This window comes from Bacteroides sp. OM05-10AA (genome assembly GCF_003439055.1).
In the GTDB taxonomy this organism is placed as follows: Bacteria; Bacteroidota; Bacteroidia; order Bacteroidales; family Bacteroidaceae; genus Bacteroides; species Bacteroides intestinigallinarum.
The window spans coordinates 115343-230685 of record NZ_QSUR01000002.1 but is presented as its reverse complement, the minus strand read 5'-3'; the positions used below and the strand labels follow the sequence as shown (position 1 = coordinate 230685).

The 115343-nt window shown below is 39.3% G+C and carries 71 protein-coding genes, 1 tRNA gene and 4 pseudogenes (2 of these 76 running past the window's edge); 19 read left to right on the top strand and 57 right to left on the bottom strand.

Annotation, left to right across the window (positions count from 1 at the left end; genetic code table 11):
• Positions 1-344: the final stretch of a protein translocase subunit SecDF gene (gene secDF / locus DXB58_RS02250; RefSeq protein WP_122135779.1), read on the top strand. Its footprint begins 2683 nt before the window's first position; 344 of the gene's 3027 nt are visible here — the last part of the coding sequence; the start codon falls outside the window, past its left edge; the stop codon is at positions 342-344.
• Positions 345-518: 174 nt separating this feature from the next.
• On the opposite strand, the gene DXB58_RS02245 is transcribed toward secDF, so the two are convergent.
• A tRNA-Arg gene (locus DXB58_RS02245) sits at positions 519-590 on the bottom strand.
• A gap of 203 nt (positions 591-793) precedes the next feature.
• Here DXB58_RS02245 and DXB58_RS02240 point away from each other — a divergent pair.
• Together DXB58_RS02240 and DXB58_RS02235 are read left to right on the top strand one after the other, a co-directional pair.
• Complete coding sequence (locus DXB58_RS02240; protein WP_032854016.1) at positions 794-2644, top strand: 2-oxoacid:acceptor oxidoreductase subunit alpha; 1851 nt, start codon at positions 794-796, stop codon at positions 2642-2644.
• Between the two features lie 3 nt (positions 2645-2647).
• Positions 2648-3658: a 2-oxoacid:ferredoxin oxidoreductase subunit beta gene (locus DXB58_RS02235; RefSeq protein ID WP_004302501.1), complete on the top strand. Its 1011-nt coding sequence runs from the start codon at positions 2648-2650 to the stop codon at positions 3656-3658.
• 185 nt (positions 3659-3843) lie between these two features.
• Here the strand turns inward: DXB58_RS02235 and DXB58_RS02230 are convergent.
• From DXB58_RS02230 to aroQ, 30 genes and pseudogenes are all read right to left on the bottom strand, one after another.
• Positions 3844-6296 (bottom strand): annotated as a pseudogene (locus DXB58_RS02230) (glycoside hydrolase family 3 C-terminal domain-containing protein).
• 37 nt (positions 6297-6333) lie between these two features.
• Complete coding sequence (locus DXB58_RS02225; protein WP_122135778.1) at positions 6334-8541, bottom strand: glycoside hydrolase family 3 N-terminal domain-containing protein; 2208 nt, start codon at positions 8539-8541, stop codon at positions 6334-6336.
• A 67-nt stretch (positions 8542-8608) separates the two neighbouring features.
• Complete coding sequence (locus tag DXB58_RS02220; RefSeq protein ID WP_122135777.1) at positions 8609-9463, bottom strand: DUF4886 domain-containing protein; 855 nt, start codon at positions 9461-9463, stop codon at positions 8609-8611.
• 27 nt (positions 9464-9490) lie between these two features.
• On the bottom strand, positions 9491-11311 hold the full coding sequence (locus DXB58_RS02215; RefSeq protein WP_122135776.1) for a DUF4886 domain-containing protein: 1821 nt from the start codon (positions 11309-11311) through the stop codon (positions 9491-9493).
• Between the two features lie 8 nt (positions 11312-11319).
• Complete coding sequence (locus DXB58_RS02210; RefSeq protein ID WP_122135775.1) at positions 11320-13113, bottom strand: glycoside hydrolase family 2 protein; 1794 nt, start codon at positions 13111-13113, stop codon at positions 11320-11322.
• A gap of 28 nt (positions 13114-13141) precedes the next feature.
• The gene (locus tag DXB58_RS02205; RefSeq protein ID WP_122135774.1) at positions 13142-14443 is read right to left on the bottom strand and encodes an acetylxylan esterase; all 1302 of its coding nucleotides are present in this window, start codon (positions 14441-14443) and stop codon (positions 13142-13144) included.
• 25 nt (positions 14444-14468) lie between these two features.
• Entirely contained in the window at positions 14469-16535 is a 2067-nt protein-coding gene (locus DXB58_RS02200) for an alpha-galactosidase (protein ID WP_122135773.1), read from the bottom strand.
• The gene (locus tag DXB58_RS02195; RefSeq protein ID WP_008646516.1) at positions 16528-18408 is read right to left on the bottom strand and encodes an FAD-dependent oxidoreductase; all 1881 of its coding nucleotides are present in this window, start codon (positions 18406-18408) and stop codon (positions 16528-16530) included. The genes DXB58_RS02200 and DXB58_RS02195 overlap by 8 nt, the downstream gene beginning before the upstream one ends.
• 20 nt (positions 18409-18428) lie before the next feature.
• A complete protein-coding gene (locus DXB58_RS02190; protein ID WP_004302514.1) occupies positions 18429-20030 on the bottom strand; it encodes a hypothetical protein in 1602 nt (533 codons plus the stop codon).
• Positions 20031-20118: 88 nt separating this feature from the next.
• Entirely contained in the window at positions 20119-21762 is a 1644-nt protein-coding gene (locus DXB58_RS02185; RefSeq protein ID WP_004302515.1) for a SusE domain-containing protein, read from the bottom strand.
• Positions 21763-21782: 20 nt separating this feature from the next.
• Entirely contained in the window at positions 21783-23504 is a 1722-nt protein-coding gene (locus DXB58_RS02180) for a RagB/SusD family nutrient uptake outer membrane protein (RefSeq protein WP_004302516.1), read from the bottom strand.
• A gap of 17 nt (positions 23505-23521) precedes the next feature.
• Entirely contained in the window at positions 23522-26911 is a 3390-nt protein-coding gene (locus DXB58_RS02175; RefSeq protein WP_004302517.1) for a TonB-dependent receptor, read from the bottom strand.
• 56 nt (positions 26912-26967) lie between these two features.
• Positions 26968-28524: pseudogene (locus DXB58_RS02170) on the bottom strand (DUF4832 domain-containing protein).
• Between the two features lie 145 nt (positions 28525-28669).
• Positions 28670-29596 carry a FecR family protein gene (locus tag DXB58_RS02165; RefSeq protein WP_122135772.1) on the bottom strand — a complete coding sequence of 309 codons (927 nt, stop codon included), beginning with the start codon at positions 29594-29596 and terminating at the stop codon, positions 28670-28672.
• A gap of 146 nt (positions 29597-29742) precedes the next feature.
• Positions 29743-30285, bottom strand: a complete 543-nt coding sequence (locus tag DXB58_RS02160; protein ID WP_004302520.1) for an RNA polymerase sigma factor — start codon at positions 30283-30285, stop codon at positions 29743-29745.
• Between the two features lie 240 nt (positions 30286-30525).
• Positions 30526-31638 carry a glycoside hydrolase family 105 protein gene (locus DXB58_RS02155; protein WP_122135771.1) on the bottom strand — a complete coding sequence of 371 codons (1113 nt, stop codon included), beginning with the start codon at positions 31636-31638 and terminating at the stop codon, positions 30526-30528.
• Between the two features lie 29 nt (positions 31639-31667).
• Positions 31668-34121: a glycoside hydrolase family 3 protein gene (locus DXB58_RS02150; protein WP_122135770.1), complete on the bottom strand. Its 2454-nt coding sequence runs from the start codon at positions 34119-34121 to the stop codon at positions 31668-31670.
• 11 nt (positions 34122-34132) lie between these two features.
• A complete protein-coding gene (locus DXB58_RS02145; protein ID WP_122135769.1) occupies positions 34133-36340 on the bottom strand; it encodes a glycoside hydrolase family 3 N-terminal domain-containing protein in 2208 nt (735 codons plus the stop codon).
• 342 nt (positions 36341-36682) lie between these two features.
• A complete protein-coding gene (locus DXB58_RS02140) occupies positions 36683-38332 on the bottom strand; it encodes a DUF4832 domain-containing protein (protein ID WP_122135768.1) in 1650 nt (549 codons plus the stop codon).
• 11 nt (positions 38333-38343) lie between these two features.
• Complete coding sequence (locus DXB58_RS02135; RefSeq protein ID WP_009001073.1) at positions 38344-39906, bottom strand: hypothetical protein; 1563 nt, start codon at positions 39904-39906, stop codon at positions 38344-38346.
• 98 nt (positions 39907-40004) lie between these two features.
• Positions 40005-41645, bottom strand: a complete 1641-nt coding sequence (locus DXB58_RS02130) for a SusE domain-containing protein (protein ID WP_122135830.1) — start codon at positions 41643-41645, stop codon at positions 40005-40007.
• Between the two features lie 32 nt (positions 41646-41677).
• Complete coding sequence (locus DXB58_RS02125; RefSeq protein WP_122135767.1) at positions 41678-43624, bottom strand: RagB/SusD family nutrient uptake outer membrane protein; 1947 nt, start codon at positions 43622-43624, stop codon at positions 41678-41680.
• A gap of 11 nt (positions 43625-43635) precedes the next feature.
• Positions 43636-47025, bottom strand: a complete 3390-nt coding sequence (locus tag DXB58_RS02120) for a TonB-dependent receptor (RefSeq protein WP_122135766.1) — start codon at positions 47023-47025, stop codon at positions 43636-43638.
• A gap of 153 nt (positions 47026-47178) precedes the next feature.
• Positions 47179-48294 (bottom strand): FecR family protein, encoded by a 1116-nt coding sequence (locus DXB58_RS02115; protein WP_122135765.1) that lies wholly within the window; start codon positions 48292-48294, stop codon positions 47179-47181.
• A 153-nt stretch (positions 48295-48447) separates the two neighbouring features.
• Positions 48448-48999: an RNA polymerase sigma factor gene (locus tag DXB58_RS02110; RefSeq protein ID WP_009001078.1), complete on the bottom strand. Its 552-nt coding sequence runs from the start codon at positions 48997-48999 to the stop codon at positions 48448-48450.
• Between the two features lie 145 nt (positions 49000-49144).
• Positions 49145-50371, bottom strand: a complete 1227-nt coding sequence (locus tag DXB58_RS02105) for an FtsX-like permease family protein (RefSeq protein ID WP_122135764.1) — start codon at positions 50369-50371, stop codon at positions 49145-49147.
• 17 nt (positions 50372-50388) lie between these two features.
• Positions 50389-50721 (bottom strand): 30S ribosome-binding factor RbfA, encoded by a 333-nt coding sequence (gene rbfA / locus DXB58_RS02100; RefSeq protein ID WP_004296522.1) that lies wholly within the window; start codon positions 50719-50721, stop codon positions 50389-50391.
• 17 nt (positions 50722-50738) lie between these two features.
• The gene (locus DXB58_RS02095; RefSeq protein WP_117932827.1) at positions 50739-51377 is read right to left on the bottom strand and encodes an O-methyltransferase; all 639 of its coding nucleotides are present in this window, start codon (positions 51375-51377) and stop codon (positions 50739-50741) included.
• Positions 51378-51395: 18 nt separating this feature from the next.
• A complete protein-coding gene (pyk, locus tag DXB58_RS02090) occupies positions 51396-52853 on the bottom strand; it encodes a pyruvate kinase (protein WP_117932825.1) in 1458 nt (485 codons plus the stop codon).
• A 38-nt stretch (positions 52854-52891) separates the two neighbouring features.
• Positions 52892-53311 (bottom strand): type II 3-dehydroquinate dehydratase, encoded by a 420-nt coding sequence (gene aroQ, locus DXB58_RS02085; RefSeq protein ID WP_117932823.1) that lies wholly within the window; start codon positions 53309-53311, stop codon positions 52892-52894.
• 73 nt (positions 53312-53384) lie between these two features.
• Here aroQ and xerD point away from each other — a divergent pair, with 73 nt between their 5' ends.
• The 4 genes and pseudogenes from xerD to DXB58_RS02065 all read left to right on the top strand — a co-directional run.
• Positions 53385-54344, top strand: a complete 960-nt coding sequence (gene xerD, locus DXB58_RS02080; RefSeq protein ID WP_117932821.1) for a site-specific tyrosine recombinase XerD — start codon at positions 53385-53387, stop codon at positions 54342-54344.
• 135 nt (positions 54345-54479) lie between these two features.
• A complete protein-coding gene (locus tag DXB58_RS02075) occupies positions 54480-56174 on the top strand; it encodes a tetratricopeptide repeat protein (RefSeq protein WP_175353129.1) in 1695 nt (564 codons plus the stop codon).
• Between the two features lie 112 nt (positions 56175-56286).
• Positions 56287-57357 (top strand): TlpA disulfide reductase family protein, encoded by a 1071-nt coding sequence (locus DXB58_RS02070; RefSeq protein WP_117932817.1) that lies wholly within the window; start codon positions 56287-56289, stop codon positions 57355-57357.
• Between the two features lie 13 nt (positions 57358-57370).
• Positions 57371-58222, top strand: a pseudogene (locus DXB58_RS02065) (YifB family Mg chelatase-like AAA ATPase); the annotation flags it as partial.
• Positions 58223-58355: 133 nt separating this feature from the next.
• Here the strand turns inward: DXB58_RS02065 and DXB58_RS02060 are convergent.
• The 4 genes from DXB58_RS02060 to DXB58_RS02045 all read right to left on the bottom strand — a co-directional run bounded on the left by DXB58_RS02060 (position 58356) and on the right by DXB58_RS02045 (position 62762).
• Positions 58356-59408: an RES domain-containing protein gene (locus DXB58_RS02060; protein WP_122135763.1), complete on the bottom strand. Its 1053-nt coding sequence runs from the start codon at positions 59406-59408 to the stop codon at positions 58356-58358.
• Between the two features lie 188 nt (positions 59409-59596).
• The gene (locus DXB58_RS02055; protein ID WP_147338713.1) at positions 59597-60478 is read right to left on the bottom strand and encodes an HNH endonuclease; all 882 of its coding nucleotides are present in this window, start codon (positions 60476-60478) and stop codon (positions 59597-59599) included.
• Between the two features lie 5 nt (positions 60479-60483).
• Positions 60484-61200, bottom strand: coding sequence for an OmpA family protein (locus DXB58_RS02050; RefSeq protein ID WP_233527215.1), 717 nt, complete (start codon positions 61198-61200; stop codon positions 60484-60486).
• Entirely contained in the window at positions 61200-62762 is a 1563-nt protein-coding gene (locus DXB58_RS02045) for a MotA/TolQ/ExbB proton channel family protein (protein ID WP_122135761.1), read from the bottom strand. Before DXB58_RS02045 ends, DXB58_RS02050 begins: the two co-directional genes overlap by 1 nt.
• A gap of 465 nt (positions 62763-63227) precedes the next feature.
• Here DXB58_RS02045 and DXB58_RS27850 point away from each other — a divergent pair, with 465 nt between their 5' ends.
• The 10 genes from DXB58_RS27850 to DXB58_RS02005 all read left to right on the top strand — a co-directional run bounded on the left by DXB58_RS27850 (position 63228) and on the right by DXB58_RS02005 (position 72505).
• On the top strand, positions 63228-63374 hold the full coding sequence (locus DXB58_RS27850; RefSeq protein ID WP_199487913.1) for a hypothetical protein: 147 nt from the start codon (positions 63228-63230) through the stop codon (positions 63372-63374).
• A gap of 149 nt (positions 63375-63523) precedes the next feature.
• Positions 63524-64558, top strand: a complete 1035-nt coding sequence (locus DXB58_RS02040) for a DUF3871 family protein (RefSeq protein ID WP_122135760.1) — start codon at positions 63524-63526, stop codon at positions 64556-64558.
• Between the two features lie 118 nt (positions 64559-64676).
• Complete coding sequence (locus DXB58_RS02035) at positions 64677-66239, top strand: hypothetical protein (RefSeq protein WP_122135759.1); 1563 nt, start codon at positions 64677-64679, stop codon at positions 66237-66239.
• Positions 66240-66258: 19 nt separating this feature from the next.
• Positions 66259-67236 (top strand): hypothetical protein, encoded by a 978-nt coding sequence (locus DXB58_RS02030; protein ID WP_122135758.1) that lies wholly within the window; start codon positions 66259-66261, stop codon positions 67234-67236.
• Between the two features lie 145 nt (positions 67237-67381).
• Entirely contained in the window at positions 67382-68023 is a 642-nt protein-coding gene (locus tag DXB58_RS02025) for a recombinase family protein (RefSeq protein ID WP_122135757.1), read from the top strand.
• 465 nt (positions 68024-68488) lie between these two features.
• Entirely contained in the window at positions 68489-70708 is a 2220-nt protein-coding gene (locus tag DXB58_RS02020) for a leucine-rich repeat domain-containing protein (RefSeq protein ID WP_122135756.1), read from the top strand.
• Between the two features lie 3 nt (positions 70709-70711).
• On the top strand, positions 70712-71437 hold the full coding sequence (locus DXB58_RS02015; RefSeq protein WP_122135755.1) for a DUF3944 domain-containing protein: 726 nt from the start codon (positions 70712-70714) through the stop codon (positions 71435-71437).
• A gap of 25 nt (positions 71438-71462) precedes the next feature.
• Complete coding sequence (locus DXB58_RS27640) at positions 71463-71603, top strand: hypothetical protein (protein ID WP_158571542.1); 141 nt, start codon at positions 71463-71465, stop codon at positions 71601-71603.
• Between the two features lie 133 nt (positions 71604-71736).
• Positions 71737-72066, top strand: a complete 330-nt coding sequence (locus DXB58_RS02010) for a hypothetical protein (RefSeq protein WP_122135754.1) — start codon at positions 71737-71739, stop codon at positions 72064-72066.
• Between the two features lies 1 nt (position 72067).
• A complete protein-coding gene (locus tag DXB58_RS02005) occupies positions 72068-72505 on the top strand; it encodes a hypothetical protein (RefSeq protein WP_122135753.1) in 438 nt (145 codons plus the stop codon).
• 199 nt (positions 72506-72704) lie between these two features.
• On the opposite strand, the gene DXB58_RS02000 is transcribed toward DXB58_RS02005, so the two are convergent.
• From DXB58_RS02000 to DXB58_RS01965, 8 genes are all read right to left on the bottom strand, one after another.
• A complete protein-coding gene (locus DXB58_RS02000; RefSeq protein WP_122135752.1) occupies positions 72705-75032 on the bottom strand; it encodes a S8 family peptidase in 2328 nt (775 codons plus the stop codon).
• Between the two features lies 1 nt (position 75033).
• Complete coding sequence (locus tag DXB58_RS01995) at positions 75034-76125, bottom strand: ATP-binding protein (protein ID WP_044094920.1); 1092 nt, start codon at positions 76123-76125, stop codon at positions 75034-75036.
• Positions 76126-77026: 901 nt separating this feature from the next.
• Positions 77027-78838 (bottom strand): hypothetical protein, encoded by a 1812-nt coding sequence (locus DXB58_RS01990; RefSeq protein ID WP_122135751.1) that lies wholly within the window; start codon positions 78836-78838, stop codon positions 77027-77029.
• A 3-nt stretch (positions 78839-78841) separates the two neighbouring features.
• Entirely contained in the window at positions 78842-79195 is a 354-nt protein-coding gene (locus DXB58_RS01985) for a hypothetical protein (RefSeq protein ID WP_122135750.1), read from the bottom strand.
• Positions 79196-79256: 61 nt separating this feature from the next.
• Positions 79257-80399 (bottom strand): hypothetical protein, encoded by a 1143-nt coding sequence (locus tag DXB58_RS01980; protein ID WP_233527214.1) that lies wholly within the window; start codon positions 80397-80399, stop codon positions 79257-79259.
• Complete coding sequence (locus DXB58_RS01975; protein ID WP_122135749.1) at positions 80396-80581, bottom strand: hypothetical protein; 186 nt, start codon at positions 80579-80581, stop codon at positions 80396-80398. Before DXB58_RS01975 ends, DXB58_RS01980 begins: the two co-directional genes overlap by 4 nt.
• Before the next feature lie 236 nt (positions 80582-80817).
• Positions 80818-82308, bottom strand: a complete 1491-nt coding sequence (locus tag DXB58_RS01970; protein WP_122135748.1) for a hypothetical protein — start codon at positions 82306-82308, stop codon at positions 80818-80820.
• A 19-nt stretch (positions 82309-82327) separates the two neighbouring features.
• On the bottom strand, positions 82328-83980 hold the full coding sequence (locus tag DXB58_RS01965; RefSeq protein ID WP_122135747.1) for a recombinase family protein: 1653 nt from the start codon (positions 83978-83980) through the stop codon (positions 82328-82330).
• Positions 83981-84060: 80 nt separating this feature from the next.
• Here DXB58_RS01965 and DXB58_RS01960 point away from each other — a divergent pair.
• Both DXB58_RS01960 and DXB58_RS01955 read left to right on the top strand, forming a co-directional pair.
• Positions 84061-84759: pseudogene (locus tag DXB58_RS01960) on the top strand (YifB family Mg chelatase-like AAA ATPase); the annotation flags it as partial.
• Positions 84760-84856: 97 nt separating this feature from the next.
• Positions 84857-86410, top strand: coding sequence for a HAMP domain-containing sensor histidine kinase (locus tag DXB58_RS01955; protein WP_117932811.1), 1554 nt, complete (start codon positions 84857-84859; stop codon positions 86408-86410).
• Between the two features lie 625 nt (positions 86411-87035).
• Here the strand turns inward: DXB58_RS01955 and DXB58_RS01950 are convergent.
• The 14 genes from DXB58_RS01950 to DXB58_RS01885 form a co-directional block, all read right to left on the bottom strand.
• Positions 87036-88022, bottom strand: a complete 987-nt coding sequence (locus DXB58_RS01950) for a DUF4973 domain-containing protein (protein WP_032845105.1) — start codon at positions 88020-88022, stop codon at positions 87036-87038.
• A gap of 19 nt (positions 88023-88041) precedes the next feature.
• Complete coding sequence (locus DXB58_RS01945) at positions 88042-90054, bottom strand: RagB/SusD family nutrient uptake outer membrane protein (protein WP_117932809.1); 2013 nt, start codon at positions 90052-90054, stop codon at positions 88042-88044.
• 8 nt (positions 90055-90062) lie between these two features.
• Positions 90063-93119 (bottom strand): TonB-dependent receptor, encoded by a 3057-nt coding sequence (locus tag DXB58_RS01940; RefSeq protein WP_117932807.1) that lies wholly within the window; start codon positions 93117-93119, stop codon positions 90063-90065.
• A 29-nt stretch (positions 93120-93148) separates the two neighbouring features.
• Positions 93149-94579, bottom strand: a complete 1431-nt coding sequence (locus DXB58_RS01935) for an IPT/TIG domain-containing protein (protein WP_117932805.1) — start codon at positions 94577-94579, stop codon at positions 93149-93151.
• A gap of 429 nt (positions 94580-95008) precedes the next feature.
• Positions 95009-97555 (bottom strand): glycoside hydrolase family 31 protein, encoded by a 2547-nt coding sequence (locus DXB58_RS01930; protein WP_117932803.1) that lies wholly within the window; start codon positions 97553-97555, stop codon positions 95009-95011.
• 85 nt (positions 97556-97640) lie between these two features.
• Positions 97641-98705 carry a family 43 glycosylhydrolase gene (locus DXB58_RS01925; RefSeq protein WP_117932801.1) on the bottom strand — a complete coding sequence of 355 codons (1065 nt, stop codon included), beginning with the start codon at positions 98703-98705 and terminating at the stop codon, positions 97641-97643.
• Between the two features lie 31 nt (positions 98706-98736).
• The gene (locus DXB58_RS01920) at positions 98737-99249 is read right to left on the bottom strand and encodes a hypothetical protein (RefSeq protein ID WP_117932799.1); all 513 of its coding nucleotides are present in this window, start codon (positions 99247-99249) and stop codon (positions 98737-98739) included.
• Between the two features lie 24 nt (positions 99250-99273).
• Positions 99274-100419, bottom strand: coding sequence for a SusE domain-containing protein (locus DXB58_RS01915; RefSeq protein WP_117932797.1), 1146 nt, complete (start codon positions 100417-100419; stop codon positions 99274-99276).
• 19 nt (positions 100420-100438) lie between these two features.
• Complete coding sequence (locus DXB58_RS01910) at positions 100439-102331, bottom strand: RagB/SusD family nutrient uptake outer membrane protein (protein WP_122135746.1); 1893 nt, start codon at positions 102329-102331, stop codon at positions 100439-100441.
• 17 nt (positions 102332-102348) lie between these two features.
• Entirely contained in the window at positions 102349-105453 is a 3105-nt protein-coding gene (locus DXB58_RS01905) for a TonB-dependent receptor (protein ID WP_117932793.1), read from the bottom strand.
• A 165-nt stretch (positions 105454-105618) separates the two neighbouring features.
• Positions 105619-107649 (bottom strand): hypothetical protein, encoded by a 2031-nt coding sequence (locus tag DXB58_RS01900; RefSeq protein WP_117932791.1) that lies wholly within the window; start codon positions 107647-107649, stop codon positions 105619-105621.
• A 239-nt stretch (positions 107650-107888) separates the two neighbouring features.
• Complete coding sequence (locus tag DXB58_RS01895) at positions 107889-109898, bottom strand: glycoside hydrolase family 65 protein (protein ID WP_117932789.1); 2010 nt, start codon at positions 109896-109898, stop codon at positions 107889-107891.
• Between the two features lie 186 nt (positions 109899-110084).
• Positions 110085-112094, bottom strand: coding sequence for a hypothetical protein (locus DXB58_RS01890; RefSeq protein ID WP_117932787.1), 2010 nt, complete (start codon positions 112092-112094; stop codon positions 110085-110087).
• Positions 112095-112186: 92 nt separating this feature from the next.
• Positions 112187-115343: the 3' portion of a two-component regulator propeller domain-containing protein gene (locus tag DXB58_RS01885; protein ID WP_122135745.1), read on the bottom strand. Its footprint extends 872 nt past the window's final position; only the last 3157 of its 4029 coding nucleotides appear in the window; the start codon falls outside the window, past its right edge — the gene reads right to left on this strand; the stop codon is at positions 112187-112189.

Here is a 115343-nt window from a genome sequence, read left to right as displayed (position 1 = left end):
TTATCGGTGCTATCTTGACAGCTATCGGTTACTCTATCAATGACAAGGTGGTAATCTTCGACCGTGTGCGTGAGTTCTTCGGTTTATATCCGAAACGTGACAAGCGTCAGCTGTTCAACGACTCTTTGAACACAACACTGGCTCGTACCATCAATACTTCATTGAGTACCTTAATCGTGCTGTTGTGTATCTTCATCCTTGGTGGTGATTCAATCCGCAGCTTTGCATTCGCAATGATCTTAGGTGTTATTATCGGTACATTGTCTTCACTGTTTGTTGCATCTCCGATTGCATACAACATGATGAAGAACAAAAAAGTCGTAGCATCAACTACGGAAGAATAATAAATCCCAGAAATAGAAAAAGCCTCTTCCGAACATTCGGTAGAGGCTTTTTCTATTGATTATTAAAACAAATAGAAGCTATAAGACGTTCATCTTAAAAGAAGCCATTGTTAAACTTAAAACCAGATACGATATGAAAGCAAAACAAAACAACTTCTCACAGATTCTTCGTAGTAGCCTCGAGGGGAATCGAACCCCTATCTAAAGTTTAGGAAACTTCTATTCTATCCGTTGAACTACAAGGCCGCTTCAAATTTGCTTGCAAAGATAACGGTTTCTGTCGATTTAACAAGAATAAAAATACAGGTTCCTTTCAGATATTTCAAATAATTGGCGTCAATAGGACAATAAAGTTCGATTTATTTTGATAATTCGATTAACTTTCCGACCTTTGCGCTCACAAATTGAAAGTAAAATCAGTTTTTAAATTAAATATAGTAATTAAAGTTATGGCAGACGAAATGATGGTTAAAGAATTGGAGGAAGTAGTAGTACGTTTCTCCGGCGACTCCGGCGACGGTATGCAGCTGGCCGGCAACATCTTCTCGAACGTGTCGGCTACGGTAGGAAATGACATCTGTACATTCCCTGACTACCCGGCAGACATCCGCGCCCCGCAAGGTTCACTGACCGGTGTTTCCGGTTTTCAGGTCCACATCGGTGCCGGACAGGTTTACACTCCCGGAGACCGTTGCCACGTATTAGTGGCTATGAATCCTTCCGCACTGAAAACACAAATTAAATTCTGTAAACCGCAAGGACTTATCATTACCGACTCCGACTCATTCGAAGCCAGAGATTTGGAAAAGGCACAATTCAAGACTGACAATCCTTTTGAGGAATTAGGCGTAAAACAGGAAGTACTTGAAGTTCCCATCTCTTCCATGTGTAAAGAGAGCCTGAAAGATTCCGGACTAGACAATAAATCAGCACTCCGTTGTAAGAACATGTTCGCACTCGGACTGGTTTGCTGGTTGTTCAACCGCAACCTTGCCGCTGCTGAAAAAATGTTGCGTGAGAAATTCGCCAAGAAACCCGAAATTGCAGAAGCTAATATTAAGGTATTGAATGATGGTTTCAACTATGGTGCCAACACACATGCTTCTGTCTCTACTTATAAAATTGAAAGTAAAGCTCCGAAATCAAAAGGACTTTATACAGATATCAACGGAAATAAAGCAACTGCTTATGGCTTGATTGCTGCTGCCGAGAAAGCAGGTCTGGAACTCTACCTGGGTTCTTATCCTATCACTCCGGCCACTGATATTCTGCACGAATTAGCTAAACATAAATCACTGGGAGTAAAAACCGTACAGTGCGAAGATGAAATCGCAGGTTGTGCTTCTGCCGTTGGTGCCGCTTTTGCCGGTGCTTTGGCTGTAACGACTACTTCCGGCCCCGGTGTTTGTTTGAAGAGTGAGGCCATGAACCTTGCTGTAATTGGCGAACTTCCATTGGTGATTGTGAATGTGCAACGTGGCGGTCCGTCAACAGGTTTGCCTACTAAATCAGAACAAACAGACTTATTGCAGGCTCTTTACGGACGTAATGGTGAAAGCCCGATGCCGGTGATTGCCGCAACTTCACCGACGAACTGTTTTGATGCCGCATACATGGCATGTAAGATTGCTCTAGAACACATGACTCCGGTTGTATTGCTGACGGATGCTTTCGTAGCTAACGGCTCGGCAGCCTGGAAACTTCCTAATTTAAACGAATATCCTGCCATCAATCCTCCATACGTGACTCCGGACATGGCTGGTAACTGGACTCCATACCAACGCAATGAAGAAACTGGCGTACGCTACTGGGCAACTCCGGGAACTGAAGGATTCATGCATCGCATCGGCGGTCTTGAAAAGAGCAATGAAACAGGTGCGATCTCTACCGAACCAGAAAACCATAATAAGATGGTTCATCTCCGCCAAGCTAAAGTGGATAAAATTGCAGATTATATCCCCGAACTTGAAGTACTGGGTGATGAAGATGCAGATTTACTGATTGTTGGTTGGGGCGGCACGTACGGTCATCTTCGTCTGGCTATGGACTTTATGCGCGATCATGGAAAGAAAGTGGCTTTCGCACACTTCCAGTACATCAACCCGCTGCCAAAGAATACAGCCGATGTATTGCGTAAATACAAGAAGATCGTAGTAGCTGAACAGAATTTGGGACAATTCGCAGGTTATTTACGGATGAAGATACCCGGATTGAACATCAGCCAGTTCAACCAAGTGAAAGGACAACCTTTCGTTACGAGAGAATTGATAGATGCATTCACTAAATTATTGGAGGAATAAAAGATGAGCGATAAAGTATATACCGTACAAGATTATAAATCAGGCCAACCTCGCTGGTGTCCGGGATGCGGTGACCACGCTTTCCTAAACTCACTGCACAAAGCTATGGCCGAACTGGGAGTAGCTCCGCACAATATTGCCGTCATTTCCGGTATCGGTTGTTCTTCCCGCCTGCCCTACTATGTAAATACGTATGGCTTCCATACGATTCACGGACGTGCCGCTGCTGTTGCAACAGGTGCAAAAGTGGCCAACCCTGATTTGACAATCTGGCAAATTTCCGGTGACGGTGACGGTCTGGCAATTGGTGGTAACCACTTCATCCATGCATTACGCCGTAACATTGATTTGAATATGATCCTGCTGAACAACCGCATCTACGGTTTGACAAAGGGACAATATTCACCGACTTCGGAGCGTGGACTTGTAACTAAATCATCTCCTTACGGTACCGTAGAAGATCCATTCCACCCGGCAGAACTTGCTTTTGGTGCCCGTGGACATTTCTTTGCACGTTGTATTGCAGTAGACGGTGCCGCTTCTGTAGAGGTATTGAAAGCTGCCGCTAATCACAAAGGCGCTTCTGTTGTAGAAGTTCTGCAAAACTGCGTGATCTTCAACGATGGAACTCATGCTTCTGTAGCCACCAAAGAAGGACGTGCCAAGAACGCTATCTATCTGGAACATGGCAAACCCATGTTGTTCGGTGAAAACAAGGAATTCGGATTGATGCAGGAAGGTTTCGGACTGAAAGTGGTGAAACTTGGTGAAAATGGTATCACAGAAAAAGATATTCTTATTCACGATGCCCACTGCCAGGATAATACGCTTCAGTTGAAACTGGCGTTAATGGAAGGTCCTGATTTCCCGATTGCACTCGGTGTGATCCGCGATGTAGATGCTCCAACTTACAATGATGCTGTAATTGGACAGATTGAAGAAATCAAAGGCAAGAAGAAATATCATAATTTCCAGGAATTACTAATGACTAATGATACTTGGGAAGTGAAGTAATTCACTGTCAACCATAAAACAAAAAGATGGAGAAAGAGATTCAATTCCCTTTTTCCATCTTTTTGTTTGTATAATCTACGTATATCTGCTCTCACACAAGAGTTTCAGAGGCCAATGAAACTAATAGTTTTTTACTTCTTGAAACTTTTAGTCTCATGTAGAGATGCCAAAAGCCCTTATCCAAATCACCATTCAACAGTCACTTTCAAGGGAAGCTTTTTGGAAGACGGTCCTACCCAAATCTCAAAAGTTCCTTTTTCCACAACAAACTGATGGTTATCCATATCATAATAGGAAAAAGCATCCTCATTCAATACAATAGAAAGGCGTTGTGTCTCTCCTTTCTTCAAGAACACCTTATCATAGCCTTTCAGTTCTTTCAAAGGACGGGGAACGGAAGATTCTACATCATGCACATATACCTGGGCTATTTCCGAAGCATCCATTTTTCCTGTATTCTTTATATCAAAGCTAACCGTCACCTGATGTTCACCAGTTTTCTCCACAGCTAAATTACTATAAGCGAAAGTAGAATAAGACAACCCATAGCCAAATGGATAAAAAGGTTCTTTACCCGAACGGTCATATCCCCGATAGCCAACGAAAACACCCTCTGAATAATCGACACGCTTAATTTCCGCTTTCAGATTCTCATAATAGCTGTCATGCACCGGATTATCTTCCCATTTCTTTTCGATAGAAATCGGCAACTTACCACTCGGAGAAATCTTTCCTGTCAATATTTCGGCTATTGCCTGTCCACCCTCCTGTCCGGGATACCATGCCATCAAAATCGCTTTTGCAGCCTCATGCCAAGAGGTAAAGTCAACTCCACCGCCAGCATTTAACACTACTACCAGATTCGGATGCAGAGAAGCTACTTTCTGAATGAATAATTCCTGATAATGTAACAGAGCAAACGGGCGATCGAACCCCTCTCCTTCTGTATTGCTATTGAAACCGGTACAGAATACAACATTATCCACCTTTGCCAATCCTTGACGAAGTTTCTCTTCATTCAGCCTGGATGCTTTAAAACGGATAATTGCTGAAGAGATATTATCAAAAAACTCGATTCGGAAGCTGTATTCTTTACCTGCCTCAACCGGCAGTTCCACTTCACGGCTTGAATATGAATGATTACCCCAGTCGCCTGTAATATGCTTATCATTCACAAACAGGCGATAACCATCATCGCCACCAATGGATAGTTTTAATAATCCATCCTTTTGAGACATATAACTGGCTGTCCAACGGACAGAAAATCCATCTTCCGGAAAACCTTCCAGTGGTGCTCCATATTGCCAGTCATAATCAACTGATGCTTCTGTACGAATGACCTCCGGTTGTCCCGAAAGCGTTTTATTCTTAAAATATTCGGCTTTAAATCCTTTCGTCTGCCGAGCGGCATCCGCGTAAAATTCATGAAGAATATCCTCATAAATCACATCGTCCGTCAACAGAACGAGGTTCTTTTTTTTCAGTTTTTCCAGTCCCTCACTAACAGATACCGTAGAAAATGGAGTTACAAAACCACTTCCACCACCGGTAGGAATGCGGTCGGCATTGGGCCCCATCACAGCAGTCTTTCCTTTTAAGGGGAGTAGATTTCCTTCATTCTTCAGTAAGACTACACCTTCACGCGCCAGTTCTAAAGCAGCCTGGCGGGAAAAAGGATTATCCTGCGCGATGTTACTGTCTTTCTGTTCCTTATCCAGCATGCCGTAAGCAATCAAGGTCTGCAAGATATGCTGCACTTTCAGATTGATGGTTTCTTCTGTCACCGTACCGTTTTTGATAGCAGGTATAAGATTGTCGACATTCATAAAACGTCCTTTCGGCATTTCAAGATCAAGTCCGGCATTAGCGGCTCCTACGGCAGAATATACGGAAGTCCAGTCCGACATTAAGATACCTTTAAATCCCCAGAGATTACGCAAGATATCAATATTCAACCATTTATGTTCGGTAGCATGGACACCGTTCAGAAGATTATAGCTGTTCATAACAGCACTTACATTCGCTTCCTGTACAGCTTTCCGAAAGGCCGGAAAATAAATCTCGTGCAAAGTACGTTCATCTATGTCCGAACTGGCATGATGACGGCTCCATTCCTGATTATTAGCTGCAAAGTGCTTGATGGTGGCAATAACTCCTTCCGATTGCACGCCCAGGATATATTGTTTAGCCGTTTCACCCGTTAATAAGGGTCTTCGCCAAAGTATTCAAAGTTACGTCCACACATAGGAGCGCGGTAGATATTTACTCCCGGTCCGAGCAGTATATTCACTCCTCTGGCTTTGGCATCCTGTCCCAATCCTTGCCCCAGTTGATAAAGCAAACTCCGGTTCCAGGTAGAAGCGGAAAGTATTCCGGAAGGATAGAGAGTGCTCTTGGGGGCATGATTACGAATTCCCTGCGGTCCGTCCGCCAGTTTGATTTCAGGAATCCCCAGACGGGGGATTGCACGAAGCGAGAAGCTGGTATATCCGGAGATATACTCTATTTTCTCTTGCAAAGTCATTTTAGATACAATTTCCCTGGCACGTTGTTCGGCTTGGGGAGTGATTGTCTGCGCACAGGTTAATATGCTCCATGCAAGCATACATAAACATATGCCTCCTATTTTCTTTTTCATGGTGATTTTGTATTAATATAGCATTGTTAAAAACCAACTAGTCTATCAGTTCTATTTTAACGGTCTGTCCCTGTACCAAAATATGATATTCTCCGGCTTCAAGGAACCGTTTACCATCCTCATTGACAAAACCGAAATCACGTTCCAAGTCTATGTCAAAACGGAAAGTCTTCGTTTCTCCGGCTTTAATCAACTGTTTTTCAAAGTGTTTCAGTTCTTTCACCGGGCGGGTAATCGAGCAATACGGATCGGATATAAACCAATGAACAGTCTCTGCTCCATCGCGAGCACCGACATTAGTGACAGTCACTTCTGCAGACAATCGATCGCCGCGCTTCACTTTAGTAACAGAAGGGGTAACGGTGCCATACTTAAATTCGGTATAACTTAATCCATGCCCGAACGGATATAACGGATCGCTTGTTATATCTTTATAGAATCCTTGATGTCCACGTCCGCTCTTGCGGCGATTGTAATAAATAGGAATTTGTCCCGTTGAATAAGGGAATGTCATGGCAAGTTTACCGGATGGGTTGATACGTCCTGATAATATACCGGCCATCGGCAGCGCACCATTCACACCCGGTTGCCAGATTTCCAGTATAGCATCGGAAATCGGTTCCAGACGATTCAATTCCAACGGACGTCCATTCACCAATACCAGTACGATAGGCTTTCCGGCTTCCTTCAGTTCTGCGGCCAGCTCTTCCTGAATCTGCGGTAATGCGATAGAAGAACGGGAAGCATTCTCACCACTCCAGGTCATCATCTCACCCAAACAAAGAACAACTACATCAGACCAGCGTGCAGCTTCCAATGCTTCTGCAAATCCTTCTCTGTTATCTCCTTTCGTAGCACAGCCTGCTGCATAACGCAATTCAGCTTTTCCTGCAAATTCAGTAGCCAGTCCATTATAAAGCATGGCAACGTCCGTATCTTTTCCATGACCACACCAGGAACCCAACAAGTCCCAACCATTTTTTGCCATTGGTCCTATCACGGCAATCTTCTTTTTATCAGTCAGCGGTAATGTTTTGTTTTCATTTTTCAGCAAGACCATGGATTCCGCCGCAAGCCGGGCTGCAATATCCATACTTTGCGGACGGAAGAAACGTTCTTTCTCACTTGTTGCGGGAGTATAAGGACGTTCGAACAGGCCGAGACGGAATTTCAAAAGTAGAACACGACGTACAGCTTCATCTACTTGAGCTACCGATACTCTGCCCTCTTCTACCAACTCCTGCAAATGGCGGTCGTAAGCATGAGACATCATATCCATTTCAAGACCGGCAGTAAACGCATGCCAGGCTGCTTCTTTTTTGGTCGCTGCCAATCCCTGATTTTTCAACTGTTCGATGGCTCCCCAATCGGAAACAATAAATCCATCATGCCCCCAACGTTTCTTTAATATCTCGGTCATTATGTAAGGATTGGCCGAACCCGGCACACCGCTGATATCATTAAAGGAACTCATCAGTGTTGCCGCACCTGCTTTCACACCCATCTCGTAAGGGAGCAGATAAGTATCCCAAAGAGTTTGTTTGGATATCTCGGTATAGACATAGTCACGCCCGGCTTCGGATGCCCCGTAACCTACATAATGTTTCAGACAAGCTGCCATACGGTTTTCTGCTGACAAGTCATCTCCTTGATAACCTTTGACGGAAGCTGCACCGAATACCCCGTTTGTATAAGGATCTTCACCATAACCCTCTGCCACACGTCCCCAGCGGGGATCACGAGCCACATCAATCATCGGTGAGAAAGTCCAGTCCACTCCCGACATACGCGCTTCCTGTGCAGATACAGCACACGCCTGCTCTACCAAATCCGGATTCCAGGAACAAGCCTGTGCCAACGAAATAGGATACACGGTACGGAAACCATGAATTGCATCGTAGCCGAAAATAATAGGAATACCCAGACGAGACTCTTCCATTGCTTTTTTCTGCATACTATTACGCAGTGCGGGATTTGTTTCGAAGTAAATCAGAGAACCGATTTCTGCGGGCACTTTCTTCACTTCTTCACCTACATTATTCACATTGTTATTCCGTCCCAGGGTATATTGATTAAGCTGCATCACTTTCTCTTCCAAAGTCATGCGGGATAGGAGATCATTTACGCGTTTCTCTATCGGAGCCTTCGGATCTTTATATAGTGCAACATCTTTTTTATCTTTTGCCGAAAGGGTGCATATAGAACCTAGCAAACATAATCCGTAAACCAATACTTTCTTTCTCATCGGTGTTCTCGTCGGTTAATTAGTATATAAATATAGCTTTATCAGACAGCCACAATATGGCTTCTTTTTATTGTCTTTCAGATAAATCAGTCACCTTATACGGATGCTTCACTGCTGCATGAGCAGCTTTCTGGGCAACAGCTTTTCGAGCCTCATCCAAGCTCTCCGGGGCATAAGGATTTCCGATTACATTGCGTTTGAAGATACGTTCGAACCAAGTGCAGGCAGCAGTATAACGTCCGACTTTCACATCCAGATGATATCCGTCCCGGTTCATATGATCGCCAATGAAAGAGGTACGGGCATTCTGTATGGCAGTGCCCGTAGGGATAATCATCTTAATCTTATATGCCTTACCTGCTTTTTTCACTGCATCTACAATTGCGTGATACATCGTCAGCTGATCGCGGTTGTAGTTTTTAAATCCACCGTGATTGGAAGTGGATGCATAGGCCCAAGTCTGGTGCAGCATCAACTTTGTTTTCTTGGGAAGACGGGCTTTTACATACTCGATGAGCTCGGGAAGAGAGGCTTCATACGTCTCATACATTCCGGAAAAAGTACTTGCCTGTTGCAGGCTGACATAATCCCAGTCTTCATCCGCCAACACCATTTCCAAAGACATTTTGCCTTTTTCCCGTTTCTTTCCATCCGTACCGATTTTCCGGTAGGCATAGGCAGGAGCATTTTCACGTGCATTCTTCACATGGCGTTCCAGAGAACAGCCACCAATAAACATATTGCCGATTATGGTTGAAATGCCTTCGGCTTCCGCAAGTTCATGCAGATATTGCTCCACGGCATCTTGGGAAAAACTGTTGCCAATGGCAAGTATTCTGACCGTTTTTTGCTGGGCATATGCTCCTCCGGCAAGAAGGAGCAGTATGCACATACAAATCACTATATTTCTATATTGCTTCATTGTAATCAATATGATAAAAAACAAACCTTATTTCGCCAGGCTAATGCATAGTGCATTGATATGTCCTTCCGCGGCACTACCGGTATCAATCCCTTTCACCTCGACAATGACCTTTCCCTCCGAATCCGGTTCTACATTCTCAAACTTGGCAATGTACTCCTCGAAGTTTGCGGCAGCAAACGAGGCAGCATCCTTGATACCTGTCTTCACTTCTTTAACCGCACTCTCCGTTTTACCTACCAATTTATAAGAAGAGATACGGGCGTCTTTGCTTCCATTGAAACGGATGGCTAAAATAGTGAAATTATATTTCCGGGCTACATCCAGTTGAGAGATTTCTATTCTTCCTGGACCTACATCACCCTGGTTTTTCTCTCCTTTCACTAACAAACCGTCTTTCCATGCAGTCAGAGGAAATTCCACGCCATCCACCGTCACTGGGCTAGCCGGTTCGGAACCGACTCCGGCATGAGTCGCAGTAAATCCGTCAAGCACTCTGACACCAATATTCGTATAATTGTTTTCCGCATCTTTTATCCAGCTGGTGGTTGAACTTTCCTGATGAGAAGTTATATTATTCCACGGAGTGGCAGAAAGTGAAGTCGGACCGAAATCAATATAGATGGGGGCTTTCAAGTCGGTGTCAGATATCTCCGGTTGCTTGAAGTCAACCAAATCGGTCACTTCATCAGGTTTCTGCACAGCGTAATGGGCAGCATTTTGTGCAATCTTCACTACCTGCGGGTCAATCGTTTCGGGAGCATACGGGTTGCCAACAACGTTTTGTCCCGTAATCATCTCAAACCAGGTGCAGGCAGCGGTATATCGCCCGTAAGTAACCTCCAGATGATAACCGTCACGGTTGAATGCATCACCCAGGAATGAGGTGCGGCCGTTCTGTATGGCTGTCCCCGAAGGAATCAACAGGCTCAAATCCGTATGATCCGTCATAGCCTGTCGTGCAGCCGTTACGATGGAAGAATACATCGTCATCTGGTTGCTATCATAATCAGGGAAACTTTCATGAGTGGAACTGGAAGCGTATGCCCAAGTCTGATGCCACAGCAGTTTAGCTTTCGGACAACGTTCCTTTATTCCTGCAATCAAATCAGCCAATACCGTATATGTTTCGTATTTACCGGATTTACCGCTCGCCTGTTGCAGACTGATATAATCCCAGTTTTCATCCGCCAATCCCTGTGATAGTTTATAACCGGTTTTACCTACTTTCTCGCCTTTTACTATTTTACGATATTCATAAGCAGCGGCATCCGACTGGAAGTTAGCCCAATGCTTATCCAGGTCACAGCCGCCAATATACATATTTCCGATAATTAACTCATAGCCTGCCGCTTCTGCCAGTTCATACAGATATTGCTCAACGGCATCCTGCGAGAAACTATTGCCAATTGCCAGTATTCGTATGGCATTTTGCTTTACAGTCACCGGAATTGTAGCAACTAGCGGTTTTGTATTTGTAGGACATTCGATAGAAATCGCTGTGCTACCGTCCGCAACACCCGTAATAATAATGCTATTATTATCTTCGCTGACAGCTACTGTAGCGATGTTTGCATCTTTGGAAGTACAGATATATTCCGGTTTCAGCTCTTCTTCACCACCAACCGATACGTTCAGAGTGACAGATTCACCAGTCATGACAGTGACTTCCTTAGAAGCAACCACCATCCAGTTTCCATCTACATATACTATTTTTTCTTCTGTCTGGGTTACAATCTTCTCCGAGTCCGAGCAGGAAACCAACGAACTGCCAACAGAAAATAACGTTACTAAAAAGAATAATCCGCTCAACAGAAAATTATTCTTTATTCTGAAATGCTTTATCATAAGTACTTTTAGTTATTTCTTTTTTTCATGTAATAATCTCTCATAAGATACCATGCCTTCTTGCGCATTCCCTGATCGGATATTAACCCTTTGCGGTTCCAGCCATCCTGATTAGTGGGGTGGAAACGGAACGGAGAACGGAAGTCGAACAGAATCCAAGGAGATACTCCACGCAGGTTAGGGATATTGTCGAACATACGGATATTATCTCTATACAAACGTGCCTGATACTCTTCACTCCAGGAGCTGACTACATTCTCATCGCCGGACTGACCGTACAGTGCTTCACCACCAAATTCAGAAATAATCAACGGCTTGTCCGTCACTACTTCCCAGATTGCATCTTTCGGTTCAACAGGCCATGGATGATACCAGCCCATATATTTATTGATTGCTACGACATCCAATTGGGAAGTAAAGGAATCTTCCATTACAAAACGCTGTTTCTCACTGTTAAAGCGCACAAGGTCAAAAGCGGCGACATACAGACGGGTAGTATCCAGTTGTTTGCCTGTTTCAAGCAGGGAAGTCAAAAAATCATTCCGTTCTTTGGAAGGCTGTGTTTCATTGGCAACACCCCAGTAACCTACTGCACAACGATTCTGATCGCGCTTTATCATTTCAGAAAGCATCTTCTGTGCTTTCTTACGGGTATCTTTGTCTGTAAAGTCAATGCCTTGCCAAATAGGAATTTCCTGCCAGAGAAGGAAACCCATCTTTTCTGCCAAGCGTACCGTGTATTCATTCTGCGGATAATGTGCCAGACGAATCATGTTCACACCAAGCGCCTTAGCTTCATTCAGCAACATGGCTGCATCGGCTTCCGAGAAAGCACGTCCCATGCGCTGCGGAATCTCCTCATGGAAAGAGATGCAACACATAAATGTCGGTTTCCCGTTCAGGTAAATATCCGTTCCTTTCACTGTGATGTTACGGAAGCCTATTTGTTCCTCCACGCGGTCGGTATTTGAAGAGATGCTCACACCATAGAGTTTCGGTTCTTCGGGCGACCAGCGTTGCAGTTTCTTTGCATTCAATACGGTTTCCGCTTTTCCTTCCGCATCAGTGGTAAGTTCCGCATTGATTTTAAGTTCGGGGATGGCGACTGTCACCTTTTCACCTGCCTTTTTATCAGAAAGACGTACACGGGCAATGATCCGGTCGGGAGCATTTTTATCCAGTTGGATAAAGTAATCTTCTATAAATGTGCGGGGAGTTTTCACCAGCAACACATCTCTTGTGATGCCGCCATAATTCCACCAATCGAACGCCATAGCAGGAATGGCGTCCTTGGTACGACGATTGTTCACTTCTATTGCCAGGAAGTTATCGCCATCTTTCAACAGGTCCGTCACTTCTACTTGGAAAGGGGTAAAACCACCTTCATGTTCTGCTATTTCTTTTCCGTTCAGGTAGACTTTGCAACGATAGCTAACAGCACCAAAATAAAGAAACTGACGCTTGTCTGCCAGACGTTTGGCATCAAAATGACGCGCATACCATACAGTACCCTCATAATATTTCAGTTCGGGCGACTGCGAGTTCCAGTCTCCCGGGACATTAAGACGCAAGCCGCCTTCGAATGCATATTCGTAGAAATCAGTATTTCCTTTCGGTTGCTGATTTTCATAGATTTTCATTCGTTGTCCCTGGTCGTACAGGTCGATAATGGCATTCCATTTACCATTCAGTGAATGAATGTCACGACCGTAGACATTCGTTATCAGTTCTTGTGCCGCAACGCTTCCTGCAAAAGCGATCAGCAACAACAGACATAGATTTAATTTCTTACCTATTTTCATTTATCTATTAGTTTGTGGTATTTATACATTATTCGTTTCTCGATTCATTCTTCAGGAAATTCATCACCCAGTTCCAGGCAGCACTCCACTGCTCTGCATAGGCATAATGGGCAGTCGTTTCGGCCACGAACAACTCTTTCGGAGCATTAATCATGTTGTAAGCCGAATAAGTGGTAGTAGGCGGACAGACCATATCATTATAACCGAAAGTATAGAATCCCGGTACTTTAACCTGCCGGGCAAAGTTGACTACATCAAAATACTGAATGGTTTTAATCTTCTCCGGTGTCCGGTTCCTTTCATCCTTAAACATGTGCGGCCAACCTCCTGCGCGACCATGAGCATAGCCTGCAATATCACACAAAGCCGGATAGAAAGAAACTAATCCTTTGACACGGTTATCCAGTCCGGCAATCACTATGGAAAGTGCTCCGCCCTGGCTTCCACCGAAAGTTGCCAGATTACCATTAAATTCGGGAAGTGTGTAAATGAAATCAATGGCTCTTACACAGCCTGTATAAACCCGTTTATAATAATACTTATCCCGATCGTCCGTGTTGAATGAATGGTAATTCTTCAAGGCCCCGTTATAAAGTCGGTGATATACATCTCCCGTCAGGTTGACCGGAATGCCGTGAATGCCGATCTCCAAAATGATAAAACCATTTCCGGCACGTTCAGGCTCTCCGTTATATGCGCGGATACCTGCACCCGGTACTTTCAAGATGGCCGGATATTTTCCGAGAGCTTTCGGCACACAAAGGATGCCATACATACGGGATGCATAGTCATTATTCGCAAAAGAAACATGATATACATTCACTTTGTCCGTACACTTTTCCGGCAATAAAGTCATTATAGGTTCCAGCGCCCACTTTTCAGCGGCTTCTTTGGTGCTCTTCCAGAATTCAAGAAAATCGGCGGGCAACGGAGTAGTCGGTTGTAGCTTCTCCGGATCAAAGCCGACGGTAGCTACACCTTCATATTCACGCCCTTGATAACTGACAAAAGCACGGCAACGCAGGAAACCCTCTTTTTTCATTGTACCTGCATTAATTTCGAGCTTTTCATTCTTCAAAGGTTGTTTACCTGTCTGATGAGGTTTCATCATATCTTCCGAAATCTCATAACGCACTTCCAGATGATCCTGTGGAATATTGCATTTCAGTACAGCTACTTTGAATTTCACTTTTTCTCCCGGTTGATACAACCAATTGGTGTGGTCGGGAGTGACCAGCACTTGAATCAGCCTTTCCGCCGGTTGCCCGTACACAACGAATTGCACGGCAACAAACAAAGCAAGAAAAACAGAACGCAAACTTTTTATCATAATTCCATTATTGTTTATAGTCTTTTCATGGTTTTACCTGATATTGATAAAGAGTGAAAGAATTCTTATCATTCAGCTCGAAACTTACTTTACCCTGTACACCAACTTCAGCAACAAACTTTTTGCCATTTCCCATCAAAGGAGTAAAAGTTACCTTCTTGCCTTCCGGAAGCCAAGTATCAATGGTTCTTTTGGCTATATCATTGTCTTCGCGGTAAATAATGAGATAACCTTGCGTGTCAGAGACTATTGATTGAAATCCTGTCCACGAGCGTCCCGAAGGTTCTTCACCAATGGGTAATATGATGCCTTGATGAAATTGAAGTTGCAAGGGTTGATATTCCTTGAGCAGAGTTGCCGTAGCATAAGCCTCTTCGGGCAGGTTCGAAGCCTCCATCCAAGCCAATGGCTGTGCCGCCAGGGTGATGGCGAAGAGGTAGTCGAAACTATAACGAGCGGGAGCAAATGGATCGGTAGTGCTGTACTTATCGGCATTACGCCATTTATTAAGGAATTCTATCTGCATCTTCTCGGCCGGTACATAGCGAGACAGCATCCAAAGATTACGCAAGGTGCGATAAGGATAATAGTTGCCCCAATCGGTATAACGGTTTTCCAGGAAGATATTGCCATACTCATTCATATAATGATATCCACCGCGACGACCGGCAGTGGCATCGAGGTTGAAAATCACCTCATGGTTGGTTTGTGCTAACACGGTATCAAACAACCGGCGTAAATTCTGTTCGGCTGTTTTAGTAGGTATTTGTAAGCCATCTATCTTGAAACAGCAGATGCCATACTCCTTGTAAAGCCCGATAATAACTTGCGCATCTTTTTGCCAATCGGCAAAATCATTCTGTATACTAGGATTGAACCATAATCCGATACGAATACCCAATTTCTTTCCTTTCTCTACAATGCGTTTCAGTCCATGAGGGAATTTCGTGGGGTTGGGCGTCCAGTAATCGGCATTTTTCCAAATATCTTTAAAGCTGCCTCCGGCTGTCTTTGAGTTGGGGCTTTTTCCGCTCTGCCAACCATCGTCCAGTTGAAAGAGGGTGACACCCAGACGTGCGGCACGGTCTAGCTCGGCCAGACAGAAAGCCTCATCTATTTTAGCATCCTGACTACGGTCGCCCCAGGTATTGAGCATAATCATCTCATCCTGTGCGGCGGTGTGGTGGCGCAGTTGTTTTTGATAAAGGCGCAATGCTGTTAGTGCTTCTTGTTCATCTCCGGTATAGACACCGGTAACGCATCCATAAACACGAGTCCAGCTATCCGGTTTCACATCATCAGATGCAATACCCAAACCCACTACCATAAAATCGCTAAAGTCGGCCACGAAGTCGGAACCATTATAATGTAATTGGGTACTGCTGCAAGGAGCCTCTTTCAAGAAAAAGAAACCTTGCCGGGTAGCCACATCGTGAGCAAAAAGCAGATTACCACGATAGGTATTGCGACGGTAAGGAAGCCAGGTACGTTCTGTCACCAGATTGTCGTTCCAATCAGTATAGTCGAAGAACTCTACCGTACGGGCACGCCAATGATTACCGGAGAGTTGCAATCTGTCGATCGTCGGAGTTTTCACCCCCGTAGTCATATCGGCTGTGTGCTCTATATTTTTACGATCGGCATTAGAACGATTGTCATCTTTATTCTGGTTAAGTTCTACTTGTCCTTTCAGATAGGTATCACAGGCAATGGCGGGACAGTCTGCATAAATGCGATAGCGGCGTTCTATACTTAGAGAACCGATGGTGCAAGCCACAGTGGCTTGCAGATAGCTGGCATGTATACCATTCGTTGGAATCTCATTCACAGTGAAAGTAGCAGCAGTAGGGATGCCTTTCACAATCGAGAAGTCGGGCTCTTTGCCTTGAGCCGGAATTATTTTTCCACATAGCTTATCGGTGAGGCTAATGGTGACAGGTGTACCATTATTCCACAGCATGGTACGCTCCATGTAGTTATTGCCCATACGTAGTGTATCACCTTTCAGGAAAGCATAATAGTGCTGTCCCCCCCAAAGCGGCAATCCCAATATGGTTGAGAGAAATATCGTGATAATACTTTTTTTACTCATAGTTTGTCTGCGGTTTGATGTAAGCCGGAGCCTCCAACAACTTGTTGGGTTCGTTGAAACGTTGGTTATCGGGTACATTGTGTTTGCCCAAGCCTGCCTGCATAAGCTGCTTTAATTCGGGCAGATGATGATGATAGATATCACGCGGTTCTACGCCATGCTTATGACAGAGTCCGGCTGCCATACCTACTACTTCGCCCATCATACCAGTAGTACGCATCACACGCACCGTACCCAAGGCTACGTGTGTGCAACTCATATTACGACCTGCCATAAAGAGGTTATCCACATTGCGCGAATAAAGACAACGATAAGGGACAGCGTAAGGATGAATCCAACGATGCACCGTTGCCGACTTGAATTCATTATCAGGAAAACGCACACTGTTCACGCTATCGGGGAAGTGGAGGTCGATACTCCAAGTGGTAGTAAACGAAGCATCCTCGTGTGCCACATTTTTGTCTATATCGTCTTGTGCTAACACATAGTCGCCCAGAAGGCGGCGAGATTCACGTTTACCGGAAACATACGCCACCCAATCGAGTGAACGGTTGGCATACTTTTTACGATCCGCATAGTGATTCTTCAGATAGCTCCAATTGGAATATACCACCAAAAGTCCATAGTCGCGTATGCGTTCAGCCTCGGTGATTTGATTACGGTTCATTCCTGTTTCCCATTTCCATTCGCCCATAGTTACAGGCTCGCAATTATCAGCGCCAAAGCGCATACCATATTCGAAGCGGGGGAAAGAGGTCTTCTTCTTCATGTCCTTGCTATACCATTGTACCGATGCGCCCATCACTAGCGAGTCGGGCTGCTCGGGAGCGAGACTTTCGCCATATTCATCGCGACCTTCACGTCCCATAGTCCAATCGGCACCGGCTAAGTAGCCTATGGTAGCATCGCCAGTGCAGTCACTAAAAAGAGGAGCGGTAAGTTCGGTTTGTTCACCCGTCTCAATATGTTGAATAGTGACTGATGCTATGCGATCACCCTGCATCTTTACGGCCACAGCACGTTGCGAAGCATAAAGGGTGATATTCTTTTCGGCAGCTATAAAGTCTTCCTTTTTCTGATCTTCATAATAGTCACCCGGTTGGGCATTACCGGAACGTTCATGACCGAATTCGCGTATCATACGGCCTAACCCCTCGTTGGGCCCCTTTTCGATGATACCACCCAGGTGTACACGTATCTCCGACGAGTTATTACCACCCAATACAGGACGATCGTTCACTAATGCCACCCTACAACCTAACCGGGCAGCAGCCGTAGCGGCACACATGCCGGCTACACCTCCTCCCACTACCACAAAGTCGTACTGATGGGTGGGCACCGTTTGTTGTTGTTGCAAGCGGGCACGAAGTGCAGCTGTCTCTGCCTCGCCCCATGCAGTGGGTTGCGCATTCATATCAGTCGTGAGATAGATGGCATCACAACGACCATTAAAACCTGTAAGGTCTTTCAAAGCAAGGGTGATAGTACCTGCTTTTAATACGACCTTGCCGGCGGACTGCCATTGCCAGGAATTACCGGTGTGTCCCAACGTAGTTTTCAGTAACTTACCACCTAAAGCCAGACGAAACTTTCCGGGCCCTTCGGCATCGGTCCAAGGTGAAGTCCAGTTGTAGGTGCGGGCATATACATAGTAAGTGCCCGCCTGGGGAATATTGATTTCTGCCGTAGCATCGGCCACAGGAATACCCATGCCATGTGCCATGAGATAGGGTGAACCCATTTGATCCATGAACTGCTGGTCGAGCACCCAGCCGCCTCGCTGGCTGAAGCTTTCTGCTTCGATGAGCAGTTCTCCGGCTACAGCCACAAGGCTACAGGCTACGGCTATGCATGTCAGTAAGATTTTTTTCATCATAGCACAGCGTTTTTTAATTATTGAATAGTTATATCACCCACTTTCACCCAACCTTTGGAGGTTTGATACTCATCGCGGGCTGAAATTAAGATACCAATGGCATTCTCTTTGGTAGTATCTACCAATCCTACTGCCCAAATGTAATTCCCTGCGGCTACATCAGTGAGTTTGATATTAGTAGTGTAAGTCTTGGGAGCTCCCTTCATCCAAGTGGCAATGTTTGCTTTGTCTTCTATATAGATGCGGACGGGCTCCTCTGTATTCTTATCGAGCAGAGCGATAGCAAGTTTGTACTTGTCACCATACTGCGGCAAATTGGTAGGACAGTAACCCCAACCCAAGTTCGACCAGCGGTGAGTAAGTGATACACTACTGCCACTACGAGCTATAGTAGGAATAGACAGACGGTCGGGATAGAGACGGTAACCACCTTCGGCAATAAACTCCTTCACCAAATGGAAAGCTGTATTGAACCAAGAATGAGTTTCACCTTTGTTCACGTTGGTATCAAAGCGGAGGTCCATCATGTTGACATAACCACCCTTGGCTTCATCATATTCTCCCTGGCGCACCTCGGCAAAATTCTTGTAACCATCGCCGGCAATAGAACCACCGTGTGATGATTCTACCCAACCACCTTCCATAGTAATAGGTACGATACCATGATAGGTAGTACTGATGCCACGCTCCCAATCCTTATAATATTGCTTCATGCCGAAAGCATCGTGACGCAAACAGAAGCCTTTAGCTACGGCACGTTTCACCATATCGGCAGCTACATCGGTATCGGTATCACTAAACTCTTTGCCACTAAGCAAACAGCGATGATAATTAATCATGATAGGCACTTTAGTGAAAAGGCGTGACATTACGTCTGTAATCCATTCAAATACTGCTTGTCTAGGAGCTTCATCACCTGTAGAGTATTTCAGGGTGTGAGTCTCGCCCCATTTGCCTAATCCAAAACCACTCACAAATTGAGTGACATCAGGATCATTGTATTTGGCTGCAAAAGCAGTAAGGAACTCTTCATACTCCCTCTGGAAAATGGGATCGTCCGGATAAGGTGTCCATACGTTTACACTACCGGTAGTAGTGGTAAATCCTTCAGCACCGGCCTCTTTTACATAATCGGGACAGGCATCTTCATGTTTGTCACGACTATCACACACAAAGGTAAAGGCGAGCTTCAAGTTTCGTTCTTTAGCTCCTTCCACCAGCATACGAAAACGCTTGGCAGGTTCGGTCTGTACACTTTCATCCCATACATATTTGCCTTTTTCAGGATTAAAGTTACTCCAAAGACCACGAACGTAGAGCGTATTACCATAGTCAGATACCTTCACAGTACCTTCTGACGACTCGAAGTTATCATAAAGATCCCAGAAATCCATCATCATACCACTTCCAATACCCGCGTAAATGACCCATCCACTCATAGGGTTACGCTGCAGTTGGTAGCGTTCGGGCATGATATTGACGGTCGTGTTGCCTTCAATGTTCCAACTATAATCGGTTATAGGGGCATCATCGTCTGAACAAGCAGTGCCAATGAAAGGCGTAGTAGCCAGCAGACACATCGACAAGGTCTTGATGCTGTTTTTTATTATTTTGTTCATAAAATATATCTCGTTTATTGTTATCATTTAAAGGTAGAATAAGAAGTGAAGTGATAAAAGCTCCACCTCTTATTCTTTCATTTTGGATTTATTTAATATCAAAGAGTACAGTGTTGTTCTCCAGGTCCACTACCACATAGTTACAGCCCTCCGGGATGAGGAAATAAGCATAGCGGTTATTGCCCTGACCTGTTACGGCTCCTTCTATCTTACCTGCTGTTACTGTGGTGTATCCATTGTAGCTATTACGAACAGCATCAGCAGTAGAACCAACGAACCATCCGTTATTAGCATATCGCAGCGTGCTGAAGTTCACCCAACCGGCATTTGTCTTCCCATAATTATCCTTATATTCATTACGTGGCAATACATCACCTTTATAAACGAATACTTTCGGATTGGCAACACTCTGAATAAGATTATACTTCACTTGACAGTACTTGAAGCTTTTTCCGGTTTCTTCATCAATACCCGAATCGTAAGCAAAACTATTGAAACCACCATACATGTGCAGTACATTGACTTCCTGACTCCATGGGTTTTTCCCCAGTTCGGTATTGTTGAACGATACGGTGAGTGGTTTCAGATCGGTAGCGGTCGAATAGATGGTAATAGATTTCTCCTCCTTATTCAATACAATGCGGTAAGTTCCATCGGCCGGAATTGTCCAATATTGTTTATCCACTTTGCTAATGAGTACTTGTCCGAATGTTGACAATTGACCATCTTCGATGTCATGACTATCAGCTATTTCCGGTACAATGGCCATCGCTTGTTCACCTTCGAAGGTGAGCGGGATGTAAAGGTTACCAGCTTTCAGTGCACCACGCCAAGCATAGATCTGGTCATTTTCGAGGGCTTGAGCCATCTCAATCTGTTCCCCACCTACGGCACTACCAGCCAGGAATATTTGGTCGGCTTCAACTACAGCACCAGCTTCTACTATCTTCACCGTCTGTTTACTCATATTCACAGTGATACGATAGGTAGCTGCAGATGGAATTAACCATGAATTGGCTTCAGCGCGATCGGATATGACGCCTGCCATTTCACCTGTGGTGATGGGGGCATCGGCGGTTTCCGGGCCAATGGCATTCAATTCGTCGGCATAGTCAACGGGGAAGTTTATCTTACCGGCAACTAAAGCCCCTTCGTAACTATAAATTCTGTTTGTCTCGTCTTTCAGCGTCATCTTAATATTATCATCGCCTACGGCAGTACCTCCCACATAAAGGTTATCAGCTTTATACTGTTTGGGGCCATAAGTTTTAAACTTCACCGTTGCAGTAGCAATATCGGGCACCATAAGACGGGGACCTTCAAAGTTGGCTGTAACAGTAAAAAGGACTTCGCCAATGGTACTGGTGGTAAGACCGAAGTAATCGACCAATATATCCTGCATCTCTTTGTTGGTGTACGAGCGAAGAAATTCACCATCATCATCAAATTCCTTGATATTTGCAACATCGCTACCGATAAGCTGCATCTCGTATTTATAAGTTGTGATATAATCTTCACCAAAATTGTGAGCGGTGCTCCACTTCAACGTAAAAGCTGTCTCGTTGGGTTTACTTTCATCGAGCTTAATATATTCGCCCGAAGGAGTCAACTCAATCTCCGACTGGTTGCGTGAGGCAGTATTGTCTATCTCCTCTTCGCACGAGGTGGCAAGCATGCTCATCATTCCCACAGCCACCATTCCAAGGTTTCTATATAAATGCATTGTTTTCATGTTCGTAATAGTTTATAGGATTAATAACCCGGATTGTTGGGTAACAAGTTGGGACACAACTCCACATCATGTGTAGGCAGCGGCCACAAATATTCGCGTTCGGGGAAGATGCGTTTAGCACCCTGCGAACAATAACCGGCATTAAAGAGAGCTGCAAAGTCTGCTAAACCATCTTCGTCGATTTGCGGAGTCATTCCCCAGAACCAGAGGTTCTTGTTCACGATATTGTTCAGCAATTCTGTGGGGTCAATAAGCATGATGTAATTGTAACCATTCAATGCTTTTCCTGCCAATTTCCAGCGCATCAAGTCTTGCAGGCGTTGGTTCTCCATAGCAAACTCCATGCGGCGCTCTATACGCAGGGCACGTCGCAGTTCGGTTTGGTTGGTAGTGGTCACGGCAGGATAACTATCAGTAGCTGTTACATTCACACCATAAGCACGAGCACGTACCATATTAATGGCTTTCAGCACACTGTCGTCAATCAGGTTCTGTTCTATCATGGCTTCAGCATAAATCAACAGTACGTCAGCATAGCGCATTATGATATAGTCTTGTTCTACCTTTTGGTCTACTGTCCACGTAGCATCAATACCTTTCTTCCACAACAATCCTGTATATGAACTATATTGATTCACGATACGGGTATCTTGGTTGCTTTGTGTCTTACCTGTGGTATAGTTCATTACAGTTTTAGCTGCAGGACTGGGGTCGTATTCGAAACCACAGTGCTCGGTATTGAATTCAACGATGGTCATTGTACAACGCGGGTCACGGTTCTTGAAAGGCTTGCGAGGATCAAACAACGGTGATTCGTCAATAGGTAGCCCGTCAGTACAGAGATATGAGGCCAAGAGGTCCCATGAGGGATTGTATGAGCCATATCCTCCGGCATTACGAGGAAGACCGTTCTTCACAATCCAGGAATCGAGCATCACTTCGTTTTCAATGGAGCGAGGTATCACAAACACTTTCTCGTCATTCAGTTTGGTGCTCTGCTTGAAAAGTTTAGCATAGTCAGGTTCCAAAGAATAGAGTTTAAGATCCATACAAGCTTTGGCGGCTTGTGCAGCTATCTCATAATCACCCATATAGAGGGCAAAGCGCGCTTTCATAGCCAGGGCTGCTCCTTTGGTAGGATGGATATTTTCGTCTTTTCCATAGCTTTCAGGCAAACCGGCAATGGCTTTATCGAAATCAGCATACACCAAAGGAATCACTTCCGCTTTAGGTCTGCGACCACGTTGCAAAGCTTCGGAAATGGTTATAGTCTCTTCCTGATAGGGCACATCACCATAAAAGAAGATCAGTTCAGCATATTTGCAGGCACGACAGAAATAAGCCTCACCGGCATAACGATTATAAACTTCCTCGGTCACAGCACCCTTTGCCTTGTGAATATTTTCGAGCATTGTGTTGGTGCGGGCAATAAGTTTGAATGATTGCTGCCACAAAGCATATACTTCATACTGCTGGCCGTTCAGGGTTCCATCAAGCACGGTTCCACCACTTCCCGGGTTACGGTTCGTCTGACGATAGGTTGTGTTGTCCGACCATTGTTCGGATGAGCTAAGAGGTTCTTGCCAATAACCTAAAATATAGAAATCATTGGAAGCCAAACGCAATTCTGTTTCGGATGTGTACCAAGACTCGGTATTACCTTGCGATTTGGGTACCAAGTCCATGCTCTCGCAAGCAGCAAGACTCAGGCACATTCCGGCTAATAATATCTTTGTTTTCATATTCTATTCCTATTTATTTAAAAGTTAACTTGTATACCCATTACTAAAGAGGTGGTAATAGGATAATCCGATGTACCCATTTCAGGATCCCAACCACTAGGGAAATTGCTCAAACAAAAGAGGTCACTACCACTCACATAGAAGCGGGCACGGTTTATACCGGCTTTTTGTGTCCAACTCTTAGGCAGGGTATAGCCTAATGTGATATTTTTCAAACGGAAGTATGAACCGTTGAACATCCAGAAGTTAGAGGTAGCATAGTTATTGCTCTTCGACACATTCGAAAGGCGGGGATACTTGGCTGCTAAATTCTCTTCAGTAGTATTGAAAGGACTCCAATATTTACCCTCGAGAATGGCTGGTACGTTACCATAGTTATCACGCAAAGGTTGTACCATAGAAGTAGAGAGGTAAGAATTTTGCTTGCCGATGCCTTGGAAAGCAAGACTGAAGTCAATGCCTTTGTACGAAGCGTTAAGGCTACCACCATACTGGAAACGAGGCAGTGAGTTACCCAAAGGTACACGGTCGTATTCGGGACTGATTACGCCATCGGGTACACCATCGGGACCACTGATGTCACGATACTTCAAGTCACCTACTGTAACGGTAGTACTAGTGCGAGCCGAGTTGTTCACTTCTTCTTGAGTTTGATAGATGCCCTCACACACATAACCATAGAATTCATTGAAGAGCACGCCGGCACGTTTAATCTTACCACCGCTGATTTGCTCACCATCATTCATATAATCAATCTTTGAAAGGAAGTCGGAGAAATTCACATTTACACCATACTTAAAATCTCCTATCTGGTCGTTCCATGCCACTTCAATATCATAACCATGAGTAGACATCTTACCTGCATTCGTACTAGGGTTGTTATATCCCATAAAATAAGGGATTTCGATATTCAGCAACATGTCCTTGGTCTCTTTCCAATAGTAATCGAAATGAAACTGCAGACGGTTATTCAAAAAGTTGACATCCAGACCTAAGTCAGTACTGGTAGTCGTTTCCCAAGTAATATCTTCTACAGCCAACACAGCAGGACGAGCAGTTTTATCAGAAACTACACTTCCATCAGCCATATAGAAAAGTGAATTACCAAAACTCATCAAAGCAATGTAGGGGAAGTAGTTGCTGCCGATACGTTCGTTACCTAACATACCCCATGAACCACGCAACTTCAAGAATGAGAGCCAATCCCACTTGAGGTTCTTCATGAACTTCTCTTCACTCGCTACCCAACCAGCTGAAAATGAAGGGAAAGTACCCCAACGATAACCTTTGGCAAAACGTGAACTACCATCGTGACGCACGTTAGCCTGGAACAGGTAACGATCGGCATACGAATAAATAACACGGCCAAAAACAGAGTTTGAAGTATACTCTGAACCTGTACCGCTATTGGTTTGGAAATCTTCCGAACCGATATTGAGGTAAGGATAACCGGTCAGTTCATATTTATCGCGCGCAGCACCGAGACTTTCGCTCTTCATATAGTAGTTTTCGAAACCGGCCATTACTGTGAGATTATGACTGCCAAAGGTTCCCATATAGTTGGCAATTGCCTGGCTAGTGACATTATAATCATCGTTACGAGTTTCTGTGAGCGAATTGGTAGTCCAAGTGCTCCCGGAGTCGAAATAACCGCCAAAGGTTTCGGGATCATCGGGCAAGGTGTATCCACATGAATTTTTAAACGCTTTCTTCTTTTGATAGTTGATAAAAGGAGATACGATACCCGAGATGCTTAGTCCCTTGATAGGCTTGAAGGTTAGCGAACCTTTACCTGCCACCTGCGTACTGTGAGCTACCGAATTACCACCGGCTACAAGCAATCCATAAGGATTTGCACCACTCTTACCCGAAGCTAAACGACCATCATCCCAGGTTGCGGGGTAAATGGCGGGCATTTTACGCATGGTATCAAAGGGGTCATAGTTTGTGGCAGTACTCTTAGCATGACGGATATTTACGTCTATTTGAGCACTAAGTTTATCATTGATATTAAAGTCGTTGTTCGAACGGAACATGTAGCGTTGGAAACCACGACCGTCATAAAGACCGTCTACTTCGTCATACGAAAGGGTAGCTACCGACTTTACCGCTTTGTTACCGCCTGATACAGAGAGAGTATGAGTCATACGGGGAGCACTTGACTTCAAAATCAGATCAGTCCAATCGGTAATGGGGTAGTTGTTCGGATCAGTAGCATTATACTTCACCCAATTCTTGGTTTTGTCAGCCGTATATTCTTGGAAAAAACCACCAGTAGGGTTATCGTTGTATTTCAACTCGTTGCTCATCTCCAAGTAGCGAGTGACTCCCACCATACTAGGTTGTTTGGTAGGAATTTCCCAACCAAATTCAGCATTATATTTCAGATTGATTTTACCGGTATCGTTACCGCGCTTGGTAGTAACTAAGATAACACCAGCAGCAGCTTTCGAGCCATAGATACTGGCAGCCGCAGCATCTTTCAATACAGATATGCTCTCTACATCATTAGAATTCACATAGTCGAGCGAACTCTGCACACCGTCTACAATCACTAACGGGCTCGATTCACCCATAGTGGTAATACCACGCACACGAATAGAGGCGGCTCCTGCACCGGGAGCAGAGCTATTACGCGTCACCATCACACCCGAGAGTGATCCTTGCAATGCATTGGAAAGCATGGCTGTACGCTTGTTCACCAGCTCTTCTCCCTTCACGGCTGCCACCGCACCGGTAAGGTCTTTCTTCTTTACCACACCGTAACCGATAACAACTACTTCGTTGAGCGCTCTGCTAGCTTCTTCCATTACTATGGCATACATATTTTTGCTATCTATCCGCACGATTTTATCCACAAAGCCCACATAGCTAATGAGCAATTCGCTACCCTCGGGAACGTCTATCTGAAACTTACCATCAAGGTCGGTGATAGTAGCTGCATCACTACCTTTCACACGAACCGTAGCACCAATCATCGGAAGATCAGTTGCATCGACTACCTGACCAGAGATGCGCTTCGCCTTTTTCACTTGAGTAGTAGCCTTTTTAGAAGGATTAGCAGTGATGGTTACTTGACGGTTCTGAATGGTATATTTCAAATCGGCTAGCCGACATACTTCCGTCAAAATAGCATCGATCGACTTTCCTTTCAACTCGATGTTCACTTTGTTGTTGAGACGATCTTTTACAGGTTGATCATAGACAAAAACATATTGGCTATGTTTTTCAATGTAGTCGAACACTTGTTTCACTGTCGAATCTTCGGCTTTAAGGATATACATCCCATTTACCTTTTCGAACGAAACAGTCGACGCGCTAGAATAAGCGGGCACAGACAGTAGTCCAGCCAAACAGAAAGCTTTTGCTAAGCTTACCACCGTAGTTGTGATTGTTTTTCGATTCATAATATAAGATTAATAATTAATATTTATTGCATAACGATTTATGAGTAATCTACCAGTTAGTTGTTGATTTTAAGTTTACCGACTTTGCACCATCCCTCAAATAGAAGATTCTTGTCGACCGCCATTTTCAAGCCCGGCTGGCATGCTTTGGTTGTATCAACCAAACCAATAAGCCAAGTGTAGTTTCCCTTTTGAAGTCCATCCAAATTGACAGTTGTGGTATAATGACCATCACGCCCTTGTACCCAAGTTGAGAGATCAGCCTCATCTGCAAGCTGTTTTTTCACAATGTTATGATTGGCATCCATCAAAGCGATGCAGACTTTATATTTTCCTTTCCATTGAGGAATATTGGTAGGACAGTATCCCCAACCCAGATTGCGCCAATTGTGTTGCACGCTCACACGCTCGCCTGAACGGGCTTTATTTACAAAACTGACCTCTGTGGGATAGAGCCGGTATCCTCCCTCACGTTCGAAACGCTTCACCAAATCGAAAGAGCTATTAAACCACGAGGCTACTTCATCACCAATGCGAAGATCCATCATATTGACATGGGCATTACGGCTTTCTTCGTACTCGCCCCACCGCACATCTTCCGAATGCCCCTGGCGATACTTGCCACTAGGATCAATCCAGTAACGGTGGTGCGCTCCGGTAATCCATCCTCCCTCCATAATGATGGGCAAGCGAAAGCGGTAAGCACGGGCAAAATCTTTTTCCCACTGTTCGTAGTAACCAGTCATGCCAAAAGCGTCGTGACGAATGGTGTATCCTTTGGCAATGGCTCTTTCGAGCAATCTTTTACTATCAGGGTGTGGTTCTGCCCAGCTGATGGTATCTCCCACCAAACGATGGTAGTTTATCACCAATGGCACACGTTTGAAAGCTTTTGCATAGGTATCCGTAATCCATTCGAATACTTCTACTTTATTTGAGTAGTTATTATACTTCACGCCATGTGCTTCTCCCCATTTACCAAGCCCATAAGCATCAATAAAATCTACTTTATCGGGATCGTCAAAAGCAACAGCAAAGGCTTGAAGGAACTTTTCGTATTTCTGTTGAAACACAGCATCGTCAGGATAAGGCGACCATATTTGGGGATTATTAGGATCTTGAAAACCTTTCGCACCGGCTTCCTTTACATAAAGAGGTGTGTTCTGTCCTTGGTCGCGGCTGTCTACATTGATACGGAAAGCCAGTCGCATACCACGTTCACGCACCGAAGCAAGCAATTTATAGATACGTGAGTCCGGATCGTTTCATACATAATCTCCCTCTTTACTCTCAAGCATATTCCAATTGATGCGAATGTAACATGTACCGGCGTAATCGCTCACGCGAACAGTGGAATCCCCACCATTTACGGGCATAGCATCATAATGGTGAGTTTGCCAAAAGTTTTCATCCCATGCACGTCCCAAATACATCACCCAACCTGTTAGGGGATTTTTGAGTACAGAAGTAGTATCAGGCTCAAAATATACTGTTTGACCAAGTGCCTTCACTCCTTTAAGCATAGCTGATTGCGTATGCGCTGAAACCCATCCACAGTGTATTAAAACGGGCATAAAAAGCATAAATGTACGTAACAAAGTGTATCTTTTCATATTTTCCAATGGTATTAAAAAGCATTGTTTCTCCTTACGAGAAGGCATATAAGTCTCCTCTACCTTGCTATAAAGGCATTACAAATTGGTTGACAATAAGTTTTTATGTAATTATTTCAGTCAGTAGCAACTGTGAAAAAATCAGTTACCTCTTCACTAAATAGATTGTATCACCATGAATTTCCATACGAGTTTGCGTCATGGTTTCAATGGACTGCAAGGCTTCACTCACACGATCACCAAGCATTAGTTTGCCGTAAAATTTATCTGCCGACATCCCATCGTCAAACAGAATAGTCACTCCATAATAATGGCTGAGCCGTTGAGCTACAGACTCCACACTTTCACCATCAAGGTTAATCATACCCTGCATCCAACAAGTGTATTCGTCCGTATTCACTGCCCGTTTCTCGGCGAAACTACCCTCTTGCAAACTCACCAATTCATTCGGTTTCATGCGAACCCGGTCATTGTTTGTCGTTTTCAGTTCTACCGCTCCTTGAACCAACACTACTTGCGAATCCGAAGTATCGTAATTATTCACATTAAATTTTGTTCCAAGTACCTTCACTCTAAAATTATCGGAATGAACCAGAAACGGATGCTCTGCATCGTGTGCCACATCGAAGTAAGCCTCACCCTTCACATATACCTCACGGTACTCGCCATCAAAACGTTTGGGATAACGGACAATTGTACGCGAGTTGGCTACGATCCTTGTGCCATCAGCCAACATCAGCGTCATCTTTTCGCCGACAGGCACCTCTACCTCTTCATCATATACATCTGCCATCAATTCCGTAACTTCCATGCGGAACAAACCGTCCATTGCATTCTCTGTAACTATATATTTTATACCTATTAAAAGAAGTAGCGTAGCAGCTACTGAGCCAATATACATCAAAACATGTCGCTGCCTGGATTTACGTTCTTGTTGATGCATTTTCAGAAAAGCTTTTTTCTTAATGCCGGAGATATCTATCTCTGGCGGGGTACTATGTTCTATAAACGACTTCAGTTTAATGTCGCCCTGCAAATCCCCATATGTGTAATCATTAATATCTTTATCCATCTTCAATTCTTTTTATCCTTTCAATATCTTTTTCCCTTTTATTATCTTCTCATGAGAAGTTCCCTTCTAATTATAAAGACGCAAAGGTTAGATTTATCTATAGGTTTAAATTCTATTTTTTTTCTTTTAGTGCTATTTTTTTCTAATCATCCGTTCACAAGTCTCTTTCTCAAAGCATTCATAGCATATCCTATATGGTAATTCACAGTAGGAAGTGAGATTTGCAACATATGCGCAATTTCCGCATAAGGCATTTGTTCCAATTTAGCCAAAAAGAATACATGCTTGCACTTGGGCGGCAAACTATTGATTGCTTCATTCAAGCACCGTATTTCTTCACGCGAAAGCATATCGTCCATTGGAGTTTGCATATCAGGGAAAGAGAAATCCTGAAGCTCCTCAAAAGATATCTCTTGATTACCCTTTGCCTCCTTGCGCAAATAAGAGATTGATTTACGATAGACAATCGTATTCAACCAACTCAACATGCTGGCTATTTCCAAAAGCGTCTTACGTAGTTTCCACACTTCAAAGAAAACATCGCCTACCACTTCTTCAGCCATTTCCTTATTACTAAGAATACCAAAGGCATGATAGTATAACCTCTTCGAATATCGGTTCATGAAACTATTAAAAGCTAGCTCATCCCCTTTGGAAATCAACAAAAGTTCTCTTTCCAAGTCTTCCATTTAATTAGATTACTATTTTATATATTTACAGGCGCAGAATTCTTGTATGTTATATAGGTTGAGCTACATAATATTAACTTTCTTTATCAATTAGCATATTCCCCCCAAGAATGAGAAAAGCTACATCATCACTCTGAAAACGGAGTTTGATATAGCTCTTCTACACTTAACAGCTACCATCTGAACTTTACAGAACAGGCTTTTTAGTTTTGATACAGATCCTCTCCATAAAGACGCAAATTATTTTGCCATTTTGTAGATTTCATTACCTGCCATCAAGAAAGCGCCGACGCCATAAACTTCCGTCATATCACGAGTCACTTTCTTCGGATCAGCACCGATTTGCTGCACATAGCCTAGTTTCCCATCCGGCCCCACTGCCGATACTAATGCCTTCCACCCCTCTATCATCACAGGAAGATAAGTTTCCTTATCCAATAAACCTTCATTGATGCCATAAGCTATGGAATACACTATAAAAGTCGTACAACTGGTTTCCGGTGACGGATAAGAAGCAGGGTCTAACAGGCTGGCGTGCCAGAAGCCATCGGGATGCTGCAATCCGGCAACCCGTGTAGCCAGTTTGACAAACAGTTCTTCATAGAATTTGCGGTTCTTATCTTTCTTGGGTAACTCCTTCAATATTTCAACCAAGCCACCGAGTACCCAACCGTTACCACGTCCCCAGAAGACTTTCTTGCCATTAACTTCACGCTTATCAAAGTAGCGCCAGTCACGGTAGAAGAGATTTTCTTCTTTATCGAACAAGTAATCATAAGTCGCTTTATACTCACGGTTCATGAATTTGATGTATTTCTTGTCTCCGGTCAACATATACAGTTTGGCATATACAGGGGGAGCCATAAAGAGGGCATCACACCAAGTCCAGCGTTCCAAAGTTTTCAAGTCTCCCTCCACCAATTTGAAACTGCCTTTAGAAGGATGATTGATAATCCATTCTGTACGAGCCAGTGTGGGGACAATCATCGCTTCATCTTTATACTTGCGATATAAATCCAAAAAGGATTGCGACACGGCAATGTCATCAGCATGATAAAACCGCTTGTCCGGCTGCCAACAATTCCGACGACCTATACGGGTCAACCATTTATAGTAGGTATCATCACCGTCTTCTTTCTCTGCCAGTTCAGCCCAATCGACCATACCGACATAGAGAGCACCTTGCGGCCAGTTCAGGTCGTCATGTTCAGGAGCGGGATGCGGATTGGCAATTTGCCAATCCGCAACTTTTCTCATGATAGACTTAATTTCTGCTTTTTGAAAAGGAATCTCTGTTGCCATTATAAAAATGGAACATAACAGAGATACTCCCAATAAAAGTGTTTTCTTCATTATCTATTTATTTGTTTATGATTTGGTCATTACAGCTTAACCGTAGTCTTTAAAGGCAATTGACTGGAAGCAGGACCAGCAAGAATCTCAAAGTCTCCTTTTTCCACTACAAACCGATGCTGATTCATATCGTAAAAAGAGAATGCATCCTCATTCAACACTACAGAAACCCGCTTCTTCTCACCTTTCTTCAAGAATACCTTTTCATATCCTTTCAGTTCTTTCAGAGGACGGGGTACAGAGGACTGTACATCATGCACATACACCTGCGCCACTTCCGAGGCGTCCATCTTACCTGTATTCTCTATATCAAAGCTAACTGTAACCTGATGTTCACCCGTTTTCTCCGCAACCATATTGCTATAAGCAAAAGTGGTATAGGACAATCCGTAGCCAAACGGATAGAAAGGTTCTTTTCCCGAACGGTCGTATCCACGATAACCGACAAAGACACCCTCGGAATAATCTACACGTTTAATCTCTGCCTTCAAGTTCTCGTAATAACTACCGTGCACCGGATTATCTTCCCATTTCTTTTCGATAGAAATCGGTAGCTTTCCGCTTGGAGAAATCTTGCCGGTCAGGATTTCAGCTATCGCCTGTCCACCTTCCTGTCCCGGATACCAGGCCATAAGAATAGCTTTTGTGGCATCATGCCAGTTGGTGAAATCCACACCGCCACCGGCGTTCAGCACAACCACGACATTTGGATGCATGGAGGCAATCTTTTTGATAAACAATTCCTGATAGCGAAGCAAAGCAAACGGACGGTCAAAGCCCTCGCCTTCCGTGTTACTGTTGAAGCCTGTGCAGAAAACTACATTGTCCACTTTAGCAAGTCCTTGACGAAGTTTCGCCTCATTAAGGCTATAAGCGTTGAAACGGATGATTGCCGAAGATATATTATCAAAGAATTCAATTCGGAAACGGTATTCCTTACCTGCCTCAACCGGAAGTTCAACTTCACGGCTGGAGTAAGAATGATTTCCCCAGTCACCTGTAATGTGCTTGTCGTTCACAAACAAGCGATAACCGTCATCACCACCTATGTGGAGTTTCAACTGACCGTCTGTTTGTGGAACATAGCAGGCCGTCCAACAGACTGAAAAGCCATCTGTCGGAAAACCGTCCAACGGGGCACCATATCCCCAGTCATAATCAACAGAAGACTCCGTACGTACAACTTCCGGTTGCCCCGAAAGCGTCTTATTCTTGAAGTATTCAGCCTTGAAACCTTTCACCTGACGATTTGCATCAGTATAAAACTCATGGACAATATCTTCATAAATCACATCATCCGTCAATAGCACCAGATTCTTTTTCTTCAAATCTTTCAAGCCTTGAGCCACTGTGACGGTAGAAAAAGGAGTGACAAAACCACTGCCGCCACCGGTAGGAATCAAATTTGCATTAGGTCCCATTACGGCTGTTTTTCCTTTTAACGGGAGCAGGTTATCTTCATTCTTCAACAATACTACCCCCTCGCGTGCCAGTTCTAAAGCAGTCTGACGGGAAAAAGGATTATCCAACGGAATACGACTGTCTTTCTGTTCCTTATCCAGCATACCATAAGCAATCAATGTCTGCAGGATATGTTGTACTTTCAGATTGATGGTTTCTTCGGTCACCGTACCGGTTTTAATGGCGGGGATAAGGTTATCGGCATTCATGAAACGCCCTTTGGGCATTTCGAGGTCAAGTCCGGCGTTAGCCGCTCCGACAGCAGAATATACGGAAGTCCAGTCCGACATCAGAATACCTTTGAAGCCCCAAAGATTGCGCAAGACATCAATATTCAGCCATTTATGTTCAGTGGCATGAACGCCGTTCAGAAGATTGTAGCTGTTCATTACGGCACCCACATTCGCTTCCTGTATGGCCTTGCGGAAAGCCGGAAAATAAATTTCATGCAAAGTACGCTCGTCTATGTCCGAACTGGCATGATGACGGCTCCATTCCTGATTGTTGGCGGCAAAGTGCTTGATGGTGGCAATGACTCCTTCCGATTGCACGCCCAGGATATATTGTTTGGCAGTCTCGCCTGTTAAATAAGGGTCTTCACCGAAGTATTCAAAGTTTCGTCCGCACAACGGAGCACGATAGATATTCACTCCGGGTCCAAGCAGGATATTAACTCCTCTTGCCTTGGCATCCTGACCTAAGCCTTGCCCTAATTTATAGAGCAATTCCCGGTTCCAAGTAGAAGCGGAAAGGATACCGGACGGATAAAGAGTGCTCTTCGGTGCATGATTGCGGATTCCCTGCGGTCCGTCAGCCAATTTGATTTCAGGTATTCCCAAACGGGGAATTGCACGCAGGGAAAAACTTGTATATCCGGAGATATACTCTATTTTCTCTTGCAAAGTCATTCTTGACACAATCTCCCTAGCGCGTTGCTCCACTTCTGACGTTATCTCTTGTGCTACAACAAGCGTATTCATCATCAACAAGCACAAGCCAATAGTTGTTATTATCTTTCTCATTTCAAATATTGTTAGTCTATCAATTCTATTTTTACTTTCTGATCCTGTACCCAAATATTATATTCTCCTGCTTCCAAAAAACGTTTTCCATTTCCATCAACAAACCCCAAGTCCCGCTCCAGATCAACATCAAAACGGAAAGTTCTTGTTTCACCAACTTTGATAAATTGTTTTTCGAAATGCTTCAATTCCTTCACCGGACGAGTAATTGAACAATAAGGGTCAGAGATGAACCAATGTACTGTTTCAGCACCGTCACGTTTTCCCACATTGGTTACCGTCACTTCTACCGAAAGCTTTTCACCACGTTTCACAGTTGTGCTTGAAGGAGTAACAACACCATACTGAAACTCTGTATAACTCAAACCATGCCCAAATGAATAAAATGGATCGCTAGTAATATCTTTATAAAATCCCTGATGCCAACGCCCACTTTTACGACGATTGTAATAAATAGGAATTTGCCCTGTTGAGTACGGAAAAGTAATGGCCAGTTTTCCCGAAGGATTAATACGCCCGGATAAAATTCCTGCCATTGAACGCGCACCATTTATTCCCGGTTGCCATATCTCCAATATAGCATCACAAAGAGGTTCCATGCGATTTAACTCCAAGGGGCGTCCATTAGAAAGCACCAATATAATAGGTTTACCAGCCTCCTTTAGTTCTTTTACTAATTCTTCCTGAATCTGCGGCAAAGCAATCGTAGAACGAGAAGCATTCTCACCACTCCAGGTAAGCATCTCACCCAAACAAACAATTACTACATCAGACCAACGAACAACGTCCAATGCTCCAGCAAAACCTGAACGGTCATTACCCTGCGGTTTACACCCCATTGCATAACGTAATTCGGCTTCTCCTCCAAACTCGGCAGTCAACCCATCATAGAGCATTTCCACATCCGTATCTTTTCCATGTCCACACCAGGAACCCAATAAGTCCCAACCATTTTTGGCCATTGGACCTACTACGGCAATTCTTTTTTTGTTTGTAAGAGGTAATATCTGATTGTCATTTTTCAACAGCACCATTGATTCTGCTGCCAGTTGAGCGGCAACAGCCATACTTTGCGGACGGAAAAAACGATCCTTCTCATTGGTAACCGGAGTATAAGGACGTTCAAACAAACCAAGACGGAATTTTACACGCAATACTCGACGGACTGATTCGTCAACTTGTGCCATTGTTACCTTACCCTCCTCTACAAGCTCTTTCAGATGACGATCGTAGGCATGAGACATCATATCCATTTCAAGCCCCGCATTAAAAGCATACCAAGCAGCGTCTTTCTTTGTAGCGGCTAATCCCTGATTCTTTAACTGCTCCACAGCTCCCCAGTCAGACACAATGAAGCCATCATGTTTCCAACGTTCTTTCAATATCGCAGTCATTGTGTAATGATTAGCTGACCCAGGAACTCCGCTGATGTCATTGAAAGAGCTCATCAATGTTGCTGCACCTGCTTTCACTCCCATCTCATAGGGCAGTAGATAAGTATCCCAAAGAGTTTGAGCTGAAATTTCTGTATAAACATAATCTCGCCCAGCCTCCGAAGCACCATAGCCAATATAGTGTTTCAGACAAGCAGCTATACGATTCTCTGCTGACATATCATCTCCCTGATACCCACGCACCGAAGCTGCAGCAAACACTCCATTTGTATAAGGGTCTTCACCATATCCTTCAGCTACACGTCCCCATCGAGAATCACGTGCCACGTCGATCATTGGAGAAAAAGTCCAATCAACCCCGGACATACGGGCTTCTTGTGCGGATACCGCACATGCTTGTTCTACCAATCCCGGATTCCAGGAACAGGCCTGCCCCAACGAAATAGGGTATATAGTACGAAATCCATGAATAGCATCGTAGCCAAAAATGATAGGAATACCCAAACGAGATTCTTCCATCGCTTTTTTCTGCATACTATTACGCAACTCGGGATTTATATCAAAGTAAATCAAAGAACCAATTTCTGACGGTACTTTTTTTACTTCTTCTCCAACATTATTCACATTGTTATTTCGTCCCAATGTATATTGGTTTAGCTGCAAAACCTTTTCCTCCAATGTCATACGCGATATCAGATCATCAATACGTTTTTCAATTGGAGCTTTGGCATCCTTGTATAAAGGAATACTATTTTTATCTTTTGACGAAAGAGAATGTGTGACTCCCAATAGGCACATTCCCCAAATCAAAACTTTTTTTCTCATCTATGTTTTCGTCGATTAGTTATTATTTCTATTTTTCAAATGTATATCAAGCAATACGTAAGCAGATACTTATTCCAGCCATTCAATGCACTTATCATTTAACTAAGTACCAACCACTTAGAATCTATTTATTGGACATATATGCCCAACATGCTGGATATATAGATCCAATATGTTGCATATATATGGCTAGCACCTTGGATATATATCCCCAACGAGCCAGAGAACTATGACCTGCCAACAGCCCAACTAAGCCTGGAAAGCCCTCACCAATCAAGTAAACCAAGATTACTTGATTTCAATTTCCAATAATTAATGTATCTCGTACCTATTGATTATGATTTACCGAACGGTAACTTCAAATAATTTCAACCATCCGTCGGATGTTACATTGTTCTTCACAGCAAGGTGAATCCCAATTTCATTCTGTTTTGTCGTATCAACAATACCAACAGCCCACATGTATTTACCTGCCTTCACTCCTTCAACCTGGGTTGTAAACGTATATGATTTAGCCGTACCTTTCACCCAATCACAAGCTTCCGGCTCCCCATCGACAAATACATACATAGGCTTATCATTTTTGGTATCCAATAAAGTAAAAGCTACTTTATACTTATTCTTCCACTGGGGAATATTTGTCGGACAATATCCCCAACCAAAATTATTCCAACGGTGCGCTATTTCAATCTGTTTACCATTAGAGACAGTTGTAGGCAAAGAAATTCTATCAGGAAATAAGCGATAGCTTCCTTCTGTGCAGAATTGTTTAACTAATTGAAAAGCTTCATTAAACCATGAATAAGTTTCTCCATTATGCAAGTCTGAATTATAGCGTAAATCCATCATATTGACGCAGGCTATTTTAGCCTCATCAAACTCACCTTGACGTACTTCCGCATAATTAGCATATCCATCTCCCTGAATCGAGTTTCCATGAGAGGTTTTCACCCAGCCACCTTCCATTACTACAGGAACCAGATACTTCCACTTAGCTATAAAATTGCGTTCCCAGGTAGAATAATAAGTTTTCATACCAAATGCATCGTGGCGTAATGAATATCCTTTAGCTACTGCTTTTCCTATTAACCTTTCAGTATCCTTATCATAATTATTGCCATCCCATTCTTTACTTGTACCTATCCAACGATGATAATTTACAAACACAGGAACCTTATCAAATACTTGAGAATATAAATCGGTAACCCAATCAAAAACAGCCTCACGAGTCGGCAGCTCCGGCTTACCCAACTCACGTACCTGATAGTACCATACACTATGATATTCTCCCCATTTTCCAAATCCTGAACCACTTACAAATTGAACTTTATCGGGATCATTAAAATCCTTAGCCAAAGCCCTAATGAATTTTTCATAATATTTCTGGAAAATAGGATCGTCCGGATAGGGAGACCATACTTTTACTGAACCTGTTTGTGTTTCATACCCTTTCGCGCCAGCTTCTTTTACAAAATTCGGAGTAAAATTATAGTGCTTATCACGACTATCCACCACAAAAGTGAAGGCCAATTTCATATTTCTTTGTTTAGCCCCCTCTATCAACATCTTCAGTCGCTTAGCCGAAGGAGTATCACAATCGGAATTCCATGCATATTTTCCTTCTTCAGGATTAAAATCAGCCCAAGCACCACGAAGGTATAAGGTATTTGCATAATCAGAAACCTTTACAGTACCTTCTGATGATGGGAAATTATCATAATCCTGCCAAAATGTGGAAGATAAACCATCACCAATACCCGCATATAATACCCAACCGGAAAGAGGATTATGCAAAATGATATTTCGATTCTGCTTTACAGTGATAATGCTGTTCCCTGGAATAGAAGTATCTTCTACCAAACCATCATCACCATTATCATCGCCTCCTTCATCATTATCACTGCCGCAAGCGACTAATGATATAGCCATAGAAAAAATAAGCCCACAACTTATTTTTCTCAAACTGTACATATTTTGAAAATTGATCTTCATACCTATAGCTCTTATTTATTTATGCTTACTTTCGACAATTTTAACCACCCCGAATTCAATATATCACCTTTTGCGGCAATATCCAGCCCTATGAGTTCTTTATTACTCCGGTCAACTAAGCCCACAGCCCAAACATAAGTACCTTTCTCAACTTTGGACATATTAGGTTTAAATACATATTCGGTGGGACTCCCTTTTATCCACTTGGATAAATCTGTATTCATATCTACAAATGTGTATCGCACTTCATTCGTTTCAGAATCAAGCAAAGCAAAAGCTACTTTATATTTTTGATTCCATTGCGGAATATTAGTAGGACAATACCCCCATCCCAGATTGTTCCAGCAATGTTTAATAGTCGGAGTTGCTTTTTCAGAAACTTCTAACGGCAAAGATATTTCACTAGGATAGAGCCTATACCCGCCTTCCCGAAGGAATCGACGCACTAAATCAAAAGCATCTTTAAACCAAGACTCTGTATCGCCAAAACGAAAGTCCATCATATTGACATGTGCCTCTTTGCTGTCGTCAAACTCACCGCGTCTTACGTCCTCGTCTGAATTCTTGCGATATCCTCTAGGATCCTGCCAATAACTATGTGATTTGACAATCCAACCACCTTCCATAATAATGGGGCATATATTACGGTATTTTTTTGCAAACCTACGCTCCCAACTGCCATAATAGGTTGTCATACCAAATGCATCATGGCGTAATGAATATCCTTTCTTGATTGCTTTTTCCAACATTTCTTCACTGTCAGCAGCAAAATGTTCATCATCTACCCAATCTTTTCCTGCACCAATCCATCTATGGTAGTTAATTACCACTGGAACTTTATCAAAAGCTTGAGAGTATATATCTGTAACCCAATCGAAAACTGCTTTCTTTGGGGTATCATCACCTGTCGAATAAATCATTGTATGATATTCCCCCCATTTCCCAAGCCCAAATCCATCTATAAATTCAACCCTCGAAGGATTATTGAAATCTGCAGCTAAGGCTTTAACAAATTTAGTATAGTACTTCTGAAAAACAGGATCGTCAGAATAAGGTGACCATTTACCTTTATTCATAAACCCTTTTGCACCGGCATCTTTTACAAATTGAGGAGTAAATTCTGTTCTCTTGTCACGACTATCAACAACAACACGAAATGCCAAACGCATATTTCGCTGATAAGCTCCTTCAATATATGCTCTTAAATTAGAATCAATTTTCCAACCATATACATCTTCCTGTGGATTAAAATCTGTCCAGCTAGCACGAATATAAAGCGTATGAGCATAATCTGTCACGCTAACATTGTGTCCCAGTTCAGGAATATATATATGGTCATACTGTGCCCAAAAATCCGCAGCATCCACTCCCATACTTGCATAGAGCACCCATCCTGTAAGTGGGTTATGGAGAATACGCATAGAATCAGGTTGAATAGTAACTATACTATTCTCTGATAGTTCCTTATCTAATGAAATGGCTGAATTCTCGTCTCCAAAAGCGGGAGATAAAAGGAATACAAACAGACAGAGAGACACAATTACCCTATAATAACTAATCTTTCTTACAACCATACTACTAATTGATTTTTAAAGAGTGCTATATCATTGTTCTCTTTATCCATATAAAAATCACAAGATTGATATAGCACTCTTAATTTTATCCTGTTTGATTATCTCTTATCAAAGAATACTGTCAGTTCTTTAATATTTAATTCTATGTAATTAACTCCTACAGGTACACTAAAGAATGCATAGCGATTGTTAGCTTGACCTCCGACTACAGTCTGCTTTTGATTGTAGTCACTCTCTGCAATATCAAGACAACCATCATAAGATCCTCTGATGGCATCTGCTGTTGAGCCAAAGGTATAGCAACCGGCACTTTGCGGTCCAACTTTAAAATTCAATCCACCCGGATGTGCATTTCCATCTTTATCTTTAATGGAATTCTTTCTGGGTAACTCCTCCCCTTTGTATATAAACAAATAAGGATTTGCCAAACTAGGTGCCATAGAATGAGCCATCGTGAATCCTGTATCACCAGTGCCATCTTTAGCCCATCCATCGTATGGTCCCCAAATAAAGACTCTTTCAATAGTAGTAGTCACCGTATTATTGTTCCATGTCCACGTAACAACCATTGGTTTAGGATCTGTTTCGGGGGAGTAAATGGTAATTTTCTTAGTATTTATATTAATCACAATACGATAAACACCTGCAGTCTTAATATTCCAATGATAAGCAAGTGCAGCTGCTTCCGGGCTCATTGTTGAGATATTCATTGCTGTACCATCGGTAAAATCTCCCGATTCTTCCGGAGCAATAGCCATATCTTTCTGTCCATTAAACAAGATTGGGAAATAAATAGTACCTTCTTGCAGTTCTGCATGGAACGCATACTGATTTTCATCCTCTATAGTGCGAGTCATCTCCACATCTTCACTCACACAAGTTCCAGCAATATAAATCTTATCAGCTTCTATAAAATTGCTAGCCAAACCTATAGTAACAGTACGTGCTTCAAAATCTACCACTACACGATACTGTCCATCTTCAGGAATAACCCAATATCCAGCATTATCTATCCCCTTAATTTTAGCTTCCATTGCTCCGTCGGTAACCTGTTGTTCTGCAGCAACTGGTGAAATGGCATTAATCCTATTCTCATCTTTCCAAACAATCGGGAAATGAAGATTACCTGCCTTCAAGTCACAAATGGAAACATAACGCTTCGGTTGACTTTCCATTGGCAAGATTTCAATATCTTCGCCATTAACAGCTGTTCCTGACATGTAAAGATGATCTGCAACAAAAGTCTTTTCAGAATACATCTTTACTTTTATAGTAACTGTAGAGACTTCGGGTTTTACAAACTTAGGCCCTTCTACAGAACCGATAATACGAGCTTGTAACTTTACTAAATCACCTGGATGCTGTTTCCACTTTGATACCAATAAATTCTGCAATTCTTTATGAGTATAACTTTTAGAAAAATCATCATCAATATACTCCCTTATCATTGTGTTTGTTCCAAAACTGTTATTTTCCAGATCCATTTTATAAAGATAGGAAATATAATAGTCAGTGCCTATTGGATCAGCTTCCGTCCAGTTTAACGTCAATGCAACCTCATCCGGAGTATCTTCTTTAAGTTCTATTTCATAATCAGAAGGAGTAAGAACTAAACTTGTACGATCATCGAGCAAGTTAGTAGCATCGTCATCATCATTGCATGCTACCATGAAACACGAAGCAAGTGTCAGGAAGAAGAACCATAAAAGGTTCTTCTTAAATATATATCCGTTTTTCATATCTATATTCAATATATTAATATTATAACTATTTATTGGTTCCCGACCGTCCAGTCAGGAGTTTGTACCAAATTCCAATTCTTATCAATATCATCCTGTGGAATAGGCCACCAATAACTTATAAACTTACGTGTCTGATATACAGTACGAGTATAATATTTATTTCTATAGTCTGCATCGGATACTTTAATATAAGCATTCATGCCATAAAAATCACCATCCAATACATTCTCGGCTAATTTCCAGCGACGCAGATCATTGAAACGAAGTCCTGATTCACAATTTAACTCCACGCGTCTTTCTTGACGAATTAACTCACGCATTTCTACGGGATCTGATGGAGCTGTTATCTTACCTTCTTCAGCCGAAACACTATATTCGGGAATACCTGCACGCTCACGAATCAAATTGACATATCTCAGAATCTCTTTTTGATTAGCAGTATAAGTACCTTTCTCAATGCTATATTCATTTAACGCCTCAGCATAACTTAAATATACCTCTGCTAAACGACATAATGCACCATGGCGATTCTTGTAATCTCCACTGCCTTCTTTAGGGTTTGCAGATGGGTCCACCCTCTTACGTACCAGATAACCACTCCATGGAGCGTCATGAGAAGGACCACCATCTTTACCATCCATATAAAAATCAGTATTTCTCTTACCACCAATATGCCATTGTTCATTATGCAATACTGAAATGTAAAAACGAGGTTCCCGGTCACAATACATTTTATATGTATTGGCATCTACAACTACATTTTCATCTTTATTACGATCTCCTTCCGAGGAACCATACTGCCATTTTGTAGAATAAGTCTCTTTTTGCGTACTAAAGCCTGCCTCTGAATAATTAGCGTCAGGGTTAATTTTAGGAGAGCCATCCGAATTATAGCCTAGAATAGGTCTTTGACCGTTTCTCATAAAAAAAGCATCAACCAAAGATTGAGTTATTCCGATCGCTCCCACTCCATTAATACCCAAACCACGTGGAATACAGTTTTTATCATACCATCCACCAGAATCCATTGTACGGACAAACAGTAATTCTCTATTGGCTTCATTCCATCTCTTCATGACTGCATTCTGATAAGAAAGAAAAGGATCAATATCACCGTTATCCAAATATTCATAATGCAAATGATAGCCAGCTGCTTCTGCCTCATCTATAACCAGTTTACAAGCATCCACTGCCCTTTTCCAACGTTCCGGATCATGTGCAGAATTAAAAATAGGAGTTCCATCGATATTTTTTATATTCGCCAATGCGGGATTACCATTCACCAAATCACTTGCAGCAAACAATAACATACGTGCACGCATTGCCAAGCATCCAACAGAAGTCACACGGCCATATTTCTTATCTTCAGTTTGAGTTGCAGGCAATTGTTTTGAAGCTTCTAACATTTCTTGATCTGCCCAATCAATTACATTATAAAACGGCTCTTGTTTCAACATCAGATCATCAGCCGAAGTACTTTCACTAGCCTCGCGAATAATAGGAACTGAACCATAAGCTATAGCCATCATAGAATTATAATAAGCTATAAAGAAACGGCATTCAGCTTTCATAAAGTCTACTTCTTCAGCCGGTACAGCCTCCAATGGGTGAGCATGTTTAATAAACAAATAAGCAGAACGGATATATTTTGGATAAGTATTCCAATAAGTAATTACCCCGGGATTGTCTGCTGTCCAGTTACCTTTTTGATATTGAATGGCTTTAAATCCCTGCGCTTCCCAACCAACCGAAGGAATCAGTTCATCAGCTATGGCATCGGGACCATCATAAGTATAATATTCAGGTAGGCCGCGATAAATATATGCCAGCCAACGTTCCATATTCTTTTTATTCTCAAATACTGATTCTAAGTCCAACTGGTCATCTGGTTGCTTATCCAGATAATCAGAACAAGAAGAAAAAGCAAATGTCGTAATAATACTTAGTACTATAAATTTTAATATGCTATTTTTCATATGCGCTATTATTAGAATTTAATTTCAAAACCTGCAGATAACGATTTCATAATTGGGTACGCAGCCCCTGTAGTATTTTCGACTTCCGGATCCCACAAATCAAATTTTGAGAATGTCAAAAGATTTGTTCCTCTCACGAAAAGACGAATGCCTGATATAACTGTAGTATTTCTCCACAAACTCTTTGGTAAAGAGTAACCGAGTTCAATGTTTTTTAAACGTAAGAAACTCATATTCCGCAGCCACCATGTAGATGGTTGGTTATTATTACTATTTATACCATCATCCAAACGCGGATAAAATACATTCTGACTTGGGTTGTCTACAGTCCAACGATCATTTGCATTAGTAAACATATTGCCTGTTACTCCTCTATTAGCACCCGGAATAATACTTGATCCTAATATATTCCAACTACGACCTATCCCTTGAAAGAGAGCCCCAAAATCTAAATTCTTATATTTCATATTCAGTCCAAAGCCATATACTATCTCCGGATCTTTTGTTCCTCCAATTGGAGATTTATCAAATACGTCCACTTTACCATCACCATTGACATCCCTGTATCTGATATCTCCCGGACGTAATTTACTTACAAAACTTTGAGTCGGAATTCCTTTTTTCAGTTTACCTGTACTTACATCTTCAAAATCGTCTTCTGTAAATAAACCTTCTGCTATATAGCCTGTTAATTGTCCTACCGGATGTCCTGTTTCAGCACGGTTAGTACCAACCACTGCACTAGGTTCATCCTTTTCTGTTATTTCATTATGAGCATAGGTAAATGTTCCCATTAAGCTGACAAATAAGTCTTTGCCAAACTGTTTATTAACATTTAAAGAAACCTCTACACCCTGATTAGTCACTTTTCCAAAATTCTTCCAAGGCTGCTTCATAAATCCAGCTGTCATCGGAACAGACTCACGTGGCATAAATATATCTTTACGACGTTCATCGAAATAATCTAATTGCAAATCAATCATACCATTTAGAAAGCCTAGCTCAACCCCCAAATTCATCTTATTAACAATCTCCCATGTCAAATCTTGTACTGCAAACTCACCTTCAGCCATACCAGTCAAGCCATAGCTGCTATCCAATCCCCATTTATACATGTTTAATGTATCATAGTCATCGGTAATTGTAGAAAGGTATGCAAATCGGCGTCCACCTAAATTAGCATTACCTACCTGACCATAAGACGCACGTAATTTCAATTTAGATATGACCTTACGCAATGGTTGCATAAATGCCTCTTCCGATACAATCCAACCAATTGCTCCTGAAGGGAAAAAGCCATAACGTTTGCCTTTGGCAAAATTTTCAGAACCATTATAGCCAAAATTAAATTCACCTACATATTTGCCTGCATAGGTATAAGACGCACGTCCTGCCAACCCTTGATTACGGTATGGCAACTTACTTCCATCATCATAATTACGACGATTAAACAATAGCATTGCAGCAACGGAATGTTTATCAGCGAATGTACGGTCATAAGACAAAGTAGCCTCCATATATACACTCTTATTTCCATAGTCACCGCTTTTTGAATAATCCAAGAAATTAGTGCCATTGGATTTTGATGCTATAATCAAGTTACCTTCATCATCACGTCCTGTAGCAGGTACATAGTAATCTGGCGTCTTTCCACGAGAAACAGTACCCGAAGAAAACCTGTCAAATGAGAATGTTCCTTTTACTTTCAATCCGGGAAGGAAGAATTTCAAATCTTGTTCTACCGAAAACAGTGTTTCAATCTTACTGTCGCTTCTTCTTTTATATCCACTTTGAGTAGCCCATGCCCAAACGTTTGGCTCCTCTGTTGTCGGTATTTGACCACTGGAATACTGTGCAGGAAAAGCATGAGGAACAGCAACGAACGCTTTCTGGAAAATTTGAGATATATCTTTCGTAGTAGAATTTCTATCTTGCAAATATCCACCAATATTAAAACGTAATTGCGTAGTAGGACTCAATTTCAAATCCACATTAGAACGCACGTTATAACGCTGCAATTTAATAGTAGGATCCCAATCATAGCTTTTATCACGTTTCAAAATACCACGTTCATTATACGCAGCAGCAACAAAAGAATAACGTAATGTCTCTGTACCACCAGAAATATCTACTGTTACACGCTGATTCGAAGCATAATCATTTGCAATTGCATCCATCCAATTCACGTCTGGATATAAATCAGGATCGTAACCTGCACGAGTTTTTGCAATACGATCCGTATACTTAGCTTGTTGCCCTGTATCTATCAAAATATCATCCAAGACCTGCATATAATCTGCTGCGCCTAAATACTCAGGAAGTTTAACAGGCTGTGTAGCTGCAAATTCAGCCTTTACAGTCACACGAGGTTTACCAACTTGTCCACGCTTCGTATTAATTAAAATAACACCATTAGCTCCCCGCACTCCATAAACAGCACTCGCAGCAGCATCTTTCAATACTGAAAAAGATTCTATCTCTTCAGGATCAATATTATTCAAATCACGTTCTATACCATCAATCAAAACCAATGGGTTTTGTCCAGCATCCTGGAATGTACTAATACCACGAATCCAGAAAGAAGAGTTATCATATCCCGGTTCACCAGAACGTTGCACAGCTAATACACCGGCAACTGTACCAGCCAGATTATTACTTATTGAACGAGTTGTAGAAACTTTTAACTTAGCAGGTTCAATCGTCGTGATAGAACCAACAACAGACTCTTTCTTTTGTGCGCCATAGGCCACCACTACAACCTCATCTAATTGACCAACATCTTCTACCATTTGTACATTAACAACCTTCCGGTTATTAACCACCTCTTCTTTAGGAACAAAACCAATATAACGGAAAGAAAGCACAGACTTTCTTTCAGGAACAGTAATACTATAATTACCATTCATGTCTGTCAATGCATGTACTGTAGAATCATTTTTCAGAATGATTGTTACACCAATCAAAGGCTCACCTTTTTCATCTGAAACGTTACCTGTTACCTTAATACCCTTTTGTTGTGTAGTTTGCTGTATTTTAGGAGCATCCGGTACAGAAATAGTGATTTGTCTTCCCGACATCTTATAATTCAGTCCTATCTCTGAGAACAACTCTTTTAATACAGCATCTATTTTCTTATTGGAAACTGAAATGGAGACTTTATTATTCAGATTTTTCTGAACATTGGCAGAGTAAATAAAAATATACTTACTATGTTTTTCGATATAATCTAAGATATCTTTAACTGTAGCATTCTCATACTGTACTGAGAATAGATCTTCTTCGGAATTCCAACTAATAGAATTAGTACCGAATGAAGAAAATGGAATCATAAAAAAGACGTTTATAATGCAAAAAAGCTTAAGTCTTTTCTTTAAGTGTAAAAAAATAGTTTTCTTTACCATAAAAATTTCTTTTTAGGTTAACAATTTTGGATTTATTGATTTAACTAAGGAATTACTATCGGGTAAATACGGCAATATTTATCCGATTTTTTTGTTTCATTATGGTTGTCTGTTCTTCATAGGCAAACATGTTTAAAAGATTAATTAAAAAAATTATTTATTTAAATATATACTAGTATCACTTTTTTCGATCGTGAATGGTAGGGTTTGCTGAATGCATTCAATCACTTCATCTATATCATCTTTCAAATCTAATTTCCCATACACTTTTTCTTTACCAATAATTGGATCACATTGAATAGGTATACCATAATAAATGCTTAACCTTTGAATAATCTGCGACAAATCATTACCGTTCAATAACATTATCCCCTCTACCCAACTAATATATTCTGCTACATCGACCTGCTTTTGATAAGCAATTGTACCATTAGCTATATTCAACAAATCATTAGGATTCAAACGTGCTTTCTTTTCATTCTTATCGGTAACTTCTACCGCACCCTCTACCAATACAATATTAGTTGCCCCTCCTTTATAGTTCGAAATATTAAATTTCGTACCTAACACCTGCAGTTTAAAATCATCAGACTCCACTATAAAAGGATGCTTCTTATCATGTGCAACTTCCAGGAAAACCTCTCCTTGAGCATAAATTTTACGAATATCCCCTTCAAAACGACGAGGATAAATCACTTTTGATTGAGAATTAACTATCAATCGAGTCCCATCAGACAACTCAACTCTCGCCCTTTTTCCAGCAGGAACAAGCAATTGGTTATATTCTTGCTCTTCTTTAATTTTTTCTTCTTTCTCCTTTATTACTTGCGAATTAACAGCAACCTTTCCTTCTTTTGAATACTTAATGAAAGCATTTTCATCTAAATTAAGCTGCTCTTTGGGAGTAATAAGAGTCACTTCCTGAACAGAACGGCTATCCATTTCTTCGGCAATAGCCTGAAAGTCTAAATTAGTAGTCCCATTTTGACTCAAGAAATAAATTGTAGAAAAACAAATCAAGAAAGAAGCTGCAATAGAAGCTGAAGCAACTAAGAAGTATTTGTTCCTGCGCTTCATAGCATCTTTTCGCATCTTTTGTCGAGTCCTCTCTACAATATAAGATGGATCAATCTTTTCCTGCGTACAATTTTCCCAAAAGAATCTCAATCTCTCACCATCAGGCATAGAAGTAAAATCATCCTCAATTTTTTGTTGAGAATTCAATTTACTAAACAAATCTGCGAGACGATGGTATTCTTTCAAGCTCATAATCCTTTTTTAATGTTGTTCTATAGATAAAGACGCAACTAAAGAAAAAATCTCCTAGTCAAAAATATTTTTTTTTCATTTTTCTTAGAGAATAAATAGAAGCGAGTTAGTTAAACAGGAAGCAAAATATTAATAAACAGAGAGTTAAAAGGATTAGTTCTTACGAGATTTTATATTCAATCTTTTAGAAATTTCATCTAACGCAAAAGCAATATGGTTATTGATAGTCTTCACAGATATATTCAACATTTCTGCAATGTCTTTATAGGGCAGACCATCTATTTTTGCTAAGAAAAAGACATGTTTACACTTGGGAGGAAGTTGTTGAATAGCATCATTAATTTTAGCCATTTCTTCCATACTAATCATCTCTTCGGCTGGAGACTGAACCGGCTCAAAAGTAAAATCTTCGATATCATCAAATGACAATTCATACTTTCCAGTCTCCTTCCTCAAAAAAGAAATCGCTTTTCGATAGGTTATTGTCTGGATCCAAGCATTCATATTGCCAATTTCAGCCAGACTTTTTCTATTTTTCCAAACTTCAAAAAAAACATCACTCACAATCTCTTCAGCCGACTCTTTTTGACCAAGTAACGCAAATGTATAGTGATATAAACGCGAAGAATAATGCTCCATAAAACGGTTGAAAGCAATTTCATCACCGTCTACTATTCTACTTATTTCATTATTCTCAAGTTTCACAGAAGTATTTATAGATTATTTTCAATTAACAAAATTGAGCCAAATATAGCAGTATCATATCAAATATAAAAATAAAACACCACAAAAAGGAATTAAAAGTTATCAATTATAGAAAAGTGGCTATAATAAGAACATTACCATTTAACTATAAAAGTCTCTTACTTAAATAACGTACAGGATACCATACAGAGAGAAAACCAACTGCTAAAACTGTGATAAAAATTAGTACGATATCCCAAGCGTGAACACTGACAGGATAGGCGTCTACAACAAAAGTACCACCACCGCCTCCCAATGAAATTATACCGAATTTCTGTTGGATAAAACATAGGATTAATCCTAAAACAATACCGGAAATAGCACCGAAAAGAGAAATTAAACGACCTTCAAAAAGGAATATCCGAGAAATAAGTTTATCGCTGGCTCCAAGACTTCGCAAAGTCACTACATCGTCTTTCTTATCCAGAATTAGCATAGAAAGGGAACCAATTACATTGAAACAGGCTATCATTAAGATAAAAGTGAGAAACAAATAAGAGATTAATTTCTCTATCTCCATAATACGGAAAACATCTGCCTGCTGCTGATAACGGTTTTGAACTACAAAATCATCACCTAATATATTTTCAATTTTGGATTGTACAGATGAAATATTTACATTAGGTTTCAATTTCAATTCCATCGCAGAGACTTCTGTTGTATAATCCAGAAGCTCACGGAGGAAATCGAGAGAAGTCAGAATATATTTCCCGTCATATTCTTGCTGATTCACAACAAATACGACACCCGGAGAATACAGGTAATCACGATTAAAAGAAGCACTGGGATTTGCCATGTTCACTTTGGCATTTCGCTTGGGTAGATAGACCTGAAGAGGATCAACAAATTCCAAACCTGTACCCAAAGTCGCAACCAGTTCCACTCCCATAACCCCGTAGTTCACAATAGAGTCATGAAGAAGAAATTCACCTGCGCCATAGAGTATACTATCTATAGCAGTCAGTTCTTCAAAGTTATCCTCCACACCTTTTAATACAACCATAGCTTGGCGATCCTTGTATTGCACCATTGCATTTTCTTCGAGTGTTTCTGTAAACACCTCTACTTCAGGAAGTGCACAAACAGCGCGAATCCGCTTATCTTGCGCATCAAAGACTTTTCCTTCACGGACCGTAATTTTCAACTGCGGGTCAAAAGCCGTAAAAAAGCTAGCGACCATATCCTGAAAACCATTGAAAACGGAAAGAGTGCAAACCAAAGCAAGCGTAGCAAGAGCTACCCCACATACGGAAATACCGGATATGATATTAATAGCGTTATGCTTTTTTTTTGAGAAAAGATAACGCCTGGCTATATAAAAAGGGAAGTTCACCTCTGCAATGAATTATTTCACTTCAGCAATGAATCTATTTTCTCAATATAATCCAATGAATCATCCACAAAGAATTTCAGCTCGGGAATGATGCGCAACTGGTGACGCACACGAGTTCCAAGCTCATAGCGGATGGATTTCATATTGTTATTGATATTCTTCACCATCTCTTCTGCTTTCTCCGAAGGAAAAACACTGAGGTAAACACGGGCAATACTCATATCAGGACTGATACGAACTGCACTAACAGAGACCAGTGTGCCCGGCATGGACTTTGTTTGAAGCAGGAATATCTCACTTAGTTCTTTCTGCAACAGGCGAGATATCTTATTCTGTCTGGTTGTTTCCATAAATCTACTCTTTTATCTTACTTTTTTCTTATAATCGTTAACCCGTCACGTAAAGGCAATATCACTTTTTCCACTCGCACATCTTCCGCCACCAAATCATTGAAGGCTTTAATACCAATCGTCTGTGCATCCGTGTTGCGAGGCTGTTCGAGAACATGACCGTCCCACAAAGTATTATCAGCAATGATATATCCGCCTGCAGATAGATGCGCCAACGTCATCTCGTAATATTCAATGTACTTACGCTTATCACCATCAATAAAAGCCATATCAAAGGTAACACCTAAACGCGGAACAAGTTCTAAAGCATCACCTATATAAAAACGAATTTTATCGGCAAATGGTGATTTTTCCAACCATGGACGGGTAAAATCCTCTTGTTCATCATTGATCTCAAACGTATGCAACATTCCACCTTCGGCCAGACCTTCCGCCAAACAAAGGGCAGAATAGCCACTATACGTTCCTATTTCCAATATCTGACGGGGCCGAATCATTTCTACAAACATTTTCAGCATCCGTCCCTGCAAATGCCCGGAAGCCATACGAGGACGGAGCAGTTTTACATGTGTATCCCGGTAGAGCGATTTTAAATAATCGCTCTCGGGATCAATATGCTGCAAAATATATTCGTCTATCGATTCGGTTTCCTGCATAAAACTAGCTCTTACAAATTACAGATAGCGGTTGTTATTAGGCAATACAGTCTGCCCTGCATGCTCCAATGCATCTTCCACTACATTAATTTCAAGGAATGATGTTTTCGTTCCCGCCTTACCACTACTCAAATAACCAACCATATCAGAAGGCTGTAAACGACCTTCTTTCAACAAACGGCGCAATGCTGCAAAGTAATACTCCTGTCCGTTAGCCAATTCCGGCATATAGATAGCTTCCACACCATAAGACAAAGCCAAATGACGCATCGTCTTTTCTTTATAACAAATAGCCAACACCGGATATTTTCCACGGAAAGCTGCCAGATTGCGGGCAGTACGTCCGCTATAGCTATCAGTAATAATGGCACGTATTTTTAGTTTAGAAGTAGCCTTCACTGCCTGTTTAGCAAGGAATGCCGTAACATCATTACTATTCTCATCCAATGGAATACGGATATCATTTTCCTCCAATTTATCTTTTTCAGCCTGGGCAGCAATCTTAGTCATTGTCCTCACTGCCTCTACCGGATACTTACCATAAGCAGTTTCCCCACTCAACATCAATGCATCTGTACGATAGTAGATTGCATTAGCAATATCAGTCACTTCCGCACGAGTCGGACGAGGGTTACTTATCATCGTGTGGAGCATCTGAGTAGCAACGATTACCGGCTTCTTTGCCAAAATACATTTGCGAATCAATACACGCTGGATTCCCGGGATACGTTCCTGTGGAACTTCAATACCCAAGTCACCACGGGCCACCATTACACCATCTGCCACTTCCAGAATTTCATCGATATTATCTACTCCTTCCTGATTCTCAATCTTAGCAATAATCTTAATATCACTATTATGAGCATCCAGAATTTCACGAATATCAAGCACATCCTGACGATTGCGTACAAAAGAATGAGCGATAAAATCAATATCCTTTTCAATAGCGTAAAGGATATTGTTACGGTCTTTTTCCGTTAATGAAGGAAGATTAATGCGAACACCCGGAACATTTACACTCTTACGGCTTCCCAAAGTAGCATCGTTCTTGACTTCACACAACAAATAATCGTTAGTCTTATCAATAACTTCCAGTTCCAGATCACCATCATCAATCAGGATCATACCACCGATATTTAGATCGGCCACAAAGTTTGGGTATGAAACAGCGATACATTCACGGGTTGTCTCCAAATCCGGATTACCTACAATCTTTACTTTATCACCTGTCTTATATGGAATTGGTTCTGCATTAGCCGTCGTACGAACTTCCGGACCTTTTGTATCCATCAAGATCGCAATACGGTTGGATACAGCACGTACATTTGCAATCAAAGCTTCAAAACCTTCACGGCTAGCGTGCGCTGTATTCATACGCACCACATTCATCCCAGCTTCAAACAACTGTTTTATAAAATCCACATCGCAACGTCTATCCGAGATGGAAGCCACAATTTTAGTCTGTTTCAATAACATAGTCTTTCTACCTATTATATTTTATATTACCTTATTTATTATCTATCTAACAAAGCTTCCAAGGCCAAACGGTACGAATTCAACCCAAAGCCACAAATCACTCCCTTGCAGGCACAAGCAATCATCGACACATGTCGGAAAGGCTCCCGACTATGCACATTGGAAATATGTACTTCAATCACCGGAGACGTCACAGAGCGAATAGCATCCTGCAAAGCTATGGAAGTATGTGTATACGCACCTGCATTCAGAATGATGCCATCCACATCAAATCCCACCTGCTGTATGCAGTCTATCATTTCACCCTCAATATTCGATTGAAAATAGTCGATCTCCACGTCAACGTATCTTTTGCGAAGATCAACCAAGTAATCTTCAAATGTAACGCTTCCGTAAATGGAAGGTTCACGCTTACCCAACAGATTAATATTCGGGCCATTAATAATTTGTATCTTCATCGCGCAATCCTGTTTTTTATATACCTTTGTATCCAAAGAACAATATTTCAAGGTGCAAAGGTAGAAAAAAGAAATGGAAATCAACGAAAAAAAGAAGAAGAAGGAACAACAAGAGGTGATAATCAGGAAGTATCAGCAGTATCTCAAACTGGAAAAGTCTTTATCTCCTAATACGCTGGATGCCTATCTTACGGATCTGGACAAACTGATGAGTTTTTTGAAGCAGGAAAAGGTAGAGATACTAGACGTATGTTTATCTGATCTTCAACATTTTGCAGCCGGATTACACGATATTGGCATTCACCCTCGTTCACAGGCCCGCATCTTATCAGGAATCAAATCATTCTTCCGTTTTCTCATCATTGAAGACTACTTGGAAGCAGACCCCAGTGAGTTATTAGAAGGACCTAAAATAGGCTTTAAACTTCCTGAAGTACTGACTGTGGAGGAAATTGACCGGATTATCTCTGCCGTTGACCGCAGCAAAACCGAAGGACAGCGAAACAGAGCTATTTTAGAGACATTATACAGTTGCGGACTTCGCGTATCGGAACTTGTCACACTCAAGTTGTCCGACCTTTATTTTGATGAAGGCTTTATCAAAGTAGAAGGAAAAGGAAGCAAACAGCGCCTCGTCCCCATCTCTCCACGAGCCATTAATGAAATAAAACTTTACATACCAGACCGTAATCAAATTGAAGTAAAAAAAGGGCATGAGGATTTCGTTTTTGTCAGCCAGCGGAGAGGTAAAGGACTTTCCCGGATTATGATCTTTCACATGATAAAAGAATTAGCGGAAAAAGCAGGCATTACCAAAAACATCAGTCCGCATACTTTCCGACATTCCTTCGCCACTCATTTACTGGAAGGTGGAGCCAATTTGCGAGCCATTCAATGCATGCTCGGACATGAGTCTATCGCGACAACGGAAATCTACACACACATTGACCGTAATATGCTTCGTAGTGAGATTATTGAGCATCATCCACGAAATATCAAGTACCGGAAAGAAAAAGAGGGGTTATTTCATTAAATTATGATAAAATCGCCCCTGTATCTATATAATTATATTAAGAATTAATATCTTTGCGTTACTTTTTCTGTGCGAGCAGAAGGAGGTTGGCAAATAGACGATATTTCAATTACAAACATTTAATTTATACCTAAAATGACTAAGAAGTTGTACTTGCCTTTACTCATGGCAATGGTTGTTGCATTATTCTCTTCTTGCAGCAAAAAAATGGGTGAATTATCAGCTGATTACTTCACTGTTACTCCGCAAGTGCTGGAGGCAGTAGGTGGTAAAGTTCCTGCGACCATCAATGGTAAATTTCCTGAAAAGTATTTCAACAAGAAAGCGGTTGTAGAAGTTACTCCGGTTTTGAAATGGAATGGCGGCGAAGCTAAAGGCCAACCAGCTACTTTCCAAGGTGAAAAAGTGGAAGGTAACGACCAGACTATCTCTTACAAGATGGGCGGTAGCTACACTATGAAAACTTCTTTTGACTATGTTCCGGAAATGGCTAAGTCTGAATTGTACCTGGAATTCAAAGCTACTATTGGTAAGAAAGTAGTTACTATTCCTGCTGTGAAAATTGCTGATGGTGTAATTTCTACTTCTGAATTAGTAAACAATACATTAGGTAACGCTAACCCTGCATTGGGCGAAGACGCTTTCCAACGTATCATCAAAGAAAAACACGATGCTAACATCATGTTCTTGATCCAACAGGCTAACATTCGTTCTAGCGAATTGAAGACTGCTAAAGAATTCAACAAAGAAGTAGCTAACGTAAACGAAGCTGCTAACAAAAAGATCAGCAACATTGAAGTTTCTGCATACGCTTCTCCTGATGGTGGTGTAAGCTTGAATACAACTCTTGCTGAAAACCGCGAAGACAACACAACTAAGCTGTTGAGCAAAGACCTGAAGAAAGCAAAAATCGATGCTCCGATCGATGCTAAATATACTGCACAGGACTGGGAAGGTTTCCAAGAATTAGTTTCTAAATCTAACATCCAAGACAAAGAGTTGATCCTCCGCGTTATTGCAATGTACCAAGATCCTGCTCAAAGAGAAAGCGAAATCAAAAACATCTCTGCTGTATACAAAGAATTGGCTAACACTATTCTTCCTCAGTTGCGTCGTTCTCGTTTGACTTTGAACTATGAAATCATCGGTAAGTCTGACGAAGAAATCACTAAACTGGCTTCTTCTAATCCTTCTGAACTGAATGTAGAAGAATTGCTGTATGCTGCTACACTGACTAGCGATCCTGCTAAACAAGAAGCTATCTATACTCAAGCTACAAAACAATTCCCGAACGATTACCGTGGTTACAACAACTTGGGTAAATTAGCTTACCAGGCTGGTAACATTGACAAAGCTGAATCTTACTTCAAGAAAGCTGCCAGCGTTAATGCTACTCCTGAAGTTAACATGAACTTAGGTTTGATCTCTTTGATGAAGGGTGACAAAACTGCTGCAGAAGCATACTTCGGTAAAGCTGCCGGAACAAAAGAACTTGGCGAATCTATGGGTAACCTGTACATCGCTCAAGGTCAATATGAAAGAGCAGTTAACTCATTCGGTGACTCTAAGACTAACAGTGCTGCTTTGGCTCAAATCCTTGCTAAGGACTACAACAAAGCTAAAAACACATTGGCTAACGTAACAAGACCGGATGCTTACACTGACTACCTGATGGCAGTTTTAGGTGCTAGAACTAACAATTCTTCTATGGTAACAAGCAGCTTGAAGAGCGCAGTTGCTAAAGATTCTTCATTAGCTAAGAAAGCAGCTACTGACCTGGAATTTGCAAAATACTTCACAAATGCAGATTTCATGAGCATCGTTAAATAAGAGAATTACCACTCTATTTTAAATATTAAGAATTGCCTGTCATTATAAATGACGGGCAATTCTTTTTTTTTATCCGTAAAAACCGTACTTTCGCAGAAAAGAATTCAAAGCAATGAAAAAGAGCAGCATTTTAATCCTTATAATCATCTGTCTGTGCGGTTGTGGCAAATCTTCTAAGAAAACAAGCATAACCGGGGAAATCAAGGGACTGGGTACAGATACGCTCTACCTGTACGGAATGGACGAATCCTTTGATCGGATAGATACTATTTTCGCGAAAGGAGACAAATTCTCTTACACCACCTCCATAGACACCATAACTTCGGCCTATCTGCTGATTGATAACCAGATAGAATATCCGATCTTCCTCGATAAAGGAAACCAAATCAAGATAAAAGGAAATGTGGACCACCTCGAATTTCTGGATATCAACGGGAATAAATATAATGAAGAGTTCACAGCCTTTCAGAAAGAGCTGGGTAGTTTAAACAACCCTTCCGAAAAAGATTTAGAGCAAAAGGCGGAAGAATTCATCAGGGCACATCATTCTTCTTTTGTCAGTCTTTACCTGTTGGATAAATACTTTGTGCAGAAAGACTCTCCTGATTTCAACAAGATAAAGACATTAATTGAAGTCATGACAGGAATACTTCAAGACAAGCTATATATCGAGCAACTGAACGAAGCTATTTCCTTGTCCGAAAAGACAGAGATAGGCAAATATGCTCCGTTTTTCAGTCTACCCAATATAAAAGGAGAGAAAATTACCCGTTCATCCGAAGATTTCAAAAAGAAGAATCTATTAATCAACTTCTGGGCCTCATGGACAGATAGTATCTCCAATCATCAAAGCAACAGCGAATTAAAAGAACTTTATAAAAAGTACAAAAAGAACAAACACATCGCTATGCTCGGAGTCTCCTTTGATATGGACAAGAAAGAGTGGCAGGATGCTATTAAACGCGATACACTAAATTGGGAACAAGTTTGTGATTTCGGTGGATTGAATTCCGAAGTTGCCAAACAATATGCTATCAAACAAGTTCCCAGTAACATTCTTTTAGCAGCAGACGGCAAGATTCTGGCAAAAAACCTCAAAGGAGAGCAGCTGAAAAAGAAAATTGAAGAAGTAGTCACAGCAGCTGAAGAAAAGGAAAAACAAGACAATAAAAAGAAAAAATAACCTGTAAGCAAACGTGTTAATCAAAGTTTTCGGAGCGGCTGTTCAAGGGATTGATGCAACACTCATCACAATCGAAGTCAACAGCTCGCGCGGCTGTATGTTTTACCTCGTCGGCCTTCCGGATTCTGCGGTCAAAGAAAGCCATCAACGCATTATCTCCGCATTGCAGGTGAATGGCTATAAAATGCCCACAAGCAATATAGTAGTCAACATGGCACCGGCTGACATTCGCAAAGAAGGTTCGGCCTATGACTTACCGCTTGCCATCGGACTACTCGGAGCCAGCGAAACAATCTCTTCCGAGAAATTCTCCCGCTATTTACTTATGGGTGAGCTAAGTCTGGACGGAAGTATCCAGCCCATCAAAGGAGCGCTCCCTATCGCCATCAAAGCCCGTGAAGACGGGTTCGAAGGACTTATCATCCCCCAACAAAATGCACGGGAAGCCGCCGTTGTCAATCAGTTAAAAGTATACGGAGTCAGTAATATCAAAGAAGTCATCGAGTTTTTCAACAACGAACGCGAACTGGAGCCAACGATTGTCAATACCCGGGAAGAATTCTATCAACAACAGAATCATAGTGACCTGGACTTTGCAGACGTAAAAGGTCAAGAGAATGTGAAAAGAGCCTTGGAAGTTGCAGCAGCCGGAGGACACAACTTAATCATGATAGGTGCACCAGGTAGCGGTAAATCAATGATGGCTAAACGGCTCCCGTCCATTCTTCCCCCTCTTTCATTAGGGGAAAGCCTGGAAACAACCAAGATACACTCGGTTGCCGGAAAACTGCAACGCGGGTCCTCATTAATTACCCAACGTCCGTTTCGCGACCCACATCATACGATTTCACAAGTAGTACTAATTAACTATTAGGTGGCTGCTTACACTTTTCATTCAAGAAAGAAATCTATTATCATTTTCCCTTTAACAACCTAATGGCTATTACAGCTATAATTATACAGTCTAAAGATATTATTAATTCTTTCAATAATTAATATCAAACTAACCTTGTTGTTAAACTAATATTCAAATTCTCCTCACCTTCATTAATATTTTCTAAATCAATAAGAATAGGTTCTGTAATATGATAGTACGTCTTTGCTTTTCTACAATATCCCTCTGCTGCCATTTCACGGGCAGGTATAACTATATTACAATATGTTACCCCCACTAATGCATGATCTTTGGTTGATGAGTATATTATACCATCAAGCATGTCCTGCTTTTTAATATACTGTAATAGAAGTTGTGAGATAATGTATTCTGGTTTGAATGGCTCGTCAGGATGCGCAACTTTCATTAAACAAGATAAATAAAATGGGTAAGTAGATAAAAAACTAAATGCAAAATGGGCATCTGTTTCTATAATAGTTTCCAAACATTCATCTGGAATTACTAAGTTTATCAGTGATAAAAGTTTATGATTCTCGACCCTACATGCAAATACTTGTTCTTCAGACTCCAATGATCGTTTAATTTCATTCCAACAAACTTCTAATGATGTTCCTAAATATAAACATGGGAATCCGGGAATACTAAATCTTGCTGACGAAACCTTTTCTCTCATATTAAAAGGAACATGAAACATTTTCTCCTTAGATAAAGTTTCTTTAGATATTCGCATTCTATACAAATTAATAAGCTCTTCTCTCCATTCTAATAAGAAAAAATTGCCCAACTGATCATTAAGATAATTATTTGCATATGCACAACGGACACTACTTCTACTTGGAGCAAATTTATTTCTCATTAACAAATTCTCTAAAAGTTTATATGCTTCATCCGGATATCCTTCGTAATAAATACTAATTATCGAGCTGATTGTCTGTTGGACTTTCTTGATAAAGGAGATAAACTTTCTTTTTGTTAGATCTATAATTATTGGTGAACCTTCATTTCTAAATAAAGCATTAAAATCAACTTCATCAATATCATTTAGCAATGATATATATTCACTGAATTCATATTGCAATGTTTCGATATAAGAGCTACCTGTCCTTTCAAGAGGTAGCTGATTTCTCATTTGATTTAATGCTTCAAAGACTCTCATACTTTATTATAATTAATGCCAGTTAGGCAATTATATTTAACTTTATATTGAATAACAGCAACACAAAAAAAAGAGTTTAAATTTTCCACTTTCTTATTGTTATACCTCATAAAAACAAAAATACAAAAAGATTCTATTTGACAAATCATTTTTGAGTTAATAATGCTTTTGAAATAATTTACATTTCTCTAAAATGGATAAATATCGCTGTCTGTATCACTATTTGAGAATTGAAACTCACCTTTAGATAAGCATTTTAAATATTGCTGCAAACGAATCCTATTACTTCTTGAAACTTGATAATTTTCTTTATGTCGCTTATCAATCTCAGAATGACATCTAATACAAAGACATTTCAAATTATACTCTCGGTTATCCAGTTTATTACCATTTATATGGTGTACCTCTAAAAATCGCTTATTAAATCCATTTAGAATAACACCACAATTCTCACATACATATTGATGTTTCTCTCTTATATATTCACTAATCTTCTGCCACTCCTTAACATATCCGAACATATCAATATCAACTTGTTCGGGCATTTCGTTTTGTTCACTTCCTCCTAAAGCATCATAGAATCCCTGAGTATTAGATACCGAATTTATCAACAGCGCCTTTATCCCAACCATATCTTCACCGAAAAGTTCTTCCGCTTGCATATTGAGTAGCATATGCCTACAATATCCACATAAGGATAAAGATACATTTTTAAATTCTTCACCAGTCCTACGCTCTATTATATCATTGGTGTTAGCTGTAGAAAAGGAATAATATTGATCAAAGACTCCTTTATCTAAAAACTTCCGAATAGTTTCACATTCAAATATATGAAATTTAGGAAACCCATACTTATCAACTAAATATCGTGTTTGATACATGTACCCTTGACGTTTAAAACCATTTTCATCCAAATAGAATATACCTGTTGATTGAAAATCAATTTTACCATTAGTATAAGCTTCTTCAAAATCAACCCTAATAAGTTTATACCCTTTAGAATCCCCTACAATGTAGCCATTGTTTTTTAGAAACTTTTTTAAAGCATCAAAAGTATATAATTCACTCATACTAGTCATTTCTGCATATCATTAACAATATTCTCAATAAGTTCTTCACTTGTGGTAATTATACGAAATTCAACTCTACGTGAGTAATTAGCATTTATTGGTTCATGCGATAAAAAACTTTCTTGCTTATTGTCATCAAGAGTTCGTCCATAAGATAGTCCATTAGCTGTGATCCAGTATTGTAATTGTTCTTTCTGTTTTTCAGATAAGTTCTTATAGTATTCCATCTGTCTAAAATATTCAAGAACTTTAGCAGATCTCTCTTGTGACAGTAAAATATTTCCGATATAAGGATCGCTTGATTTACTATAAATAGCCAATGTATCTGTATGTCCTTCGATTCGAATTTCTTTAATCCTTGTTCGATATTCTTCTTTTAAGAGAATGTTAAAATATCTAGGTAAAAAATCATTCAATATTTTCTGAAAGGTTGGGGTAACATCCGATTTACCTAAAGCAAATATAACTTGTGGATTTGTAAAGCGAATAGATAAATCTTTTCCTATCTCCATCTCCCATTCTTTTTTCTCTTCATCAAAAGCAGAACGCAAATCTTTATATATGGCTGATTTTGAATCTTGAAAGTCTGTTACAACCTTCTGGCGTTGCTGCTCGGCTTTTTGTACTTCAAGAATATATGAGATCGCAACAAACATAAAAATGACCATAAGTCCGGTCATTAAGTCAGAGAATGACATCCAACTATTATTCTTACTTCCCATTAGTTGCGTTTTTTATTATCATACATGGCTTGAATACAAGCGTCTAAGTTAGCCAATGTATTATTTAGTCTCTCGTAGAACTCTTCGTTAAGTGTAGACACACTACTATTTAAAGATTTAGAAGCATTAGCAATTATGCCAACTCCCTCATTCATGTTTTTTCTAGTTTCTCGCCAAAACTCTTCATTGTAATCTTTTATTTTATTAATTTCATCTAACTTCTTCACCAATAGACGAACTCCATCTCCCATATCTTTGTGATTACGAATCCAAGTATTTAGTTCCTTTGTAGCCTCGTCAAAAGCTTCAGTTCCATTATGCACTTTAGATATTGTATCGTTTAATTTTACTGTTATATCTTCAAATTTAGTATCGTCAATCAACACCCTTTGCAGTTCTTCTATCAATCGCTTCAAGTGACTATCATCAGCAATTAAAGAATGAGTATTATCAGCAACTTCTTCAAGTACTGTAGATGTGACTTTAAATTCACTTGTCATATTATTATATTGAGAAGTCAATTCACTAATCATATTTTTATTCTCAATCTGCCATACATTCAATTGCTCTACACTCTTATTTAATTGCTCGAAGTTTTCTTGAACAAGTTTGTTGATAAGTTCTTTGAGGGATTTATTAAATTCTTTAGTAACCCCTTCCATTACCTTAACTAAAGACTCAACATTATTCTTACGCATTAACGCAGAGAATTCATCGAATTTACTTTGCATTAACTTATTACCCTTTTCCATAGCATCTGTTATGACAACAATTTCACCCCTGACTGTTGTAGATAGATTTTTAGTTTCAAGTAGATTTTCTTCCTGAATACTTACCTGAGTACTCATTATGTCTAAAACTTCTCCTAATTGACTATATGCAGCTTTGGCTCCTTCCTCTATCTTTGTCGAAATATTGTGAATACCAACAATTTCCGTATGAACATCCATTAATTTGGAATTACTTATAACCATTTCTTCTACTTTGGTATTAAGATTGTCTAAACTGCCACTTTGAGAACTTAACAATTCTATTACCCCATTTTGTGATTCTACTATTTTTTCAATACCTGTAGCTTGTTGATCCAGTAAATTAATCATTCTTGTTTGTAATGTATTTGATTGATTTACCATTCTCTCAATTGTTTCATTCAATCGGCTTTGATCTTGACTCATGTTCTGAATTGCAACACATATTCTATTTAAAGCGTCTTGTTCCGTAGAAGGAGTTGTCGCCTCTATATCATCCGATATGCCATTAATCCATCTACTAACCACAATAGAACAAATCATCCCTACAATAGATGTCCAAAATGCCATTTTTAGTCCACTTAATAGAACTGAAATACTTGCTGATATATTTGTTGTATTAAAATCCGAAAGTCCATAAGTAATGCCAATAAATGTTCCTAATACACCTAAAGTAGTAAGAACAGAGGGCATGTATTCTATGATATTTTTCTCCTGCCTAAAAGTATTATTTTTAACTGCTTTCTTGATGCGATAACAACAATAAAAAAATGCTATAGCAATAATAGCTATGGAAATGATTGTAATAGTCATATATTTCTATTCTATTTTACATAAGATTTTTGCAAAAATAAGTTATTTATTTGATTATAAGATAGCTTCTCTGTAAAAGAATCACGATTTCAATATAAAATTATCTCATCATTATCTTATACAAAGCATATAAGCCATTATCTTTTTAAAACTTCGCCTCAAATCCCCTGAAAACCTTATATATGAGAAAGAACAAATAGATAAGAAATAAAAAACATATAAGCGATGTAATAATGTTAAAGACAAAACATTACTGCACCGAGAGACTAAATCCCTATTTTCAGCATTAATTATATGCCGGAAGTGGGGATTTTCTCGTATCTATATTCTTTCTCAATCAGGGAGCTAAAGGCTCTCTTTATTTTTTTCTTCTCACCGATTGACTTACCTCCTATACTCCTCTGATCGCCTTATTTATGAATAAAAAACAAATTATTAACAATTAAAGAATAGGAGAAAATTGAAATGAAAAAAGTAAAAATGATTATTGAAGTAGTAAAGTTTATCGGGCTACTTGCCCATTTACTAGAAGCGTTTGAGCTCATTGAATCTTTTATTAAGAGAAGAGCTCAAAAGAAACCAAATCCTGTGGGATTTAAAACAGAAGAATAATTATGACCAAATTTGAGAAGATTGAAACAGGTCTAATTATAATTTTTGAGGTAGTATTATGTACTCTCAAGAATGGAAAGAAATTTAGAAACCTTTTGAAGAAGAAGGTAAAATCAAGTAAAGAAACAAATTAAAAACAATTTAAAATTATGGAAACAAATTTAAGTATCATCCCACAAACAGGGATGGCAGTAATGAGAAGAAATATATTAGATCAAGAAATAGAAGATGCAGTTATAGTAGAGCCAAACGTAATGGTTGAAGAAGATCATCCTCATTTCATAGAAAGTAATACCAATGAAATCACATTGGAAGAACTTAAGGACAAATGTGTTGTTCCCGTTTTTGGGGACAATTCATTAACAATTAGCCACCAGAGCTTTATAGAAAAAGTTTATCAGGCTGCAAGTGACTATTTTATAGGAGAGCAATTAGGAAATATAGAATGCCGTGTTTCACATCCGGTGATTGGCAGAATTCCGACCGCCCTCCATAAAAAAGCAAACGAACTCAGAGAAGATGAAAAGACTTTGTTTTATCAAAGGATGGCTTATTGCTTTGAGATTAAATCTATGGGTCAAACACTCAATGGAGAAGAAGTACATCTTTGTATTGGAGGTGTACGCAGTTATCACGAAGAAAATCTTTATTCAAGGAAAAGTCCGGAGAAATTTAAAATATTCATCGGCTACCGAGTAAAGGTTTGTTCAAATCTCATGCTAACTTGTGATGGATTAAAAGAGAAACTGGAAGTTATGTCAGATTTAGATTTATATGAATCGGCAATCAAGTTATTCAAGTCTTTTGAACCAGAAGCAAATCTAAGGCTTTTAGAGAATCTGGGACGCACTAGATTAACAATTCAACAGTATTGTCAATTAATAGGTCGGCTAAGACTTTATCAAGTATTACCACTGTCAGAACAAAAAGAATTACCAACAGTCCTTTTAGGAGATTCGCAAATAAATGCGGCTACTAAAGGCTTTGTGTCAAATGAAAACTTTGGAGAAAGGGGATTCGGTAATATTTCTTGTTGGCAGCTAATGCAATTATTAAATGAAGCCGCCAAGTCGAGTTATATTGATAAATGGTTGGAAAGAAATCAGAACGCGACCGATATAGCTATTGGTATTCAAAAGACATTGACCGGAGAAGACAACAGTTATTCTTGGTTTCTGTCATAAGAAAAACACCGGATAAAACCGGAAAATAATATGTACCGAAGAGGAGCATTCACTAGTAAGAAGGTGGTGTTCCTCTTTTTTTATTGAATTAAATTAACAATTAAAAAAAGAAAAGATTATGCTATACTATAAATTTCAAAATTACGAAGAATTCAAAGAACTCTCCGGAATACAAAAACATGGGAACGGAGTATGTAGCAGAAAAAATAAAATATTACTCGCCTATATTAAGAACAGAGAATTATTACATAAAGCAATAGCAACTGGGGATACAAGATTTCTTAGAATCTCAAGTATGCCCGAACTGAAAAAGCTTCTTACCCAAGAAATATCAAGGCAGAGTCAGAATGATGAAAGACTTCCTTATCTATTGAATCTGAATGGAAATCTCTATTACAGTTCTATCTATTCTACTGACGATAACCTCGGATTATGCGAAGATGGTGACGCTAAGGCTGTCAGATATATAAATAATGAGGATATGAAAACCTATAAAATGAAAGCTGGAAAACTATACCGATCTATTATTCTAGAAACAGAATTCGGTAGATCATTGCCAGAACAAGTAGTCACATATTTATGTGAAGAATTTGTAGCTGATTGGCAGGTATACGCAATGATGAAAGTTCCTAAGAATAAATTATGTATAGATCAGAATTTTGAGAAAATATATTCATCCGAAAGTTGTGTAGGTGACTTTCATTCTTGTATGGTAGATAAGGAATATCATTATTTCTATCAAAATGCTGTCGATGCAAGTGCAGCCTATCTGACCAATGAAGATGGAAAAATTATAGCACGGTGTATCATCTATAATAAGGTAATGGATGAAAGCGGTAAGATATGGAAACTGGCAGAAAGACAATATTCTTCCGAGGAAGATGATATTCTTAAGCGTTCTTTGATAGATACATTGATCAAAGGAGGTCACATTGATGGATATAAGAAGGTCGGTGCTGGATGTGGAGAAGCAAGGAACTTTGTTGATCTTGATGGAAATTCACTAGCGGGACATAGGTTTAGGATAGAGTGTAACTTAGATTATGATGATACTCTGAGCTATCAAGATTCCTTCAAGTGGTATGATGAATACAAAAGGATAGCAGATAATTATGGGGACGGAGATATTGCACTGGATACGACAGAAGGAAGTATAGGTGGCGAGGATGAAGATCGCCCTTATGATAATTACCATGATTATTATTGTGATAATACATACTTAGTCTACTATCATGGAATTGAGTATTATTGCGACACCGAAAATATGGATGATTTTATATGGGTCGAAGAATCTCAAGAATATCACCATGAGGACGATGTCCAAAGCTGTCCTGAATGCGAGGAATATTATATAGAAACAGGAATAAACTATTCTAATATAACTGAAGAAGATTATTGCTGTCCCGATTGCAAAGAAAAAGCTGAAGAAAAGTACAAGAAGGAGAATTGGTTCTATTCAGAGTATGATGAAGAATTTTATGAGTATAAGGATATGGTAGCAAGTTATCAGGAGTGGGATTCTATGAATTGCAACTATAAAGAAATTACCATCTCCATTCAAACAATAGAAGGATTGGTAAAGGAAAAAAGGCTGTATGAAATTGATGGAATCTACTATGATGAAGTCGATGAAGAAACTGGACTACCTTATATCTACGAAATGGAAGAAATGACAGTTTAACCCTAAAAACAAAAGAATCATGGAATTATTAAAGAAACTATATAAGATCTATAGTCCCAGTGGTAAAGAATGGGCAATAACCAAGTTTATATGGAATTATGTAAAAGAGATTCAAGAGGTCAGAATTGAAATAGATAAAATGGGAAACCTCTACATATCCAAGGGAAAATCAGAATATTATCCCTGTGTTGTAGCACATTTAGATCAGGTACAAAGATTACATTCAAAAGACTTTATGCCAATCGAAACGAAAGATATTATTTTCGGTTACAGCCCGAATAACAAAAGACAAGAAGGTTTGGGAGCAGACGATAAGAACGGAATCTGGATAGCTTTAAAGTGTCTGGAAAAGTATGATACCTTAAAAGTAGCTTTTTTTGTAAGTGAGGAAATAGGATGTATTGGAAGTTCTAAAGCAGACATGGAATTCTTCAAGGATTGCCGGTTTATAGTAGAACCTGATAGAAGAGGGTATCAGGATATTATTATCGAAATAGGTTGGACTTCTCTCTGCTCCCCAGAATTTCTAAAAGACATCAATTATGAGAAGTTTGGCTATAGGGCAACAGACGGAATGATGACAGATATTCAAGAATTGAAGGAACGTGGTTTTTCGGGAAGCTGTATTAATCTTAGTTGTGGATATTATGAACCACACACAGATCATGAGTTTACGATCAAGAAAGACCTCTTAAAATGCCTGGGTCTAGTACAGAATATAATAGAGAATTGCACCAAAGTCTATTATCATCAGAGTGAAAGTTCGAAGCATGATTACCAAGATGATATATATGAAGCAGCAAGAGAGGATATATTTTCTGTCTTAGATACAGATCCCAGTATAACAGTAGATGATTTATTCTATATGTACCAAACCAATTACTCTTTTTTGGATAGAGAGGAGATAGAAGAAATTTATAACGAATACTTTGAATTAGAGGAAGTGGAAGATTATGAAAAAGGGGGGTCTAGTACATATAATATAATAAGGTATTAGGATTTATCAGAAACCATAAAGAATTGAGGATGCTTCTGAAAGGTTGTGTCCTCTTTTTGTGTTCAAATCAAAGATGTGTTCAAATAAATCTGATGGACGGTTTTGAATACATCTTTTCGTGTTATCAATTTAATCAAAGAATTATATGGAAACAAAAGCTGTTATTTATGCACGTGTATCATCTAGTAATGATAGGCAATCTACTTTTAGACAAATTGAGGATTTAAAAAGATATGCTAAGTCACAGGATATAGAAATTGTGAATATATACGAAGAACATATCTCAGGTGCAAAGAAAATTGAAGAAAGGCAGATTCTAGGAGAATGTTTGGAATACTGTAAACGTGAATCTGTGAATTTCTTGCTTCTCTCAGAATTAAGCAGACTTGGCAGATCAACATTACAAGTGCTTCGTTCTTTAGAAATGTTACACGAATCCAAAGTATCGGTTTACATACAGAACTTAGGACTTTATACACTCCAACCAAACGGAGAAGTTAATCCAATAGCTTCTATCATGGTGACAGTTCTGGCGGAAATGGCAAACATAGAACGGAGTAATATCCAATATCGTTTAAATTCCGGCAGAGCAAATTATATCTCAAATGGAGGTAAGCTAGGCAGAAAAACTGGTTCAACTAAAACAGAAGAAAAGAAGAAAGAGGAATATAAGGATACCATAGCTTTATTGAAAAAAGGGTATTCGGTGAGGAATGTCGCCAAACTGCAAAATATTGGAATTTCGACAGTCCAAAGAATCAGGAATCAATTTTTAAGCAATAATTAGAAATTAAGAGGGTGAAATTCCCTCTTTTCTTTTTCTTTCCCTGTATCTTTACCGTCCCAAAAACTTTAATAGCCTTATTTTTGAAGAAATAAATACTCATATAAGAGCGTTACATTAAACAAAAAAACGTATTTTTGCAGAAGTTCAACCGGAGAAATGGTTGGATTTATAGAAAGCGTATTTTTGCTTTTATCCTAAGATCGAAATCGCCAATTTCAAAGTGAAGGGATAAGGGACAAATGTAACGCTCATTCTGTTTTGTATATGTACTTGTATGGCACATGCTGTACTTGATTACATAACATCATGGCATGGGTATTTGTTTCTTTGTTCATTTTTCACTAGGCGTTTGGCGATGCCCGATCTTGAATGAATGCAGACAAGTCCATGCCTTTCTTGTATACTAACGTTTAATCAAAACAAACGGCTGAATTCGGGACTTATAGGCGTATAGGAGGAAAAGCTATGAAGAATTTTCGATTAATCTCATTGCTATTTTTGTTATTGCTAATTCAAAGCACAAAAAGAGTTTATTCTGAACAGTTGTTGTATACGCCAAATCTGATAGTAGATTCAAAAGCTACAACTATTAATGATAAGGACTTAAAAAGTGTATTTAATCCTAAAGCAGGGAAGTTAAGCTCTATTATTGACAAAAAAGAAATAACTCAAATAACCAAGTTAAAAATATCTGGAGAGATTTCTTCTAAAGATATTAAATATATAGGTAAAATGCCCAATATTACCTTATTAGATTTATCAGAAACCACCGGAGATTTTGAAGAGTTCCCATTAATGCCTAATTTATCAGAACTATATCTACCGAAAGCTCTTCTATTAAAATCATGGGTAGAAAAGAGTATTGGAGAATGTACTAATATAGAAGTATTATCTGTATGTATCAATGAAGCTAAAAGCGCAGGATATCTACGGCATTACACCTATAACTATTTTTCAAGTTTACCAAAATTGCGTAAAGTAATAGTTTCTAATGTTTTATCTGCCGGAGTGAGAGAACATAGTGGTTTTAATAAAACACAAGAAATTGATACATTAGTATTCCAAACCTCCAAACATGATTATGTTGGTTTTAAGCCCAAAGTAGTCATAGATGAAAATGGGAAATCAATATTACAGAAAAATGATGCAAATGACAAGAATAGATTTAACGGCATTAATATTCTTAGAGATTTAGGAGGTAGCGAAAAACGTAATGAGCATAATGAGAAAAATATTACTCTTCCTAACGTAGAAATTGTCGGTAAAGACTTTTTCAGGAACAGTTCTATAGAAAAAGTTACATTTTCTCCATATATCAAAGAGATAAAAACAGGAGCTTTCGATAATTGCCAGTCATTATCTGATATAGAATTTCAATCAGGTACAGAATTATTGCATATTAACAATTGCGCTTTTAGAGATTGTAACAAATTGAAGACTATTCGTTTTAATAATAAAATAGATATAGAGCAATCCGCATTTTCAGGGTGCTTACTTGATACTGTTGTTTTTATAAATGACATTGAGAATTTGCATTATCAGTCGTTTCATTACATTAAATATGTAGAATTCAGAAATATCCCCCAAAAAATAGATAAAGATTTCTCAGAGTTTGGTTATAATATTGTGGCAGTTCCTAAAGGAAGTAGAAATCAATTTATTAATCTAGGACTTTCTTCTGATAAAATAATTGAAATGGGAGAAAAAAAGAAACTTAATATTACAGTTGAAAAGCCCGGAACAATTTTATCTTCTTTGCCATTAAAGAATCTTAGCTCAGTAGAATCACTAACTATTACTGGATTTCTTTATGAAACGGATTTAGATATTATCAAGAAATGCAGGGCTTTAAAATATTTAGATCTGTCTCACACATATATTACTTATTCACCAGAGTTCTTAAAGAAACAGCAAGCAGATACGGAAGCTTTAAATTTCTTATTTGGATTACTAGAGAAGGGATTGGATAACGAATACAGAGATAAGAATATTTCTACTAATGAATATCAAGCAAATAAAGCTTTAACGTATATATTGCAATCTGCAACAGAATTTAAAGAACCAGAGAAAAACTGTTGTATTCCATATAATGCTTTTGAAGGAATGCCTCTTCTGGAAACAGTAAAATTACCTTTAAGAGCTGCATGTATATATAGAGAAGCTTTCAAGAACTGTATAAACTTGAAAACTGTCGAATTCCCTCCTTATTTGAAAACTATAGTATTTTCAGCATTTGAAGGTTGTACAAACCTTAAAAAAGTAATCCTTCCTCAAAGCGTTGAAACCATTGGAGAAATGGCTTTTGGTCAATGTATATCATTAGAACAGATTGAATTGCCCAAAAATCTAAAAAAACTAGGCGATAAAACATTTAAAGACTGTATAAAATTACAAGAAATTACTTTCCCCGAAGGACTTGTAGAAATTCCTTATGGATGCATAAGTGGCTGTTTTAGAATGAATAAAATAGTTATACCAAAATCAGTCACTAAAATTGGATCTTGGAATGACCGACAACATAATACACATCCAGTTACTGCTGACTTTTATTTCAAGTCATCAACACCTCCTACAATAAAAGAAGGTGATTTTATCAGATATGGTGGCAAAGTCCATATCCCTAAAGGTAGTATAACTGCTTATTATAATGTAATGGGTGACAAAGTTGAATATATAGAAGAATAACTTATGAAAGAAGACAAAGATTTAGAATTTCTTGCTTTCTGCAAGAATGAAGACTTACAAATCCTAGTGGATTATTTAACTACAGACAAGGATGGAAAGAAGCGTTATTCGGAGACTTTGACAAAAAGTGATGCGTATCTCCAATGTTATCCCGATCATCTCACTAGTATGTGGGAAGATATAGCGAATGAATTTCAGCTATTTGGGGGTAACACGATCGTTAATTGTATAAGAAAAACTGGTGTTACATACCGAACGATCCTATTTGATGTTTGTGATAGAATGAAAGTCAATTACAACAAGAACGCTTCTACAGAAATGGTAGAAGAATATCTTTTACAGAAAATATTAACAGACTCATTGGAACAGATGGCAGCAGAAGATATGAAGAAGCTTGTTGATGAGATGAATATAAAAACTCAGACTCCTACTAAGCAAGGAATGACAATTGCATTACAAATGGCTATTAGAAATGGCGGATTTGCTCCATATAAAATGGCTGTGATTGTTGCAAATGCGGTTGCTCAAACTTTATTAGGCAGAGGGCTTTCATTAGCTTTAAATGCCGGATTAACTAAATATATAAGTATTTTCGCTGGACCAATAGGATGGCTAGTGACCGTTTTATGGACTTTAGTTGATGTAGCTGGTCCTGCTTATCGTGTTACAATACCTTCTGTTATTCAAGTTATATATATGCGTAGGCGTTCTCAAATGTTGTTAGAATAATAACACTAATAAATAAGATAAGAGTATGGAAAAGAATACTTTAGAAATGTACAAAGATGATAATGATGAAGATGGAGACATCTATACAGGAGATCCACGGAAAGAATGGGACAGGGATGATCCAGATGAAGATGATGATCCAGATGAAGACTATAACGATGATTAAGTTATAGAGAGCTATCATTAACGAGGTATCATTAAGTTGGTATCTCGTTTTTTTATTTCCTCCTACCCTAAAAAATGCCGAAAACTCTACTACGAAGCCTTGAAATCCCTAACTATGAAACAATACTTAATTTATGACAGACACATCTCAATTATGGTATTCGCTTAATAAAGATTGTAGCGGTATACCAAGAACTCCGGTAGAATCATCACCTGATTTGAAAGAGACAACGAATAAGTTCTCCGATGATATAAAAGCTTTAGGAGAATATTTTCCTCAACTGGCTTCTCTATTGACAACGGATAAGAATGAACAAGGATTCATGTTAGAAATAAGCCTTAAAGAGATATTTGCGCTATGCCCAAGAAACAGATGTAGGCTAGATAGATACGGAAAGCTCCAAGAATACCTGAAAGAAAAGTATAATATTACCTTAATCATTAAATCACAAAAAACTAAGTAACATGAAAAAGAAAATATTCGTTATGGCGAAAGTATATGATCTTACCAAACAAGAAATTAGTGAAATAGAAAATGAGGTACAGAAGGATTTAGATAAGTACTCTAACGGTGGGATTGGATTCAAGATAAATATTACTTCTGAGAAGACTTTGGAGCTAATATTCACTCGCCAATACAGGGATGGTGAGATAGACTGGTTAAATTATAATCCAGAGACAATATATTGTACCGATGCAAAGATTATAACTGGTCATGGATTCGATGGTTTTAGAGTTCCTGTCTATTGGGGAGGAGTACCTTATGGCTATCCTTTTTTCATGCCGAAGGATGAATTTATTAATTGCTATAAGAAGTCAGCGATTAAACTTGGAGGAAGCAAGTTGAAATTAGCGGAAGTTGGAATAATGCCGGATAAGATTATTTTTGCTTTGGCGTATTAAAAAAGGAAAGGGAAGGTGGAATATGATCTATCTTCCCTTGCTTTTAAAATTTTCCTGCCAGACGATCTGTCCTCTCAGCTTTGATTTACTAATCTTCTATATAGTTTCGTATTTATGAAAAAACAGCACTCCCATAATCCTAAAACCTAAAAACATGTTATCTTTTAGATAAACAGGAGAAAATTATGTAAATAATAAATTATATTCTAACTTGTGTTTGAATAGAATCCCTTAAAGTTATATCATTATGAATAAAACTTCTACTTTCTAGCAAGTGGGCAACTTCATTGTAAACCATTTTTTCTTGATTAGGGTCTTTTATTGTTATTATCAAACAAAAATCTTGGAATAACTGTTCACCATCTATAACAGCTCTAGTTTCAGCAAAATCCCTGTATAATCCCGTAAGTCTAAGTCCCCATTTTTTAGGAGCTGTTAGATATTTTACTTTATTTGCGGGAGTTAATTCACCTAAGTTAAAATGCCACTTTTTTACAGGCTGATATTTCTTCCCATATTTCAGCAATGTACGTTCCCTAGTAAAAGGATTGTCAAAATCAGCATTAATAAATCTCCTTCCATAATTATCTGGCATCAGAAGATTTTCAAACCCATCTGGTCCGTATTCGTTTCTTCTTCCTTGGGTAATTTTGAGTTGTTTGATTTCATCAAATGTCCCGAACTTTACATCAATATCAGACAGACAATATTCAGCTCCATTACCAGCAAACAATACCGGAGAAGTAACAAGAGTAACCGTTACGTCTCCATAATAAAAACCATGCTGGTCAATCAATGATTCCGGATAAGGAAACTCTAGTATTTCCATAAAGCTTCCTTTTGTAATTCTATCAGATTGAATAAGGGTAATCTCATAGTCTGAATTATATAGAATATTTTCTACCGTATCAGGAATTCCATATCCCATTAGTTGAACACGGTCTATTTGAGATAACTTAGTATCAGGATATTTAGCAGAGTGGATAGCAAGAGCTTTCAATAATAATGGATCAAATTCTTCCGCTATTTTAAAATCTAGTCCAGCAAGAAGTGTTGCTAATCTTGGAGCTGCAAAACTTGTTCCAAGATTCTCCACAAAGCTACCATTTGTCGCAAAAGATTTAACACCGTCCATGATATATTTCTCACCAACTTTTATCATATTTCCCCCAAAACTAACTAGGTCTGGCTTATGAATATTGGCAGGACCGAATCCTTTTCTAGAAAAGACAGAAGGAGTTCCATCATTTCCAACAGAACCTACAACTAAAGATGCTATACTTTCAGCAGGGATTGTTATTCGTCCAGTCGGTCTATTTGATAAAAAATTAGAACAATTACCTGCTGATTTACATATTATAATATTATATTGTTGTTGAATGTCATCAAGCACCATAGCAAAAGCTGAAAAGTTATCAGAATCAGCCTCCATACATTCATAGCCAAGTGACATGTTCCATATTTTAATTTCTGGATGAGACTTTATATTTTCTCTTATATTTTCAATAAGTTCATCTTCTGTAATATTTTCTTTATTGGTGTCAGGAAAAACTGCTGCATCAAAAATCTTACATCCATTCACTCCAGTAATAATTTTCCCTTCTAAGGAATCACCATAAGTCACTATTCCACCAATAAATGTGCCATGTGACTTATCAAGCAACTCATCGGGATATGAATTATTAGAACCAATAATCCATTCAGATAATTGTTGCGTTTGTTCAATACCTCCATCAAGTATTCCTACGACTGGATATTCTTTATCAGGTTTTGGTTTCTCTAACTCAATGTCAATACTTTGTTTTATTTCTTGGTTAGAGATTTTGAATTGGGGCATAGGAATGATATATTCTATGGCAGGAAACTCTTCCAATTTCAAATATTGTTCATTAGATTCAACATTCTCTAATCTAAAAATAATTAAATCATTTGTATAAAAGACCTCTTTTGATATTATATTATTTTCTTTACATAAGTCATGAAATGCAGATTTTACAGCTTGATTTAAACTGTAATCAAAGTAATTAAATAATGACACTTTGATTATTTTTCTATCTTTGCTATTTTCGGTATTTTCTATTATAGGCTGATATGCTGCAATATTAGTAATAGCAGAAATACCTTTTGCATATCTGATTGAGTTATTGAGTTTTCTCTTTATTTTTGTTGCATCATTCACAGAATCAACCTTTATTAAGAGTTCGTTCTCATTATTAAAACCAATTACATTATTTTTATCTCTCTCTTGATTGAATATTTCTTTAATAGAGTTTCTATGCGTTTTAGCAACAGCATTTTCATCTAATTCAACTGCAATTATAGAAGGAATATAATCATATTTATCCGGTTTGATTTCAATAGTTTTTATAATATCGTCAATACCTGTACTCAGTAATCCAGCTCTCTCTTCTAGACTTTCTCCATGTAACACCCAAGAAGGATCATCTTTAGAGCCTCCAGCATTAGTTAAACGATCATCTGTAATTTCTCGTTTCTGATAAAATTTAATTGGTAGATACTTTTTCATATTATTTTAAATTTAAAGAGTTCCTGATTTGCCTTATTGAAGTTCCTATGAACTTGGCTATTTCTTTTTGACTTATATTGTTTTCACTTAAAAATCTAACAAGTTCTTCTTCTGTATATTCATTTGAATGTTGATATTGAAAATAGCCATATACAACATCTACCAGATTAAATTCATTCCTATTGTTAATAACAGATTTTGTTATTGACCCATTAATGACCTTTTTTATTTCTGAATATGATAGATTGTCTAACATTAACGCCATTTTTTCCACATCAGATTTGGTTAAACTATTAGCAAACTTGGATATTAAACTATTTATTAATCCTTTTTTCTCAGCCAAGCCAGGTCTATCAATAAATATAACCTTTTCAAATCTTCTCCAAATAGCATCATCTAATAATTCTTGATGATTTGTTGCTGCAATTAAAATATTTCCATTAGCTAAAAAATCATCTATATTTTGTAAAAGGCTATTTATAACCCTTTTTAATTCTCCTTGTTCATTCTGGTCTTTACGATTCTTGGCAATAGCATCAAACTCATCCAAAAATAAAATACAAGGTTTGTTATCCGCAAACTCAAATAATTTTCTAATATTCTTAGATGTATTACCTAACAGAGATGATATCATAGAGTCCAAACGAGCTATAATGATAGGAAGTTGAATAGATTTCGCTATATATTTAGCTAGTGAAGTCTTTCCACATCCGGGAGGACCATATAACAAAAGAGAGTTATGTATTTCAATTCCTAAAGCCATAAATTTTTCTTTATGCTCTATAACTTCAACAAACTCTTTTACTGCTTCTTGAACAGAGTTAGAGAGAATCAACTCTGTTGTATTAATTTCTGGTGATAAAATATCCGCTATACTCAGCCTTGTTTCATTATCAACAGGCAGATTTAAAAACTGCTCTGTTATTAGAGAGTTTTTCTTAATATTACTATCTAATAAGCTACGTATCTTAGCAGACATTTTTTTTTCACCGTCTGCTTCGTATTTCTCCGCCAAGAGCTTTGCATACATTGCAACCCTTGCACTATCCTTTGATAACCCACATTCAATTATCTTTGTTATTTCAGTATACATAGTTTCATATTTATAATATTCACGGCAAATATACAAAATAATCTCGATTATTGTTTATAATATATCAAAAAACGATATATAGATTACATTTTTTGATATTAATATCACAAAATTCGCTTGTTTAATCTCAAGAAAAGCTTAATATGCACAATAAAACTCTTTTCTTCATTTTTGAACTATATATAGTTTTACCTATCTTTATACAGGAATTAAGTTTGCTTCTAAAACTATACTCTTCAATATTCGATCTTTTGTAACAGTCAAGAGAAGTTATTATCTATGGTTATCCCCCATATTGAATGAGACTAAAATAGCAACTCCGGCATTTTGAAATTGCGGCATAGTTATCATTCTTTTATTAACGCTTACGTTCACCACGTATGTCTCTACGAAACTCGTGACTATTCTTTCTCCGTTACACTACGAAAGGCAATAACGTCACTCCCACAGACATACTCTAAAGGGTTCACTCTCGCTCCGCACTTGGACAATCTCCCTGTTATCAATTAGGGATTCATTGGGATATAGAGGTTTCGGAGGAATAATAAATTAGACAATGAGGGTGATAATTGGAATAAATGGGGAATTGAGGAAATAATGATATAGCTTCTAAACTCATCCCTTCATAGTTTTCAATTATATCCGTCATTTTTGTTTGCATGGCTAATTGGATTAAATGAAGGGGAAATAATGAAGCTATACATAAAGGATAACAAGCAAATACATTATGTCCATTAAACATTACATAACTTCATTAACACGGAGAAAGTGTCTCCTTTGGGAGATACTTCCTCATGGAAAACAACATTTGTTTTCATTAATACTATCTTTATGATAATTCTCTACTACTCCGTATTTTTATACTCTTATATATATTATACCGCAATTTCAAAAATACGGACTAAGGTTTGGGGTTTATAGATTTTCTATTATCAGGTATACTTAGGGAAATTCCTAAACTAGTCTTCATAAAATCAATCAACCTCTTATAGTTTGACTTTTGCTTTTTACCTCCCATTGGGATAATTCCCCCAATAGCATCAAGAGAAATATCCATCTGAAAGCTTTTGTCATTATTACTAATCGCTTTTTCCAAAGCTGGGTTATATTTTATCAGTTTCCCAATTTTATCTACATACTTACTCCCTCCTTTTATGGATTTTACTCGTGCCATCCATACGGGATCAGTAGTAGTCCTCTTCGATTTCAGAGTTATCTTATTCTTATTCAGATAATCGTCCAAAGACTTGATAAACTTCTTCGAGTGATCAGAAGAGTAATAGACAGTATACTTTAGTCCATCATTCTTTCTTATGCCAATTCTAGAGAGCAATTGGATTGTATACCAAAACTTATACTCATCCTGACTGGTTTTAGATTTATATGCTTTCCTTAGTTGTCCTGATACAGAAGAAGGCAAATCCCAATTACCGCAAAGGATAATATTCTGATAATCCCTATATACATTGGTTGATTTGGTATCGGATGCGCCATAGTAAGTAACAGTAAAATTTCTTCCGGCTAATCCTTCTTTCAGCAATGCTTCTTTAAGTTTATCAGCCCATTCCGATTTACCAGCCTCCTTAGTTAATGTTCTCTCATCATCCGTCCTGTAATCTTTCCAGATAACAATCAGTGTTTTCCCAAATGAACTATAACACAAAGAGCAAACAGTCTTGACAAATAACGCATACGTAGCATCATCCGGTTTATGTTTTCTACTCACCCTAAAAGTAAATTCTCTAAAATCAACCTGACAGTTATACTTGGGTGTTATATCAAGTAGCTTAAAGCAGGAACTTTTACCCAACAACACATCTCCTGCTCCTTCATATATAATCACATGGGAACCCATACCGGGTTGGATCAGGTCAGACGGATAGAAATGGATATTGCAATTCTTATCCTTCATCCCCATCCATTCAGAGTAATGCTTCGGTATCAACCCCAATACAACATTCCGTTTGATTTGACTAACCCTGTCTGTCCCTTTATAGAATTCCAAGCTCCCTCCCTTTATAAATGTATCATACATATCCTTTATATCCGTTTGGGACTTACACCGATAACCTCCCTTTTTATTCTTCTCGGAGAATACGCCTAGCAAACCCTTAGAGAAAGTAATGAATGGTCTTAAGAACAGTGGAGTTTCATCAAGAAGGATATATTTTCTTAAGTTGCCCTGCTGCATTAATTTCTTGAAGTCACCGTCAAATACAGGAACAGCCGGATTAGGATTATTCGGTTCATAAAGCAAGAAATAGTTAATCAGGTCAGTAAAGAAACGTACATGTGTAATGATTAAAATCTTAATATCAACCACATTTTCTGGATGTGTCTTGTATTCCCTCATCTTCTCAAAATCGGTATCTGAATGAATCATCAGCACATCATTAGACTTAAGTGTTTCACCGTGCAATATTTCTCCAATTAGATTATCCATGATCCATTGATACATTCTGCTGCATTCACTTTTCGTATCAACGCAATATAGTATACCTTGATCCCATTTCTGACGTATCAGCGATTTAATAGATTCAGTTTTTCCTGATCCACAACCACTAGAAATGCAATATCCATCCGGTGTGTCCGGTACTACTATCGTTCCAAACGGAAAAGGTATATCAAATCCGTTTCCTCCCGAATGAATCGTAATATTTATTCTTTCTGGTATTCTATGAGAAAGACATAATATGGTTTTTAATAAGTCCATAAGCTAAAAGGTCCATTTTCTGTTTTTAGGAAGATTTGATAATACTTCTAGCCAGACATAATTGTTTAGAATTAACTCTTCTTTCTGCAACGCAAAGAATAAATTAAGATCCTCAATTATTACCAATTTTTGGGATAAATCTTGATCCAATAAAGTTAGCGGTACTCCATTATCATCAATTGCTAGCAATCCCTTCTCCAAAAATAGACTTGCGGGTACAGCTTTTAAAAGAGCCCTATCAATACATACTTTTAAAGCACATTTATATGTAGCCAATACACTAGAATTTAGTTTAATTTGTTCTGGCAAACAGAAGATGTACCCCAAGTCAATATATTCCTTATATAGTCTTATCATAGCTCATTCATTTTAGCAGAATCCCCACCACAGATATATGATGGGGAACTTGTGTTAATGATTAGTCTTTTAAATTGGCAAAGAGTTCATCCAATTTGGCAATTATCTTATTATCCTTACTCTGATCTAGACTTTTTTTAATTTCGCTAATTTCCTGTACATCTTTTGATTCCATACCTTCAAGGAATTTAACTAATTGAGCTATCGCTTTACTACGCACTATGTCCCTTTTAACCAGACTGTCCAATTTTTTATGTACCCATTCTGGTAAAACCTTCCATCCTAAAACTTTAGCAGCACTTTGTGTGAAAGTTTTAGCGGCAGCTTCATAAAGTTTTTTATCTTCTTCAAAGGAAGTAACATCAGCCAAGTCCTCCAGTTTTTTAGGATCTTTTGAAGCCTTTATTGAAGTAGCTTTCGATACTGTTTTTCCATAGAGCCATGTCCAAGCAGCCGAATCAGATCCAGTTTTAGCTTTTTCTTTGACCCATTTTAGTTTCTGAGTAGGTATCCCCCCTTTTTGAGCGGTTACAAGAAGCTGAGTAAGCCAGTCCATTCCGTCCCAAGGTGTTGTAGCAGAGTTCGCCTCTCGTAAAAGAGTAGTTACTGCGCAATTATCAATTAATGGTAAATGGCAATAGCCTTCATACTGTTCTTTACCTTCTTTTACCCTTTTCTTATTTAGCTGCTTAAGTGCTTCAAAACGGTGTTGCCCATCAATTATAACAAGAATGAAACTCAAATTAGGAGTATCCTTTGTTATGGTGTGTCCATCAAAGTCTTCAAGTTCTAGATTAGTATCTAAACAGACAAGAGCCGGAACAACAAGAAAAGGTGAAATTATGCCACCACAGGCAACAATAGAATCGATTTTCTTGCGTACTTGCGCAGAATCAATATCTCGATTAATTTTGATACGTCCGAAGACATACTTCATCCCAAGCAATACAGAAAGAGCAAAGATTGTTCCTTTCTCTAGTTTCTTAGATTGTTTCTCATTTTCCTCTTGTGTCTCTTGTTCACTTCCCTCTGGAGGTTGTGGTTGGTCTGACGGTTCTCGTTCAGTATCCTCATTATCTTCCGAGTTCTCTACTAAGGCGTTTTGCTCATTTTGAGATACCACGCCATTTCCACTTGCAGATTTTGATTCTTGTCCTACCTCTCCATTTAGGATAGTAGATACTTTTACAATTTTCTTTCTCATACTTTTTTTTGTTTAAAATAAATCAATATCTGTTCTTGGGCAACGATAGTCTGGAATTCGTAAGACAACTCTTTTAATAGATCTATACGACCTAATGCAAGAGCTGCTTTCAGTTTGAGCAGAAGCTTCTGCTTTCTCTCCATCAGTTGCAGCAGTTCTAGGTTGTCAATACTTTGTTTCATTCTTCATTGTCTTTAAGAACACTGCAAAGATTTATATTTTATATCTAAAAAATTGATATATAGATTGTTATAACGCATATGAAAACTGTTATAACACAAATGGCAGGAAAGTTCGAAGCTAAATTATTGAATTTCAAATAAAACGGCAGAAAGAGGTAAGTATAGTGTTAAATGTGTTATAACACAAAACGGGTGTGCCCTTCGAAAAGGACACACCCGCTTAACTATTATTTTTTTTATTTCCTTTGGTCTTCTATTTTGGGATACAAATCCCTAATCTTAATTAAAAAAGGATCTTTAGTCTTTAAATCGCCTTTAATAGCATACGAAGAAAAAGAAGAAATATTGTTTTCAAATTTTGGATCTTTACAGGAGAAAATATCTTTCATTCTGTCACGCTTGTAATCCCACTTTTTATAGAAGTGACTTATTATATAGAATAAATATCGTGCCTCTTTCTTCCACTCAATTTTATCTATTTTTTCGACTATCGTCATTGAACTTTCAGACAGAATAATTCCTGTTAGACAAAAAGCGAGTTTTTCTTTTACTGCAACAGTATTCTCAATATAACCATTTTCTGCCAAATAATTAATAAACTCCATGAAAATTTCACTCCCTTTTTCTTTAACATATTCTTGGAGCCTGCAAAAATAAAGATTATTGTTTTCAATTGATTTTCGATCAAAATAGTCATCAGGTAATATAAAGCTTAAATCACATTGTGGTTCAATTTCATGTATTATTTCTTTTTGACAATTTAAATGATCATCTCCACTAAGCTCTAAACATACTTCTTTATAGATATCTATAAAATGAGATTCTTTTACAATCTCTTCAATAGCTTTTATTTCTTGTATTGTATAAGAGGCTTTATCTTTTAAATAATCTTTCAATATTTCTTTATAATCAGGAACTATTTTTTCAAAAGGTGGAAGAGAGTCAAAAAAATCCTTTCCATCTTTAATAGTTGGGATTTTGGCACAGAAAACAGCAAAAGCATCCATTGATGATAAGTATATATTGTAATCCTCTGAAAAGTCCTTCACAAAAGCACAAATATAATTAAAAAAAAGCTCATCTGAATTATCTTGCGATATACCTAAAGTGTCAAAAGCTTGAATCTCCTCTTTAGTATTATAAAAAGAACGGTAGACAGATAAAAAAAATGAGATATTAGCTGTATCACAATTCCATTTATGAATACTTTGAATAAACATATCCTTTTCTCCATTCTTAAGAGAATCTACTAACGAGTCAAAACAAGCATTATCTGTATTAGGAATTCGCTTTAACAAGGTTAATGCATTTCTTTCTGGCATTTTTTTTAACATATCATAGATTTCTTTCCCTGTTAGTCTATATTTTTGTCCCATAATTTTCTCTTCTTCAAAGGAACTTAAAAACGTATCAAACTTTTTAAAGAAATAAATGTAAAAAAGAGTTTGTATTAAGGGGATAAGTGCTTCAAAAAATAATAAAATACCTTTTAATTGTTTTTGAAAAGATTCTAATTCTGCAAATTCAGCATGCTTCAATTCGTCTTGATTGTTTTCCTTTAGCCAATTTCTCCATTTTTCTATTTCATCATACGAACTACGTAAATCTTTTACAGATTGCGGCTGATCGCCCTTAATAGCTTTCAATCCTTCATAATAATTACAAAATTGAGAGATATTAGATAGCAATGTATTCATGCTATCACTTGCATTTTCTAGTGTATTCATAGAAATAAATTTTATATAACTATTTTTTTAAAAGTTTATTTTGTCTAGCATCCTTTCTCTTTCTTTCCAATCGTGGTATATATACCATCGGCACGCAGTTCTTCATATTTTCATCCCAGTATGCTTTTTTATGAAATGTGTTTACATAGAAAATATCAGCAAGTGTAAAAAGCATATTATCTAAGCCTTGTTCTTGAAAGAGTTTCACTTTTTCTTTATTTTCATCATCATGAGTCGTCTTGATTATAACTTTTTTCCAGAAACAAGTTGCCTTATCTACCCATGGTTCAATATTAACTTCTACAATGTATCGATGAATTATTTTCCTCATTGTTTCTAAATTCGTTCCATTTTTTAAGTTATCATAGGAGCTACTAAGAGAATTCATCATATCATCAAAAGTAATATCTGCCTGAATCTGTTGCTGCAAATTATTTATGGCAGCTTCAAATTTTCTTATATTGCTTTGCTCATTTTTTATAATATCATTTTGCTTCTGAGTAAGTTCTTCATACTTTTCTTTAGTAAAACGACCATGAACAAAATAATTTTCATCCAGATCAGAGCGACGTTTCATGGTAGAATCAACTAGTTCACGAGAATACGCTATTTTTTGATTGTAGATATTAATCTCTTCCTCATAAGTTTTTTTAGCATCGCTGCGCTTGCAAACCATGTCTTCATGCAATTCTTGAAGAGCAACATACCAAACTAGAGACTCAATCATATTTACATTAATATCAGGAGAGTGAATTAAGCCTTTTTCGACTGCATTATGCTTCACCCTACAAGAATAAGAACCATCCATAAGATTAACTGAATATGATGCACCGCATGAACAGCGTATTAGTGGGGTTAGCAAATGTGATCCATTTTGTTTTGAACGTACTCGATTTTCTTGTCGTTTCACCCTACATTTCTCCCACGTTTCATTATCTATTATTTGAGGATAAATATTATTACTAGTTCGCTCTCCTTTATATAAAGGGTCTTTAAGCATATGATAGATTTCAGCCTTAACATTAGTAATAGAAAGATTCTTAAAATATCCTCTTGATTTAAGCTCTTTTCCAAGCTCTGCTAAGCTATACTCACCAGAATTATATAGATCAAACATAAGTTGTATCAGTTTAGAATCATTCTCATCAATAGCCCAAAATCCATTCTCATCTACTTTATAACCTAACTTTACCTTTCCTCCCATATACTTTCCTTTGTTATATCCTTCTTTTTTTGCTCTTTCAAATCGAGACATTTTATTCCTCATCTCAGATTCGGCTAATTGAGCATATAAAGTAAATATAGTTTCTGCTCCTTCATCTATTGTTTTATCATCTTTGAGTAAATGAATCCTAGGTTCTTTAATGATAAGCTGAACTTTTCTTTCTACAAGATATTCCAAGATACTGAATAGAATTTTCTTACGCCTAGCAATGCGAGATATTTCCCAAGCGAACACACAATTATATTCACCTGTTTCTACCAATTCTTTCATACGGTTAAGACCGTATCTTTCTTCTTCTTTTAATTTTATCGCACTTTCTTTCGTTGCTATTGAGACAATATCATTATTTTTGTATCCATGAGAATAGGCTAGGTCATATAACTCCTTTTCCTGTTCATTAAAGGATTGACTTTCTGTTGATACCCGAACTAACAATATACATTTCATATAAAGGTAAGCTATAGATGGTTAATACTGGTACAAATATAATGAAAATACAGACCACCACCAAATCGTATACTTATATAGTAGCAATGGTTGGTGGAGGAAGTTTCCCGCAGCCGGGAGAAATCAGTCTGGCACATAATGGGATTTTATTTCTAGACGAGTTACCTGAGTTTAACAGAGGCGTACTGGAAGTATTGCGCCAACCGCTTGAAGATCGGCACATCACCATTTCCCGTGTCAAAAGCACCATTAGTTACCCGGCAAACCTGATGCTTATCGCATCTATGAACCCATGTCCATGTGGATATTACAATCATCCGACAAAAGCATGCGTATGCAGTCCCGGACAAGTACAAAAATACCTGAATAAGATATCCGGTCCGTTATTAGACCGTATAGACATTCAAATAGAAATAGTTCCCGTACCCTTTGACAAGATATCCGATCAAAGACAGGGAGAGTCGAGCAATATCATCCGGCAACGAGTAATAAAGGCGCGTCAGATACAAGAGAAACGGTATGCCGAATGTACGGGTATTTATTGCAATGCACAGATGAACAGCAGATTGCTGGCAACGTATGCCCAACCGGACGATAAAGGGCTTGTGTTATTAAAAAATGCCATGGAACGGCTCAATTTATCTGCCCGTGCCTATGACCGGATTTTAAAAGTAGCCCGCACCATTGCCGATCTGGAGGAAACAGAGCAAATACTTTCCAGCCACCTGGCAGAAGCCATCAGTTATCGGAATCTCGACAGGGAGAACTGGGCAGGATAATCACAGTGAATATAAACAGATAAAAATTATTTCACCGCGAACGCTACCTTTTTTCATATATTTGTTTTACATTTGTGACAAACAAATAAGCAATAATATGAAAACATCCATAACAAGTCTCCTGATAATATTCTGTTTCAGCATACTGACTTATGCGCAAACTCCCCAAGACAGAGCCACAGAACTAAAAGAACAAGCGCAGAGCAGCCTTAAACAGAAAGATTATATCAAAGCACGCTATTTATTCAAAAAAGCATACGAAGCATTTGCCGCCCGCGAAAACTATCCACAGGCAATAGAATGTGGTGTTCAGGCCAATGCTTTATATGTCAGAGAGAATTTCTATAAAGAGGGATTCGAGCTTTGCCGTGACATGGAGCAGCTTCTATGGACCGGAGAACAGAATAAAAAGAAAGTCTTTTATGACCTGCGTTTCCTTATCAATAAGGAACGATTGCAGATGTACACCGCACTGAAAAACCCCGCACAGGCAAAGACACAGTTGGATAAATTGGAAGAAACAGCTAATCTTGCAAAGAACGACTCCCTAACGGAGGTACTGCTGTATACAAAAGCCAACTATTATTATACTTTCAACCAAAACACACAAGGTGATGCCTGTTTCCGCAAACTTATCAACCAATATAAAGAAAAGAAAGACTATGCCAAGGTGAGCGATTGCTACAAAAACCTTATCAGTATTGCACGGAAAGGCAACAATGCTCCACTGATGGAACGCACTTACGAAAGCTTCATTGTCTGGACAGACTCTGTAAAAGCATTAACCGCACAGGATGAACTAAATGTACTGAAGAGAAAATATGACGAAAGCCAACTGACCATACAGGAAAAAGACGACTCACTATCTGCCAAGCAGTATATTATCATAGGTCTCTGTGTGCTAGTGGTTATATTGGTAGCCGGTCTGGCAATACTGGCTGTGATATTGCTGCGATTCATCGCCGGCAATCGTAAATTAAAGAAAAGCGTGAAAATTGCCAATGAACACAATGAACTAAAAACCAAATTCATACAGAATATATCTTCCCAAATGGAGCCTACCCTGAATACGCTGGCTACTTCAGCCGAAGAACTGTCACAGAAAGCTCCTCAAGAAGCTGCCCAAATGCAGGGACAAGTTGCTGCTTTGAAGAAATTCAGCGATGATATTCAAGAACTGTCATCACTGGAGAACTCATTAACCGAGTTCTATGAACTAAGCGAAATCAACGTGGGGACTTTTTGTGAGAATGTGATGGATAAAGCCAAAGAACACATAAAACTGGATGTCACATCTTCAGTCAATGCACCAAAACTTCAGGTAAAGACAAACAAGGAACAGTTGGAACGTATTCTTCTCTATTTACTGAAAAATGCCGCTTTCTACACTGACCAGGGTCGTATCAGTCTCGAATTCAAGAAACGGGGAGCGCACACGCACCAATTCATCGTTACGGATACAGGAACAGGAATTCCGGCAGAGCAACAGGAAAATCTCTTTAAGCCTTTCACAGAAGTAAAAGACCTGACTACAGGAGATGGACTAGGATTACCAATCTGTTCACTGATTGCTGCCAAGATGAACGGAAGCCTGACACTGGATACGAATTATACGAAAGGAGCACGGTTTGTTCTGGAGCTTCACGTATAAATTTAGCCAACAGGAAAGCTGTTGTCTCATTTGATTACTCTCTGGTCTGTTAAGTATAGTTACCTTTAACCAAGAATATTCTAAACGCAAACTTGAGAACATATAAAAATATGAACAATTTTCTATATAAACGGATCTCACGTTTTTAATAAACTTTTGAGTAGTTTATTATAAACGGTATCTGAGTTTATTAGAAACTCTGCGATCGAATTTCCGAGTTTTCAAATCCATCTTTTACAACAAAAAGGCTGCAAATTTCATAAAATTTGCAGCCTTTTTGCCTATATTCGATACACCATTCCTGATATTTATCAGGAAACACGTCCGAATTTGTTATAATATTATACCATTTAAGTCATTAATTTCATCTTCTTTTATCTGTTAATTATTCAAGTGGATGCCCACACTCATACTACAAAGATACAACATTTAAAAGCATTTGTCAAGAACCTATTGAATTTCTGCTGAGAAAAACAAAGAGAAAGCTACCTTATATATAATAAGATAACCTTCTCTCTATTTATAAACTGACTTTCCGCTTTATTCTACGGAATATCATCTCACAATATTTTGTATCAATAGATATCAGCCAACAAGTTCTTACTCTTGTAGCACACCTCCATTTTTACCACTGAATAGCTTGGTCTGTATCAGGAATCAAGCTATTAACTTTTCGTTCCATCAACATACTACCTTCAGCGCGACAAGGTACAACGATATCTTTATCTTCATACGTTGTCACATCATCATACGTATATGACATATAAATCGTCGTGAAATGATGCTCCAAATAAGGAGTTACTTCATCCAAAGACATACTAGTCGTATAAGTAGGTGCATCTCCTATGAGCTGGAAGTTCATGGCATTAGTCGGATCAGCAGGTTCAGCTGTCAACGTTCCATCTTCATTAAAGGTCAACACGATCTTGTATTTATCTCTATCCTTCAATTCTTCACTAATGATTCCTGCATAGAAAAAACATTGGTTCTCACTGACTACATGCAAGGTACGTGTACTTGAAACCATAGCACTCGTATTATCCATCATATATACAAACATATTATTGGCCCCATAAGAACCCGAATAATCATTAAACGGCATTACACGGAGAAGTGCTTTACGATAATTCTTACGTGGATTCGCATCATACGAGTCACCATCTAAAATAGTCAATGGAAGTACCCATTTATCAACAAGATCCAGTCCGTTAAATTTGAATTTAATATCAAACAAACCTTGACATTCACCAGCCGGAATATGACAAGTAGGAGAGGCAAACTCATAGTGTTTCTTATCCAACAATTGGAAATACAAATCTTCACGTTGCTTCCAGCGAGCTTCATTCAAACCAATCAATGTATCCGGATCCACATCAATAGCAACATCCAGATCTCTTTCATTCATAGTAGAGCCACCCACAATCACTGGCAGCCGATAAGTCACTTCACCGTTCGCTCGGTAACGCAAATATACATCAGTCACTCCCTTACTATTGACAGGGGCTTTCAATCCGACATTTTGCACATACACTTCTTCCACCCATTCATTGTTACATGCACCAGTCAGAACAAGCGTTAATAACAATATAAAATATACGATATAATTTTTCATATTTTTCCATTTAATAAGGTTAATCATAATATGTCCATCCTGGGTTCTGAGTCAGACGTAAGTTTCTTCTCAACTGATCATGAGAAATCGGCCAGAAATACATTTTGCGGCTAAAAGTAGTCGGCAAGTTCGAATTGATCACTTGAGTATGAAATAAGTCTCTTTCTTTTTTACTCATATATGCATTGCAACCATACATCTGCCGCGACTCCTCATATTCGGCATCCTTCCAACGGCGCAAATCAAAGTAACGGCTGTTTTCTGCAAATAACTCAATCTGTCGCTCATGCTTCAAATGCTTGCGGAACTCATCAGCATTCTCATAAACATCTGATCCAAAATCGGGAACTCCTCCACGAATACGAACTCTGGAAATAGCATAACTCATTTCATTCTTATCACGTGAAATATCATAAGACTGAGTTCCATCCCATGAAGGAATCTGATAAGTACTCGCACCTAATTCATTTAATGCCTCGGCATACCATAACAGCACATCAGCATAACGAATACCAATCACAGGCTTTGAGATAACCCCTCCCTCTGTCTTAAAGTTGTCACGAGAACTAACAAATTTCCTGATCCCAATGCCGGTAGCCAACCAACGATCACCTGAGTTACTCCAGCCACTCTCTTCACCACGGTAATACCATATGATTAGATTCCGGTCATACGACTGTACAGCATTAGTACCATTCCATAAGCAACCATTGTATGCTACGGTAGCATAAAAACGTGGTTCACGATGTCCATATTGTTTGTTTACACCTTCCACTAATGGCGCCCAATCACCACTGGCTGCTTCCTCGGCACTCACATAATTCTCATCACCCGTCCAGTCTTTCGTCTTATCAAAAGGTTTTCCGGTATTCATCTGGTAGGCGTCACATTGCTTACCTGTCATAGCATGACAATTATAACCTCCGAATGCAATTGGCATCTGATGCTGAATCATCGTATTGATATCTCCGTTGTTCTGTCCGGTTGTAAAAATCATCTCTTTGTTTTCCGAAGGAAAAATCACCCCATTAAAAAGTGTCTCGTAGGACTGTAACGGGTCAATATTCCGCCATCCTGCAGGAAAATCCGCATGAGAATATACCGCATGCGTAGGAGGAGCAATCGTTGCCGGGTTATCAATTGTACCAGTAGAGTGAGCTGAAACTGTATGTAGCTCATACACACCCTTACGACCAAGTTCTACCACATCACGAGCAGCCGCTGCTGCCTTTGCCCACTTTTCTTCATTGTATTCTTGAGCCATCAGATAGCGTCCTTCATCATCCACCAAATCCGTGAAACGTTCAGTATCGGTTGGACGCGGATTATTGAGAGGGCTGGCAGCATAAAGCAATGCTTTTGCGCGAGTTGCCAAAGCTGCTCCGCGAGTAGGACGTGCCATATTACGTGTATCACGTTTCAATGGTAGGTCTTTCGCTGCAAGCTTCATTTCCTCTGCAATGTAGTTGACACAATCGTCATACGTACTACGTGGGATATAAAGATCCTCATAAGCAGCATTATAGTCCATCACACCATCATTAGGTATAATTGGTATAGGCCCATACTTTTGCAACAACTTCCAGTAGAAATAAGCGCGTACAAAACGAGCCTGTGCCTTATAATCAACAATTTCATCCGGAGTCATTTCTTTATTTCTGTCAATATTATGAATAAAAATCGAGGCATGACGGATACCATCATAAGCTTGTGCCCAGGAGTCTTGTTTCCAATTCTCATCATATTCACAATATTTGAATACACGATATTCAAGATTACGGTCGCTATAACACATATCGTCAGAAAAGTTAGTGATACAGTTATCTTTCGAACCAATATCGATGTTACTCCATGTCAGCCAAGCGTATGCAGTCGCCAACCATTGTTCCGACCATTCTTTATTTTCGAATATATTTTCCAAACTTTGGGTATTTTCTCCCAATTTCCCCTCCACACTCAAATAATCTGAACAAGAGGAAACCATCATTCCCATACTGATAATGGTGGAAAACAATATATGTTTCTTTTTCATATTTCGTATTATATATTAACAGTTAAACCTAAAGTGAGCATTTTAGACAATGGATACTGCTGCCCGTTAGAGCTCCCCATTTCAGGATCCCATAATTTGAACTTAGAGAATGTTAACAGATTTGTCCCGATAAAGAAGATGCGTACATTATTCATCAAGATTGCACGGCTGATGTTCTTTGGAAGTGTATAACCCACCTCTACCGTTTTCAGGCGCAGATATGAACCATCACGTAACCAATATGTCGATTCACGGTTATTGTTACTGTTATTCTGCCAAGTCAAACGAGGATATTTGGCATCAGGATTCTCATTCGTGCCAAGACTCCAGTAGTTTCCTACTACATCCGTAAGAATGTTACCCCAGTCACCACCACTAAATGGTCTGACTCCAAAACCATCAATAAAGAAAGAGGATTTACCAGCACCTTGGAAATGTAGATTCACATCGAACCCTTTCCATGTAGCAGACATACCAAAGCCGTAAATCAAATTCGGACGGGTTGTAGAACCAATAGGTACCCTATCACTATCATTAATCACGCCATCACTGTTCACATCTTTATATTTAATATCACCAGGCATTACTGTTCCCCATTCTGTTTGTTGAGGACTGTTACGTATATCATCATAATCCTTAAATAAGCCAAGAGCTATCAGACCTTTCGCTTGATTGACACGATACCCTGTATCACGTATATAAGGATATGCGCTATTTGCCTCGTCAGCAGCCAGAATCTTATTATTACTATAAGTGAAATTACCGCGTACAGTCAGACTGACATTGCCTATATCCTGTTTGAAAGCCACATTTCCATCAAAACCGGTAGAACGTACCTTACCTACATTCGCACTAGGTGTAAGATAACTCAAACCTAAAGTTCCTGGCAAACTTTGACGCTGCATAAAGATTCCATCACGTGTTTCATGAAAGTAATCTACAGTACCAGTAAACCTGTCATCCCATAACGAAAAGTCAACACCTATATCATGCTTAGTAGCAATCTCCCATGTCACACCAGAAGAAGATATCTGCTTATAAATCTGTCCATTATCCACATTAGGAGTATTGTAATCTCCCCAATTATAAGGATTTCTACTTTCAAAAAGCTCCAGATAAGGGAAACGAGTTCCAATATTGTCACTACCTACCTTACCATAAGAATAACGAAGCTTAAACATATTCATCCATTTCAGATTCTTCTTAATAATAGGTTCTTCCGCAATATTCCATGCTACTGAGTATGCAGGAAAGAAGCCAAACTGGTTGCCTGGGGCAAAATTTTCTGAACCATTGTAACCAAAGTTGAAATCAACCATATAGCGATATTTCCATCCATAGGTAACACGACCAGCAAGTCCCATGTGTCTATTAGGTAGCCAATCATAGCCGGCTGTACTTTGTGTGTTGACATATTCATCCTGAGTATATTTCAACGTACCGCCCACCGAATGATCGCCGAATCGGCGGTCATATTGCAGAATAGCCTCCAAAAACTGCCTACGGTTACCTGAAGCAGAAGACTCATGAAACATCAGCTGTTTCTCTGCCACTTTTTTGAAAACGATTTCCCCGTTAGAATCTCGCTGACGTTCGGCTTGCCATTGTTCAGGCCACTGCTTATGATTACGATAGTTATTGTTATAAGTATCAAATCCAAAACGTCCGGTAAACTTCAAACCTTTCGTTATAAAATCCAATTTCTGATCCAAAGTTGCATTCGTTTGAATTACGTTCTGCCACTCCTCATAATAACCGGTTTGTGTAGCAATTACCCATGGATTAGTACGTTCACTCGTTCCAGCGGCCGGAATTCTTCCGTTCGAAAAAATCACCGGCATATTAATAGGTGTCTGTCCCATTACAGACTTCCACAATGCATCAGAACCAAGTCCCGGATCATTCTGAGTAGAAAGCCAGCCTGAAACACCTACCGTCACCATGGTGGTCTTTGTAACGTCAAAATCTACATTCATACGATAGTTCCAACGCTGATAATTGGCATTTGTATTATAATCTTTCAACTTATCGTCTGTCTTATACATACCTCCCTCGCTAACATAGCTTGCTGACACAAAGTAGCGTGCCACAGAGCCACCGCCACTTATATCAAGATTAGCACGATAAGTCATTGCACCGTCTCTTAACAATACATCCATCCAGTCTACATTCGGATACAAATCCGGATCCAGTCCTGTCTGAATCAGTCTCAACTCATCTTGAGAATACATCGGCTGTTGAGAACGAGTTGTACGTGATTCGTTCAGCATGGTAGCGTAAGTATAACCATCTACAAAGTCAGGAGTCATGGTACGTGTATTATAAGAAGTTTCCACTTTTGCATTGATATTAATTTTACCAGCCTTACCTCTTTTAGTAGTAATCAACACTACGCCATTTGCACCACGACTACCATAAATTGCTGTAGCCGAAGCATCCTTCAATACGGAGAACGACTCAATATCTTCCACATTGACTTCATTCAGACTACGTTCGAATCCATCTACCAAAACCAATGCTCCGGAGCCTGCCCCAAAAGTAGAAATACCACGAATCCAGAATTCCGACATATTGGCTCCCGGTCTACCGGAAGTCTGCCTTGCCAACACACCAGGAACATTTCCTGCCAATGCATTTACCAGACTTGAAGTAGGAGATGACTTCAACACATCCACATCTACCGTAGAAACTGCACCTGTCATTGTTATCTTCTTTTGAGCACCTGTACCAGTGATAACCACTTCATCGATCACACTCGCAGAAGATTCGCGTAATGTGACATCAACCTTACTCATATTATCCTTTATCAGGACTTCTTGTGTTTCAAATCCTATATAAGAAAAGATCAGCGTACTGTAAGGAGCTATTTTAATCTTATACTCACCATCAATGTTGGTGATAACTCCCAAACCTGCAACATTCTTTACCGAAATATTGACTCCAGCCAAAGGTATCTTTTCGGCATCTCTGACCATACCGGTTACCTCTATCGTCTGACTCTGGGCATACATATCAATGACGTAACCTGTTGTCAATAATAATATCATAAATAAAAATTTCCTCATAAAATAAGAATTGTGTGTTAATCATCAATTTACTGTAATGCAATGGTACGAACACGGTGATTACCGTTGTCACCAACATAGAAAGTACCTGTAGACTCTTCATAACAAAGTCCTAAAGGATAGTTGAAACGTGCTGTTTCACGAGGATCACCGTCAATATATCCTGAGACGATCTGATCTGTCGAATAACTTCCACGACCGGCAAACGTTGTAACAATACCATCAGGAGTGATCTTACGAATACAATGATTGGCAGCATCAGTAAGATAAAAATCATATACATCCGCACGTTGCTCTGCCACATATTCTTCGTTCAACACAAAACACCCTTGCATTGGATTATCAAAACGGGCAGAATTCTGGGATGCGTCCTTGTAACCATATGATCCGAACTCTCCAGCAAAAGTAATAGGAGTTTCCAGATATTTACCAGCCCAATTATATTCTGCTTTCATCACACATTGCTTGTCACGTGCTATTAAATAGGCAAAATTTCCACTTGGATGAAAAGTAACACATTGAAACCAGCCGCTTGGTCCCATCTTGGCAATCTGCTTCGGATCCCACATTTGTGTTTTCTCATTCCAAACCGCTTTATGAAGCGTAGCATCACGACCACGACACAAAAAGATAGTACCATCTATAGGATGTGTGAATAATGTATTGAAATCATCTCCATTTAAAGCCGGATAAGAGTTTTTAAAATTTTCTTTACGAAGTAGGTAATAAGCTCCTGCACGTTCTACATTCCCCTGCGGACAGTTCACAAACATAGTATCCCTGTCCACACTCCAGCCAAGTCCACTCGGAGCACTACTCCAACCAGCAGCACCATTGGTAATCACAGTAGCTATGGAATCTTTATCTAGATAGATTTTACGTAAACTATGTTCATTCTCGAAAAAATAAATGCAACGTTCGCCTGATGATTCGTCATAGTACATGGCAAGAGGAGTTTGAGTTCCTGCTTTATCAAAATTACCATCCGTAATAGAAGTATTACCTTCACTATCTACTACACCACACAACGTGCCGACAACTACATTATACTGATAAGAGAACTTTTGGTCAAATGTATAGGTGGCATTCAAGCTTTTATCCTTATTCAAGATATCTACCTGCACAGCCCCTCCATCCGCACGGGAAGGAACAATACAATAAATCTGTGTACCGGAAGAGCTAACAACTTTCGCTTCCTTACCACCGACAACCACTCGTATCAGTGAGGGATCAGTCCCAAAATTACTACCATTGATAAACATGTTCGTGCGCACAGCACCTTCTAAGGGAGAATAGTCAGTAAAAACAACTTCAACATTAGGGTCAGAAGCTACATAAGACGGAAGATTTACTTCCACATTTTTGTCCATGCAACTACCTAATCCACCCAAGCAAATCAAGGAAAACAATACAAACCTAACCTGTTTCCCTCCTTTTTTTGTTTTAAAAAGGCTTTTCATTGTATTAAATTATTTGTTAAACAATAAATATAAAAATCAAAAGAAAAAATAACTATGCATTATTCCAATGTGCACTATTAACGAAATGCAAAATAAAACGCTATCCTATTAATAGAATAAAAATAACGGTTCAATAAATGACAAAAACAGGTCAAAAACCTATAAAACGACTATCCAAGTATGTTTTGGAGCACTTTTACTATTTTAGCTTATGTTGTGTGCTTTTCTCTATTATCATCCAACCTATATCTACCTCCCCGAAAGCGATGTTACATATAGCATAGTTATATAAATGGTCATAAAAATACAAACTTTTTCTAAAATGGAGCAACATCAGAAAATATCAACTACAGTATCTGGCTTGCCCTTCATTACTTATATAAAAAAATAGTGGGATGCTTTTATCACCCCACTATTACATTTCTCATACTATTGCTTGCTCCAGCAAATAGATTGCAAAAACCAAGCTTTATTTTCGTCATTCAAACCTTGACGCTTCAAAACCTCCGGGAGGTCAGTATAACTTTTCCAAAAATCGGAAACTAAAGAAGAGATCTTCTCCGGTGCATAGATTACCGCTTCACTCAGACTTCCCATTTTACCAAATTCTTCCTTGAAGCCAATATATGAATCACGGTATTTTAACCGCTCCATAGATTTAGCAATTCGTCTAGATACTCCCAACAAGCCGTTCATATCAACTGTTTCCGTAGGATAAACTATTTTAACAACCTTTTCCTGATCACATGACAAAACAGGCAAATCAACCGAAAGAGCAAACTCTTCACCCAAATATTCATATTTGGCAGGTTGACCATTTACAGTGACAGACCGAGGAACAAGTGATGAGAGCACTTTCACTTTGAATGAACGAGATTCAGGCATATCTTTATATCGGCCATCACGTTTACCGATAACAATCGTTCGTTCCTGCCCTTGGCTGGAAGATGTTAATTTAGTCACAGCATATTCCGAAGCATAGTTCTTATCATTTCCATTATCTTCATAAAAATTAAAGGACGAAATTCCATTTCCACCAGGGAATACGGTAACAACAACCTCCTCATCATTACCGTTCAGGTTCATCACCTTTCTTGTATACATCGGCAATACCGCTCCCGCTTTTACATAAATCGGATATTCGTCAATAGCAAAAGGACGTTCCACTATTTGTCCTCCTTTCAGCAAGGTGCCTGTATGCAACTCATACCATTCACCTTCGGGCAGCCACACACGCACTTGTACATAACCATCTTTTGCAGGAGCTGTGGCAGGAGCAACCAGAATATCATCTCCAAACATATATTCATTACGGAACTCATATGCTTCCTTATTATCCGGATAATCATAATACATCGGACGACAAAGTGATAATCCTTCATCATAACCTTTACGAGCCATTGTATAAATATAAGGCGCCATCTCATAACGTTGCTGGATTGTCTTACGAAGAACATCACAATATTCTTTGTTGAATACCCATGGTTCCTTATTCAAACCGGCACTTTTTTGAGAATGTGTACGCATAATCGGGCTTAAGGCTCCGAATTGCAACCAACGAGTGTACATTTCCGGATCTATACTTTCACCGATATGTCCTCCCAGGTCATGGCTCCAATAACCATATAATACATTGGAAGCTGTCGAGTTGAAGTAAGGCTGAAAATCTAATGATTTCCATGAAACAACTGCATCACCGGAGAAACCCACCTGATAGCGATGATTACCCAAACCTCCCCAACGGTGATATAGCATCGGACGTGTGTCCCTGTTCTTTTCCATATTACTAAAGAAAGCATAATTAATCCACCAAGTGTTGCTCAAATTCTTCACCTTCGGATCATATATCCCTTGTTGCCAGTCCAGCCACCAAAAATCAACACCATCTTTCTCCATTGGCGTCAATACATTCTTAAACATATTTTTAATAAACTTCTTATCTGAATTTATCCATGGAATAGTCTGTTTGGACTGAGGATCGACTCCCATATCTTTTGCTAATCCAGGATATTTTTCTTCATAAGAAGCTACTCCATCCGCCGGATGTAAGTTAAGGGTGATTTTCACATCATTCTGTTTCAAGTATCCCAAAAACTCCTTTGGATTCGGGAATAAATCACGGTTCCATGTCCAACCGGTCCAACCACCTTTTCCTTGTTCTGTATAATGCCAGTCCATATCTACCACCAATACATCCAAAGGAATCTGATAAGTATGGAAATTATCAATCAGATTACGGAACTCCCTGTCAGAATATAACCAATAGCGTGACCACCAATAACCAAATGCATACCGGGGAGGTAATGGTACTCTTCCCGCAAAGAGGGTATAATCTTTCAAGGCAGCTTTATAGTCATGTCCATATGCCATGAAATACCAATCCTGTCCGCCATTAGCCGGACGCTCTTTCACCCAATCCCAATCTTTATTATCATCAAACAAAAGTCCCTGAGAATCATCAATCAAAGTCCAACCGTCCGTAGCCAACAAGCCATCTTCCAGTTTCAGTTTATCACCTTTCTTTGTATCAGCCACCCATGTTTGTGTCTGTGTATCACCATCCATACCATCCAATGTACGATAAGTTCCTTTCAAGTTGCCCTTCTGTTGCATACCGGGTTTCCAAGTAAAAGGTAATATTTCTTTAGAGGCAGTGATAACCAAGTTCTTATCTGTAAACTGTCCACTGTTTTTCTTATAACGCATCTTCATTTTGGAAGTCGTTATTTCAACCCATCCCCCTCTTGTTTTTAGCTTGTAATCTACCTGGGGATAGTTACGATTCACAACGATGTGAGATCTATCGTTCACGAATTTCCCATCCGGTGCATATTCCAGACGGATTGCTCCATCAGAAATGACTGTAAATCTTACATTGTCATCTGTATAAGCAATATTTCGCTGTGTGTTTTGCGCATGCAATACAAATATAAAACTCTGCATGACACAGAGTAAAAGCAATAATCCTCTTTTCATGATAACATTTAAAAGCAATAAATTTATAATTCGAGAATAAAATAGGGTCGTTGCAGTTATCATAGCTACAACCACCCTATGTCAACTACTTACTCTTCTTGAAAGTCGGAGCTTCCGCCTTCACAACCGGTCCGTCCCCTACGAGATACGGCCAATCATCGTCATCCCAATAAACTCTATCAAGCAATACTACACGACCTAAAGATGGATCGGCAGTCCGGTAAGCATGATAGATAATCCAATCTTTACCTTCATCATCCTGCACTATTTCAGCATTGTGCCCTGTCCCTAGGAACGCATCATTTCTGTGTATCAGTACCTCATGTTTATTATCATTCATGTTGTCACCTGATTTATTCAAATAAGGACCAAAAAGCTCGGTGGAACGACATACAACTGTCTGGTATGTACTATTTGCACCGTCACAGCAAGTGCCTGTAGAGCAGAACAAATAATAGTATTTACCTCTTTTCAAGATATATGATCCTTCATAAGCATTGGTACCTCCAGTATTGGCAGCGACCTGTATTTTTGTCGCTTTTGCATTTTCAATACCTCCTTTCAGTCCAAGACCGTCTTCAGTCAATTCAACACCCCAAATACCATACCAACTTCCCCAGAAAAGATATTTTTTACCATTATCTTCAATATAGAAAGGGTCGATACTATTATGAACATCGATCTCATTGCTACGGAATAATTTGCCTTGATCAGTAAACGGTCCTTCCGGCTTGTCCGAAACAGAAACACCAATACCACAAGTTGCTCCACCTCCCCACTTGGACAAGGAGTAATACATCACATATTTTCCATTGATATAATTGATATCCGGTGCCCAAATACCTGCTTCCGGTTCCCATGACGGTTTTTTATCATCCTCGTAAGCGCCGCCCACATAAGTCCAGTGCACCAAGTCTTTGGATTTGTGTATCCATGTATTTCCTCCGGTAGCATACAAATAGAAATATCCGTCTTCCGCTTTTATCACTGTCGGATCCGGATTATCAGAGTCGATGACAGGATTTGAATACCACACTTTGTCTGCCAATGGAGCTTGTTCTGCTTCACCTTTCTGTTTATCGCTGTTACCACACCCCCATGTAAGCAGGGAGAGTATTCCAAGCGTAATTGTATGTTGTAAGTATAACATAAGTTCTCAGTTTTTTATTAATTTTACTAATCTATTCCATACTCGAATTCAATTCAACACCAGGTCCCAATACAATATGGATTATGGAAGTCTTTGATTCTTTGTCTGTTTCTGAAGTAATTGGCATACCATCCGACTGAAACGCTTCCAATGTAATGCTAAACTGAGCTTCTTTTTCGTCCACTCCAAAAGCTTTCATATATTCCATTATCTGTTGATTGGTAAAAAGCTGTTCGCGTACTCCGTTATAAGTAAGTATGCTTTTATCTTCCACACCCATTGTTTCAGTTGTTTCTCCATCTACCTGCAGTCCTAAAGTCATAACATACTTCGATGCTGTTTCTATATCCAGCCAACGGTAGACAAAAGCAACCCCATCCATATTTTCCTGTGTAATCTGTACATAATAATCATCAGATTCCACTTCTACTCTCGGTACACGTGGTTGTGGGTCACCCTCACTTTCCACATCTCCACATGCTCCCAATACAAATATATTAGTAAGCAGATATAGTATTATAAACAGTTTTTTCATGATTTTCATATTTTAATTTACTTCTTATGGAGATTATTCAGTCGGCTCCAAATATATCTTCATCTCATTAAGGTCTACTGTCAAAATGTATTTACCATCAGCAGCAACAATCCATTTCAAGTCACCGCCATTATTCTGATCCCTTGCTTCTCCGAGTTCATGTTCTACGGCTGGATTTGCTCCTTGTGAAGGAGCAAAAAAGAATTTTCCTGTAAAATCTGCTCCATTCGGCTCCAACGCCAACTTAAACTCTTTACCGCCATAAAAGTTACCTGTATACGTCCAACGTTCTGGATGGCGTGGATCATTATTCACAAATGCACCTTCCTTTTTCATTTTACCCCAATCCCATCCGATGGTACTAGCATCGCCAACAATCCAAATCCCATCTTGCGGTAAAGGGTAAATACTAACGATATTCACATCCAAACGATTTAAGTCCACAACTATTGTGTAGGTACCGCTCTTTGTGTTTTCAAACATCTCACCATTCCCTGCTTCTGCCACATATTGCAAAGAATTATCTCCATTCTCAGCTTTCATGTAGCATGGATAATCAGAATCCGGACTAAGTGCAAAGAAGTACTCACATGGCTTCAGTTCTGCTGTCGACTGATATACTCCTGAACCCACAACCTTCTCGGTCATTCGGCGAACAGTTTTCTCTCCAGCATCATCCACCATCACCATATATATCGCAGTAGCATTCTTATCATATCCGATCACGTCCAATTGCGTCTTCGACAACTCCGGTTTCAAGTATTCTACAGATGAATTGACCTGTCCTATAACCTCTGCTTCAATAGTCACCTTATCTCCAGGAAGTATACTCCAGGAAGCCAGTATATCATTCAACTCCTTATGCGTAAAACTAATGGAACGTTCCTCCGATTCAATCTCATACAAATCTGTCACATTAGAATGTAAATCTGCCATATACATTCTGAAAAAATAGGTGATAGTAGCATCAGCTCCCCCACGTTGAGCCGCAGCATCCCATGTAAATAAAACAGCAACTTCATTCTCCTTCTCTTTCTCCAAAGTAATTTCAGAAGAAGAAGCCTTCAAAAGCATCTGATCTACAGGAGTTTCAAGCGCGTAATACTCCGGATCTTTATTACAGCTCGCTGCTATCGACATAAGAAAGAGCAAGCATATTAGTTTCATTATCTTATTCATAATTATGCTTTTCATTTTATTAATTCCAGAAAGGCGCCTGGACCAAGTTCGTGTTCTTATTCATCTCATCTATATATACCGGCAGCCAATACATCGCCTTTTTCCAAACACGGGTCTGAAAAACGGTTCTCTTGTAAAATTCCTGACTATTTATTCCTGCGAAGTTCATACCATAATCATCTCCACACATCTCCGGAAGTTGTTCTACAATTTTCCAACGGCGAATATCCGACCAGCGTGATCCTTCACAACAAAGTTCAACACGACGTTCCATACGAACGATCTCACGCACTGCTAATTGATTATCATCAACATGGATGTATTTGGGATCATCCAGTGCTACAGTATTCAGCGTATATTGACGTACACCCGCACGTTCACGGACTTTATTCACGTATTTCAATGCATCCTCACGATGTGCTCTATCATCGTAAGCCTCATTAACAGCCTCGGCATAATCCAAATAGGAAGCTGCCAAACGATACAAGAACATTTGACGCCATTTGTAACTACCATTCTTCGGATTATCTTGCGGATATACTTTTTTACGAACCAAATAACCATTTTGGGGGGCATCGTGTGTATAGTCATTATCTCTCTGATTCTTAAAGAATTCAAATTTACGCCCTGCCAAAGCATACCACGAACCATTATAGCTCACTGCCGTATAAAAACGTGGTTCTCGGTTACAATACATATTATATGTACCTTCGGCAGTTATTTCTCCCTTTTGCCCTGTTCCGCCAGTCCAGTTGGTAGACCTAGCTTCTACTTCTGTCGAGAAACCTTCTTCTACATATTCTGAATTGTCATCGTCTTTCGGAAGTCCGTTCTTCATAAAAAAAGCATCCACCAATCCTTGATATACGCCCAAACCATTTCCGCCACCATATTCTTTAGTAACCGCCTTGTTTGTATAGAACTGGTAACTTTGATAAGCATCTTCTTTTGTATATGGGAACAATATCTCCTTGTTTCCATCCTGAAATTTTGTAAACCAAAGATTCTCAAGTGAAGTGAACGGATCAATTTCTCCCTCATCATTATATTCTACATACAAACGATAACCAGCTTGCTCTGCCACATCAAGTAATTGTTTGCAAGCCTCTGCCGCTTTTACCCATTTCTCCTGGCTATAAGTAGAGTTAAACAATTCCTCACCCTCTTCATTCTTATGCCCGATATACCACTCATTTCCGTTTACTAACGGGCTTGCAGCAAATAATAACATCTTCGCACGAACAGTCAGACACATGACTGAAGTTATTCGCCCATATTTCTCCACACTCTGCCATACAGCAGGTAATTGTTTAGATGCTTCCAACATTTCATTATCCAAATGACTGACAACTTCATCAAATGGCCTTTGCCCCACCATCAAATCTGAAAGAGTAAAGTCAGTCGGGGCAATATAATTCGGTCTGAATGGAATAGGTCCATATGCTTCCAATAATTGCCACCAATAATAAGCTGCAAGAAAACGTGCTTCCGCTTTCATATAATCCACTTCTCTCTGAGGAAGGTCGGAATCAGGTAATGCGTGTACACGTTCTATAAAAATATAAGCCTGACGTATTTTTCTCGGAAGACCATCCCAGAAATTTCCTGCCCATTGTGTATTCGGTGTCCATCCACCAAAAATCTTGGTGATATTGGGCCAGTCCCATTGCTGCCAGCGTGCAGAAGCAGTCAAGTCATCTGCAAACACTTCCCAACCATACGTATTTAGCCAGTCATTACCCGGATTAGGGATACGGCTGTATACATTGGCCAGCCATGATTCTACTTTTGTCTTATTCTCAAAGACCATGTCTATGTCAATTTCCGTATCCGGTTCTTTATCAAGATACGTACAGGAACCCAACGATACGATGCCTATTAAACCGGCAACTATATATTTTTTAAGTTTCATTATCGTCATTTTTTTAATTAGAAATTCAGGTCAACTCCAAACATTACAGAACGCATAGCCGGATAACGCAGGCCGGTGTTCGTATTTAATTCCGGATCCCATAGTTTGAAAGGAGAGAAACAAAATAAGTTATTGCCACTCACGTAAAAACGAATAGCTTTGGAATGTATCTTATCAGTTACAAATTGCGGTAAAGTATATCCAAGTTCCAGCGTTTTCAAACGCATAAAACGCATATTCTTTTTCCACCATGTGGAATTCCGGTAATTCTGTCTATTAGGCTCCTCCGTCAGTCTCGGCCAAAAGACATCTTGAGCAGGGTTCTCTTCTGTCCATCTGTCGTTATAATTAGAGTAAATATTCCCTTGCAATGTTTGTCCGCTACCCGGAATGAAATACGTAGTTCCACCAATCACACGATAAGTATCACCTGTTCCCTGGAAGAAGAAATTCAAATCCCAGTTTTTGTAGCTCACATTACCTCCGAAACCATAAACAATACGCGGGTCTACCGTTCCACCAATGTATCCTTCATCCGCATCAGTGATAATGCCATCGCCATTCATATCTATATATTTGATATCACCGGGACGTACTTTTGAAGCTCCAACGTCCTGTGTCGGTATACCGAATTTCAAATTACCATTCGCATCGAAATCATCTTCTGTAAACAATCTTTCTGCCTGCAATCCATACAAAGTATTTAATGAACGGCCTGTCAATCCTCTGTATGTACCTTTCACAGTTTCTGGCTCATCGTATTCGTCCACCCTGTTGATAGCATATGTAAAATTAGAACGGAAACCTACAAACCAATCTTTATTAATTTGTTTATTATAGTTTAAGGAGAATTCCACACCGCGGTTAGTCACTTCACCAAAATTGGCCCAAGGATTAGTCAAGAATCCTGTCTGTGAAGGAATAATCTTACGCTGCATAAAGATATTGGTACGTTTTTCTTTGAAAACATCTACCTGTAATTCCAATTCATTCCATAATCCCAGTTCAAAACCAAGGTTCATTTTCAGAGCTGTTTCCCAGGTAAGATTTTCAACTCCAACTTCTCCTTCTGAAATACCGGTACGACCAATCTGTCCTGTATCACCCCAGTTATACTTATCTGCATTGGTATTCAATGTTGTTATATAGGCAAAACGACGTCCTCCGATATCATCATTACCTACTTTTCCTATAGAACCTCTTAATTTCAATTTACTCAATGTATTTCTGAAACGATCCATGAAAGGTTCTTCAGACAATAACCATCCAACTGCCACAGAAGGGAAAAAGCCGAAACGTTTACCTTTAGCAAAATTCTCTGAACCATTATATCCAAAGTTGAACTCCGTCACATAACGGCTATCGAAAGTATAAGACAATCTACCCGCAATACCTTGTTTTCTATAAGGTTGTACACTACCATTATCATAACTTTGCTGATTATACAGGAACAATGCATCTACGTCATGCTTTCCGAAAGTGCGAGCATACGTTAATGTTCCTTCAAAATAAACCCTCGAATTTCCATATTCCCCCTTATTTCCATGTCCCAAAGAGTCATCTCCATATTTAAGTACAGAATGAATCAGATTACCTTCAATGTCACGTCCGGTAGCAATACTATGATAAGTAGCATCCTTTCCCCTTGTAATCGAACTCTGATTCCAACGGTCGAAAGAAAAGGTTACTTTCGCTTTTAATCCCGGCGTGATCATCTTCAGATTCTGTTCAATAGCAAAGAGTGACTGAATCTGTGAAGCTGTAACTACGTCGTAACCTCGCTGTGTCACCGCTGCCCAAGGGTTCACATCATTAATAGCCATAATTGGAATAGTCCCATCTGAATAGCGGGCAGGATACACGAAAGGAGAAGTTATAAACGCTCTATCAAAAGCATCGTCCGTACTAAATGCCTGCTTGCGGTGTGTTTGAAGGAACCCACCGACATTTAAACGCAGTACTGTTGTCTTAGTCACATCCAAGTCAACATTCGCACGCATATTATAACGAGTTAGTTTCGTTCCTGTATCATAAGGCAAAGACTTATCCGTCTCCATGATTCCCTTCTCACCGAAATAAGAACCAACCAACGAATAGCGCAGGAAATCGGAACCACCTGATACAGTCAGATTCGCACGAGTAGAATAAGCATAATCCTTTGTTATTTCATCCAGCCAATTTACATCCGGATACAAATCTCTGTCATAACCATATCTCGTTCTGTCAATCTGCTCCTGACTGAAAGGCAAACGCGACTTATTCTCTGTTATTTCATTTATCAATGCCATATGATCGGCTGCCCCAATAAAATCCGGAAGTTTTGTCGGCTCTGCAATAGAATGTTCCACACGCAAATTGACAGAAGGAGCTCCTACTTTACCACGCTTCGTATTGATAACGATGACACCATTTGCACCACGCACACCATACATAGCACTCGCCGATGCATCTTTCAATACTGAGAAAGATTCAATTTCAGCAGGGTCTATGTTATTCAAGTCACGCTCGATACCATCTACCAACACTAACGGAGATTGTCCACCGGAGAAAGAAGCAATACCGCGAATCCAAAAATTCGAGGAATCGTAACCCGGTTCTCCCGAACGTTGAACCGCTATCACACCGGCAATCTGTCCTGCCAGATTATTAGACAAAGAGCGCGTGGCACCAACCTGTAACTTCTTAGGCTGTAATGTCTCGATAGAACCGATAACCGACATTTTCTTCTGACTACCATATCCAGTAACCACAACTTCATCCAAGGCTTCAATATCTTCTTCTAAAATTACGTCAAAGTTAATCTTACTTCCAACTTTTATTTGTTGAGTTTTGAAGCCAATATACGAAATCTCTATTACAGAATTCTTTCCGGGTACATTCAAATAAAAATGTCCGTCCATATCCGTAATGACTCCAGTCCCTGTCTGTTCCAGTACACGTACATTTACACCAGGAAGAGGATTCTTGTCCTTATCGGTTATCGTACCACTGATACGAATACCTTTCGCTTGCTCCGACATATTAGTCTTACCAGACATAGAAGAATGTTCCGGTAAAGCGGAGTTAGCGCTTGTTCCATAATACAACAACAAGCAAACAAACAATGCTTTCTTCAAGTCCATAATATTAAATTTAAAAAACTCATAATAAATACTTTATCTCATATTAAGTGAGAGCAAAAGTAGACAACTAATACAAAATGTAATAAAATAGATAGACCAATAATTAAAAAAAATCGTTCAAAATGAAATTAAAATATAATTGAGATATCTTCTGACCTATTTCTGTCATTTTAAGAAATGTTCCGCACGCCCCGGAGTCAATAACTCCCACAAAGAAGCGACTGTCCATCCCGGTGCGAAGATATCGTTATAATACCCTTTCCCATTTTTACCATAATCCCAGTTGGTATGTTGAACGACTTCCGGATAAAAACCGGATTTGGCAATTCCACATAGATGCCCTTCATGAGGTAACAATTGGCGCATGGAAGTAGAAATCACCTCCGCGAAATGGGCAAAGCGTGGTTCTTTATATTCCTTTGACAACCATTGTAGTACCGAAGCAAATTCAAAAACAAACACATCAATATGGTTATTTTCTACAGAAACATTACCCCAACCACGAGTTTTTAGACCGATATCACCCAACATCTGACCTTGAGCAAAAGGAACGTCCCATACATAATACCATGACAATGCAAAATAAGCAGCCTTTCTTGTCAGGTCGGCATAATGACGATGCTCATCTCCTTTCGTTATTAATGAAAGATAGTAAGTTGCTGTAGCAGCATAAAGAGAAGCCTCTTTATCTTCACAATTGGCATCGAGAGTAGATGAAAAATAGTCAGCTTTAGATATCAAGACTTTCTCCAGATAATCTGCTGTCCTTTTAGCACTGGCTAAATAACGTTTATCCTTAAAATATTTATATCCCATTATTAAAGGTAAAGTGGCCGAGGGTGTACTTCCTCCACTATTATCGACCACTGTAAAATCGTCGTGGAATTTACGGGGGAAACTACCATCTTCATGTTGTAACTGCAAAAGTATATCGAGCATATTTTTCATCTTTTGTTCCCATTCAGGATGACGACGGCCATTCTCCCTTTCATAAGCAAGAAAATGAAGCATAGCATAAACCCCTTCTGATTGACGACGAATACTATGTACAGGATCTTCATACCCTCTATCAAAGTTTACCGATTCTTTAAAGAAACCAGCTTGTGTAAAGCCATTCTTCAAATAACTATCGAATACTTTCATACTGTTTTCTTTCAGATCCTCTCTGCCACATTGCCAACTATATTCCCAAGCATTGAATGCATTAAGGAGTACACGACCGATAAAACCGACTTCTGCCTGACCGTTACTCTGACAATCAGCAGTCCGCAAATGAATACCCGAATTAAAAGTCAACGAATTACCAGTCACCAGACTATTCACAAAAAAACGGCTCATAACTTCTTTCATATCCTCTATAGAATAAGGAGTATCAACCGGAGCCGGAGCATAAGTGTCATAACTATACTCCCACGCATTCCGAATAAAATCAGAATAATCATCAGCTTTATTCTCCAGAATCTCCCATGTCAGTAACATTGTTTCTCCTTTTTTCAGAAACTGAAAAGCCTCTACCGCCGGAGCCAATGTTAATTTTCGAATATAGCTTTTAGGTGCTTCACGGTAAGGAAAACCGAAAGAAAGTGTTGCCACTCCATTCTGATTTTCGAATCCAGTAAAACCTATTGAAGTTTTACCTGAAAGAATGATTTCTCCCTCTCGATGAGTAGACAAAACCTCATTAGTAAAATTGTCTATACGACTCACCGTCACAAAGCTTTTTTCCTTTTCTGAATAAATACCTGTAAGAGGAGCACTCAATCTATCCTCACGCACCAACCAGCTGTCTGATGTATGAAATGAAGGTGCTTCCTTAGGAGATCGCAGATTGCGACGATACCAGAACCCCGGCATATAGAACTGGCAATCATCATGATTAAAACCGGTTGACAACTGCTCGCTAAAATTAAAATAAACATCCTCTAATGCAGTCAGACTGACATTGATACGTAACTTACCGTTCATATCCTCCATTTTCTGAGTTATTACCATCGGAATACCTTTGGAAGGTTCCAACAGATAAGATGAACGGTCATTCTTCAACTGCCGCATATCCAGCGAGTATTTTTCCGATTCATTTCCCGGTACTTTTAAGGAAATAGATGCTGAAATCTTTTCTGGAGTATAATTGACGGCTTCAACAGCCTCAACATATAACCCAATAAGTATTCCACAAAATAAGCATTTTAAATTCATGTAAATTCAATTAAATGAATCAGTAATAAAATAAATACTGGTTCTGTTAATACACTAATAATTCATTTTCAAACTTGAGCAACAGCTAATATTTTGTAGCCTGTGTGATACGCAACAAAAGTATGGAATTCTACCAGCTTAGGATATTAAAAACAGGTCAATAAATGAAATTCCAGTCTCAATTTCCCTCCCAAAGTATACATCTTCTGACTCTTATTTACGCAACCGAAAAATTGAACTCATTTCTGAAGCCGGACATATGTTTTACCATTCGGTCCGACTCCTTTAACTACCAACTTCTTCCAATGTCCTGGCAATTTCGAAGGCAATTGTTTAATACCGCTATCTGTAATATCCAAACCACAAAAGCCATTGATTACAGCCTGCAAAAGTCCTCCCGCACCAGTTGAGAAATAAGGATTAGTACCTCCTGCACCTTCAGAAAGTACACCGAACGGAGGTAGCTGGTTGGGACGGAAGCTTTGCACAAATAATTCATAAGCCTTATCCCCTTCACCAAGGCGTGCATATTGCAAAGCCAATACAGAGAATGACATTGCGGGGCCTCCTTTGTCAATCTTTCCCTCATAATACTCCAAATCCTTACGAATTTCTTCCGGACGGGTAATCAGGTTTAATGGATATACCAGTAAATTAGCATCCGCCTGCTTGATAACCTGTCCATTATAACCATCATACTCCATAGTCACTCCATTTTCAAATTTGGGGATGCGCAACTTTGCTGCTATTTCTTTCCAAATTACTGGAGCTTTAACCCCACATATGGAAGCAGCTTTAGCAGCATCCTGTAATGCGCGTATAACAGTACCGTTCGTGAAGGCATTATCATCACCCTCTGCGTATTCATCGGCACAAACCACATTACGAATCGAATAAGAACCATCGTCATTCTTTTCTACACGACTTACCCAAAATTCTGCCACTTTCTCCATTAAAGGGAATCCTTCTTCACGCAACCATCGCTGATCGCCACTCATACAGTAATAATTCCAGGCCGCAATGGCGATATCAGCTGTGATATGATGTTCAAAAGGACCAGTCAACGCCCAAGTCGGACACGCTTCTTCTCCTGCATCATCACTTTCCCAAGGAAACATAGCCCCATCATATCCATAACTTAATGCTTTCTGGCAAGCAGCTTCCAGCCTATCTGTACGATAATCCATCATTGTTCGTGCAATGCCCTGATTCATAAAGAGCATAGGCGGATACATCCAAAATTCGGTATCCCAGAAAATATGCCCATTATATCCCTGTGAAGAAAGTCCAAAAGGAGGTATACTCAACCGACTTCCTTTGCGTGCATTGGAATACAGATTATAAAGTGCAAAACGCACAGTACGCTGTGCTTCATCATCCCCCTCAATCACAATATCACCTTTCCACATCTCGTTCCAGAGTTTCCGGTGCCCATCCATCAGACGCATCAATCCCTCTTTCGCACCATAAATCACTTCACGGTCTGACTCATTGTATGGATCTATAAAATCACGTCCGGTACAAACAGCACCTAATAAAGTAAAAAAGAATTTCTCTCCTTTCTTTAATGAAATAGAAATCTGACCACTCCCATTATATTGTTGCTGCACACTGGAATTTTTATCATAAATAAATGCGGAAGAGGCTGAAACTTTTTGTTCGCGGTATTTTGATAAAGCCCAAGTACGCACTATTTTTATATCATTCCCATTAACATTCACATTGAGCAGTTTCGAACCTATATTTTTATACTCATCAGGTACCTCAATAGGATTTGACACTGTCAAATACATATCCCCCAGTGCCGTAACCTCCACACGAACCAGTCCTGCATAAGGTAAATTTCTTAGAGCACAGATGCTATAAGATACATCCGCTTTTCCATCACAAGTGAAGTGCGTATTATGGGTAGCCTCTTTCATATCTATACACTGTTCCCATCTCGAGATATTATCACCATTTACAGTCTGTCCATTAATTTGCATCTGCAAATTGAATGGATTGATTCCTCGTAAAACACGACTCACATCTTGAGGAGTAGCAGAATCAAAAACATGGTTTAGCATGACATGGCGAATAGAAAACGGTTCTTTCCACGGCAGGATACCAATCCCCCCATTGGCAACTGTTGCCCCGTAATAAGTTCCGTGATAATCAGTTGTCTGTATCTTCCACAAACTATCCTGTCCATTTGCCTTAATAGTGAGAGCTGATACCAGACAATAAAATACGATAAATAGATTTCTCATATAAAAAATAAGATATTTAATTTGTTAATGACATCCGGCACAAAAATAGGGCGTATCTGCCAATCATTAGGAAATAACTTGACCAAATGATGTGACAAATAAACCAAAAGCGTACTAAAAATAATATTTAAGCCAATTTTGTTACCAAAATTGGCTTAAATCAAAAGACAGATTATTTTATCTTATTTAAATGCGTACTTCAATCGTTTTTCCATTCGTAATCTTACTTCTTTTTACAATCTTATGATCCTTTTTTATCAGAACCAACAGTTTGTCATCTTTATCGCGCTTCACCTCAATATCGAATATGGAACCAAATGCACAGATACGTTTCAATGACATCGTATTCCAACTTTCCGGTAGCTGCGGTGTCATCATAAAAGCATCCAATGCAATGGGACGGATGCCGAACAACCCCTCGGTCATAATGCGACAATACAAAGCACTTTCTGTGGATAAATGCCTTTGGTTTCCCTCCGGCCACGCTTCCACTGCGTAAGGAACATGATCACCCAACAAACGAGTAGCAGAGTATTTATCCAAATATTCAGTAGCTATGTCTCTGGCACCACAAGAGTAAGCCCCCCGGAAAGCATAGAGTGTAGAACGATCCCAATAAGTAGAAGTACCCGATTGAGTTAACAACCCATTCTCCATCCACAGTTTATCAGAGAATAGAGCCTCCACAGTACCTTTCGCCTGATCATAAATACCCATAGTCAGAGGAATACAAATCCATGAACGCAGCACTGTATTACCATCATAATAACGATAGGTATCATACCCCTCTACATTACGGGCAAAATATGCATCAATATTCTTATAAAGTTCAGCAGCCCTATCCTGATAAGACTTTATCTGTCTATGTTCTTTTTTCAGCGCCTTTCCCAAATAAGCAGCTGAAATCAAGGCATCATAATATAATGAAGATGTACATAGATTGGCTTTTCCGGCAGGAAAACGATTTTCAAGTTCATCAGAATCAGATTTTACCACCCCATCCGCATTCAGCTGGCGATGACAATATTCCAGACACCATTCAATCAGCGGCCACAATTTTTCAGCCTCATTGCGATTACCGGATGCCAAAGCATAACGTGCTGCGCCATAGCCAACCATTGCTACATCACCACGATCACCCGCAACACCAAAACAATCAATCCCTTCTGCAATTATAGATGAAGGTAAAGGTTTATACTCATCATTCATATAGCGCATAAACAAGCCGAATGAATCCATAGCCGAACGGTTTCCGGCTTGATAACCTAAATATGGAAAAAATGGATTGATATATTCGGCCTGATCATTCGCCCATACAGCAGCATAATAAGCTTCCCCGCCAGGGCTTTGCATATATCCGCCTTTGGTATCGAATATGCTTTCCGAACCACGTATCTTGGCAAAAGAAAACATAGTATTGATTACGTCACTCGGAGTCTCTAACACAAGGTTACCCTGTATCTGACTCAAAAATCTCCGACGTGCCAGAAGTTCATTATTAACATCCAACGCCAACTCCTGATCATGTTTCTTATATCCTGCATAGATTACCTGAAACCAAGCCTTTTCTCCGGCTTTCAGTAAATAAGTACCATCTTTTACCGGAGAAGAAAGGGTAGCCGTTAATGTATAACTGCCTTCCACTCCTTTTGCCTCATCAGTATAATAAAAAAGAGTGGTCGATGGGAGCTGAACTGTCTGTGGGTGATCTGTCGTATTCTCCAACTCATATTTCTCACAGAAGGCCGGTTGTGACGTGGAAGGAAAAAGTGTACGTGTCAACGAAATCCCTCTAGTAGTATATACACTCTTTACAGTCATAATTCCATTCAGCGATACAGTCTCTACCTTTTCACCTACTAACGGCTGACCATTTACAAGGCATAAATGTGCCCAGTCTCCATTAAAATGATGCTGCAAACTACCATGGGTATCATTAGGGATAGTACGAAAAGTAGGTAAAACCATATTCCGGTCAATCACCCATTCACCAGCTTCATTAACACCATAGCGCAATACTGTTGAAACTTTCAGCCCACTCATTTCAATATGGTCATTATGCACACCATCCACTCTCCAGCAAATACTGTCAGGTGAAGTAATCACCCATCTCGTTATCTCACTGGCATTCAGAAAACTGGTATACAATCCAATTAGTAATAGTGTAAACCACAAAGTCTTTTGTCTGGTCATCATATCTTATAGTATTATTAAAATTTTCACACTTATAAATTATAAATCCTCAATATAACAGATGATATAGAGTGAAATACAACTCTATATATAATCTACTCTTCTTTCGAATTAACAAAATCCTTAGGCAATACCCCAAATTGCTTTTGGAAACATTTAGCAAAGTAAGACGGAGAATTAAATCCCACCATGTAGCAGATTTCATTCACCCGGTTTTCTCCCTCTTTCAACAATTGAGCTGCCTTTTTCAAACGCTCCAGGCGTAAGAACTCATTCGGACTCAAATCCAGCACTCCCTTTATTTTCCGATAAAAGTTAGACCTGCTCATATTCAGGTTATCTGCCATGTCATCCATGCTAAATTCAGGATTGGCATAATTAATCTGAATTACTTCGTTCAACCTCTTGATAAATTCCTCATCAGCTTTTGTTAAAGCCATTGTATTAGCAGCTATAAAAGGAGACTCCGCAAAAGCTTGGCGCAGTTTCTCTCTATTCTGAATAAGATTGGAAGCACATGCTTGTAGATATTCTACAGAAAAAGGTTTTTCAATATAAGCATCTGCTCCCAGTTCCATCCCCTCTATCTTTGATTGTATATTGGTCCTGGCAGTCAGCAGGATAACCGGAATATGGCTGTAATTCAAATCCGACTTAATCGTCTTACACAATTCGAAACCATCCATCACGGGCATCACAACATCACTTATCACCAGATTCACATAGTTACCATCAAGCACCTGCAATGCTTCTGCACCATTAGTAGCTGTCAGTACTGTATAATCTCTCGACAACTGACGAACAACAAAAGTAAGCATATCAGGATTATCTTCCACTACCAGCACAGTGGGACGATTATCTTTCTTTCCCGCCTGTTCGGCAGGGATTTCATTTACCCTATCAATTTCCACCTCCGCCTCTGGAGTTAAAGTGATTGTCGTATCCTGAACGACCGGTAAAGTCAGACAGAAAATGTTACTTTCTTCTCCTGCCTCCATAGCCAAAGTTCCCAGATGTAGTTCAGCCAACGAGCGAGAGAGTGCCAAACCGATTCCAGTGCCAGTAGTCACCTTTCCATCCTCTTGCTCATTGAAACGAACAAAAGGTTTAAAAATCTCCTCTTTCATTTCATCAGGAATGATTACTCCATCGTTTACTGTGCGAATACGGAATAGATTATCATCATCAGTTTCGGGTATTTCCAGCATTACATGTACATAACTCTCGGCATATTTCATTCCATTGTTCAATAAGTTACTGATAATCTTCGTAAATGCTTCCTGATTAACATGGGCATAAAAATCTTTTTCTGGTACCTGTAAGGTAAATTCCAACCCTTTCTGTTTTGCAAGAGAAGTGAAACGTATATGAGTTTCTTTCAACACTTCTGTTATATTGCATTTTGCAAAGTTCAACCGGAATCCCTGGCTTTCCGTCTTGCGGAAGTCAAGTAGCTGATTGGTCAGATTGAGTAATCGTTCCGTGTTCTGTTTCATGACGTTCAAGTCTTCACGGGTTTCAGCATCCACTTGTTTTTTCAGTATGATATTTTCCAACGGACCTTTAATCAATGTCAACGGTGTACGTATCTCATGAGCTACATTCGTAAAAAAGTCGATCTTTGCATGATAAACTTCACGTTCTTTCTCCTGCTCAAACTTCTCCATCTGCCTACGATGCTTGTTGTTACTACGCCTCTTGAAATATATAATTACATACAAAGAACAACCTATAATCAACAAAGCATATACAAAATAAGCCCAAACAGAAAGATAGAAAGGAGGAAGAATATGTACTTTTAACGATATTCCATTTTCATTCCATACTCCGTCACTATTAGAAACCTTTACTTTGAATGTATAATTGCCATATCGCAGATTGGAATAAGTAACAATAGGGCTTTCGCCAATTGTCAGCCAATCCGCATCAAAACCATCCAATTTATACATGATTTTACTCATTCTTGGAGCTTGAAAGTCCAATGCTGTTACCCGGAAAGAGAAAGAGTTCTGATTAGACTGAAGAATAAGCTCATCAGAGAAAGTGATACTCTTTTTCAATGGAGATCCCGGTTCACCGACATACACTTCTTTGCCAAACAATAGGAAATCCGTAATCACAATAGATGGAAGCGACCTATTCTCTGAAAAGGTCTTCGGATTGAAAGCGATAAAACCATCGATGCTTCCCAGATAAATCGTACCATCTTCCGTTTCCAGGCTGGAGCGATAATTAAACTGATCACCCAGCAAACCATTGGAGGTAGTATATACTTTCATTGCTCCGGTAGTAGGTTGGAAACATACGAGGCCATTATTCGTTGTCAGCCAGAAAAGTCCGTCTTTATCTTCCACAATCTGATAAACGACATCGTTTGGCAATCCATCTGCCAGATTATAGCTGGTAAAGGTTTCCGTTTCCGGATGGAACAAACAGAACCCTCCACCTTGAGTCGTCAACCAAACTTGCCGGTGAGAATCTTCGAAGATACTTACCACTTTATCATAAGGAAGGCTTTTCGGATTATTTTCATTATGTAGATAATTCTTCCATTTCTTCTCACTTACATTATAACAGTAAGCACCGTTTGCGTAAGTGGCCAACCAGAGGTTTCCTCCTGAATCTTCTTTTATGTCATATACAAACCGACCATTCAGTTCCGGTATCCGGTCAAAATCATCAGATTGTCTGTTGTAGCGCAACAAACCGAATAAAGTACCCAGATAAATATCCCCCGTCGTCGTTCGGCAAATGGAGAAAACGCTGTTGTCTATCAATGAGCGGGGCGAGTCTGTCTTCTGGTAGGTTTTCACAATAGCTCCTGTACGGGTATCCACCACTTTCACTCCTTTCGAAAAAGTTCCCACCCAAAGGTTATCATCAACCAGACACAGTCCATGAACATTTGTAAAAGCATTGCTTGGCGTGAAGAAAGAAAAAGTCTTGGTTTTAGGATTAAAACGATTCAAACCACCATCTTCCGTGCCAATCCATAGAATTCCCTGGTTATCTTGGCAGAACTCACGCACTCGTTTCCCGTGCAGGCCATTCTCTGTTCCTTTCGGATAATATTTCTCGAAGTTCGTATAAAAACGGGGATAATAGTTTATACCGCCGAAGTAAGAGCCAATCCAAATGCCGCCCTCACGATCTTTGCACAATGAATAAATGGCATTATCGGATAAAGAATAAGGATCATTAATCGAACTGCGCAAATGAACGTACTTACCTAGCCGGAGATTATAGATATAA

Coding starts and splice junctions, on each gene's coding strand:
- DXB58_RS02240 (WP_032854016.1), top strand. CDS start 794: ATGGCAGACGAAATGATGGTTAAAGAATTGGAGGAAGTAGTAGTACGT.
- DXB58_RS02235 (WP_004302501.1), top strand. CDS start 2,648: ATGAGCGATAAAGTATATACCGTACAAGATTATAAATCAGGCCAACCT.
- DXB58_RS02225 (WP_122135778.1), bottom strand. CDS start 8,541: ATGAGAAAGAAAGTATTGGTTTACGGATTATGTTTGCTAGGTTCTATA.
- DXB58_RS02220 (WP_122135777.1), bottom strand. CDS start 9,463: ATGAAGCAATATAGAAATATAGTGATTTGTATGTGCATACTGCTCCTT.
- DXB58_RS02215 (WP_122135776.1), bottom strand. CDS start 11,311: ATGATAAAGCATTTCAGAATAAAGAATAATTTTCTGTTGAGCGGATTA.
- DXB58_RS02210 (WP_122135775.1), bottom strand. CDS start 13,113: ATGAAAATAGGTAAGAAATTAAATCTATGTCTGTTGTTGCTGATCGCT.
- DXB58_RS02205 (WP_122135774.1), bottom strand. CDS start 14,443: ATGATAAAAAGTTTGCGTTCTGTTTTTCTTGCTTTGTTTGTTGCCGTG.
- DXB58_RS02200 (WP_122135773.1), bottom strand. CDS start 16,535: ATGAGTAAAAAAAGTATTATCACGATATTTCTCTCAACCATATTGGGA.
- DXB58_RS02195 (WP_008646516.1), bottom strand. CDS start 18,408: ATGAAAAAAATCTTACTGACATGCATAGCCGTAGCCTGTAGCCTTGTG.
- DXB58_RS02190 (WP_004302514.1), bottom strand. CDS start 20,030: ATGAACAAAATAATAAAAAACAGCATCAAGACCTTGTCGATGTGTCTG.
- DXB58_RS02185 (WP_004302515.1), bottom strand. CDS start 21,762: ATGAAAACAATGCATTTATATAGAAACCTTGGAATGGTGGCTGTGGGA.
- DXB58_RS02180 (WP_004302516.1), bottom strand. CDS start 23,504: ATGAAAACAAAGATATTATTAGCCGGAATGTGCCTGAGTCTTGCTGCT.
- DXB58_RS02175 (WP_004302517.1), bottom strand. CDS start 26,911: ATGAATCGAAAAACAATCACAACTACGGTGGTAAGCTTAGCAAAAGCT.
- DXB58_RS02165 (WP_122135772.1), bottom strand. CDS start 29,596: ATGGATAAAGATATTAATGATTACACATATGGGGATTTGCAGGGCGAC.
- DXB58_RS02160 (WP_004302520.1), bottom strand. CDS start 30,285: ATGGAAGACTTGGAAAGAGAACTTTTGTTGATTTCCAAAGGGGATGAG.
- DXB58_RS02155 (WP_122135771.1), bottom strand. CDS start 31,638: ATGAAGAAAACACTTTTATTGGGAGTATCTCTGTTATGTTCCATTTTT.
- DXB58_RS02150 (WP_122135770.1), bottom strand. CDS start 34,121: ATGAGAAAGATAATAACAACTATTGGCTTGTGCTTGTTGATGATGAAT.
- DXB58_RS02145 (WP_122135769.1), bottom strand. CDS start 36,340: ATGAGAAAAAAAGTTTTGATTTGGGGAATGTGCCTATTGGGAGTCACA.
- DXB58_RS02140 (WP_122135768.1), bottom strand. CDS start 38,332: ATGAAGATCAATTTTCAAAATATGTACAGTTTGAGAAAAATAAGTTGT.
- DXB58_RS02135 (WP_009001073.1), bottom strand. CDS start 39,906: ATGGTTGTAAGAAAGATTAGTTATTATAGGGTAATTGTGTCTCTCTGT.
- DXB58_RS02130 (WP_122135830.1), bottom strand. CDS start 41,645: ATGAAAAACGGATATATATTTAAGAAGAACCTTTTATGGTTCTTCTTC.
- DXB58_RS02125 (WP_122135767.1), bottom strand. CDS start 43,624: ATGAAAAATAGCATATTAAAATTTATAGTACTAAGTATTATTACGACA.
- DXB58_RS02120 (WP_122135766.1), bottom strand. CDS start 47,025: ATGGTAAAGAAAACTATTTTTTTACACTTAAAGAAAAGACTTAAGCTT.
- DXB58_RS02115 (WP_122135765.1), bottom strand. CDS start 48,294: ATGAGCTTGAAAGAATACCATCGTCTCGCAGATTTGTTTAGTAAATTG.
- rbfA (WP_004296522.1), bottom strand. CDS start 50,721: ATGGAAACAACCAGACAGAATAAGATATCTCGCCTGTTGCAGAAAGAA.
- DXB58_RS02095 (WP_117932827.1), bottom strand. CDS start 51,377: ATGCAGGAAACCGAATCGATAGACGAATATATTTTGCAGCATATTGAT.
- pyk (WP_117932825.1), bottom strand. CDS start 52,853: ATGTTATTGAAACAGACTAAAATTGTGGCTTCCATCTCGGATAGACGT.
- aroQ (WP_117932823.1), bottom strand. CDS start 53,311: ATGAAGATACAAATTATTAATGGCCCGAATATTAATCTGTTGGGTAAG.
- xerD (WP_117932821.1), top strand. CDS start 53,385: ATGGAAATCAACGAAAAAAAGAAGAAGAAGGAACAACAAGAGGTGATA.
- DXB58_RS02075 (WP_175353129.1), top strand. CDS start 54,480: ATGACTAAGAAGTTGTACTTGCCTTTACTCATGGCAATGGTTGTTGCA.
- DXB58_RS02070 (WP_117932817.1), top strand. CDS start 56,287: ATGAAAAAGAGCAGCATTTTAATCCTTATAATCATCTGTCTGTGCGGT.
- DXB58_RS02060 (WP_122135763.1), bottom strand. CDS start 59,408: ATGAGAGTCTTTGAAGCATTAAATCAAATGAGAAATCAGCTACCTCTT.
- DXB58_RS02055 (WP_147338713.1), bottom strand. CDS start 60,478: ATGAGTGAATTATATACTTTTGATGCTTTAAAAAAGTTTCTAAAAAAC.
- DXB58_RS02050 (WP_233527215.1), bottom strand. CDS start 61,200: ATGGGAAGTAAGAATAATAGTTGGATGTCATTCTCTGACTTAATGACC.
- DXB58_RS02045 (WP_122135761.1), bottom strand. CDS start 62,762: ATGACTATTACAATCATTTCCATAGCTATTATTGCTATAGCATTTTTT.
- DXB58_RS27850 (WP_199487913.1), top strand. CDS start 63,228: ATGAAAAAAGTAAAAATGATTATTGAAGTAGTAAAGTTTATCGGGCTA.
- DXB58_RS02040 (WP_122135760.1), top strand. CDS start 63,524: ATGGAAACAAATTTAAGTATCATCCCACAAACAGGGATGGCAGTAATG.
- DXB58_RS02035 (WP_122135759.1), top strand. CDS start 64,677: ATGCTATACTATAAATTTCAAAATTACGAAGAATTCAAAGAACTCTCC.
- DXB58_RS02030 (WP_122135758.1), top strand. CDS start 66,259: ATGGAATTATTAAAGAAACTATATAAGATCTATAGTCCCAGTGGTAAA.
- DXB58_RS02025 (WP_122135757.1), top strand. CDS start 67,382: ATGGAAACAAAAGCTGTTATTTATGCACGTGTATCATCTAGTAATGAT.
- DXB58_RS02020 (WP_122135756.1), top strand. CDS start 68,489: ATGAAGAATTTTCGATTAATCTCATTGCTATTTTTGTTATTGCTAATT.
- DXB58_RS02015 (WP_122135755.1), top strand. CDS start 70,712: ATGAAAGAAGACAAAGATTTAGAATTTCTTGCTTTCTGCAAGAATGAA.
- DXB58_RS27640 (WP_158571542.1), top strand. CDS start 71,463: ATGGAAAAGAATACTTTAGAAATGTACAAAGATGATAATGATGAAGAT.
- DXB58_RS02010 (WP_122135754.1), top strand. CDS start 71,737: ATGACAGACACATCTCAATTATGGTATTCGCTTAATAAAGATTGTAGC.
- DXB58_RS02005 (WP_122135753.1), top strand. CDS start 72,068: ATGAAAAAGAAAATATTCGTTATGGCGAAAGTATATGATCTTACCAAA.
- DXB58_RS02000 (WP_122135752.1), bottom strand. CDS start 75,032: ATGAAAAAGTATCTACCAATTAAATTTTATCAGAAACGAGAAATTACA.
- DXB58_RS01995 (WP_044094920.1), bottom strand. CDS start 76,125: ATGTATACTGAAATAACAAAGATAATTGAATGTGGGTTATCAAAGGAT.
- DXB58_RS01990 (WP_122135751.1), bottom strand. CDS start 78,838: ATGGACTTATTAAAAACCATATTATGTCTTTCTCATAGAATACCAGAA.
- DXB58_RS01985 (WP_122135750.1), bottom strand. CDS start 79,195: ATGATAAGACTATATAAGGAATATATTGACTTGGGGTACATCTTCTGT.
- DXB58_RS01980 (WP_233527214.1), bottom strand. CDS start 80,399: ATGAGAAAGAAAATTGTAAAAGTATCTACTATCCTAAATGGAGAGGTA.
- DXB58_RS01975 (WP_122135749.1), bottom strand. CDS start 80,581: ATGAAACAAAGTATTGACAACCTAGAACTGCTGCAACTGATGGAGAGA.
- DXB58_RS01970 (WP_122135748.1), bottom strand. CDS start 82,308: ATGAATACACTAGAAAATGCAAGTGATAGCATGAATACATTGCTATCT.
- DXB58_RS01965 (WP_122135747.1), bottom strand. CDS start 83,980: ATGAAATGTATATTGTTAGTTCGGGTATCAACAGAAAGTCAATCCTTT.
- DXB58_RS01955 (WP_117932811.1), top strand. CDS start 84,857: ATGAAAACATCCATAACAAGTCTCCTGATAATATTCTGTTTCAGCATA.
- DXB58_RS01950 (WP_032845105.1), bottom strand. CDS start 88,022: ATGAAAAATTATATCGTATATTTTATATTGTTATTAACGCTTGTTCTG.
- DXB58_RS01945 (WP_117932809.1), bottom strand. CDS start 90,054: ATGAAAAAGAAACATATATTGTTTTCCACCATTATCAGTATGGGAATG.
- DXB58_RS01940 (WP_117932807.1), bottom strand. CDS start 93,119: ATGAGGAAATTTTTATTTATGATATTATTATTGACAACAGGTTACGTC.
- DXB58_RS01935 (WP_117932805.1), bottom strand. CDS start 94,579: ATGAAAAGCCTTTTTAAAACAAAAAAAGGAGGGAAACAGGTTAGGTTT.
- DXB58_RS01930 (WP_117932803.1), bottom strand. CDS start 97,555: ATGAAAAGAGGATTATTGCTTTTACTCTGTGTCATGCAGAGTTTTATA.
- DXB58_RS01925 (WP_117932801.1), bottom strand. CDS start 98,705: ATGTTATACTTACAACATACAATTACGCTTGGAATACTCTCCCTGCTT.
- DXB58_RS01920 (WP_117932799.1), bottom strand. CDS start 99,249: ATGAAAATCATGAAAAAACTGTTTATAATACTATATCTGCTTACTAAT.
- DXB58_RS01915 (WP_117932797.1), bottom strand. CDS start 100,419: ATGAATAAGATAATGAAACTAATATGCTTGCTCTTTCTTATGTCGATA.
- DXB58_RS01910 (WP_122135746.1), bottom strand. CDS start 102,331: ATGAAACTTAAAAAATATATAGTTGCCGGTTTAATAGGCATCGTATCG.
- DXB58_RS01905 (WP_117932793.1), bottom strand. CDS start 105,453: ATGGACTTGAAGAAAGCATTGTTTGTTTGCTTGTTGTTGTATTATGGA.
- DXB58_RS01900 (WP_117932791.1), bottom strand. CDS start 107,649: ATGAATTTAAAATGCTTATTTTGTGGAATACTTATTGGGTTATATGTT.
- DXB58_RS01895 (WP_117932789.1), bottom strand. CDS start 109,898: ATGAGAAATCTATTTATCGTATTTTATTGTCTGGTATCAGCTCTCACT.
- DXB58_RS01890 (WP_117932787.1), bottom strand. CDS start 112,094: ATGATGACCAGACAAAAGACTTTGTGGTTTACACTATTACTAATTGGA.